Raw genomic sequence first — 108,169 nt, forward strand, 5'->3', positions numbered from 1 at the left:
GGTTGGTTAAAAAGCCGAATTCGAAAGCTCCTTCCCCATGACGATGGCTTGCGCGCTGCCATGGAGTCAATCCTTAAGCAAGCCGTGTCCTAACCTAACCGGCTTTAGCTATAGAAGTTTCGACTACCCCTTAACCCGTGTCAAAAAATGGCCGAGAGGCTTAAAGTCCCTCGGCCATTTTGCAATGACTTCCTCACGTAGCGCTAGGGCTAAATCTAGCTGACAGGCACCGCCACAGCTTCAGTTTCGGCAGCTGCCGCTGACTGATCGGTGAGTTGCTTGGCTTCTAGATAAGCCGCCAGCTGCTCCTCAATGTTCTGCCGCACAATCTGGCGAAAGTCGATGAAGTGCTCGGCCTGGGCGCACACCGACACGTAGTTAGCTACCACCGCTGGGTAGCGCCACAGCATAATGGCCAGGTTGATCCAAAACCGTAGCCGGGTCTTGCGCATCACGCCCTGCCGCCACACGACGATTAAAAAGGCGCGAATGGTAACCCAGTTGATATCAGGAGTACCAGCGGAGGCAGTGCGGTTTTTGTAGTTGCGCTTTTGGGCCTCGCCCAGCATTAAGAAGTGGCGGAACGTGCGGTTGAGCACCGTCAGTGGGTCGTAGAGATCCCAAAACACCTGAATGTATTCTTCGGTGATTTCTTCGATGGGCCGGGTGGGCACAAAGTTCATTAGGGTGGTCTGGTTGATGTCGGCGCTCTTGCTCAGCAAGCGGCCTTCTTTCTCTAAACGGTGGGACAGGGCTGTGTCGGGCAGGGCTTGCAGCATGCTCACCAGCGCGGTGGGGATAGCGGTCTGCTCAACAAATTCGTAGATGCGCCGACCGGCCCCAGACTTCTCGCCGTCGAAGCCGACGATCAGCCCAGCCATCACCCGCAGCCCCGCCTGAGCGATAGAGATCACTGACTCCGAGAGGGGGTCGCGCATGTTCTGAAATTTTTTGGTCATATTTAGGCTGTCGTCGTCGGGGGTTTCGATGCCCAAAAAGACGGTGCCGAAGTTGCAGTCAACCATCATCTGCATCAGTTCTGGATCTTGAGCCAGATCTACCGAGGCCTCAGTGGCAAAGGAGAAGGGATAGCTGTGCTCCTCCATCCAGGGTTTCATGGCCTTGAGCAGCAGTTTGACGTTGCGCTTGTTGCCGATAAAGTTATCGTCGACCATAAAGATGCTGCGCCGCCAGCCCAGGTCGTAGAGGCATTGCAGCTCGGCCAGCAGCTGTTCGGGGTCTTTGGTGCGGGGCTTGCGACCGTAGAGCACGATGATGTCGCAAAATTCGCACTGGAAGGGGCAGCCGCGAGAAAACTGCACCGACATCTCGGCGTAGGCGTCCATCTCGAGCAGGTCGTAGCGAGGTACAGGGGTACTGGTGACATCGGGCTTTTCGCCGCCGGAGCGGAAGGTGCCGCTGCGATCGCCACGTTCCACCGCTTCTACAAACATGGGCAGGGTAATTTCCCCTTCGTCGAGCACCAGAAAATCAGCTCCAGCGGCTTCAGACTCTTGGGGGATAGCGGTGGGGTAGGGGCCGCCCACCGCCACCAGCTTGCCGTAGCGCTTGGCGGTCTGTACGGCGTCTAAAAAGTCTATGCGGTGAACGATCATCGCCGACACAATCACAATGTCGGCCCAGCGCCACTCGTCATCGCGCACCTCCCGCACGTTGCGGTCTACCAGCTTGTAGTTCCAGGTTTGAGGCAAAATCGCTGCTACGGTCACTAGTCCTAAGGGAGGCAACTGCGCCTTCAGCCCAACTAGCTCTAGCGTTTTGTCAAACGACCAAAAGCTTTGAGGAAAGCGGGGATAAACCAAAAGAATGTTCATAGAGACCGTATGGGTATCCTCGCCATGCTACGGGAGTTATCTGAAATAATCAAACGCAAAACTTGAGAATGTGATACCTAACGGTAACAAATGCTATAGAAAAACCTGTGTCGTCAGCCCTCAAATAATCAATTTTGCTGACTGCGATCGCAAGCAAATCTTGGTGTACGCATGACCTAAAGACGAGGGAAACCCGCAATTAGTTCGCGGCAGTCCGACGAGCTTTGCCTGAAGAATAACAGTTGTCGCAATGCCCACACCCCTCTAAGCGCTGCGCCTCGCTGCGAAAACCAAAGGCTACAAGCAGGGATTGCCAGCGACAGGAACGGCTGTGGAGGAACTGATGCATCTGCTGGCTGGCTGACGCCTGCGATCGCAATGGTTGCTCTGCCCGAGCGATCAGCTGGTACTGAAACGGGCTCACCCACTCTAGCTGGCCGACGCTGTGCAGCCACGACAGGGAAATGGCTCCGTGCTCAAACTGCTGGCTGATGTCGCGTATGTCTCCCTCAGGTGGAATTTGGCTCACCAGGCGCTGGGCCTTTTGCTGTAGGGCCTGGATTTGGGCCTCAAAGAATTTAGCTCGCTGGCGATCGCCCGGTTCTAGCCAACCCGTTGGCTCACTCACCAGGGTCAAGGCCTCAGCGGTGTTGCCATCGCGCCCGGCTCTCCCTACCTCCTGCACGTATTCAGTAATGGTGCAGGGCGCCTGGTAGTGGACAACCCAGCGGGTGTTGGATTTGCTGATCCCCATGCCAATGTACACTACCAAGTACGTTGATTCAGCCCCCAATCAATCATGCGAATTCCAGGCTACACAAGGGTTAGCAGTAATTCACCCGAACAACTAAAGGCTCTTGAGCAGCACAAGGCAAGGCTTAAGGCGGCAGGCTGTACTGAGATTTACTGGGATGTCGCCTCTCGCTCCAGAGATGACAGAGAGGGGCTAAACACGGTTCTGAAGCTGATTGAGAGACAGGAATGTGACCAGGCGGTATTCATCCGGGTAGATCGAATGACCGATAGCCCCACCGTCTTGGAGAAGGCTATTACCACCTGCCTGAAGGCCAACATCCCAATTAAAGGACTAGACGACAGCATCGACTTTACGACTGTCGGCGGGCGACTTCATGCGCGACTGCTGTGCAACCTAGCACGGGCTGAGGTTGAGAGATTAGCTGAGCGGGTCAAGCATGGCCATGAGCACCACCGCAAAATGAATGCTGCTTACTTTGCCCCCTTCGGTTACAAGAAGGTAGGGCAGCGCCTGGAGCTGAACCCCGAGCCTTTTGTTTGTTTATTGAATACTAAGGAAGAGTTAAGCCAGGCGGCGATTGGGTATGAACTAGTCGAAATTTACCTGAACACCCGCTCTATTCGGGCCACACTAAGGTTTTTCAACGACAAGTATGGGATTCATACTTTCTCAGGCAAAAGCCGAAAGTATCGCCGTCATGCTAGTTGTTTAGGCTTTAGCCTATCAGGCCTGACTGCCTGGCTGAACAATCCAATCCTTCGGGGACACACCGCCTATGGTCGGGCCTATAAGCAGCGCAACAGCCACAAGCATCTCTGGGACATTCGTTACAATACCCATCCAGAACATCGGTTGATGAGTGAGGAGGAATACCAGGCTGTTGACTCGACTCTCGACTGGAACGCTAAACATAGGAGTTGGCAACCGCCAAGTTCCTACCGAATTCATCCTCTCTCTGGGCTAGTGCGCTGTGCGGAGTGCCGGGGCTTCTGTAAAACCGTTGGCTTCAAATTACGAACTGACCCCAACGTGAAGAAGCACAACTACCAGTGCAGCAACTATCACACCAAAAGCTGTGACCAAAAGAAGTCTTTACGAGATGAGATCATTGAGCAATCGGTGATTCAATCCCTGGCAAAACGCGCCGAAACTCTGACGGCGATCGCGGAGCTACCTCCAGACAATGTGGATCCACCAGAGCTACAGGAGTTGAAGGCAGAGCTTTCTTTTTATGAAAATGCCCCTGGTAGCCGAGCGGCAGGAATTGTGGCTGAACTACGCCATCAAATTGAGGACTACTACAGCAGGCAGCAGGAGGGACAGCAGCAGGTATCTACTCAACGTGATCTTCTGCTCCAAGTCTTCAGCGATCGCTCTTACTGGAAAACCCTGCTGCCCGAGGAACGACGCGACTTATATCGAGCCCTTGTAGACCAAGTGTCGATCCGAGCAGGTCAGGTCGAAGCGGTTTTATTAAAGGTGTAGCCCATGAGAATTATTGGCTATACCCGCGTCAGCAGCAACTCCCCAGAACAGCTCAAAGCCTTGGAGCAGCACAAAGCTCGGTTGAAGGCGGTTGGGTGTACAGAGATTTATTGGGATGTGGCCTCACGGTCTAAGGATGACCGGGAAGGGCTCAATTTGGTTCTGAAGTTAGTTGAGCAAAAGGCTTGTGACCGTGTGGTGTTCATTCGTCTGGACAGGATGACGGACAGCCCAGCGGTTCTAGAGAGAGCGATTCAAACATGCCTTGATTCTGGTATTCCGATCGTAGGGCTCGATGACCACATAGACTTTGAGACAGTGGGGGGGCGGCTGGAGGCTCGTATTCTCTGCAACCTGGCTAAGGCTGAGGTGGAACGCCTCTCAGATCGGGTGAAGCATGGTTACGAGCACATGCGGAACAAAAACCTGTCTGTGCATCCTCCCTTTGGCTATCGGCGGGTAGAGGGAAAGATGGAGCTGAATCATGCTCCTTATATTTGCTTGCTAGAGTCCCAGCAGGAACTGACCCAAGCTGAAATAGCTCGCGACCTGATAGAGCTTTTCCTTTTGAATCGGTCCTTGATTGGAACCTTACGCCAGTTCAATCAAAAGTATGGTCTACAGCACTTTGTTACTCCAGGCCGGGCTAACCGAAAAGCTAGGAAGAGCCTTGGCTTCACTGTCGTAGGGCTTGGGAACTGGCTGAGTAATCCAATTCTGCGAGGCCACACCGCTTATGGTCGTTCTCAAAAAGAGCGGTTGCGTCACAAAGACACGTGGGACATTCGTTACCATACCCATCCGACTCAAGTAGTGATGACGGAGGTTGAATATCAAACGATTGAGAAGCTGCTAAAACTCAATGCTCAACAAAAAGGTTGGAAGACAGTCTCACAACCTAAAATCAACCCGTTGTCAAAGTTAATCTATTGCGGTGAGTGTCGGAGCTACTGCCATTGCAGACCCTATCGAATGCACCCTGATGATATCCTGCACAACTATTACCAGTGCAGCACGTATAAGCTTGGGGCCTGTCCTCAAAAGACAACGGTAAAGGGCTACGCCATCGAGGACGCCATCATTAAGGCGTTAGTGCAACGGGCTGAGGCCATCAGTGCGATCGCCTATGTCCCAACAGTAGAGAAAGATCCACTAGAGCTACAGGCTCTTAAGGCTGAGCTGGCCTACTACCAAGGTGCTCCAAGTAGCCGTGCTCAGGCGATCGTTACTGACCTCCGCCAGCAGATTGAGTTTTACAAACAGAAGCAGCAATTAACAACGGTGATGACGTTAGAGCAGCGAGAACTACTGCTTCAGGTCTTTAGCGACTCGCTCTACTGGAAAACTCTCATGGATGAGGAGAAGCGAGAGATCTACCGGGCACTGGTGGAGCGGGTGGTGATTAAGGGTGGCCAAGTGGAGCAGGTGGAGTTGCGGATTTGAGCTTTCGCTCGTTTGAAGAACTACCAGGACGATGGTTACATCGAAGGAAAGATATTAGGCAAACCATGACATTTCATAAATGCCATCGTAGAGACATGCTACCTTGTGGCCACCTTGGGAAGGCGCGTTGCAGAAAGCGGAGGAGCACAGAAGTCTTATCGCGTCAAAACCTGTCAGGTCAAAGATGTCAGCAGCTTCAGACATGCCCGACGGAGCACCCCTAAAACGCCTGTGTCGTTTGCCTTAGCATTTTTATGGCTAGAACTTATTTTTATTTGACTTAATGAGACCTAGCAATTTAAAGTTTTCAATAACTAATGATATAGCTGGGTTTACAAACCAAACAACTTATCGGGCTTTGGGAGGCGATTCGAAAGGTGTGGTGATATAGTTGTGGCACATCTACCTGAAATTTCGCCATGCCCCCTGAACCGTCGGCATCACAAAACATTAACATCAGCGGCAGCAGTTTCTCAAATTCCTCCATTGCTCAAGCTAAAGGCAATATTCATCAAGTTCGACAAGTAGAGTCAGAGAATACTACAGAGCATCCTCAGGCAGCAGATATTATCGCCCTACTAGACCACCTCAAAGCTCTACTAAACGACTCCAGTCTTCCAGAAGACCAGAAAACAAAAGCTATTCGTGGAGTTGAGACGGCTAAAGACCAGGTGAATGAAGCCGAACCTGATAAGGAATATGCTGCTAAGGGTCTAGAGCATGCTGCCAAAGTCCTTAAGCAAGCAAATGAAACAATGTCTGAAGGAACGAGTTTGTGGGAGAAAGCAGAACCTATCCTGCAAAAACTTCTTCCCATATTTGGCGTTGCCCTCGGCATTTTAGCGTAACCATATTGCAATACCCTTCATACACTTCGACAAGGGACAGCCTTGCTTGTGATTCTACGCATTCCCACATTTGATTACTATGTCATATCCTCCATCGGAAGATCCAACCAGCCAAGCATCTATAAATCAGAGTCTTGAAATCACAAATAGCACTCTGGCCAACTCTCCTATCGGTCAAGCTGAGGGCAATGTAAATCAAGCTAATAGAGATATTAATTACTTCTTTAATACTTCTCAAGAAGATTGGTCAGCGGAAAAGATTGAAAAAATCCGAAGGTTTGAAGAAAGTCTCCGCGAAGAATTTCGCGAGAAACTAAAGCACGCTGCTCTCTTAGTCGACGACTTGAGAAGATGCATTGAACATCAACTAACCGAAGGAAAGACAAAAGACTTCGATACAGTTTTGAGCTTGCTAGATGAATTGCAAGCCATTACAGGAAATGAGAGCACCATCAAAGCCATCAAGGAAGACTTGGACTTCTGTTATGAAGGAGGAGTTTGGCTACAGGATAATAAGCGTCGTCTTTCCTTACTAGCCAAGGATTATATCTTCACTCAAGGGGACTTGCCAATGCTCTTGAAAGGAAAACATCAAAGAATACCCTTTAAAGAGCTAGAAAATCGCTTCGTTCAAGATTTAGAAACATATATTGGATGGATTGTTATTTATCTAAAAATAGGAAGAACCCCACAGAGTAAGGATTTTAACGATGGCATCTTCAAGCTTCATTTTGATTTCCCTGAGTCTGCTTACAAAGAAGCTTTTAGAATTCTCACTCTTAACTATTTTGAGCCAGAAGTAAGCGGATTATCGCCAGGAGCCGCAATTCATACAGCTAGCTATGTTAACAGATTTATTTTTGACAGGGATCTTAAGAAAGATGCCAATACATCTGTATTAAATAAAGTCTCTGAAGCAATATCTGCTTGCAACCCACTTTCCAAGAATCTATTTTTTATTTTATTGGCAGTCAGCTTGGTAGTGCTAGTTAATTTTTTGAGATAGAGTAAGTCTAATAAACTTACTGGCATCTTTTTAGCGCTGCCGATGCTCTCCCTCTTATAGCTCCACTTAGAGACATTGATGCCAATGCTTGTCTCAGATCTTCGCAAGCAGAAGCAGTTGCGCGGCACTCAATTTCGCTAATCAATCTATCTACTTTTTCCTCAGGAGTCTCCACGCGCCAGTTAGGATCATAACCATCTGTTTTTGCCATGAGTAAAAGCTTCCAATCAAACTTACACTCGTACTTACTGATGGAAGAACTTAGATCCGGATAGGCAACCGTGAACTTCTTCAATGCACAACAAAAATAAAGATTCAATAAATACAGACCTGTAAGATCTTAGCTATATACTTTACAGCTCTACGTTAGCCCATACTGGTTAGCGTAAAATCCAGAAACTATTGCCAGATTTTGGAACCACTTGTCTTTTTAGGGGAAGAACTTTGCTGCTTGTCCTCATCCTGGTTCTTGGCCATTGCCTCTAATTTCTCTTCTGGTGTTGGCTCACGGTTGTAAGGGTCATAGCTGTAGAGGTTGCCGCTAATTACCTGTTGTCTCGGCGAGGAGTACGCCCATAGTTTTACCCACAACCCATTTATTTGCTTACCTAGCGGTACACTCGCGGTAGTTGAAGAAGTCATTTCTTTAAAGTAAGAAGGTTGGATGTGTGATACAACAGCTCTCAATATAATACATGTGTACCATCCCAGGAGTCAGATTGTTGCCGTTATAGGTTTTTCTTAAAAAACCAATTCGGGTTAGCAGTAATGCTCCAGCTCTTCTCTCCTAGCCTGAACCCCTTTCACGTGAAGCTATTTAGACGATTCTCAACGAGTTAGCTGCAAATGTGGGCAGGACTAAGACAGTTTTGTCTTGAGCATTACCTCCTCTAGCGGTCGCCCTGAACCTCCAGCCATCTCCTCAAGAACGCCAGAATCTCGCTAGTGGGCTTCTGCTGGCCGAACACTCTGTGTACCCAGTAAGCCTTTCCCATGGGCACGTCACGCTTCCAGATATATGCCCACATCCAGTCAAATGTAGTGAGCATGCTGAACCTACGGCTTGAAATCTCCCCCTGCTTGGGGTCTCCCAGCGCTTCCGAAGCGAGCTCTAGACTGAGGGAAAGACATCAGGCAGACCATGAAGCTACAGCACGGACTACTGCTGGTAGGAGTTGCAGCTATTAGGGTGGCTGTGCTGCTCTTTGGAGCTTACAGCGCGGCCTTAGCGCCTCTACCAGAGGGCTTTCTACCGCCCAGCCCTGATGGAGAAATTGAGCTCAAACGGTACCCTAATACCGAGCAGCCACCGTTCAGATGACCGGGAATCTGGAGTACGCCCCCTCCCGTGGCTTTACCTCGTTGTTTCGCCACATCAGCAGTAACGACATTTCGATGACAGCCCCAGTAGAAACTCGATACCCAGTGGCTACCTTTGAGAGGCAGGCCACAGAGGGGGATGCGGCTGTCTCCTTCCTCTATCGCAGTCTGGACATTGTGCTCCAGGAGGTAGCCCAAAACATTCAAATCCAGGACATCCTACCCATGACCGTAGTGAGTATTGGCACCAGGGGTCGCTACAACCTTGAAACCTATGCGACCAGCATTGAGCAGCTTCAAGCATGGCTAGCAGAGCATCCAGAGTATGAGGTAATTGGTCAACCCCGGCGCTTCTTCTACGATAGGCCGTTCCTGCCCGATGCGCTGAAGCGTAGCGATGTACAGATCCCTATTCAGGATGTGGCTGGGAGAATTCCCTAGGAAGCGCTATTGTTCAGTGCTTTTGGCAAAGCGAGCAGTTCTTATGCTTCGGCGTTGACTACCGTGCCATAGCGTTCACAAAAAAAACTGACGCATTCGGGGGCAAGATCGATAGCTGAACTATCGTAGGACCCAGTTTGGGGGTTAGGCCAAATGAGGGCGTAGTTGGCGTTAACGGTTTGAAACCGAGCAGGATCACGCAAGGGTAAGAGAGCTGGGCCGGGGTCTTCCTCAACCAGCAGAGGTGCAAAGTCCAGGTCGTAGATCTTCACTCCTAGTGGGGCTTCAAACCATAGCCTCAGCAAATAGCCTCCCTGGTGCTCGGCTTTGATCAAGCCTAGTTCCTCAGCACTTTGCCAGTTAGTTTCATCTTTTGCTGTAGCCTGCCACTCAGCCCATTTGCCCGTCTTCAAGCGGTTTTGTTCCCTAGGGTATTGGTGTGCCACGTCTGGATAGAACACGCCATGATCTTAGCCATTCTTTGAGCCAGGGAAATTAGCTCCTGAGCCACCGCCTCGTCGGGAATGTTGATGAACAAACACTCCACACTCAGATCCAGCAAAGGTGGATGGTAAAGAGAGTAAACGCCATCACCGTCCCGCTGGTACAGCTCTAAGCAGGCATGGCCCAAAGAGATGCGATCGCTGATGAGATACCCCTGGTCGGCCAGCCAGTCCAGCCAGTTGCCTTCGCCCGCTTGGGCCAGGTCGAACTTGGCCTCAGTCTGTACGTCGATGGCTTTAATCATGGTCAGCGGGGGCCTGCTGCACCCCCAGGAACGCCAGGATCTCACTCATGGGCTTGCGCTGACTGATCATTTCGTGGACTCTGTAGACCTTACCTACCGGCACATAGCGCTTGCGGCAGCTGCCCTTTTCTAGCCAACCGTAGTAGTAGGACACACTAGGAGTTTTCCGCTTTTTGTTGCCCTGGCGTTCCTCTAGCCAGCCCGATGCTGTTCCTTTAGGACTGTGCCGCCGTTGCCGCCGTCTAAGGGTGGGTAGCTTCTCCAGGTATTCCACTGGCAAGGACACCTCAGACGCTCTGCCCCCACTGAATCCCTTGAGCTTTACCCAAACCCGAGTACGACTGAGCTTATTGACCATGGCTCGTTGTCCAATCCATCGCTTTGACTGGTGTTGCTGCACCCCCAGGATCCTGACCTCATCGCCGATGGCAAAAGCTTGTTCTGGGGATAATGGGCGTTGGCCATAGTCAGGCGATCGCTCGGTGACAAGCAGTAATGTTGGATCCTGAATTAAGGCGTAAAGTCCGCTGCCTGAATGTTCTGGGGATAACCCTAGTTCGGAGGCTGTCCTACGCCAATCACAGACCGGGCAGGAACCTGTTAGCCCCCTCGATGCCCGTTGCTGAGTACATATGGCACAGGCGGCGGGGTTGCTTACCAGGTAGGGGGAAACTCCTGGAAACAGGGGAAGTTGGTACCCAATTAGGGGGTTCATAGCGTTACCTCCAAAAGGCTGAGTTGTCCAAACCATTCGCGTAGTGAGGCCCGCTGCCGCGCGCGAAACTGGCGGTCATAGCGCAGGTGGCAGACCGTACACAGGGCCTTCAAGTTATCCTGGGTGCAGTTAGCAGGGGTTTGGTCGAGATGAGCGACCGTCAGTAGGTACTGCCGGGGCTTGGCCTTCCCAATCCGCGATCGCAGCTGTTCTAACGATTCATCGGGACACTGGCACTGGCGACCACATTCCTGACAGCACCAGTTCGCCTGCTCCTTCACCGACCGAGCAATCGCATCCCAGTTAGCTGGATATCGGGCTTTAATCATCGGCATGGTTCACCTCCTGTGGCCCATCGGGACCAATTTCAAGATTCCAGTCGGGGTTGTCGTCGATAGCTTTGCGGATCCCGTTTCGACAGATCGGGTTTTGCCAGAGCTGCTGGTAACGTCTGAGGCGTTCTGCTGGTGTCACGTCCTCGGTCGGGGGTGGAGGGGGTGGCCCGGTATACGCTGTAGGGCTTCTTTGAGGCGCAGCAAGCCACGTCTGATACTCGGCGTACAGTTGTACTCCATGTTTCTCAATCCAGCCTTTTGCAGCGCTTCTTGGCGAGGCTGGCTTAGTAGGGAGCCGAGGAACTTTATGAGCCAACACCCAATCAAAAAAATCGTCGTCGCCCTCAGCGGAACTTTCCGTCTCATCCGGTGGCTCTGGCTCAACAGGTGGATCTGTTGGAGCGCTAGGCTGAGTATCAGGGTCTAGGGTTGCGCTCTCTTCCTGGTCGGCTTCGGCATTGCCTGTGGAAAACTCACCGCTTTCTCTCTCTCTCTCTTTAAAAGAGTTGAGAAAGATCTGAGAAAGATCTGTAGGGTCTGGAAACCCTTGCCCAGAGCCAGTTTCGAGAGACAAGTGTGATCCGTGTGACACACCCTGTGATCCGTGTGTCACACCTTGTGTCACTGGTGACACAGGTGAGTCAATTTGACTCACCCCAGGAATTCGTATATCGATAGGGCCTGAAATGTGTTCTTCAAGCTTCCCGAGGATGACCAATTCAGCCTTGACTCGGTAGAAGGTGCGCCGGTTGAGTTCCCATCGCCGACAAAACGAAGAGACATTCTCAATGCGGTACCACCATCCCTCCCGGCGCAGGGCCAAGATCAAGTGATAGAGGTATCCAGCTGGCGTATAGAAGTGGTTGCGCCAGTTGTCTAGGACTTCATCGGGGGTTAAGCGCAAATGAGGCTGTCCCCGGCCTTCCGCAGGTCGCTGGGAGTCTGTCATGATAGGAACTACGAATTTGTAATAAGCCCCAGCGCTGGATGCACAGGCTGGGGCTTTTTTTGAGCCTTAGCTGTTTATGAAGTGGAATCCACAGCTTTTGCAGTTTGGAGCCGCGAACCTTATTGGGCTCAAGCATTGAGGGCAGGCGGTGGTTAGCTCGTCCTCGGCCCACCAGCGATCGCCTGTCGTATTGAGCTGGTAGAGCCACTGGTTTGCTGCTGGGTCCTGGCGGATGCCTTGAACCAATCCACCTTTGCCCTGGCTAGTGATGTAGACGCTGTCCAGAAAGTCATAGCTGTGGTTGAGAAACGACATGGGAACACGAGCTTGAAATAGATGCAGGAGAATCTGATGGCATTTGTGCGATCTGCTCCTTCACCAACCTTTCGAATACGGCCAAGCAGGGGCAGGCTTCGCATTTGTGACGAGTTCCAGGACGGGGGCAACCACACTCAGGCACCCATTTCTTCAGCACCTCAGCAGCAGCAGCCTCATAGCGCAAAGCTGTTTGCTGTAATAGCCTTGAGAGTGTCAAGCTGACTCCTTCTCTAGCTGGAGATAGGTCAGTAATCGAGCTGCTTTCTTCTGGGCAGCCTGGGCCAGAACGTAGTCTTCTCGCCTTAAATCAAACCCTCTCAAGACTTCCTCCCGGTCAATGCCTAGCGCTTCAGCGATCGCTGTTAGGCTGGCCTCAGACATACTCCGGGTTGCACTCCAGGCAGAAAAGTAGTCGGCCTGCATCTTAGTTAGGACGGAAAGCTGAATTGGCCGGAGATAGCGAATTTCTTCTGCCTTCAGCAACAGGTCATCGGGTAATTGCATAACTGCCAACAACTCCACACTGGGGATTGGCTTGCAGTTTACCGCAAAACTTTGCGTTATAACGCAAAGTTTTGCGGATTGACGCAAAAACTTTTAGTCAGCCCATAGATGGTTGACCGTTAGGGATTCCTATGGACAAAAAAGCCCTATGGCGTGCCATGATCAGCTATGTATTGAGCAACGCATACACAAGGAAAGTGAGATTTTTTGAGGCTTTTAGGGAAACGATGCACCGATTCGACTTGTCAGGGTCGGATCTGGCAGAAAGTAGCGGCGTTTCGATGTCGCAAATCAGCCGTTTCCGGGGTGGCCAGAACGTCAGGGTAGACACTATAGAGATGCTGCTTGTTGCCATGCCTAAGGAAGCCCGCGAGTACATGCTGTCCCTGGTGGCCAAAGACGATACGGAGGCAGAGCAACTGCCCCCAAAGTCCGAGGATGGGGAAGCGTAGGGACGCTTGCTACCTAGAAAGTTGTTACCTGCACCTCTGCACAGACCATTTGGAATTGGCAGCCCACTGCCTTAGCTAGCAGTAGAGCAGTATCTAGCCGACAACTGCCCGTTTCAAAAGCTCTGAGGATTTGAGTGCGGCGATTTACGTAGCTGGCTTTTTCAGCTTCTATACCCTGCCGCTGTTCTAGCTCCACGTAGGCTTTAATGATTTCCTTCGACCAACTTTCTTCTCCCCAAGTCTGAATAGCCCTGGCCTTGATGGCATTCAGTACCGCCGCAGAGGAATTGGATTCAGCCATAGGGTTGGTTACTTTAGCTTGGAACGAAGCTAATTTTAGCCAACTAATCATCCTCATCACCGTAGGCAAAGGTCAAGCGTTCTGTGGCGCGGGTCAAAGCCACGTACTTTAAGTTCATCTCTTGTTCCTTCTCCCAAGGCTTTTTTGCACTAGGGTGAGGCAGTAGGTGGGGATGCAGTAGCACGACTCGTCTTGCCTCTAGTCCCTTGGCCTTATGGATGCTCGAAAGCCATACCTTGGCCCGCTGGTCACTAAACAGATCAGCGATCGCCCGCATTAGCTCAGCCATGTTCCGAGGCACAGTCGCCGCCTGAATTGCCAGGATCGTATCTACCCGGTCTTTGAAGTTGGCCATCACCATTTCAATCTCGTCCCTGTCCTGCCCCTGGCGTAGTTGCCGCTGCTCATCGAGGTACTTGCGGAGGTAGGTTTCTAGGCGGCTGAACTGAAAGCCGGGGGCTTCTTCAAGCTGGTGCAAGATAGCAATCAGGTTCTTGCCAATATCTGTGCCGCGAATCCGGGCTGGGATACCTGCTCGAATCAACTCAAAGCACACCGCTACCAGGGGCGCATTGGTACGGCAGATGATCAAGTCGCCGTCGCCCACGTTCTTGATAATGTCCGTGTCGTCCATCTCTTCCACAATGCCCAGAGGCGCACCAGGACGAGGCTCAATGCCGGGGTAGACAGTATTAGCCAATTCGATGTGAGAGGTGGGGCAGCGGTAGCAGATTGACAGGGGCAACACTGTGGCCTGGGTGCGGTCGGTAATGTTGGCGATGCTCTGGGTATCCGCGCCTGTAAAGCCATAGATAGCCTGCCGTTTGTCTCCAACAAACAGCATTCGCCCACCCCTAGCACGGGCCTTCAGTACCAACTCCAACTGGGCCTGGTTCAGATCCTGGGCCTCGTCCACAAATACCCAATCGGCTTTCCTTGGCTCCAGCCCCAGGGCGTGAGGTAGCCAAACCATGTCGTTGTAGTCGATTACCTGGTAAACCAGGTCAGTGCCATCCTGCAAGATGGGGGCGATCGCTCTCCAAGTAAAGTCCCAATCTTTGCGGTCGAGGTCGAAGCGGTCAGCGAGGGCTTTTAGTGCGGCTTCATCCTCGGGGTCAGTCAGAGTCAACTGAGTGAGGCGCAGCAGTCCCCGTATGCGATCGCTGGCGGTTCTAATAGCCTCTATCTCGCTTACGTTCTGGTCGATGACGTACTGGCGGATCAGCTTGCTGTACTTTTTTTCGTCCAGCTCTGGGCGGCCCAGGCGGCTAAGGGCCGATAGGCCCAGGGAATGAATAGTCTGGGCTCTCATCCCCTGCAATCGGGTTTTTAGCTCTGTGGCGATGTGCTTATTGAAGGCGCAGAACAGAGCATTGCTAGAGTGCAGACGCTTCGACGCTTCTACACAGGTGGTAGTCTTGCCGCTGCCAGGGACAGCGTCCACAACAGCATCACCAGAGCCGCTGGCGACAAATTCAAAAACGTTGGTCTGGTACTGAGAGGGCTGAAACATGATGTTGACTGTAGCGCAGGGTAGGCAATGAATTAAGCGGCAATCTGGTTTGTCCAGCGGACTGTCACGCAAGACGGTAGGACAGTAATGCGGGCGGATGCGATCACGATTCTGGAATGGCCTAGCAGACTCAGGATGTTTTCAATGTCCTCTAGGGGCGGGGTCTGCCGGAGGTGGTCGTTTTCCTCGATCTGAAGGGTGATGTAGCTCATAAAGCGTTCTGGGGATAGGTTTTACCGTTACAGATAGGGCAGGGCTCTTCTTTGGGGCCAAATGTGGATTCAAAGCGTCGGGCGATCGCCTGGATCTGTTCAACGGGGCCGGTGGCAACGTCAACCTCGAATGCTTCTTTTGCCCACTGCTCAAATAAGTTCCAAGCTTCGTTATAGGTCTTGCCGGTGTTGCCACAGGCACTACAGAACTGCCCCCCTTCGCCGGGTGGTGTGGTCATAGTGTGTTCTGAGGTAAAGGTTGGGGGTGCCCTGGCGGGGCCAGGGCGTTATCTCCTACTTAACAGGGAAGATAGAGTCGATCTCTATGTCGGTGTGGGCCTCAAGTAGCCGGGAGGAGCGCATGGGGACACTAGCACTACGACCATAGGTGCTTTGCAGTAGAAGGGTAATCTCTAAACCTCTTAAGGCCGCTTCCATGACATAGGGCTGTAGCCGTTCGTGCATGAACTCCAGGTTTTCCTTTGCTTTCTCCTGCATGGCCGCTTTGCTGAAATTGGGTTGAAAGACAGCAATTAGCGGATCGTCGAGCTTGGGACTGGTCAATACTTCAACTGCGGCCTGGATTTTGCTAGCCAGTGAACGAATGGTGTTCAGCAGGTGGTCATCGGTCATGCAGCAGATTAGAAGAGTATCGCCGCCGGTTGTGGCGTGGAGGTCGTACATGATGAATGCTCAAGTAAGGGGTTAATAGGGGTGCCCCGGCTCCGCCGGGGATTTAACTGTGATTGGTCTAGGCAGAGGGCAACTGAGGGGCTTGTAGCAGCTGCAAGACTTCGTGAGGCGTTAGGTTAGGCTCCAGCTTGGCGGTGTCTACCATCTGCTGTACTAGCAGGGAGGGCAAGCCATCAACACACATCAGTTCGCGGGTGCCGTCGAGGTCGATTAGCTGGGGGCCAGATTCGACAAACGCCTTAATCTGCTCTAGTTGGTCGAGTTCAGGCTTGCCCTTGCGCTCTCGCCAATCAAATTTGACTGAGGCGTAGTTGCGATCGCCGTTGCTGTGACGTTGGAAACCCACTCCAAAAATCCCTTCGGCGGGGTTCACTCCCTCGCCCACTAGGCGAATCACGGTCTGCTGTAAAGCACTGAGGGAACGGGTTTTGATATAGCTGACACAGACGGTGTTAGCGGGTAGAGTTTTGCAACTAGGGGCCGGGACGTAGAACAGTTGCATCCAAGCCACATTACGAGTTCTGCCTAAGCTGCCAAAGTGCCGGGATACTTTGACTACTGAAATTTCAGCATTAGTTCCTAAAAACTCAGTCTCGCTGATGGCTAATTGCCCAGCCTGGCAGTTGAACCGGACAGCGTAGGGAGCATCGGGTAAGTAAATGGCATTTGTGGGCTTGGTGCCGAAAACATTTGACAGTGCATTGTCCATAGTTATTTCTTCCTCTTTTGTGTTCTGGGTTAAACCCGTGTGGTCGGCCACGGGGGGCAGTTTCATGCCATACCCAGGGCGGCTAGGTCAGCCTAATACTCGTCGCAACTACAAGGGTTGGGGTCGTCATAGCCACCAGTTAGGTAGGCGCTGCTAGGGACGCTCCACAGCACTTTGGAACCATCGGGGTTAACCCGTTTGTGGATAGCAGCCAATTCTGTAATGACTGCCTTAGTGCCCCAACGCTTGACCATTGCTTCCAGGTCAAGAACATCTAAACCCCAGGCTTCTGCTCGTTGGTCTTCGGCTATCTCTCTCTGGGCCTGGTCATGCTGATAAGCAACTTCAAACGGTTCACGTACAATCATGAGTAGATCCTCTTGTTCTGGGGATTACAACCCCCTGCTGAGTCTTGGTCGGCAATGCAGGGGGCCAAACTGAGCCTTTTAACGCCATGCCTAGGGCAGCGGGTTAGCTCAGGCGTAGCTTTGAGAGAGGGGTAGGAGTAAAGTGCAAATCACGCTCAATTCCTAAACCGCCAACCTTGATAGATTGCATTTCTGAAAGGCTGAAGTAGCCCAACTCTTCATCTAATCCCTGCACTAAACCGAAGAACTGATCCTCACCATCAAACTCAGTTGCGTACCAAGTCCAATTTGAGAGAGGGTGAAAGAACTTAACCTGAGCAATGGGATCTTCTACGTTTTCCTGAGAATAAAGTTGGGGTAGTCTTTGACGGATCTCTTCAGTCAGTAATTGCATGAACTTCACTTCCTTTGTTCTGGGTGAATAAACCCGTGTGGTCGGTCACGGGAGGCCGTTTAACGCCATGCCTAGGGCGGTTAATTAAGCGGCGTAGGCTGCGGGTGCTTCAGCAACTTTTCTAATTGGGATCACTTTTTGAGCGTTGAGATAATCGCTGAGGGAAGCAAAGCCCAGGTGAGCTAGAACCGCGTAGCCGTGTTTACAACAACCCCGGCCAAAAAACTCAAGCTGGTTGTTTAAGTCGTCGCAGGTGCAGAACACCCCATCAGGTCGCTTCTCGACCACATAGGCGGTGTCTTTATGCAGATTGCGAACGGTGTAGTGATTGGCAATATCTAAGCGCTCGGTAACTTTTAAGCCCTTGCTTTGAGCCTTGCGCCAGTCTGCAAAGTGCTGCTTGAAAGCAGCCTTGCTAATGAAGGTGGGGCGCTGCCCTTTGACCCAAACCCAGATGACACTCTTAAAGTCTTTGATCTCAACTGGGGCCGATGACTTAAGCCCTAGAAGCCGACGAGCAGCAGCAGCGGAATAGACGATATTAAAGGCATTGACCATAGAACCAACCCTGAAACACTTACTAGCTAATTTTAGCTTATACACTAGCTAAAATTAGCTAGTAAAGCAGAACTAATACATAAGGACTAGTCAAATAAGCTGGGCTGAATAATGTCGGGGGAGTGGTGGAACCAGCCACCCCCTAGAGGCTGCAACCCCCAACCAGAAGGGGCAGGAGTGTCAGCAGGCAAGAACACTAGGCAGGGCAAGCCGCAACCAATAGCGAAGGCCAGCGATGCCCAGGTGCCCGAACCTGTGCCGCAAAAGCAGCGGGAGGAGCGATCGGAGGGCTGTAAACCAACAGGACAGGTGCTAGCGGGGAACGTCACCCAAAGGCCACCAGCAACCACCACAGCTCGAACACAAGCCACTGAACGGGCCGCAAAAGCACCCCGACCAGTGCCAAAGGCAGCAGCCCGGAAAACCTGAGCTGCTGGGAAGCGCTGGCGGGCGGCGTAGTCGATACCACGGGCACAACCAACTACCACCTCAGCACTAGGCTGGACACGCTCACACAGCCAGTTGAGGGCCGCTAGAGAGGCTGTAGAAGGCGAGCGCGAACCAGAGAACCCGACACAGGAAAACTTGGCAACGATAGCAGCAACAGACATAGAACAGCCTCAAAACCTATCTATATTTTAGCTAAAAATAGCTAGCAAGCTAGCTAAAAATAGCTTATAATGCAAATAGGCAAGGGGGCGAAAGCTGACCCGTAACACGCGAGGGGGCTATACACAAGGGCGAAAGCCTGGAAACGTGCCCGCTAGAGGCGAAACTCTAGCAAAGACGGCGCAGGGAGAGCTAAGCCAGCCACCACCCAGGCGGAAACCGACCGGAGTAAATGCGAGAGCTGCCCAGGGGCGCAAGGGTAGCAGCAGCAGAGCAACGACAGCAGACGCAAGCTTGGGAGGAACAGCAACTCACCCACCCCAAAGGCCACGGGGTGGGGCCAAACCCCAGGGCAGAGACACAGACTCTATAAGGCACTCTGCCCACCGCCACCAGCTAAAACCGTTACGAGGGGCACACCCTATCAAACGGAGGCGACGGGGAGGAACCCCTACCTGGGCCGGGCAGGGCCAGCCACCCGGACACCTGGAATCACGGAAAGCTTGGCCCCGTTGTCAAGGGCGGAACGAAGTGGAGAGCGCAGCGGCCCTTGATCAATGGGGCTGCCGTGATAGCCTTTTTCGGCGGTGGCCTGGATTGCCCGGCTTAACTTACCTGTATGGAATGTCTTGCCTTTCGAGGGCGCGGCTGACGGCTTTGAGGAAGCGGCGCGGCTCCTCTGGGCTAGCGATGGCCTTTGAAGGATGTTAGCTTAGGGAACTTTAAAGAGGCCACGGCTGGGCCAGTGCAAGTATCTGTCTTGTAGGACTGTCTTACGAGACAAAGCTACTCGTACCACTATGATGGCGATCGCCCTTCATCACACGACCCCAAACAGCTTTGATGATTGTCACGGTCAGGACCAACGTCAACACAGAGCCACTCTTGCGGTACTCGTTGGCAGAATGCGATCGCACCATTCAACATCGGGACTTGCCACGTCCCTATTCACGCTTGTCCTGCCCCGCAATTTATCACCTACTCAGACAGCGATCCGGATTATAGGAGCCGGCTGGGGAAGGATTAGTGAGAGGCTACTCAAGGGATAGGAATGCGAATTTTATCAACAACACTAGTACTATTGGGGTTTTCAGCCTCATTGACAGCAAATGCAGTCATGGCGCAGCAGTACCCGGTAGTTCCCAGAGCATTGGCAGAGAATCAACTTATCTGCTTTATGCACATGCCTGTAGGAAATAGCCTCAACCTAGAATCTATTTGCACTAGAGCTGTGGCAGTTCAAGAGAGTTCTGGAAGTCAGGCAAGCTCTAGAACTGGAACAAGTACTGCCGCATCAACCTCTAGTACTTCCTCAAGCAGCGATCGCAAGATTTGCGCGGATTTCCAAACTCAAGCCCAAGCCCGAGCAGCTTTGCCTGACAACCCAGATCTTGATCGTGAGCGCGACGGTACTCCTTGTGAGGGTTTACCCCCAGGATAGTTTGACGCCTCTTGGCGCGGAGGGGGCGGGCTATCCCAGGTATTAGTGCTGATTGCATAGCGCGATCGCTTACCTGAAGTGGGCTCATTACGCCTGACCTCTCGGCGCGGCTGCGGGGTGGGGGTTATTGAGCAGGTTGGCTAGGAGTGAAGGCGGCATGTGGTCTTCGGAATGCGGCCTGTCTTACTTCAAACGATTCTCTGCTTTGTCACCTCATAAAATAAAAGGTTCCCTCTAAAACATGAATTTCAGAGGGAATAAGCTAGAAAATCGCAGTTGATTAGGCAGCCCCATTAAGCTGCATCTTCATTGCCATCTTCATCTAGCTTGACCAGGTGAATGTGCTTGTAGCCCAGCTTTATCTTGAACTCATCTCCAGTCTTAAGGCCCATTTCTTGGGTATAGGCCGCACCAATCACAATCTGGCCATTCTTATGGACGGTTAAGGCATAAGACGCTTCCCGACCTCTCCCATCTGCACTCTTCTGCGGTTCAAGCTGAATGCCTTTAGCTGACAACAGAGCATCATAAAACTCAGCCAGGTTCACACGGGTTTGCCCTTCTTTACCAACCGTGTAGTAACCACATTCCTTAGCAAGATCCCGCTTAATGAGGCCGTCGTTCTCCTTAACCTTGGCCAGAAGTGCCTTGCCTGTCAAGGGCTCCTTAGTTTTTACTGCCATAATTTAAACCATCCATAGGGTACACATCAAAATCCACAATGACTGCCAGAAAAAACTCTAGAATCATTTGTTTCTCTATTTCTCCCACTCTATCAAACGACTTGGAGAAAGAATTAGAGAGAATTTAATTTATCCTACACCGATTATAGTTACTCATAGATTTAGTGACTCGCATATCTAAGGTGATATTCAGTGAAAATCACCAATGAGGAAATTTACGCTATTCAATCTACCAACCAAACTACCAAACGAGTCCTTGTAGGGCAAGCGCGGTTGCTCTGAACCATGCGATATTCCGGGAGTGGTATTGCCAACGTAATAGTTGAAGGGGCCAATAATATGGAGGATGATTGGTTCTGGGACATGGTGATTTGCTTTGATTAGAGAGAGTTGACTGCTAGAAATGATGATGAACAGAAAGGGCGCGGAGTGACCAGTCCAATTTGAATTATTGAGAAAGTGTTCTGGGGATAATTTAGTAAAGTCAAGGATGTTGAATAGCCTGGCCACTCGGCGAGGGGTGGGGTGGGCAGTCGGAAGAAAGTCGGCAGGAAGTTAGGGCGGCGCGATAGAGCGGCCCGTGTTCCTCCAGCGAGGGTGTGTGTTGGTTGAGGAATGCGATCGCCTTCCTCAACCAACACAAAAAAAGGGGCTGAAGCCCCATGACACTAGTGCCTTAGACGAACCGGGCTAGACAGTAACACCTGGTACTCTGCCCTAAGCGGCTGCCCCAAAGCCAGATGGTCTGCTATCTCAAAAGCCATGAGACAAGCGTGTAACGGGCCAAACAGGGCAACATTGTCGTTGTAAGCCACGTGCTGAACGTAGTTGTAGTGAGACTGGTACATGATGGAGAAACCTCACGCAACAACGGGGCTAAGAGCGGGGGAGGGCAAGGCCAAAGCAGCCCCAAGAAAAAACGCAAAGCTCATTATTCCATCGGGCTGCTGTAGTGCATTTCAGCCTTGCGCCCCCCGTTACAATAGAGCCCCCTGCGTGCGGTATTCAATGAGAGATTAGTTTTATGAAGAGAGGCTAGCGTGAGGAAGGCCGAGGATTCCAGGTGCGATGGCCATCCCTCGGCAGGTCAGGGGACGTGGAGGGGGCAGGCTGTCTCAGGGTGTGAATGGGTTAGTAGAGTGCGATGGCAGACCTAAAGTAGGTTGAATAGCCTGCCTTCCTCAACGGGGTGCGGGGTGGGGCTTTTGTAGAGTAGGTTGGCCGAAGGTAAGGGCGGCGTGAGTGCGCGGCCCGTATTCCTCTAGCGAGGGTATGTTCTAGGGGAGGATGGGAGCGATGCTCTGTCAGAGCGGCTTCGCCAACGCTGGCTACGACCGGCTAAATACCTAGGTCCTGTAAGGCGAAGCGGATCTGCTCCAACCGCCGTCTATTTACGCCTAGATCGGATTCTCCTACTCGGGCTGCTGCTCGAACGTAAATAACTGGCTCATCCTCTGGCAAGAAGAATTCAGTATCGTCTACAAACCCCATGACGCGGCTGGTGGACTGAACTCGGATGTAGTTCTCTTGTTGGGTCACAATCTCAGTACGAGGCACAACTCCGGACAGGGAGACAACTTGCCATCCTGAATACCTAATTCAGGCGTCTTTCGCGCGAATACCTCTGATAGGCCAGGAATCGCGCCTAGAGACTGAGGGACAGGCGCTGGGATCGCAAAAGCTGAGCAAGTTGGGAAAGCCCGCAACGCGATCGCCAAAAGGCAAGCAAGGATTGAAGACATAGGAGTTCATCAAAGTACAACCTCACCATAGGCTGCTCAGGCGCGGGGGGCAGACATGTCATTAACATCGTAGAAAAGGGGAGCCGTAGCCTTAGGGCTTTAGGCCATGATAAGAAACCCATCACCCCATCCTTCCCCCTTCACCTGACCAAGACAAGGCAGCGGCAAGCTTAGGGCTAGGTGCGGCCCCTCCTTTAATTACTGCTGGAGTGACACCTTTGCCGAGGATGCTGGAGCGACAATAGAGCGGCCTGCGTTCACTCCCTGTGGAGAAGCTACGAGTTATGAGAGAGACTCATTCTCTTCGATTGATTCAGCATAACCGCCTATAAACTCTTCCTCATAGTTATCAATTAAAGTGGCCAAAACTATGTAGCGGAGATTCTAGATCTCCGCTACAGTGTGCTTATTTATTTTCTCAAGAAACGGAGGTTCCTATTTATATTCTTGCTCAATTTCCTTCAAATGATTTAGCTTCTCATCAAGCAATTCACTAATCATCGAATACATTTCAAGCCGAATAAGATTGTCCAAACGAGCCAAAAAGGCATCCAAGAAGCCAAGAAACTTCCGTGCTTCAATAACATAACGATCTCGCTCCAGATCCAAAGCCGATAAGATCGATACATCCTGGAGTTCTTTGTGAACTGTATCAAGGCCTTGATTAAGTTTCTCAATCTCTTTATTTTGCTGTTCAATTTGCCGATAGAGATGATCACGAGCATCAGCCATATCAGCATACTCAATTCCTTCACTCACGTTGCGAAGCATTTGTTGATATTGATGTAAGCCTTGCTTCATTGCTGCGATTTCAGGTTGAGCCAAGTCCAATCCATCAATATCATCTGCTGTAGGCAGGGAGTCACTGAACATATCAGCAAGGCTTCGCCGTCTGATGATATCTAAGCTATCAATCAGCGCATTCTTCTGATCGATAAGTGTCCGTTTACGAGCATTTGCCTCTTCTAGTTTTTTTTCTATATCCTCCTTTTGGAACTGCTTTCCTTCCATTGCCTCAGGAATATGCACCTTGATAAGCACATCCTCAATCCGGTTTACTTCAACAGAAATTTGGCTGGCGATCTCCTCAAAAAACACATTCATCTCAATAACTGACTGTTTTAAAGAGGCTCGCATTTTCTGTGCAGCATTTTCCAACAAGCTTTTTGTGTCTGCTGTTGAATCTTTCTGAGCTAGCAAAAGTTCCTCCAGTTGAGCGATTCTGCTGACTAGATTTTGATTTCGCAGCTTGGCTTTTAGCTCAATAATACCCTGCTTAATACTCTCGCTAGAATCCCGTGTATAGCTAACTAGCCGTTCACTTTTCTGTCTTAGGCTAATTACGTAATCAGAGTCTAAACTATTTAGAAGATGCAGCATATTCTTAGGCGCATACCTTAAGACTGATACATCGGGTTTTGCAGCATCGTCAACCACTTGAAAAGAAGTGCTGTAAGACATGGAAATGTTCTCCTTGGATAAGAAATGGCTCTATTATCTAGAAAATTCGAAAGATTGTCCTGAGACTAACTTCTGTGCTTATAGGTGAGTACTTTTTTAATTACCAACCAAGGATGGAAGACGGTAGTTATCGGCCGCACTACACCTATAAGAATTGCAATTTTCCTACTTAAGAAAGACGATTTAAGAGTGATAAAGGCGTTTATACTCTGCAATTGCCTCATCAAAGATTTTCATAAGCTGAGCAGTAGAGTTTTTGACTTCCTTCCAAGGATTGATGACTTCCCCAAAGGCAATTACAAATGTTAACAAATCCATCCCGTTTTCAATGGTCTTTAAACTGCTTAGGGAGTTGGAAATATTAGTGTATAAGCTCTGCCAAACAAATGCTAGATGGCCAGCTCCCTCTTCTGCATCGATTAAACGGATATGAAGATCCTCAAAATGATTATTGAGTGAGCTAATTGAAAGTGCTATCGCCTGACGATTGGCTAAGCGGCATTCTAGTTCGGCTTTTTCCTTGATTTTCTTGTTCTTTGATTTTCGAGCTTTCTCAGCTTTTTCTCCGAAGATACCTCCCGTGATAGCGAGGCCAACAATACCCCCTGCCGCACCTGTAAATGCTAAACCAACATACTTGTCATAATCTTTTTTAAGCTGATCAATCTCTCCCTGCAAGATTTCTATTTGACTGTTTATCTGACTGACTTCGGCGGAAATATTTGCCCTAGTAATAAGCTCCCACTTCCTCTTGACTGTAGGCTCTAGTTCATCGCTGATTTTAGTCTTGAAAAGAGCGATTTTCTCTTTTAGCTGCCTTGTTTTTTGCTCTTCAACTTCAATGCTTTTCAAGAGAACTTCTACAAGTTTACCTAATGAACTAATGACCTTGCGATCCTCTGCCTGAAAAGGAATCTCAATGCCTGAATCTTGAAGACTAGTATCGCCAACCGTATTCACTGCCTGCACATAGATATCCATTTTATTGATATACTCAAGAATCTTGCCCCCCATTGAGGTCATTTTAGAAGCAAAATTGTCTAGATCAATACTTTGCTGTTGGACATTAGATTCAATGTCGTTCCATGTTTGTGCATTCCCGCGAATGCCTGCGAAAAGAGGTCTAATATCTTCAGGTTCTAAACCAGGAACACCTGAACGAGAATAGCCAAGATATGTCACAACCTCTTGAGAATCGGTAGGTAGTGCCAATCCATATTTAACGTAAAGCTTGATATTGATAATGTCCTCACGGCTTAGGATTAAGCCTGGTTCACGCTTAACCTCATCGTTTTTTGCCGTGACAATCTTAATGAATTCTGTAGGTACTTGAGATACGGGGAAAGTAGTAGATGCAGGCATTGTAGTCTCCTAGTTTTTTGACTTATTCCGCAAGATGTTGTGCTCTTGCGTTAAATAAGTCTTCAGCATGCCTTTCGAGAATTCCTATTTTTTTCTAGTGCCCTTCGTCATCCACAAAAGTGATTTCAATCACAGGTAGAGCAGGAATTAATTCCACAAAACACTGTCAAGTATTTGGTAATTTTTGATACCTGCCATTGACTAGATCTGGATTCTTCCTGCTATTAAATATTGGGAAAGATTAGTTCAGTCTATATAAATGGTTGATCTTTAGGTAATCACTTAACTAAGTAACTAATCCCATTGGTGTGATATATGTGACGGAAGTTGCTTTACATGCAGCTGTATTCTGCCACTGAGCCTAGTGAACCAGCGACTGCATCAAGCCATCTGGAAGCTCTGAAGGAACTCATAATTAACTGAAAGCGTAATAAACACCGCGATTCGTATCCTGTAAGCTTGCATGAAGCCTTCATCTGTTGAGAATAGGTACAAGGGCAAGGCTGGCATAAGGGAAACAAGCAGTACTGCTAAAAACGCAAAAAAAGGGGCCGAAGCCCCCAGGAACTAACCTAACCGCACCCGTGACCCGCGAGAAGCTGGACCCAGAGACACCTGACCACTAGGAACAGTGCAGGGAATGGAAGCCGCAAACGACCCTGGCCCCGAGGACACAGAGCGCACCAGGATGGAGTAGCCCACAACCGCAGCCCACCGAGTGGAGAAGGCCGAGGGCAGCTCACTGAACCACACCTCAGCCACGAAGCCGGTGAACGACCTGTCGGACTCCCGCCAGTAGCACTCGACCGCACCAAACTCAGTAGCCAAAGCCTGAACGAACTCGTAAGAAACTGGAAGCATGTAAAAGCACCAACGCAACGCGCATTCCACACGCCTGCGTCTTCCTGCTCCGATGGCGGTCAAACTAGGCGCAAGGGCAAGGCAGGCCTAAGAAAAAAATGCGAAGCACCACTAGAACGGCCTGGCGCAGCTTGGGAACCCCTTGCGCCGGGTTTAGAGGCGTAAAATAGCGTCCCCTGCGTTGGTCGCCCATCAAGGGTTTTGCCTACATCGAGTGAGCCGGCCACATCCTACACACTTAGCCGAGCGATAAAGCCTAGGCCGCATTGCTTGAGTAGACCGCGGCAGTGACGCGATCGGAGTCACAATAGGCCTAATGGAATTTCACCTCAGCCCCTGGCCACCGCTGGGGGCTTTCTATTAGCTACCGTCGCCAGAGCACTACCACAGTGCAGGAGATCGCTGTCAACCAGAGCAGATCAAACCCCAGACCAGTGCTATTGCCGACGTACATCGCCCAATCAGCGGGCCATTCTCCAAAATCCATTGCAACCTGCCTATGGTGCCCAAACAAAGCTCCCAGGGCCAGCGGTGCCAGTAGGGGTTGAGTCAGGATGTGTATCTAACGTAGATAGCGATCGCTGCTGCTTGCCTACGATGCCTTTGCCGGTAGGGGCGACCGCGGGGGTCGTTTTTGGCGTAAATGGAATTTCACAGATGCCTCCGGCCAACGTCGAGCCTTTGTTTTGGTCTGCCCTCAGTCGCAGGCAAGGGGACGGGCAACCTCGCTAGCTGCGCGCGCAGGCAACTACTCAACCACGATCCTTCAACGGGTTAGGGCCGAAGTTCGAGCGCTCGGCTTGATCGATAGTCACCTCAACTACCTCTCAGCAGTGTCATTCTGCCTATTCAAAGTCGATATTCCAGGGAACCGATTGATTGCATGAGGTCTAATGGTGAAGTTGTGCGGCAGCAGATCACCTCGAACACCCACCAGTAATCATTGTTCCGTCTGCACCAACGCAGTGTTAAGCATCTTCATTGAAACTGTAGACCATAAGATAACAACGACCATATCCAGGAGGGCTGTATTCCCGCAGAACGCGAAAGCCAACTTTGGTGTAGGCGCGCTGTGCGAACAGATTCTGCACACTTGTAGTCAGACCAACCAACGGAACATCTCGCCGCTGGCGAAACTGTGACAACAATAACAGGAGTGCTTTTGGTCCGATCCCACGACCAACAAACTCCGGCTCACCAATGAGAATATCTACGTCAACCGATCCTGTGGGGATTTCGTGAAGACCTACTGAATCTAAAATTTCACGCGACACAGCCTGCCATCGAACATAGCCAACTATCTGCCCGCCGACTGTGATCAGCGCCCGATCGCCGCCTAGTGGCGGATTGGCTGCCCACTCAATATGGTCTTCAGGGTCAGGATACCAGGCAGCGACATGAGGAGTCACTAGCCAACGTCTTAGTAGCGTGACCTCAGTACTGGAGAACGGAATTAACGTGACATCAGCTTCCATAGTGACCTGCAAGCTTCTTCTGCTTAACTTGTTATTAGAGGGAAGATTAATGATTCTACCTACACCGAATCATCAGCCCAACTACAATGCCCACAGTCCCAATGGATCTGCCCCTCAGTCGCTTTAGGCACTGGCCTCTCACAGTTAGGGCATCGGGACGTAAACAGCGGGTGAACATCCAACATCTCCAACCGTTGCTCCAAAGTCAGCCGCTGCACTGGGTCTAAAATTAGCTCACTATCGTAGTAGCTAGCCCCCTCCGGCTGCCATCCCTCTCCGTACCAAGCCAATGGGTCATCAGGGAGGGCGATCGCCCTGGTGGCCAACCTGAAGTCTGAACAGTTATCTTCTTCCACTCCCTCGGGATGCTCTACACAAACTAGGTAGGGGCTATGGGCGCAATATTCACAGAGATCACAGCAGTCGAGTTTAGCCATTAAAATCCACAGTTCCTTGCACCAAAAGATTTAGTGAGCGTACCGTCTGACTCTAGTACCGCGCACCAGATACCATCATCACGCCAAAGCTGGTAACGATAGCTGCCCTCGTGGACAATGAAGATAGAGGCTAATAGTAGAACGGTACAAGCTGCGATCGTACCAAGCACCCGCAGGGGCCGTACTGCAGTTGGTGTGATTGGTTGAGTGCCTTTCATTCTGCACTCTAGGCATTTGAAGGATACCCAGAAACGATATAGCTCTTACAGAAATTAGCGTTGTAATGGGAATAATCAAGCAAGAGCTCTCAGCAACCGCTAGGAGCTTAAGCAACAATCGGCTTCTTTATCGTAATAGGCTATTTGTTAAGGTAATTTGGCAGCTATAGAAACAGCTACTTCCATTAATCTAACAAACTGATTCTACTCAAAAGTTTTTCGTGTAGCGCTTCAAGATGGGAATGGCATCTTCTTAAATGGTATTTTCCTGTTGACTCTCTGAGGGAACAATATAGCCAATTTGGAAGTAGCTACTCACCCTGAAACGTTCCTTCATCAGCAGGTGGCAGGGTATTTAAAAAGCTGACTAGAATACTTTGAATCTCCCTAAGAACTCTTTTGCCGAGATCTGTTAGCTCAATTTCCATAGCATCATCTAGCCCTTGTGGTGGCTGAATAGTATCATCAATCCTTAAAATTCCATATTGCTTTAGGCTGTCATATATATTCTTTGTTTCCTGATCTAGGTATTTGGGATCTACGATTGTCTTGCCATCTGAAATCTCTAATATTTTCAGCAATTCTTGACGATTCAGCTTCTCAATAAAACTGTAAGCCTCCAAGTCTGAGCCTCGAAGAGCATCAGCATACACTTCAATCTCAACCCCTGCGATATTTATTTTGCTTGTTCTAGATAGATTTGATGATACCTGCTTAATTAATCTGCTAACGTCTGAATAGAAGATGATAGCCAATATGAATATCAAAGCAGGCCAAAGCATTTTTGATATAAAGTTTAAGGTGACATCATATCTCTCTATTAGAGCATTATTCAACAATTTATTTAACCAAACTCTGTGCGAGTTGTTTAGACCTAACTCTGAATTCTCCTTATCTTGAGTCATTAGTGGTGGATTTTAAAGTAGATTAATAAAAACAGTAATTTGCCTTTCCTGATCACATTTCAATTCTATCCATTAGGACAATATTGGAATACGATTAGGAAAGGCAGTCGAAATATAGCGGTTTTCCACCTACGTAGTATGTGTAAACCTAAAAGCCTTTGCTAAGCAAAGCTTCCCCTGTGTTTTGTTCGCGTATGAACCTCTACAGAAGTTTAGGATCTAATTAGTTTAATTGGGAACACATATAGTTGTATTTCCCTTCAGAATACCAGTCGTTCCTTTGGGGCAATTACTTGGGGCTGACTCAGGGCCAGAGGCAATTGTAAACCCTGAGTTCTCTTCGAGAATGATAGTTAAGTTGTAATCGGCCAAAGCCGGCAAACTTTTAATCTCTTCAGCTAGCTTCTCAATGGCTGAGTTGAGTTGAGGATCAAGTACTTTATTTTCCGCTGTCATTGGAGCATACCCTGAATAAAGAAATAGACAAAGATGACGCAGCCTGGCTCTTCTGGGCTTTGGTTGAATCTGTTTGCCAGATACGCTTTATCCTCGCAAAAGTGATTTAGAACCCTTGCTGGAATAGGCATAAGCCTACTTGCTGCCAAATACTCATAAGAGCCGCAAAACAAAGATAGCATATGTGAAAGGATAAGGATTTGAAGTGGTTTTCCGTATTCAGGGAATTTGAGTGTGACCAATGAATCTACAGAATTTATTGCTCAAATAAAGTACCTAAATCACAGTTGCGCTTTTTATTGAAAAATAGAGCATTCCCAGTTATGACCAAAATATTGAGCATTAGTTTATTTGCTTATTTAATGTTTTTATTTATACCTCAACTAAAAAGCTCCTAGCGATCGCTAGGAGCTCCAAGACAATTTAATCCGGGTTATAGAATTTCACGCTGCGGTCTGGTGGGCTTCATTATCCAAGGCGACAGCTATCACCGACCAAACGACAACCACCTGGCTATAGTCCCCCGACGCTCGCTCCACCACCAGCTCAAAATGCTGCAACCGTTCAATGACCATCCCCTCAGCAGGCGAGATCCACTCCTCTCGCTCGACCAACTCCCAGTTGGGCTCTCCAACCTCATTAGCAATTAACTCCCCGCCAGAAGCGGCATGAACCACCATTATGGGGGCACTACCATCGTGCCAGGGCTCACGGGCAGGCGTAGAGCTATCGAGGGTACAGAGAGCGACGTGAAATGCTTCAAGGGCTGTCTCATACTGATTCAGAGGCTGATAGGTCTGCACTCGCGCGATCGCCCAGCGCTGGCCATAAGCTTCAAACTGCTGGCCCACCACCGGGGCATCTTCAGCAAAGGCCAAGTCATAGTCTTCGATGCTGCCCTCTGGCACATAGCCCTCTGGGGCATCCCAACCACTAGGAACGTGGCCAGGGGGATAGCTCATTACAGTCTTGATCAGATGCGTCATGGCTCACCTCAACCTCTGAACGTACAAGCCCAGCGAGAGCCTCGCTGGCTGGCTCTCCTGACTCGCACTACAGTCACTAGGCTACCGCCTTGGTTCGTGTACTGCTCAGCCAAAAGATTACATTTGCGGCGGGCCTGCTGCTCGTTATCGGCCCACACATAATCTTCCCAATCTTCTAACTGCTGGTCAGGGGTGGGAGTGTAGGACAAAACCGGAATCCGCAGCTCCTGCCCATTGTTGGATAAAACCCAATACGTCACTCCAGCGATCGCTACCACCGTCACCACACAGCCCACGCTGGCGACACAAACGGCCACTGCTGGCACCGCCGTTGGATTGGCTCGAACTTGTACCGCTGGCCCTGTCACCAAGGCACTCGAAATTGTGAGTGCTACTGCACCCCTCCAATGCTTCATGTTGTTGCTCCTAAGAGAAACCCCCGGTCTGGCCGAGGTAAAAATGCTGTGTTGTAGTTCTTAAGCTACTGAGGCCGCTTCTTGCTCAGTCTCGGGCTCTAACCGAAGGAACCCTTTCTCAGCCAAATGCTTGATACGAGAAATCAAAGGTCTGCGATCGCTCAGGCCCAGAGGCACCAGGAGTTCAGTTACAGAAACCTTCCGGCCCTCAGCCAGCTTCGCCCTCAGTAGGTCGTAGGTTTCAAGCTGAACTGTGGTGGCCGTTGCGCGGTTAGCACCGTCTAGAAATTCAATGATCATGCTAATCATCTTTGATTTCCGCTCCTGATGATACTAGCGTACTCCAGTAGTCTTCAATCTCACTCAGGGCAGAAGCCTTCAAGTCTGTCTGGGTTTCCTGACGGTAATCCTTCTCAAAGTCGCCCCAGTCCTCAAAGGTGCCTTCGGGCGTTACCCCCTCCTTCATGTTGCAGTTCTGCTGATGCCGCCCTTCGGCGTCCAAATCGTCGCCATTTAACTTCCTTGCCATGCCAATGCTCCCTACTCTGTCCTATAGCCCGTGGCTTGCGGGCCTGAATACTCGATCACAATCCAGCTGCTGCTGCCTTCTAGGCGGTAGTAGTCCCCGGCCTCTGTGCGATAGGTGGGAAAGCCAAAGTTGTTGACCATATCGGTGTAGGTCTGAGGCCAAGCCAGCGCTTGCAGGTAAACCAACTGCTGCTGAGTGATGCCGCCCTCGACTCCATAAGGCTGCTGGCCAGGCGCAAACTCATTAGTGCTGGTTAAGGTTGCTGTAGTGGGGGCTTCTGCGATCGCGCAACCGGTCATCAGTCCGCCTAAGGCCAGGGAGACTGCTACTCTCATGGCTGCCCCTCCCCGGTGTTGTCCTGCATCCGCTTTTTCTTGAGCAGGTTGTAGGTGCCCAGCTCGGCCTGGACCTCGACCTTAAAGCGCCTTACCCCGCGCATCGCTCCCTGAGCGCGAAACATATCGAGTTCAGCCTGGCTAAAGTCGTCCTCAACATCGCCCAACTGCTCCACAAAGGCTTCAATATCGGCCATTTCGGCAGCAAGCTGAGTCTGGAGACTACTGCCCTGGGTCTGGAGCAGGGCGAGAGCGTTGCCTACCTCATCGGGCATGAACTCCCCATCAATCACTCCGACAGAACCCCACTCATGGGAGAACCGAGCTTTAGCGTCTTCCACCCAGGCTTTGGAATCCATGCGATCGCGCTTCACTCTCTGAGCAAAGTCGTCAAACAGTTCTGCGGCTAGGTCGGTATACAGATGCCCTTTCTTCAACAGTAGCTCTGGGGCTACCCGCTCCAGCCACACGTACCAGCGGGTTCTGATGGTGACTTCCTTCACATGGATATCGGGATAACGCTCAGCAATCTGCCTGGAGCTGTAGAGGTTGTTACCTGTGCGCTGTAGTGTGCGCTCGCCCTGCGCGGGGGTGTGCGACTGCACAGTATCTGTTACATCTTCGATGTGCAGCGGTGCGTAGTCTGGTGCGTTTTCCATCCGTGCGTCCTCCTTTAGGAAAGCAGTAAAACCTTTGAAATAAAAGCGTTTTCACCTGTGCGGCCAACTGCACTAGCGCTGTGCTCGGGGTGTTCGTTCCCTGTGCGGCTAGCTGTGCAAAAAACGTGCGGCAGGTGTGTGCTTTCCTGTTCGATAGCACGGTTGTACTGATTGTCCAATAAGACAATTCGGTAAGCTTTGGAGCAATGCTGGTTTCAGGTTTTGGGGGACACTATCTGTCCCCAGAACAGTTCAGGGAAGGAATTCACTCAATAAAAAAGCCCTAGGAGCATCGCTCTAGGGCTGGTGTGTTTGTGTTTTCTGATAGTTCAATTGTACTTTAACAAGAGTGTTCTGGAGTTCACAAATCCTGCCATCGTGGCTATGGTGACAAGACAGTACATCAGACAGTACAGCGGGAACGCTTGGGATTAAAGGCTTTCTAGTGCCCTGTCTGAGCTAGACCAGACACCAGCCATGACAGAACCAGTAGAGTGCGCTTTGGTAGATGAACTGCCTCTAAAAAGCCTACCCGACCGCTACGGGGTTGCCCGTTCTCAGATCTACAACCGCATCAATGCCCTCGGAATTGTGACGGTCAAACGCGACAGAAATAAAGCCTACGTGACCGCTGACCAGTTAGCATTGCTCGACCGCATTCACGAACTGATTCAGCAGGACTACACATTAGAAGCCGCTGCTGTCGCAATTCTGGGCCAACCTACGAGACAGTCCCATGAGACACCAGGACAGTACCTCGTCCATACTCCTAGCCCAACTCTAGAACAGTCCCACGGGGCAACAGGACAGCTAGAGATGCTTCAGGCTTTGGTGGCTGCGTTGGCGGAGCCTCTCCATGGGAGAATCGCCAACCAACAGCCCCCATCTGCACCACCGGCACCGCCGAACCCACTCTCTCGCTTTGAACAACTTCAGGCGATCGCCAACAACAACTGGCGGCCTAGCACCAGTGAACTAGCCGATATCCTTGGCCTCTCATCTCTCTATGGGGCAACCTTCGAGCGCTATGGCTTTCGTTTCACTAGGGCCGGGAAGAACGGGGCACAGTCGGCTTGGAAAGTGGAGAAGATCCATGAGTAAGGCCGAACCCAAGGAATTATCCCTTGGCGACCTGGTGAAGCTCAAAGACCCCTACCAGGGCCGCTATGGCTATGGTGTAGTGGTCGAAATTCTCAGCCGTACCCGCCGCAAGCTGCCGCGTAACGTCAGGCTCCACCTCTACGACGATGAAGGGCAGCTCTTCATCGAACCTCTTTCTGTAGCTAAAGGGTTAATGGTACCCAGCTACGTTGACTTCCATGTGTCAGAGCTGGTGTGGTATCGGCGGGCCTCTGACCAGGGCCATCATACCATCCCTAACCCACCTGACTGGTCAGCAGAGCGGTATTTAGCGTAAGAAGTAATCAACTGTAATAGACGCTCCTGCCGATAACATAGGATAGGGCAGTCCATTTCTGCGCTTAGTAAGGTGGATATTGAATCAGAGCTAGAACGTTATCTAGATGACCAGGGACGGCTTAAGGAATGGCCATCTAGGCGTAACAGAGGACATTTTCAGCAGGTCGCTCTAGAGTATTTAGCGACTAAGTTTGAGCCTGGTGTTCTCTATAACGAACGCGAGGTTAATGCCCTTCTCAACCAGCACCACACCTTTGGCGATCCAGCCTTATTGCGTCGGGAACTCTTTGAGCGAGGTCTGGTGGATAGAGTCCCCAATGGGTCAGCCTACTGGCTTAGAGAGTAGGGATTTAGTGGTCATGCCATGCTACTAACCTGGGTCAAGCTTTTTCACACCATTGTCTTTGTAGTAATGTTCAGCGCCATTTCGTTTTTGCTGTATTGTGGCCTGACGAATTAACTTGCCCTGTGGACAGCGATCGCCCTTGGCTTTATCAGCATCAAGGTTTTAATCTACGCTAGGAACGGCTTTCGCTGCCTCCTTAGAACTTGAGCTGAAAACCTCACCCCTGAAGGACAAGACATCCAAGATATTTACTTGCCGCCCTGGCTCTCGACCCGTGTGATAGCCAACTCTACCCCGCTGTTAGGAGCCGCCTGCCTGCTCCTGCTGGAAGAGTTGCTATCGAGGTGACAGCACTTGATATCGGTTGAGGAAATTAAGAAATCTTTTCCATTTTCAAGGGGATTTCCTTAATCAACCCATTCTCTATAGTGACTTGATAGACTGTTGTATCAGCACGAGAAGAAATAGCCTTAAAAACTTGATCTCCCTTGAAATGTAAAGCACTCCATTCGGGAATGCCATAGCCCGGTTTCACTTCACCAGTTTTCAAAAAGCGATGATAAGTCGGCTGACGTTCGGGTTCTGCATCGTAATGGGGGCAGCAACTGCCTGGAAACCATCCAAGACAATCCATGACTTCTAATCTATTAGCCCATGCATCAGTGATTCCTTGCTGAAACCAACAAATAGCTCCAGCACTACTGCCTGACAAAATAATTCCGCTTGACCAGGCCTGACGGAGGATATCTGGCACCCCCCATTCTCTCCAAACGGCAAGCATACTTTTAGTATTTCCCCCACCTATATAGATAACATCCTGCGCTAAAAGAGTGGATTCTAGATTGGGTGTTTGCTTGAAAAGTGGCACATGAATAGGGCGGCAGTTCAAACTATTAAATGCCCTATAAAATTTCTCAATATAGGAATCTGAGTCTCCAGTTGCGGTTGCCAAAAGACAAATCTTTGGCGATTGGGAATTCTTGCTTTGACCCAGAATGTACCGTTCTAAAGCCAGATCGTTTGTAATTGCGGAAAATCCACCACCGCCTGCTGCAATGATTTGACCTACCATCTTTTGAGACATCCTCCAAAATACATCTAATTACACTCAAGAGAGTCTTTCATTTAAGGAGTATTGAGCAAAGCCTAGCTCTCAGCCAACACCTGATCTACAACCCCGCTACCCGGTACTAGTCGAAGCGATCTTCCTGCCTCAGTTCAACGTTCAACCGGACGTAGTTCAACCGGACGTGAACTGCCCCGCAGGATCCAAACAATCAAAATTGCAGTCACAACGCTGTAGACCAATATGCCAATTGGCGAGTTAAGATTCACCAGGTTGGGCTGATTCAAAACGAGCGGAATCTGCGCTACTCCGGCAATCAGCCAAGCAATCGACCTAGACGAAAACCGCCGCAGCAAAAACCACTGGGCGATCGCGGTTCCTGCCCAAATTGCGGCTGATGCGATGTCTAGGCTATTACCGCCTGATAATCCGACTCCGCTAGTAATAGCAGCCGCAATTGCCCCACCTGCCAGTGTCGCGCCAAACCAGTGGGCGATCGGTAAGTAGTGCTTTAGCAGCCAGCCCTGAGCAATCCCAATTGCTGGTGTAAGCAGCAGCGACATCAGGGCTAAGAAGACAATAGAACCCACCGGGCCCTCATTGGTGCCTTCGATCGCTAAGCCCAGTTGACCGGCAGTAAACCAGCTAATGTATAGCGCCACAACCCCACCGGCAAAAATGGCGGTTGTGCTCACTAGGCACCACAACAAACCAAATCTCCAACTAACCCTGTGACTTGACATAAATCCTGCCTACTCACAATTGCCTCATCCTATATCCAACCTACGTAAATCGTGAAAATCCGTATGGGCTGGAAGTCTCGCAGGTAGGGCAAGATGCGCGTTACAATTTCCTTTTTTCTACTAAGGAACGTGCATTAAATAAAGTAGTAAGCGTGTCGATCATCGTAGGGTGCATAACGCTAAGGGAAGGCTCCGCCAACGCGAAGAAATGCACCAATAGGAAAGATAGCAATTGGTACCTTGGGCAGTCTCAACCGCAAGCTCAGCCTTGATGCCGTCAAGTTTGGCGCGATGAGCTTGAAGCCCACCTGGGCGATGCAGTCAGAATCTCGCCCAGCGAGCCATGTAGCGCTGGGGCGAGATTCTGACTGTGAAGGTTTGGCAAGGAGTAAGCAGCGAATCAACAAGACTATCCTATGAGACAGTCCTATAGGACAAGACTTGACTCTAAAAGGCTCAACCTAAGGAGATGCGGGCATTCTAGGTGTATTACCTGTGTCCTGTCCTGTCTTATTTGGCTAGTCCTATGGCTTTTCGTTTAATCCTATTGACCCTTTCAGCTGTTGGTTTACTGGTTGCGCCATTGCCTCTAGGCGCCCAAAGCAGTTGCGATCCGGCTTATCCGGGTGTATGCATTACCCCGCCGCCACCCGACTTGGATTGCAAGGACATCACCCATCGAAATTTCACAGTTTTGTCTCCAGACCCCCACAAGTTTGATGGTGATAAAGATGGTATCGGTTGCGAGGGTAGGTGACCCTCATCACCTCAGGTAAAGTCATCAGCACCATCCTCAAGCACGATACAAAAGTAACGAGCTACAAGATTGCTTTACTGCGGGCTATCAACGATGTGGTGCTGACTTACCCTGACCTCAGAACCTATCAGAGCGATGTTGCCGTTCCTCTCAAGCTGCTTGCCGAGTTCTGGATCGCATACTACTGGCCCTTCGTAGACCCCGATAACCCCATCCAGCAGGGGCAGCGACGGCAGGATTTGAATCGTTGTGATGTCTTAGCGTTTAGACCAGCGCTAACCGAACTCAGGCGACAGTGGGAGCAGGTGTTTGGAGGGATCAAGAACCCCGCCGATGGCTTCTTCCTCATCAACGAGCTGCGCTCACCCCGCAAACACCAGCGCTACCCCCAGCCGCTAATTGACGCTTACCAAACTGCTATTACTGCGATCGCCAAAACCATCGAGATGCCGATCCGCTATGCTGGCCCCGGCCACTGGAGCATTTTTGAGAAACCCCAAGCCTACAACCAGGTGGCCAGCCGGACTGTAGCTGTGCCGGGAACAAGGGCAAAAGACCGCTGCCTAATCATTCCCCTCGAACTCTGGGCTACGTTCCGCCAAATGTCGCTCTGGGTTGAAGCTCTCTGTATCCATGAATGGTGCCTGTTCAGTGGCAGAGTGAGCAACCACGATAGGGGCTACATCTATGGCCTACTGACCTCTCACCCTGATAACCGCCGCCCGCTGACCTGGGAACGCAACCAGGTCGATATCCTGCTTATGGAGGGCACCGCCTTTACCTGCCCCTGGACGGAGAAGCGTATTGCCCAGGGCATCAACTATGACCTCGACCACATCTTGCCCATAGCAGTCTACCCCACCAATGAGCTGTGGAACTTAGTGCCAGCCGACCCCGACTTCAACTCTCATAAGAAGCGTGATCGGCTGCCAACGGCTGAGCGGTTGGCGATGGCTACCCCCCACCTAGAAAAAACTTACCTGAGCTATGGGGATTCAAAGCCGCTCATTGAAGTCTTACGCGAGGATGTAGCTTTGAGGTTTGCCACTGTTGCAGCGGAAGCTTTCTCAGAAAGTTTGGCTTTGGCTGTAACTGGTTTAGTAGAGGAAATAGCAGAGTCTCGTAATTTGGCTAGATTTTAACACCATATTAATTACGTTTCATGACCTGTTCTTTATTCCAACAGCTCACAATCAAAAGGTTGAGGTTTATTTTGGGCATTCTGATTTGGTAAGTTAAAAGCCTTAAATAATGCCACTTCCCGATCACACCCCTTTAATTGTCAAGGAAATATATGATTCAGTTTACCTTAGCAAGAATGGCAGAAGGAAACTTAAAATCAGAACCTTAATATCCAAATTTAATTTGCACAGAAGAACTGAAGAGAACACCTCTGAAATCACACAAATTTTACAGGAGGCGGGCATCATTCTAACTCCTTCTATCATGAAGCTAGGGAATGACTGGGAATTGTCCTTTGATGATTGGGTAATTCTTTCAAAAGCCAGTATTGAAGAAGTTAACGCTACTGATTCTATCGACAACTCTCTACCTGAGGACTGGAATGATGATCAATGGTTTAACGAAATTCAAAATAAAAACCTGAGAACGGAGCGGGAAGTTGAAACAAAATTTTTAATTCCACTTCTTTATAAATTCGGCTTCTCAGAGGACGAGCGATACGATAGTATGCCGATGCATACGTATCACGGATCAAAACCCTCTGTAATTCATGTTGACTGTGCGCTCTTTAATCACGATTATGAATCTTTGAGTAATCAGGTTTTATTAATTGTAGAAGCCAAGCATGAAACTCGCCTTCAGAAAGAAATGGAGCTTGATAATGCACGTAAACAGGCAAAATCCTATGCTGTTTGGACAGGTTGCTATCATTGCCTAGTAACAGATGGAAGAAAGATAGTGGTTTATAAACTGGCTCGAAATCATCTGGAGAACGATACTCAACTTTTTTCCTGCTATATTAGTGAACTTAAAGATAACTTTAACCGTCTTTATAGCATCATCAGCAAAAAGGCCCTTTCTAATTACTATTTGAAGCGGCACCAATTAGCTGATGAAATTCCAGCATAAAACAAAGCCTTTTAGAATAACATGCGGTCTAAAAGGCACATCTTCTACCACAGTATTTGGTCAAACTGCCTAGGGTTCGCTGCTGTGCCGTGTGCTAAATGTTGCAATGCCCCAGAAGCACAGGTAGAACGAGAAAGCCCATGCTAAAGCCTAGTGGCTTAGACCTGGCAATTAGGGCAGTAGTAGCCTGCGTCTAGCTCTTGACGAGGATACTCTGGCACCGCCACATAGTCAATGAATAGATAATGTCCGCCAACAAATTTACCGCACCTACGACAGGTGTTAGCTATATAGCTATCTCCAACAGTCTTACTATATTGCTCTTTCATAAAAACGCCATGCTGAGCTGCTAGCCTTGCATCATCAGAGTTTAAATTTGGTTCATAGCCCATATCACCGCGGATTGCTGCCACTTTCATTGGTGCCCGACAGTTCCAACAGTCGCCATCAATAATTAGAAGGCGCTTCTTCGGCATATGGCTTTCACACATAGGACACTTAGGATTTGGGCAAACACTTATAGAATCAGGCTTCAACACATCAGCTTCTAACTGTTGAATGTCCTGATCAGAATTCAGCTTAATGACTACTACGGCAATATTCCTCCTGTCATAGTATCTAATTGCTTCCTCATCTGGAGCATGCGTTACTACTACTTCAATGGCTGCGACAGGCTGCTGCTGCTCACTAAATAGTGCAATATCGGGCTGCCTTTCTCCCAAGCTATGCTCTAGTGCCACAGAGACCGACTTCTTAAGTAGATTTCCTTCATGGAAACCTGCACATTTGGGACAATCCCATTTTATTGGTAGTGCTTTTCCATCACTCAAGCAGCTCTGAATCTTCTCAAAAAGCAATGTCTTAAAGCCATAATGTAGTGCTGTTTCAGGCGTACAGTTGGGTGAGAGGATCTTATGAGCAAAGTGGGGACGTTTGCGAGATCCCCTCCGCTGTACAAACGCCTGATGACAAGCTGGACAAACATAGGAAATGTCCTGTTTTGCATCTGCAATATGAACTAACTCACCATTAGGTGCTTGCCCTAGAGAGTAAAGAATATCCTTCTTCATGCCTTACTCCACAATGACCTCAAAGCCTCATCTGCCTCCTGCTGCCCAATCTCCAAGTACCTGGCCAGGTTGCCGATGTCCTCATGCTGGGTAATTTTCTGAAGCGTTCGCAGCGAATAGCCTTTCTCAAAGTGCATCATCGTCAGCAGCGATCGCCGGAAGCTGTGGGTAGACACGCCCCGAATGCCCAAGTAATCGAGCGTTTCCCGCAGAGCCTTATCACAGGCTCTGGTGGTAATATGTCCCTGAACACGGCCAGGGAATAGATACCCTTGCTTAGCTAACTCTTCTGCCGCCAGTAATTTCTCTAGAGGAGGAGCGATCGCTACCGAGCGGGTTTTCTTGGTTTTGGTCGTCCTGGCTCGGTAAACCACATAGCCGCCCACAATGTCTCCGGCTTGAAGCTGCACTACCTCACCAATGCGGGCAGCGGTGTAGTAGCAGATCTGAAAAATCAGGTCATGGGGTTGGGGGAGGTAGTTAAACACCTCTTCCAACTGTTCAGCTTTCAAAACAGCTGCTTGACCGTTGCGATTTACCTTCGGCATGAAACGAGTTCCGAATCTGGTCTTTTAGGAACTGAGATTTGCCGATTCTACATTGTTTCAGCCTCAATAGGTCAAATGCACCATCCTTATTGAGAACTATTCCTATATCTCTCTTTGCCGTTTTTCGGATCTGATTTACCCGAATCTGGTCAAGCCCCCAGAAATCATTGTTCACAAAGCCAACCCGACTAGGTTGGCCCCTCTCACCCGGTTGGGTTGGTGGAGTTCACCCGGTTAGGGGGCAGCCAGCTTTCGCCTAATTCTGGGCAAATTAGGAGGCAACCCGATCCGGTGGAGAGAGATGTATTCCGGTACTTTGAGTGCGATCGCCAACGCCGCCGACTTCCTCAGCTACTTCCGCAAACTACCGCGCAACCAGCAGGACTTGATTGCGCCTCACCTGGATGAGCCCCAGCGCATGGCCCTCAGGGTATTGAACTGCTGTAGTGAGTTAGAAGGGCAGAGTGTTGGGGCAATCGCCAACTTGGCCGATTTGCATCAGGAATCAACCAGAGCTATTTTGAAGTCTTTAGAGGGCAAGATGGTGGCCGCTGAAGTGACAGCTGGAGGAAAGCTGTGGAAACTTAACCAATAAATATTGGTTAAGCACAAGTAGCTCAAACCCTAATTCTGACAAAGCCACTAACCTTAGAACATAGAGCTATCCTAAAGGTCTTACTAATGGCTGACTTGACTGCTGACGAATGGGCAAAGATCAATACTCTGTTAGAGAGTGACCCCCATAAATACGGCATTCCTCAGCGTACTTACGGCTCTGCTGTACTAGGGTCTTTTAATATTCGTAAGCTAGGTAGCGTAAACGGTCGAAGCCCGAATACTTGGAACTTTCTTGCAAACATTTGTAGACGCTTTGATCTGCTCTCCGTCCAAGAGATTATGGGCGATTTGGAAGGCTTTGATAAGCTAGTAAGCTTGATGGGGCCTGAGTATGACGCTATTGTTTCTGACAAAACTGGGCAATTTCCTGGCGAACAAGGACTAGGTGAACGTCTGGGATTTATCTATAATCGAAACCTTATTCGTCGGGGCAACATTATTTCCGATATCTCCTATGACCGCACAAAAGTATTAAAGACTATCGTTGACAATTACAAAGTGCTGGTAGACACTGCTACGCCTTACGTGAAGTATCTTCAATCCCGTGATGCATGGCAAGAAAGCCCTGTTGGCCCTGAGCCGAAAGCACCAAAGATTCAGATTCCAGTCTTTTTAAACTTTATTCGTCAACCTTTCTGTGCCAGCTTTGAAATAATCGGACATCCTGAGACAAAGCCCTATAAAATCATGGCAGTCAATGCCCACCTTTATTTTGGCGATTCTGTTGAAGATCGCCGCCAGGAATTTGATGCTCTGATGGAGTGGATCTTGGGTGGGGTACAAGAGAAAGACAATACAAGTTTTCCGAACTTCATTCTCATGGGCGACCTCAATTTAAGTTTCAGCAATCCAGAAAGAGATAGACCCCGAATTGAGAAACATATTAAAACCTTTAATCAAGACATGCAGGCATCTGGCCACAGTATCAATGTTAATTTCCCATTTTTGGATGTTCACAAAGGCTCAACGGAACCATTCCGTACTAATGCACGCTTGAGTGAGACTTTCGACCAGATTGGTTTGTTTAGTCATGATTCACGCCTTCCCTCCTATGATAAAAACCCAGAGATGGGACCTGAACCACCTCAAGGCCCAGACTATGGTGTTGTGAATTTTGTAGAACTGTTTCGTGAAGCCCTTCAGCTACCACCTGTTGAGAGATTAAGTAGCCAAGAGAAGAAGGAGTTTTATGGCAAATTTGAACATGAGGTGAGCGATCATCTGCCCATTTGGTTGCGGTTGCCATTACCCGAGGTTTAACTAAAGAGGCTTTTTGATGTGCTTGTGATGTGCCTGCTGAGCTTTGCTCTGTTCTGGGGATAACTAACCATAGTGGCTTAACTCAGTATCTATGGCCCTCACTATCCCCGAAACCATTCCTTCTGACGCCAGCCAGGGTGAACAGCGCCTTTTTAACATTCTCAAAACCAAGTTGCCAAAGGATTTCATCGTTTGGTATGAGCCACGTCTACAGCGCAACCTCTACCCCGACTTCACCATCCTCAGCCCCACCTTTGGTCTGCTGATCATTGAGGTCAAGGGGTGGTATGCCGGGAACATTGTTGAGGCAGGAGAGCGGTTCTTCAAAGTCAAAGATAAGCATGGGACGGCAGAGAGCCACCAATCCCCTCTTAGACAAGCTCACGGCTACTTCTGCACTGCCGCTGAGCGCTTTAAAGGCTACCCCATCCTTCGCCAGCCCAGCGGCAACTATAAAGGCAAGTTAGTCTTTCCTGTGGGCACCGGCGCTGTAATGAGCAACATTAACGGACCCCAAGCCCATGAGGAGAATATCTACACCTTCCTCCAGCAGCCCCAAGTAGCCTACAGAGATGAGCTATTAGAGTGGGAGAACTACACCCCAGAGATGCTGGTGCAGCGGCTGCGGGATATGTTCAAGGTCTACTTTGACTTCCCGGCACTGACTGTAGACCAGGTGAACACAATAAAGGGCTGTCTGCACCCCGAGACAGTGATTAGAGAGAAGCCCGTCACCTCCAGCAGCGTGCCCGAGGGCGTTGAACTCCCGGTCGGCAGCAATGTAGTTGTGCCCCTTGACCTCGACCAAGAGCGCCTTGCCCGCAACATGAAGGATGGTCACCGCCTGATCTCTGGCGTTGCTGGCTCTGGCAAAACCCTGATCCTCCTGGCCCGCGCCAAAGTGCTGGCCAACCGCCTCCTCAACCAGCGCATCCTCATCCTGTGCTTCAATATCACGCTGGCCGCCCACCTGCGATCGCTCCTGCATGGCGACACCATGAATCCCCAGTACAAAGATCGTATTGAGGTCATGCACTTCCACGACTGGGCCAAGAGCTTGATCAAGTGGTTGCCAAGCTACAACAGCTTTAAGACCGAGGAAGAGTGCAACGTCCACATCGGTCAAAAGGTTCTGGCTAAGCTCCAGCAGCTTCCCGAGGCCGATCGCTGGGATTCCATCCTGGTGGATGAGGCTCACACCTTCACCCGTGAGTGGTTTGATTGTTGTGTGGCTGGCCTAAAAGACCCAGAGAATGGTGACCTGGTAGTTGTCTCAGATGGCAACCAGAGCCTCTACAGCCGGTCTAAATTCACCTGGAAGTCAGTAGGCATTAAAGCCCAGGGCCGCACAATGAAGCTGGCACAGAACTACCGCAATACCAAGGAGATTCTAGAGGCAGCATGGACGGTGGTGAAGAACACTGATCAAGACCTCACAGACGATGCTACTTTCCCCACAGTTATGCCTGATGCTGCGCTCAGAAGTGGGCCTCGACCAACCCTCTATAGGGCAGGCACGAAGCATAGAGCTGTAGATGTTGTTGTCGAGCAGGTGCAGCGCCTGGTGATGCTGGGCTACAGCCCCTCAGATATCGCTATCCTCTACCGCTTCAAGAGCAAGCAGGATGATGCCCTATTTCGCTCTATGCTCCAACGCCTGCAAGACCTGGGCCTGCCGGTCTACTGGGTCACAGAGAGCCAGCAAACCAAAGTCAATTACAGTGCCCGCAGGCCAGGGGTAAGAGTTATTACCACACTGTCATCCTTGGGGCTGGAGTTTAAGGCAGTGCTGTTGCTGTGGATCGAGCAGTTTGAGGATTGCTTTGATGCTGATTTGGATAGGCGATCGCTGGCGCGACGACAGCTCTATGTGGCCATGACTAGGGCACAGGATGAGTTGCATCTGATAACTGGGGGGACGGGAGTAGTTACTCAGGCATTAGAGAAAACCGATGCGATTGAAATAGTCAAAGGAAAAAACTTCTCTCTGATCTCGAAAGGAATTAAATAGGTTGGCTCTCATCAAGATTGGGGATAAGTGGCAGTTTGGCAACGAATTTGAGCTTGAGGAAATAGTTTGGAAAAATCTACCAAGGTTGCTGAACTTAAAGCCTTTCAAACGGCAGTTTCAAATTCGAGGTCAAATCTGTGACATTCTTGCCCTTGACGACCAGCAGCGATTGGTTGTCATTGAGCTGAAGAATGTAGAGGATCGCTATGTAGCTCAGCAACTCACGCGCTACTACAATGCGCTAAAGGAATATGCTTCATTTGAAGAGGTTGATCTAGAACAACCAATTCGCTTGATTGCGATCACTCCCAGTTTTCACCAGGACACGCTGACCGACTGTAAATACAGTGTTCTAGATATAGAGTTGATGAGCTTTCAGCTTGAGGCCAAGGCTGACTGTTTGTATCTAGAGTTAATAGGGGCTAGGGAAGGGACAATCACTCCTTTATTGATCCAGCAAGAGTCAATTTCTCTGCAAACTGCAATTCCCATCCCTGAGCCACCCCGCAAGCTGCTGAACTGGCTAAGCCATGCCTCTGACGCTGAGTTCAATGCCACCATGATGCTGCGCGAGAAAGTTTTAGGATTTGACAAGCGTATAAAGGAGATTATCGAGCCACAGCGAATTGTTTATGGTAGAGGGATAACAAAACCTTGCTGTGAACTTAAGAAGACAGGAGCTTTTGGGTTTACCGATAGTGAGCTAGCACGATTTTTTTGGCTTCCCCATCCAGGTGGAAAGCCTCCTGTCTTAAGAATGATGATAGGCACAGATAAGTCTGAGCAATCAGTAACAGGGTTGCTTTATTGCCCAAAATCATCTCGCTCTAAAGACCTATGGAGATTTCCAGGATTAAATCATGGGATAGGGAATTACAGTAAGATTCCAGACGTGTATAAGCCATTTCTTGATAAAGAGATGAATTGCTCTCTTTCGAATCTCGTAGACCTTGCCTTACAAACTTGGCAACAGAGATTCCAATGAGTTCAGGTATCACATTAACTTCTCTTCCTAAGCTGCCCCTGTGCGATCGCAAGCAGTTGCCCGAGTACCCTGCCATTTATTTTGTCCTAGATGCCAACCAGCGAGTTCTTTATATTGGGCAGGCAAACAATCTACGTACTCGCTGGCAAGGACAGACCCACCATCGCCTTAATCAGCTTCAGGACTACCATCGCAAGTCTCCAGTGTTTCTGACCTGGATTGATTACACCAATCGCCCTGAACAGTTAGACGAGGATGAAGCCTTATTTATTGAGCAATTTCACCCGCTGCTAAACCAGACGAGAGTACCTGCCAAGAAATTGATGCCGGCTGAGGTAATGCTACAGAGAAACCTGCAACGGATAGCGGATCGGGTCGTGGTATTTGGTATTGAACCACCCCAAAAAGGTTCTCTGCTAACCATTCAGATCAAGTATCGGTTTATGTTCCAGTCAAGACCTGTCAACTTCTTAAGAAACACGTTCAAAGCAAATACGAAAACGCCAAATAATCTACGCTGGGTAGAATTTAGACGTAGTAAATTCGGGGCTTGCTGGCGAACTAAGTGCAATGGTGTCAGTCTCATGCTGATGCCTTGGAGCAGTACCCATGGGTTTGAGATAGACGAAAGGCGTTTACAAATTTGTCAAATTGCTGGAGTATCCATGCCTGGGCTCACTCAACCAGCCCTGAGTGAGTTGCTACAAATTGAGCCACTTTTGCCAACAATCCATCCCAATCTAGAACCTGCTGAAAAGGACCCAATACCCTTATTTTGGAGCCGATAGTCCTTCTTACGAGAAAGGGCATCCTCAGTTTATTAAAGGCAGAAGGCCCATGTCCCAACCTCTCAAACCCGTCATCATCTACACCGATGGAGCCTGCACCGGCAACCCTGGCCCTGGCGGCTATGGAACAGTGCTGCTTTATGGTGAACACCGCAAGGAGCTGTCTGGCGGCTACCGACTGACCACAAACAACCGTATGGAGATGATGGCGGCGATTGCTGGCCTTCAGGCCCTAAAGCACAAATGCGCTGTAACCATCTACTCAGATTCTAAGTACGTCGTCGAGGCCATGATGAAGGGCTGGGCGGTACGCTGGCGGTCCAAGGGGTGGATGCGTACCAAAACAGAGAGAGCCGTCAATGCCGACCTTTGGCAGCAGCTACTTAGTCTCTGTGAACAACACCAAGTCGAGTTTCAGTGGGTCAAGGGCCACAGCGGCAATGTGGAAAATGAACGGTGCGATCGCCTGGCGGTGGCTGCTGCTCGGCAACCCGATCTACCGATTGATGAAAGCTATGAGGTTCAACCAATGAGCCAGCAAAGCGCCTTATTCTGAATAGAGCTTTTGCCAGAGGACCGCAAACTATGTCCATCGCTACGGCAGAGAATGGCTGGGTCAATACTGCTGATGGTCAGACTCCAGAGGTCATTGCCAGGGCACGACAAATCCTTGACGGCACTATCTACGCATCTCTCTCTACTTGCTCCCCTGAAGGTTTGCCCTGGGTCTCCCCACTCTTCTTCACCTACGATTCTGATTGGAACCTGTACTGGTCTTCAGCAATGGTGGCCCAGCACTCCCAAAACCTCTATGCCAACCAGGGCCGGGCAGCGATCGCCATCTACAGTACAGACCGGGAAGAGGGCAAAGGACAGGGGCTCTATTTCTCTGGCACTGCGGCTGAAGTAGCAGCGGAGGATGTGGAACGCGTCATTCCCCTGCTGCTAAAACGAGCGACTAAGGGCCAACAGCGAGCGCCTGCTGATTACCTTGCCCCATCCCCTCGGCGGCTCTATCGGTTCCAGCCTCAAGATGTATGGATCACAGGAGAGAGAATAGCTTTGAGCGAGACAATCCTGATAGATACGAAAATCAAGCTTGACCTGATCAGCCTTACTCAGTCTGCTTAACCCCCTACACCGAATCGTTCCCCCACCCGCAACGCTCACAGTCCCAATGGACGCTTGCAGGCTCGGTCTGAGCTATTATCAGCTTGCCCAGTGGTAGGCGGCGGTGAGCGTGATGGTGTCCTGAGAGGTGACGGGCTGGTTAGGGTCGGGAAACTCCTGAGAAGCCCAGTCTTCCAAGTCAGCCAGCGCCTGGGGGTAGATGTTGTTGGGCACTCTCCACATATTGCTGTACACGCGGTCGCGGTAGGATCCCATAAGACTATCCACTGTACTCTCGCGGGACAGCTCAGCAACCTCCGCTGTCTCTAGCGTTGCCCCCTGCTCCTGCAATCGGCCTAAAACATCCTCTGTCACACCCCCCGTGAAGCCAGAGTCGTAGCCATAGCTCGCTAGAATTTGCCGCCACTGTCGCCCAAGGGCATCGCGGGTAGCGGTCTTGTTGGTGGGGTGGTGAAAATAGATGAACACTCCAGCGGGCTTCAGCACCCGGCGCAGCTCATCCATCGCCTTTTGCCAGTCAGCGATTAGATGCAGGATGTGGGGGGCGATCGCTACATCAAAAGCATTGGCTTCGAAGGGTAAATCGGTCGCGTCAGCATTGATCAACGTCAGCCGGTGGGCCTTGCTCTCAAGCTTTTGCCTGAGCTTGTCCATCATCGCCTCTGAAATATCAACCCCGGTATAGGCATAGCCCCGCTCGACTATGGGCAGAGCAATGCGCCCGGTGCCGATTCCTGGTTCGAAGAAGGTGGTGTCGGGGGTAGCCTGCCCCAGCCTTAAAATCTCAGCTGTAAGCCGTTCAGACACCTCTGGAGCTAGGGTGCGGGTATTGTCGTAGAAGTCAGCGGCTCGGTCAAAGGAAATGGCCATCAATTCTTCCTGGGGCAGTTCTAGCTCTTAAGCTACCAGCCGCAGGCCACCCCCAAGGCTCACCATCATCGATTTAATGCCGATGCTAATTCAACTCCTGCCCATGATCCTGGTGGCTTGCCTGGGGTTTGGGCTGAGGCGGGCTGGGGTGCTGCACTCTGGCGATGTCAAGACCATTGGTAAGCTCCTGACTACGCTGGTGCTTCCAGCCGTGATTCTGCGGGCGCTGGCCACCGCCACCTTTGCCCTAGAACTCATCTACCTGCCCCTGTCTGCCTTGGTAGTGGTGGTCGGCCTGACAGCGATCGCCTTTGTTGGCGTTTGGTGGTTCAAGTGGGACAAGCCCAAGGCTGGGGCTTTGATGACTACCTTTCCCACATTTGAGGGCGGTGCAGTGGGGTATCCCATCATGCTGCTCACCTTTGGCGATGTGGGCCTCAGTCGAATTGTGTTGTTCGACCTAGCCCAGGCCATCTATCTATTCACGGTGGTCTACTGCCTCTCCGCCTGGTTTGGCCAAGCTGGGGTCACAGCTCGGGCGGTGGTCCTGAAGCTGGCCCAAACACCTTTCTTCTGGGCCATTGTGCTGGGTTTAATACTCAACGCTCTAGGTTGGATGAATGAGATGCTGATGGGCCTGCTGGACATTGCCGAGGGGAGCTTTTTGCTGCTGGTGCTCCTGCTACTGGGAATGGAGTTTCAGGTTCAACTTGCCTCTGTGGGGCGCTATGCCCTCCTGGTGCTGGCCAAGATTGGCTGCGGGTTGGGTTTGGGCTGGGCAGTTACCCAAGCATTTGGGCTTCAGGGCGTGGAGCAAGCCGCTGTCCTCGCTGGAGCAGCCCTACCCCCTAGCCTGCTAACCCTGCTCTTTGCCCAAGAGAACGATCTCGATACCCGCTTTGTTATCAGCTTTATCTCCGCTGCGGTGCCCCTCTACCTGGCGATAGTCACTCCCCTCATAGCTCATCTAGCCCTCTCTCCCTAGTTTTGCCGGGTATCCTAAAAACGCTGGATATTGGAGTAGGGAATGAAGGTTTGGCAGTGCTTGGGTTTGGCCGTTGGCCTCGGGGCGATCGCTAGCGGATGTTCTGGGACTGTGGCCATACCCCAGGATCAGGAGCCTGTCACTGGCTCAAGGGCCAGCCAAAACCTGCCCACCGCCACCGTTGTTTCCGTAGGCGATGGTGACACGCTGCAGATGAACTACCAAGGCCAGAGCACTACAGTCCGGTTCGCCTGCATCGACGCACCAGAGACAACACAAACCCCTTGGGGGCCGGCAGCTACCGAACGTCTGCGCCAGCTCACCCCTAGAGGTTCCACCATTCAGTTCCGCGAAGCTGACACCGACCGCTATGGCCGCATGGTGGCTGAGGTCTATGCAAATGGCCAAAATATGAATCTACAGATGGTCAGTGAGGGTCATGCAGCGGTCTACACCCAATTCTTGAGCAGCTGCCCCGACACAGACGATGCCCTCCTGGCCGCCGAGGCTCAGGCTCAACAGCAGCAGTTGAACTTTTGGAATCAGTCCAATCCTGTAATGCCGTGGGACTATCGGCGGAACAATCGGTAAGGCTGAATAGGGAAAAACATGGCTCCATCAAGCATTATTTAACAACCCGGATGGGTTGCCGAACCAATTGAATAAGTTAGATGTTCCTAGCATCAGAGCGCTGGTTGAGAAATTTCCTATGTTGAGTCGAATATCTCTTGCCCTATGTGTATCGCTGATGGTCGTTCCAACCTGTGCTATGCAAGCGATTGCCCAACCAGTAAAGGGCGAGAGCATTACTTCCAGAACGAAGGAAACCGTCACCTCCCAACGTTTTTCTGTGGACTATCCAGACCATTGGAGCGTTACTCAAAATGACAATGACTATGTCATTATCTATAACCAGCGCCCTGCTGGTGTGACTACAACAGGTGCAACATCACCGTACTTGATTAAGACTGATGTATCCATTCAGCCCAACTCGCTTCGAGACGCTATTTTGGGCATTGGTGACGAGCCAGAAGATATCCAGCGGATTGAGCTAGTAGAGATCAATGGACAATCTGGATTAAGGGTTTGGGAGGAAAGTGAGGGGTGGGACTTCCCTAATAGTCTCATCACCTACATTCCTATCGGCGATCGAGAAATCGCCTATATTGTCAGCTTTTATAGCTCTGAGAATCAGGCAGCAGAAGATGCCATTATTCAGATGCACAACACGTTAAGAGTCTTCGATTGATTACAGGCGAGGGTTGAATTTTGGAAATCAGGATAATCTTGTGTGCTTTGGGACTATGGGTGGAGTGATCGCTAATTTTGCTCCTGAGAGTAAATCACCTCAAAAACCTCCACTGGTTCTGCCTTGCCTTTCAAATGGATGGCTCCAACCCCTTGACAGTCGATAGTTGATTGCACCGCTGCATAGGTAGCTAGTCCTAGTAGGATTTGATTTGGCTGGGCCTGGCTCTCCAGTCGAGCAGCGACGTTGATCACATCCCCTAGAACGGTATAATCCATCCGGCGAGCGCTGCCGATACAGCCTGCAATGACTTCCCCAGAGTTAATGCCAATGCCCAAATGGATAGGGGGAGTGGGCTGAGTTAGATTAATTTTGGCTACTTTTTGCTGAATCGCGATCGCACACTGTACTGCGTAAAGAGCGTGGTTTTCTTGGGCGAGGGGAGCGCCAAATACTACCATGACAGCATCGCCAATGAACTTATCAACAGTTCCTTGATACTGAAAAACGATATCGATGATCTCTTGAAAATAGCAATTGAGGGTCGCAAATAAATCCACCGCAGAACTTTTCTCTGCACGAGTAGTAAAGCCCCGCACATCACAGAAAAAGCAGGTTACGTCTCGCCGTTCCCCTTCAACGATGCTTTCAAAATCTGCTTGGAGCATCAACTTGTCTACTAACTGTTGGGTGACAAAACGACCAAACATTCCCTGCAGGCGTTCAGCCCGTAGGCTTTCTTGTTCCCAGAAGTGTTGAACTCGTAGTAGAGGGTTTTGAAGCACTTCTCGCTGATAAGTCTGAATGCCAACTATGCCCTCTTTGACTAATTCTCGCGACCCTTCGCGTAGAGTGAAGTGCTTGTGAGTTGGCGGACGGCCTAAGTTACCCCGCTCCAAATAATCTTCTACAATGAGTCTGACCTCATCATCAATTTGCAATACCTCGAATAGCGCGCAACGTCCGTAGCGCCAGCCTCCGCCTACGCCACGGTTCTCGCACACTGGACAACCAACCTCGCGCCAGATCTCACGAGGTTTATGGCTGTCGGGGTAAATCAATAAGGTTTCTGCCAAAGTTGCAGGGGCAGGCTGTCCACAATCACCACATAGTCTTGGTAAAAGCATTTGGGATAGAACGCCCACTAAATTCTCAACTAGGTCTGGGGTGCTGTAGCCTAAAGCTCGCAGAACGTAGAGAACGTCTAATCCAACAAAGGGAGTATCTAGGCAGGCAAGTACCCAATGATCTGCTTGAGCGGCCTTCATGGCTGCCTTAGCATTGTTGAAGCCAATGAGTTGATCCGTTATCATCCCCATGCCAGGATTGGCAATAATTTTCTGATTGACAGCGTCTTCCCAAGCTTGCTCTGTACCGTCAACGTACTGAACTATCCAATCTCGGGGTAGAGCGAAGTGCATCTGCTCCAACAAATTCTGGTCGCTGGTTAGCAGGGTGATTGGAATCCCTTGTAACCAAGCTTGCTGGGCTATGACAAAAAGAGTGGTAGTTTTTCCAGTGCTGGGTTGCCCTGTCACCACAAATAATCCTGGCTCTCCTGCCAAGATGTTGAGGGTAATTGTTCTAGCAGCAATGGGTGCGATGAACTGCTCAATGGTGAAGTCAGATAGGCTTCGCTTTTCTTCCATGAGACATTCTGCCGACGGGACCCCTCCGAGATGGCTCGGATTGGCTTAGATAGGCGAGACTAACCGCACAACAAAATGTTGTGTTAATCGCAGAACACTAGTTTATAAAGAGACAGTAGCCAAAGGCTTTAGAGGGAGAGAAAGAAACGATAGATAATGTACACATCGCCTATCGGTTCTTTCTCTGAAATTGCAAAATTACCATAGCCATCTCTTTGATGACCACTACACCAGAACCACTTAAAGCCTTACTCTACTCAAGTTATGGGCATTGAGGGGGCGCTATGACCATCACAGCAGAGGACAGAATAAAAGTCATTTGTAACTCCCTATCTCACTTCCAAGCAGTTGCTGAACCTGTTCTAGATGTGGAAATGGTCTACTTTGATCGGCCAGAGAACCAGACGCTACGCATGGCCATCGACCACTTCAAGGAAGGCTTGGGCGTTAACTGGCGCGACCACGACCAATCGGGCCTGAGTGATGAGCTAGTGACTAGCTTTGCAATGGTGGCTCATAACCTGGAACCCAAGCCGTTGAAAGAAGCGATTCAATGGCTGCACTTCACCACTCAAGACATGCTGCTGCTGAGAGAGCGGGGATAGACGATGGGACAGCTGCGATCGCCCTCTCTGCCCTGGGAAATCTAGGGCTAGGTAGATGCCATTTACTAAAAAGCCCCCGCTGCAAGCTTTTGAGTAGCCACAGCAGGGGTTTTCTTTAAGCAGAGAACTGGGGATAAACGCCTTTACTCGTCCTCATCCAGATAAGCGGCTTCCTCTTCAGACTCCACTTCAATCTCTACATCAGCGACTTCCACAGCAGCGCCGCCAATCTCTAGCTTCTCTCTCACCTGAGCTTCTACCTTTTGGGCAAACTCAGCATCCTCTTGTAGCCGTTGAATGGTGTTCTCGCGCCCTTGGCCAACGTTGTTGCCTTCGTAGCTGTACCAAGCTCCTTTGCGGATCAGCACCCCGTGCTGCTCGGCTAGGTCAATCAGACAGCCCATTGTGGAAATGCCTTGGCCAAAGAGAATGTCAAATTCCCCGATGCGAAAGGGCGGGGCCACCTTGTTCTTAGCTACTTTGACCTTAGCCCGAATGCCGTACTCTTCAGTGCCCTTCTTCAGCGTTTGGATGCGGCGAATGTCGAGGCGTACTGAGGCATAGAACTTCAGCGCGTTCCCCCCGGTCGTGACTTCGGGGTTGCCATACGAAATACCGATTTTCTGCCGCAGCTGGTTCAAAAAGATGACCGTACACTGCGACTTACCAATGCTGCCGGTGATCTTCCGCAGCGCCTGGCTCATCAGTCGGGCTTGAAGGCCCACGTGGGCATCGCCCATCTCCCCCTCAATCTCAGCCCGTGGCACCAGGGCTGCAACCGAGTCTATTACCACTAGATCAACAGCCGAAGACCGCACCAGCTGATCCACCACCTCCAGGCCCATCTCTCCAGTGTCGGGCTGGGACACCAGCAGTTCATCGACGTTGACCCCCAGGGCAGCGGCATATACAGGGTCAAGGGCATGTTCTGCATCAACGATCGCAGCCACACCGCCCAGCTTTTGTACCTCAGCCAGGGCATGGAGAGCCAGAGTTGTTTTACCTGAGCTTTCAGGGCCATAGATCTCAATCACCCGCCCTTTGGGTAAGCCACCGCCTAGAGCCAGGTCGAGGGTCAGCGCCCCGGTGGAAATGGTTTCAACCTTCATGCGGGAAGCATCGCCCAGGCGCATGATTGCCCCTTTGCCAAAGTTGCGCTCAATTTGGCCCAGCACCAGAGTCAGCGCCTTTTCCTTTTCGGTCTGCTCTTTGCTTCCGCCTTTCTTAGCCGCCATAGTCGCCTCAGTGCTGTAGGACAAGACCCCTGAACCCCAGAACAGTTGTCTTCAGAGATTTAGTTTAGTACACTTGTTCCAGATCGCAATAGGTAGTTATCTATCTCAATCGAAATCACTGGAATTTAAGCCTCCAGTCCAGAATCAAGGAAGGAGGGTCAAGACGTGGAAGACTCTTTAGTTCAACTCATCGCTGTTTCTGACTGGATTGTGGCTGTTACCCATTGCCGTGCCACAGGATATTTTTGCTGGGTGATCACTCCAGAATTGTCTGCCCTGACTGATGGCGAAACCCACTCCACTAGTGAATTTGCCTTGGCAGCGGGTCGTGGTTTAGTGCAGTGCTCTACTGGGCCAGAGATTGACTTCAGCCGCTGTCGTCTTTACTAGGTCTAGCCGCTTTACTAGGTCTAGCCGCTGGCCTCAAAATGGTAGGGTCGCTATCCCTTGACTGACCATGGTCAAAGACCTGCTGACGCTGTACGAACCCATCAACACACTCAAGCCCGTTGATGATGGCATCTGGATTGTGGATGGCCCTATCGTCAAGATGTCGATGTACGGCATGGCTATTCCCTTCACCACTCGAATGACGGTTGTGCGCCTGGACAACGACGGGCTGTGGTGCCATTCCCCCACGGAACTAACGCCTACTCTCAAAGCCGAGATCGACAACCTTGGCCCCGTCGAACATCTGATATCGCCTAACAAGATTCACTATGCCCACATTCAGAGCTGGGTAGATGCTTACCCCCATGCGATCGCCTGGGCATCTCCAGGGGTGCGAGAGCGGGCTGACAGCCAGCACATTCCAACAACTTTCCATGCTGACCTGGACGATACGCCACCGCCGCAGTGGGCTACAGAAATTGACCAAGCAATCGTTCGCGGCAGTCGGTTCTTAGATGAAGTGGTGTTCTTCCATCGCCAGAGCAAGACGCTGATCTTGACCGACCTGATTGAAAACGTTGAACCCCCCAAGATAGACAAAGCCTTTCGCTGGCTAATTCACCTGGCTGGTATAGCCGACCCCAACGGTAAGGCTCCCCTAGATTTAAGGATGACGTTTTGGGGCCGTAAAGCCCAGGCGAGGAAAGGTTACGAACAAATGTTAGCCTGGGCACCCGAGAAGATTATTTTGGCCCACGGTCGCTGGTTTCAAGAGAACGGGGTGGCGGAGCTAGAGCGGGCCTTTCAGTGGCTTAAGTAGTCCACGGTGGAACTGAAGGAGGCGATCGCATCTCTCAATTTGGGCACTATAGACCCACAGCGGACAACGGTGGATTACTACCCGTAGTCAATCCGCACCCAAAATTTACAACCTCTGAGACTGCCGCTGGTCTTGGAGGTTTCGTTTTTTGATCTCCTTGATGACGGCATTTTGCTGATAGTGGAGATGGAATAATCATGAAGCGCTAATGCTGTAACAGCATAGAAAATAAAGCGAAGATATTTTCTGTGCCAACTAGTTTAATAATATGGGTTTTGCTTGAGTAGAGAGGGAACGATGAATGTGCCTTAATTCATGAGTTTCCCTAGTGAAAAATCTATTCTTGCGAGCACTAAAGTTTTCTCCTCTATGTTTACTGTTACTAGGTGGAACCACGGTTAGTGCTCAAAGTCTACCTCCCTATGCAGGCACAACCTGCTCTGCCTTTGCGACTCACCCAGAGGCGCAGTGGCATTATGCAATGGGCACCGCGCCATCTTCTGTGGATGACGATAGAGATGGATTGGCCTGTGAGTATTTGACCAGCGCAATTAGGAGCGATGGCAGCCGAATCTTTAACAATCAGGCTAATCGTGGCAACGTGAGATACACGATGGAAGTTTGGCGGGTGAATGCCACTGATGTTTATCTACGCATTAAATCGAGCCAAGGAATGGATTTCACAACCCGTAGTTTCCCATCTGATCCAGCAGCGCGCGAGCACATGAATACGTACTACCGAAATCTGCTCCGCTAGTACCAACTTAATGAAAGGCAGATGTCAAAATACCGTCGTTCCAGCCGATCAATAAGTCGCCGCTATCCTGCGGCTCAGCACCATTGGGCAGTAGTACTCTCTGCTCTGGTGTTTGGCAGCTATGCTCTGGTTCAGCTTCACCAATTGTTCTTCCAAAGCAATGGTGCGGGTGGCCCTGGTTGGGCGATTGGACAACCTCAAACTCAGCGGAACTTTCGCCTAGGCAATCAGCCGCTACCGGAACTTAGAGCGCTGGCGTTGGAGGTGGCGAACCGCGATCGCCAGGTGAATGGTCTGCCGCCGCTAGTAGAAGACCCGTTGCTCTCCCAGGTGGCCCAGAGACACGCAGAAGACATGCTGGCCCGCCAGTTCTACGACCACGTTAACCCCGATGGTCAAGATCCCTCAGCCCGTTACATAGCAGCGGGTGGCCAAGTTGGGGCCGGGGAAAATATCATGCAGCAGAAAGGAACTATCCCAATGGCCTTGTCATTAGGATTGGTCGAGGAATACCAACAGGGGTGGATGGAGAGCCCTGGCCACCGCGAGAATCTGCTGACTCCGCGTTACACCACCTTTGGCTATGGCATTGTGGCATCAGCCACGGGAACAGAGATCTATGCGGTGCAGATGTTTAGCTTCTCAGCGCAGTAGTAGAACAGTATCAAGCTCATCAGCACACCTTACCTAAGCTACAAGCATGAGCCATATCGACCTCTCAAAGCTGAAATGGGCCAAAGTCATCCATGACCCTAGCGGTTGGGCTTATACTCGCGATCGCATTAAGGAAATGCCCAATGCAATTGACTTCAATCATGTAACCGTCTTCCCCCTGGGCTTTCGCACAGATAAAGCCAACCAGATCGAAGCTGCCGAACAGGTTGTCCTAATCCAAAATGGCAAGCTTACGCACTTAGTTGAGGTGTTGGACTGCAAGACTTATGAGGGTGGGGGATGGTACCACCGAATATGCCGTGTCCTATGGTGGCAGCCTGATGTAGAAGACTGGAATAGCCTGCGTCCTCAGAGTGAGCTATTGGGCTTTGCCCCAATGCTCATGGACGGGGATCCCCATCTCATTGAGAACCTTAAACGCTTTGGCGAGCGCTGGAACGTCAACGGCAATATGGCTGGGTTCAGGGGGTATTTGGCAGAACGTCTGCACGAATCATAATCCTAGCTAATAGTAAGGTTTATAAACTTCTTTAGACTCAACAAGGTGGTTTTCTATGCTTCAGTTATTACTTAAAGCATTTTTTCTGATTTGGGATGTTTGGAACCGCATTCCAAAGAAAACAAGGGAAAAAATAATTGATACTATAGTGAGTCTCTTCGATGACTTCTTCCGTGAGTATTACAAAGCTTCAAAACAATAGAGAGGTGGCCAGATGAATCAGAAAAATAACGACGTAAACACTGATATTGACAAGAAAGAGCCAAATGAGGACAAGGTGGACGAACCTTCTATGTCTCAAGATTCAGTCAGTCTTTCTCAATTCTGGAACGAAAAAGAAGGACAGGAAAATGCTAAGAGTCCACTAGCCTCCCCAGGTTTAGTATCGACACTTCAAGCAGATATCGCTCTTGCAACAAGCAGCATTCTTACCACGGATTTGTCGATCAATGCGCTAAGTGTAGCATTAGGAATAACCACTGTAGGGCCAAACAAGAGCAAGGCAGCAGCACTTGATGAGTTTAGTAAAAAGGTCTCTAATTATGCTGCCAGCAAAGAGGTTATTTCGACCTTAAGTGATGAGATTGGAACTCCAAAGGAAGATGAGAGTGAAGATGAGTTTGTTGATCGCGCGAAAACTGCCTTGAAAAACATTCTTCACAAAAAGTTTCGTCTTTAACTAACCGATTTAGCTCTTCAAACTCACTTCTATGACGCTCGATGAAGTTGTCTAATCATCTAGCAGGCTAAGCAGCTGCAGGAGCGGGGGTTTACCTAGAATGAGATGGCCATCCTCTACTACAGCCGGGGGGGAGTGGATCTGCCGGGATCTCCAGAAGGCTGGTTGCCGGTGGATTGGATCAACTAAGGCGGCAATAGCCGGAACTTTGACCCCTCGACCCGAAGCATCAAGCTGATGATCATGCAAATGAACACATCCCTCCAAAACCCCATCGAGCAACTTCAGCAGTGGACGCACTGGCAACCCTTACTCAACTGTTGGAAAGGAACACTCATACCAGCAGCACCAGGGTTATACCGCATTCGTCGTGTAGGTTTCACTGGCCTAGATTACATAGGGCAGACAGGAACCGCCCTTAAGAAACGATTAGGCATGCTGAAAGGTATCTTTGATCTTGAAATGCCATATCGTGCACCTCATACTGCCGCACCTGCGTTGTGGGCTCTAAGGCATAGGCTAAACTGCGATTTTGAGGTTTCTGTTCTCCCCTTTTATGGCTCAAAGCAAGAACGTAAGGGATTAGAGGCTTTAGCAATTGCGCTGCATCGACAAGAGTTTCAAGAATCTCCCACAGTAAATTTTGGCCGAATAGCAGTAGGCTACAAAATTTCATCCTCTAATGACAATCAGCTTATGATTGCTGGGAAACGCTTTAAAGGCGGTCTTTCTTTGGAAAATAGCCAAAACCACCTACTAGGTATCCCACCAGTCGGAAAATTAAACTCAGACCCTACAGCACCGCGCTGGTGCAACCATGCCTGGTCAAATTGGATGCTTATCACAACTAATTTTCCTATCTCAGAATACGCTCAAGGGCTATACCGAATCCGGCAATCAGGCGCTACTACATTGACTTATATCGGACAAGGCTATTTATACTCCCGTCTGCTCAACCACTTGTTGAAAGTAACCCGCCTTAGGAATGAGCAAGATAGGGTATTTGCCGAAGCTCAACCATTAGAGTGCTCTTGGGTACAAAGTGAAGACTGGCACCGCCACCAGCGAGAGGAACTCGAAAACGACCTTATCGCAGCCCATTTACTCTTTCAGGGCAGCGTCCCTCCAGCCCAATTCATCGGCTAAATAACGAAATTATGAAAGTGATCGCTTTGGTATCTTGCGTCAGTCGTAAACAAACAATAGCAAGCCCAGCCAAAGACCTATATCAATCTGATTGGTTTAAGAAGGCAAGGGCATACGTGGAGCAAAACCATTGGCCCTGGTATATCTTGTCTGCTCAACACGGACTACTTAGCCCTGATCAGGTCATTACCCCTTATGAGCGGACACTAAAACTTCTTCCAGTTCAGGATCGTCGAAAGTGGGCAGACGGCGTTTTTCATCAGATTACTGATATAGCTACTCTCCCCTGTTGTCTAAAGATCTTTTCTGGGCAAGCCTATCGAGAACACCTGTCTGAGCGATTACAGGAATGTGGGTATCAAATCGATGTTCCTCTACTAGGGCTTGGAATTGGCAAACAGCTGTCATGGCTCAAGTCTCAACTTAACTAACGCCTTTTCAGGCATACAATAACTTAGAGCCCTAGCGCTAGAGCTGGTGAACCGCGATTTACACTACCTTTGACATCGTAGCCTCTCCAACTGAAATGAGGATACAGATATTTAGCTTTCTGGCACAGTAGGAAGGGTGAAGATTTACTCTTCTACCACCTGCTTCCATTCCACTAAAGCCAAAGCAACCAGATCCTCAAAAGACTCAAACTGTGGCTGATAGTCCAGCAGTGGTTTACAGAATTTGGCATAGTCGCTATAAGAAAAATGGTAGCTAGAGCCAACCCGGCTTTTTCCTAGGTAAAAGTTGACATGCTTCACGTTAGACCACAGCGAGATACCTGCCCAGGCCAGCCCTTTAACCCGCTCTTTTTTGTATGTATGGCCTGGTGCCCCAAACTCCTTCTTAGGGTAGGGCAGCATCAGGTATAGCTCGGGCAAGCTACTACCCATCAATGGTAGGAACTCGGCACAGAGCTTGGTTTTATAGACCTCCTTCTCACCTTTGGCCAAGCCGTACTGTGTTCGACTAGAGCGGCCAACCTCTCTGATGCGTTCATCAAACTCAAGGAATTGGAGTCGCAGGGCCGACACCAATTCCGCCTGCTCTGGAGCCATCTGCTCCATCTGCGTCCGCAAGGACTTGGGTGGCCGCCCGATGACCCGCGTTGGTGTAGCCAGCGCTGGTTCTCCCTCCGTCGGCTGTAAATAGGGATGGAACTTGGGATGTACGTCGATCGCTGTCTCTGCGGCTGAGTCAGCATGGACAAGTTGAAATCTGAAGCGATCGCCATCGCCAATGATCTTGAATCGGTAGAACTCGAAGTCGAGACGGCTATGCTCTCGGTCAATGTGGTTGTGGGCGTGGAATGTGGGGGCGATCGCTATCAGACGAATGGGCAAGCTGTAGTCTACTTGGTCGGCAAAGGGTTGGACATGGCATAGGCTGGCGTAGTAGCGGGTGAGCTGCTGCACCACATAGCGATCCTCTACATTCTTAAGTTCTAGAACAACAAGCTGCCGTTCTGAAGTAGTGGCTAGGATGTCGCAGATTTGGCCCTCAATGATGTACTGACGAGCCAAGGGCTTGAGGTTGAGGAAAGCTTCTAAATTTGCCCAAATAAATTCTTCTAGGTCGAATTCAGTTTTGAAACGCCAACGCCAATCTGCCATGATTCTCCCTGAGGCTGTTTTGGTGAGGATAACGAATGGAACTGGCTAAGGTCACAGTAGCCATAACTAAGCTGTCCTAATCACAGACCTGGAGAACAAAGATGCTGGGCTTACAAAGAATCGATATGTCCCAACCCCTCATCGCGAGAAAAAGCTGGCTAAAACCCTGCCCCCTGATGGAAACCTGATGCTCAGAACACTCAACCTGCCAAAGCTGCTGCTCATTCGCCATGGGCAGACGGCCCTCAACGTTGAGGGCCGGGTTCACAGCCAGCAGGACAGTGCAGGACTTGATGAGATTGGCCGCTGGCAAGCCTCGCGTTTGGTGGAGGTGTGCCGAGGGTATGGAGTGCGATCGCTACTCAGTTCCCCAGAGGCAAGGGCACTAGAGACAGCCCAGATTGTTGGTGATGCCCTGGTGGTGCCCCTGCAATGCTCTGAGGCGCTGTGCGAACGCAACTGGGGCCAATGGTCTGGGGAGCCGTGGCAGCAAATTCATGAGCGGCTGAAGTCCATGTCGCTGGAAGAACGATTTACTTTTGTGCCGCCTGGTGGAGAGTCCTGGCAGCAGATGGAGCAGCGATTGATGGGCTGTGTTGAGGTTTGGCGGGGGGTGTCTGAATCCATAGCGGTGGTGGCCCATGGAGGGCTGCTGCGGGCTTTGATACCCCTGCTGCTGAATGAGCCCAGGGAGTCGAGCTTTCGCTACGACTTGGACAATGCTTCGGTGTCAGTGTTTGGGGTGGCGGCTGAGGGGTTCGAGGTGATGGGGTTGAATGATGTGGGGCATTTGGAGGGTGGGGGTTGAAGCTGGTTTCGCACTTCATTATCTAACCATAGGCAAAATGGAACAATCTATCAGCGATATCATGCCCCTGCTCTTGCTGATACATTAAATATGCTAATTCTATTCGATGCTTCTCCTCAAGCTCAGCATATTCCTGTATGTGGAATTCATTCATTTTCTCTTTCAATTGGCTATAGAGAATAGCCGGACTATCTGCTTCCTCATCAGGATGCCAAGTCTGAGCCAGAGCTAAGGAAATAACCAATTTAGGAGATGCTTTTTCGAGGATATTTTGACAAGCCCTTAGTGAATTACCAGTAGTCCTAACATCGTCCAGCAAAAGTACTGCTTTATCTTTAACCAAAACAGGGTAGTGAAGGCCAATAGATTGCAAATGAATCTTTTCAGGCCGAGAACCTTGAGAGCTATGTGATGGGATTGCAGTATGCCTTTTCAAACAGGATGTAGCATCAATTCTTTCAGATGCTTTTGCTAGTCCAGCTGCAATGTGATAAATTCCACTCTCAGCATTCGGCTTGCTAGAAGGTACAACTGCAACTGCATCAAAGCCACATAGGCTTTGTGACAGGAGTCTTATACATTCTTGTATAGCTTGAAAGTGCTGCTCATGGTATTTTCTTTTTAGATCTAAAACAAACTCAGTGTAGCCATCCTGAGAATCATCTTCATGAGGCCAATAAGCCTTGGGAATATAATGACCGATACAAAAGTTTTGCGGTAGATAGAAGATGTCTAGCATAAATATAGAACACTTTTCAAGCTTATGTTTAGGCTTGCGGAGCAGGTGTAATCAAAACTCTACCTGAACCATTTATTTCTAAATCTTCTAAGCCAAAGATAGCTAGACTATTTTTGTATTCTTCTGGATTAGCTTCACAATAGGCTTTGGCCTCAATCATGTCCCATGCTTTCTGAAAAGCTACAGATTGTTCCGGCTTGTTCTTGTAAGGGCTCCAGTAATTTAAAGCACCAGGACAAGGTATAAACTCATCAAAAATTTCTGGGTGCTCTACCTTGTGTGCCCACTGTTGATCCTGCTCATCCCAAATCATTTTAGTCACAGTAGCGAAGCCAATAATAGACTTACGCATCTGTTTGATTTCTTCTGTAGTAATTTCTTCGTGCTCAAGGTATTCATCAAAATACCCTTCACATTCTTTACTAGCAGAAACATGAATTAAGCATAGACCTCGAAACGAACTTTCCCAGGAGCGAAACTCGTAGGGCTTGAAGCCCATGCAGATTTCCCAGCCAAAAGGATTAATGATGGAAATAGCTCTAAGATCAGCAGGATAGTCCGTCATAGTTTGTAACTCGATTTTGCATCTCGAAACTCTTAATAGTGGCAGTCTGATGCCATGCAAATAATTAGCTTGCACTGAAAGGTTGCATAAATTCAAATAGGCTCGATATATCACCAAGTCTCTGAAGAGTTTCGCTACGACCTGCTAGATCAAAATAGAGAGTGTAATCTCTATCAATAAGCACATAGCTTCGAGGCGCATTTTCTTTGCCTTGTTTCAGCTCCGCCAGTTTTGAGGGAGTTCCACAGTAAGGAAGCTCTTGAATGCGCTCAATATGGTACCTAAACACAAGGAGACTTTCCTCGTTGTAGTCAGTATCGGTAAACCAACAGGCGATCTTATTGGAGTGCTAGATTGTAATTCTACAGAACATAATTAAACTTCGGATTTGCGATCGCCCTTTAAGCAGTCCTCAGCCAAAGCAATCCTCAAGCCCGTTGGGGAGTGAGCACTTCCCTTAGCTTCCGCTTTAAATCACCAGAGATTGGAATTCCCTGAATCTCTCTAAGCAGCCTCTCTAGAGGCTCACCATTCTTCTGCCGTTCTTTGTAGATGGCTACCAGCAGGGCTTCTAGCCCAAACTTAGAGAGCATGTCAGCAGCTAGGCCAATAAGCCCTAAGAAAACTATTCCTCCAATCATCCCCCCTGGACCAAGCAGAGCTAATGAAGCCGTAATGGCTGCAGCTCCAGTCAGTCCAGTGGTTGCCATTGTGATCAGCAGGATGATCATGGGAAAACCCAACCCTGCTGCTTTACGAACAAACTCGTCCATGGTTGCCTCCTGAGTGTGCAAGTCTTTGCTTATCCCCAAGCATCGATGACCTTGAGTAGAGTTAACTCCGTGAGCAGTCGATTCCTACCCTTGATATCTTTACCCACTGCCTCAATTACCTCGGCAAAACTGCTGAGGGGGTGCTGCCCAGGCCGATTTTGGAGATTCGCAACAATCTGCTTTGCTTTGCTGCCATTCAAAGCAGCGCTTAATTTTTCTAAAGTCTGTTGAGCAATTATCGGCTCATTAATCCGGTTGAATGCCTCTAGTACTGGTAATGGTTTGGGCATTCGTTCATCAATAGCGCCTAGAATAGCCTTTTGACTCTCAGCCGCTGTGTTTTTGACCTCCTGCTGAATTCCTTCAATCGCTGAGACTAAGTTACTTAGCTTGATAGCTAGATCTGAGGGAATTACAGCATCCTCGCTTGAGGATTGTTCTTTCGCCCCTGATAGAGTCTCAAATACCTGTAGCTGCTGTTTAATAGCCTTTTCATTCTTCTTTGTGATGACAAAGACCCGTATTCGGTCAGGTAGCTTTGGATCCAGCTCTCTTGCTTTCAAATAAGCCTGATACTCAAAATAACCATGTACAAGCTCGTAGGTTTCCAGGTCAAGTTGCTTCACTACTGGCACCTGAACGAGCCCGCCTACTGATGAGATGGCATGAGCTAGGTACTTCACCTGCTCAGCATCAGGTTCTAGGAAGTCTCCCTTAATCTCGATGCTGTCTAAGTCCACTTGAGATGTTTGTAAGTCCATAGCCCCTCCTAAATCCCTGCTAACTGCATCACTTCTTGAGTCAGGGCCTCAAATTCCTCAGCAGCCTGTGAGCCAGGTTTATGGTCAAAGATGGACTGAGGATCTGGAATGTCGAGTTCTCCCACTTCTAAAGTGCGCTCTATAGCCGCTGAAACATCCCTACGGTCGAAAATACGGCTCTTGAGTACTGGAAAGCCGTAACGTCCCCTAACTGTTTCTTCCATCCGAGGTAAGACAAACTCTACAAACCTATGAGCTGTAGCAATTTTGGATGGTACAATCCCCAGAACCTGAAGGGAACCTTGTCCGATTTGCTCCCGAAACTCATTAGTTTCAGCAATAAAATTCTGCACGTTCCTCAACCCTTCATTGGCAAAGGGTTTTAGGTCAGAGGGAATGAGTAGATAGTCGGCAGCAATAAGTGCTATCTGGGAGTAGATATTTAGAGAAGGAGGTGTGTCGATAATTACGATATCGTAGGAATCTGCATCTCTTTGGAGCTTGCTAAATAACCGAGTACGAGCAGGGGCGATCTCAATGAGCTCCTTTTCGTGCTGCATCAAATCGATATGGCTAGGCACTACATCAAAGGGAGGATTCGTAAACTTGGATCGCTTTACTACATCGGCAATGAAGTAAGCATTCCGCTCCCGAATAACGTGATAAACGTAGTTATCTTTGATGTCATCCTGAAGCTCATCGTGAAATTTGATCAGTCCTGTGGCGTAGGTTGAATTTGCCTGACTGTCGAGATCGATCAGTAGAACTCGATAGCCTTTTCTACTAAAGGACGCAGCCAGGTTAACGGTTAGTGTTGTTTTCCCAACCCCGCCTTTGTTGTGATAGACTGCAATTGTTTTCATAACTTGAGGTAGTCCTGTAATTGGCTGCAAAATGAATTTAGGCTTAGGCTTCTAAATCAGCTTCTAGGTTGGCACTCAGCCATTCTTCCTGGTCGGTCGAATCAAATTCTCTGAAGTAGCGATTAAAGCTGGCATCGCTGCCCCGGTTGGATTGGGTATAGGCTCGATAGGACGAACAGGAAAAACGGCCATCACAGTTGCTACAGATTTGGGTAGCAAATCGTCTTTCTCTGCCTTTGGTCTTGTACTGTCGCCCTAAGTGAGTCGCAGACGGCGGCGTAAACTGTCGATCTTCAATAGCGTCTACTACGTCCCCAAAGTCAGAGATCACGTCGTCAACGTGCTGTTGGTCAAAGGGAATGTTCACCAAGGGTTCCCACTGGTCTAAAGCCGCTTCTAGAGCTACATCGTCCTCAGCATTGAGAGCTTGCTTTACCTCTTTGGGGTAAGCCGTAGCAATGATGGCTGTTTGGTCTAGGGGATGTCCTCGGAGGTTTTGCCAAATGTGGGCGTAGATGTTGAGTTGCTTTTCGTAGTCGCTGATATTAGATTCAACGTACTCGGCATCGTGGGTTTTGATGTCGTACATTACCGTGCGCTCGTCTTCCTGCACGATGTCCACAACCCCATGAATAGAATATTTGCGGCCCTTTGGGGTTTGCTGTTCCGGTAGCGTCAGCTTTACTTCAGTCTCTGTAACCCGTTCAGCTACATCCCGCATTTTGCGCCAGTAAAGCAGCACCTGCTGGAGTGCAGCCCGTTTAGTATCCTGGGTAAGAGAGTGACCCCCTTCAGCTTGAAGCAACTCATAGTTTTGCTCGAACATCTCTGCGATCGCAGATTCAATTTCTTGCTCGGTCATGCCTGGGCTCTCCTTATCATCAGCAAATGGTGGAGATCTTCGATGGTCTGATGAACGATATTGCCGAACATCTGAGTTTGAGAACGCGAAGCAACGAAGCCATACTTGCGGAACAGCATGTACTGGCGAGGGCACTTTTGATAAAGCAGATAGTCGCTGGTATAGGAGTATGCTCGGGCGATATCTTGCTCTTTTTCTTCAGCGGCGGGTAGTTGGCTTAGGTCAAATTGTGGGATCCGAGGAAAGTCCTTGGCACTAAGCATGGTCTTGAAGGGCTCGCTGATGAAGTTCCCCTGGCTCCTGTAATGGGCCAGCACCAGTAAGTTTTCAGCTCTAGAGAGAGCGACATAGAACATTCTCATCACATCAAATTCAGCCATCCTATCTAGGGGTTCACCCTCTCGGTCAATCAGGGGGCGAATAATTTGCTCAATAGGCTGCACTTTAGGATCTTTACGAGGGTTTCCTAGTACCACTACCGGGAACTCAAGGCCCTTCGACTGGTGAATTGTTAGGAAGGGGATACGGCCTTTGGGAAACGGATCTTCAGCATTCTCAAACTCGGACTCGCCTAGTCGATATAGGCTGTAGATGAACCGCATAAAGAAGGTATTGAGAAACTTGTTGTCACTCAAAAAGCCAGCGGTGAGAACGGGAGAGTTGCCATCAATGAAGCGAGACAGATATTGCGTGACTAGCCCGAGATTACAGATAGGGCCTTCATCTTCTCCCCGTTCAGCCAGGTCGAACCAGGGCTTAAAGGGGCTGAAAGCGCAGAGACGGTAAAACAAGTCAAGAATGCTCCAGTCGAGGGAGGTAGCCCGATTGATGATGTACCTCAACGTGAAGGGATTATTTTCATTAATCCGCTGCTGGGCCAGCTGGTTCATGTAGCTGTTGGCAATACTCTTGCGTGCCTTCTCTGAAAGCCCAAATGAAGCTGCAAGGGCTTGCTGCATAATTTTAGGGGTGTAAGACTCATCTAGTACCCAACCATGTTTATTGGCAGTCCTAGTGAGCACCTGGTAGTCACTCAAAACTGTTTCAATTTCGTCCTGGCAGTCACCAATGTAGGTAGCCAGGTTCACATCCTTTTCTAAACGACCTTTTGCGTCTTGCAGGCAGTCATCTAACCAAGTTTGGAAATCGGCATAGTCGCCCTTATACACACCCTGCTCAGGTCGCCCAAAGATAGTTAGGAATAGACCAAACACAGCTATAGACTCTTCCACTTCGAGAAACCGCCCAGCTCGTGGTGCATAGACCTGTAGCCCTTCAGCCTCAAGTGCTTCCCTCATCCGGCTCACCTGAGCACTTTTGAGGGAAGGAAATAGGAAGGCAATTTGATTGGGGTCAGAAACTTTGCCCTCGGCTAGCAGTTGCCTAACCAGGGTGGCAATTTCGGTGGTAACGACAGTAGGAGGAGCCGGTGTACTCGCGACTACAGCGGGGTGATGATCCGTGCTATGGGCCTGAATATCCTTATCTACAACCCGGTAATGCCCCTCTCCGTTGGGCCTCTGCCAGTTTTTTCGCCCAATAAAGTCGGTGTAGAAATCTACAATGTGCTTTCGGGAACGGTAGTTCGTGTTTAAGGGGATTTGCCGCGCTTCTACACCAAGCTCTACTCGTACTCGTTCTGGGAACTGAACAAAGTTCTCAACAGTTGCGCCTCGAAAGCGATACAGTGCTTGATCATCATCTCCAACCACACAGATGTTTTTGTATCCTGCGGCCAATTTGAAGAACAGCTTTTCCTGAATAGAGTTGGTGTCCTGGTACTCGTCAATTATGACGTGCTTAAAAACATGCCCAGCCTCCGACGAATGGTTAAGCGTCTCTAAAGCCTGCTGCTGAAGTAGAGAAAAGTCTACTTTGGGTGTCCGGCCATCTAATCCCAGAGACTGCTTATAGTAGGCATAGAGGTCAATCAGACCCTTTAGAACAGCATCGTCCGTACGTTCACGAATCTCAGCGGGCTTTAAACATTCCTCTGAAAAGCGATTGAACAGGCTGATACATTCAACAACTGCTGCATGGCGCGATTGACTAGCTCTACCTTTGAAATAATTGGTGATGACTTCGTTAGCGTTATCACCCAGGTCAACGGCGGCGATCGCAGAATCCCAAAAGTGGCGGTCTGAAGCGTAGAAATACTGCCCCAAGGAATCCATCAAAGCTGGCGTCACAGGCCGCAGAATGCTTTGACAGATTCGTCGATCCGTTATGAGTTGCTGGCAAAGGGAGTGAACCGTTCCCACGTACATACGGGCAATATCATAGGGTTGGCCGGTTTTATTGGTGGCTAAACCTAACAAGGATTGCAGTCCGTCTCGAAGCTGCTTTGCGGCTTTTTCAGTGAACGTGCTAAGAAAAATTTCTTCAGGCTTAACACCGTGGCAAACTAGAAGATTAAGCGTACGCCAAAGCAATACCCTAGTCTTTCCAGAACCAGGCCCAGCGGTCAGATAGAGAGGCCCAGAAACATGGTTTATAGCTTGCTCTTGATTAGGATTAGGTTTAAATGGGCTAGGCTGTAGCTCATTCCAGATGTCTTGAATAGAAAATGTGGCAGTAAGCATAAAAACTCATCACGAAGTACCTTTGACCTCAAAAGAAGCCAAAATTGAATCGACTTGGAGCTATATTTTGTTTATTAACTAATGCGGTATATGTTCTAGGGACACCTCTCCTTAAGGAGGTGTAACGTAATTACTGCGTGCTAAAACAGCAGTGTTTCAATGTTTACAGATGATTTAAATAAGGCTTTATAAATGTGCCGTTTTTATCTGCTTGTTTCAGGATGCCCATCAGAATGACGGAATAACCCTTAACTTTTCTTAACGTCAGAGATTGACTACATTCGCTCCTATCAAGACTTTGGAGCTTACCTTTAGGCTTGAGTCTGTCCAGAAGCCCTAACCGATTACTGCATCATCATCCAGGTCTTTCAACGCCTGCACGATCGCCAGTCTTACCAGCATGGCCTTCTTCTTTCCAAACCTGTCTGCGACCTGAGATAGCTGCTCATGCAAAGATTCGGGCATGTCAACGGTAAACCGGACAATGCGCTCTGGAGTTGAATCGTCTGGAGTTCTCATTCGCTAGCCTCAGCCTCCCACAATCCCACTGCTGCGTCCTTTGCCTGGTCTTCGGCCCCTGTAATCACCACACTATTGGGGCAGTCATTCACCGCCTGATCAACATAAGCCAATCCATCCAAAACCAGCTGGCTGTTGACATGGATCTCTTCTCCCTTATCAGTCGGAACAAAGACCTCTGCCAATAGATAACCCGCTGGGTCGCGCCCTACTGGCACGACTCCCACTGTGCCGTCAGAACTTTGGCCTAGGAGCTGCTCAAGCTTTGTCCTGCTCGATTCCCGAAGAGGGTGGTCTAAACCTGGAACCGCGATGCCGCATAGTCTGATCGGCTCTTGGCTGCCCTCACTACGGCCCACAAAATTACTGCCATCCTCAACAGTCTCAACGGCCCAGTATTCGGTCTGCTGCTCGGTAAAGCGCTGGGTTTCTCCCCGCTGAACCATGTTGCTCACCGCGCAACCCGTAAGACTACTTAGAGCAACGGCTAAAACAGGCAGCAATTTTACAGTTTTCATAGATGTAATCCCATAGTGTGCCGGACGTTGACAACGGCTTTGAAAAAGTACGGTTAGTCCAGTGTTCCCAGTAGTCCACTCGATGGAGGTTCGCAGTTAGCTGATATGAAAAAACGTAGATTTCTAGCTATGGCAGGGATTGGATTGGTAGCTGCTGCTGCTATTGCGCCTATTGCTTCAGCACAAATGTATAGCAGCAACACCGTTTATAAAGTGATGCGTTCTAATGGCTCGGCTCAGGTAATTGTGGCCAACAGAACTCCGGGAGAACGTTTGACAATTTCCTATCCTGGGGCCACCTCGACTCGCCGGGTCACAGCTAACGCCTGTGGTCTCGTAGTGCTGCGAGATGGTGCATCTAGTTCCTTAGCAGACCTGGTTTCTGTAGATGGCGCACCAATCAACCAGGCGGCACTACCCACTCAGCTGCTCCCTCGTTGTGTCAACGGCAACCTCGAAGAACCCCGTGCGGCCAACTTCAAGACTGGGGCCGGGGAAGTCGTGATTGTCAAAACTCCAAATACTGTCTATGAAGCGGCCTACGGCGGTGGGCGCGATCGCAATGTGACAGCCAATGCCTGTGGATTTGCAGCGATCAGCGAGAGCAGCGCCTATCCCTGGGCTAGTAACCCAACCATCGTGATTGGGGGCACCACTTATACAGTGGCCACGTTGCCAACAGCGAACCCAGAACCTCTTTGCCGCAGTGGGCAACTCTATACCCCCGCTAGCTGGTAGTAACGTTTGTCTCCTCGCATTCACCCTGAACCAGCCTCTCTGCGGAGAGGCTTTTTTATTATGAAACTACCTTTCTCCCTTCCTTTATTGCTGCTGCTAGCTACCCCTTTACTGGCCGCCCAGGGCCACGTGTATCGAGATAGCGATGGAGCAATTTCCGTTTATAAGCTAGAGCCCAATGCTCAAGTTCAAATCGGCATCGACACTTCACCAAGCCGTAACCTCATCTCGAACCGCTGTGGCCTGCTGGTGGTGACGAGTTCCGCCAACTATCTCACCGCGACAGTTCAAGTCGATGGGGCAGTAATCAACCCAGCCAATCTACAAACCCGCATCCGGCCCAACTGCCGGCCTAAGTCAGACGGTTCCTATGCCCTTGATGAAGAACGGCCCAACCACTTCAAGACATCGAATGGCGACCTAGTGATCGTAGGCAAGCAACCCGAAACTCGCTACACCGTTAGCTATCCTGGCCAGCTCCGCATCTTGACGCGCAGAGTCAATGCCTGTGGCATTCTACGAGTGCGCGAGACGAACACCATCAACTTCAACCAAAGCATCCTGCTGCCCACCACGTCGGCCTCAACCTATGCAGAGTTTCAGATTGACCAGATACCGCTAACTACACCCCTAGAGTGCTACCGCAATGATCTATACCTGCCTCAACCCTGGACAGACATTTTTGCTGAGGCGATCGCAGGCAGTGAGATAGCGGCGGCAGTAGTTCAAGCTGCCCGGTCGATTCCGAGTGCGATCGCTTCAGGTGTTAGTGGTTCTGGTGGTGAAGGTGGTTCTAGCGGGGGCTCTGGCAGTGGTGGTGTCTCTAGTGGCGGCTCTAGTGGCGGCGGTACCTCGGGTGGTGATTTGGGTGGATCTAGCGGGTCTGGAGGTGGATCTAGCGGACCTGGAAATGGCTCAGGCAGTTCAGGCGATGGCACAGAAGGAACTTCGGGCGGTGACCCCGGCGAGAACTCCGGGGGTGGCTCAGGCGGGAATTCTGGCGGCTCAGGGGGAAGTACGGGATCCCCTAGCATGACTGATTTCACGTTGGCTACCTATAACCCTACGATCCATGACTTTAACAGCGATGGTTTAGTAGATGATGCCACAGGTAACGGTGTGCCTGACGACCGAGACAACGATGGGTTTCCTGATGGACCTTGGGAGCCAAATGACTTTCCGAAATCTGCTGGGCCAGGGTTTACTATTCCAATTAACGCTAGCCTATGCTATGGCTACAACGGCAACCTAGTTGCATCCTCCTGGAGCTTCACAAGAGGGCTAACGTATTACCTAACTGCTGACGATGGCTTAGGTAGAGCAGCATCCCAAAATCCTTTGCCAGGGACAGCAGGTGGATCTACATCGGGACCTCCAACGGTTCGTTTTGAGGGCGACTTCCGGGCCAGCAACTTTAGCCATACATTTGAGGACAGCAATCGCGGAGGCCATATCGCCAGCGATGATGAGTTCAACGACATAATGTTCCACTTCTACTGGGCAGAGGAGCCGTCCTGCTTGATGCCGCCCTGGATGCTCAACCCGCCCAATGGAATTGCATTTTAAGCGTAGCTACTCACTCCCCAAAACCATCATTTGAATCCGTGCTAGGGTTCTCAGCCTCGCCCAAGCCCATTAGGTCGAGGCTTTTTGGGGTCGAGCGAGGAAGGCTACCCCAGGCTGATCAAACTATCAAAATGATCACTAAATCGGTAGCCAGTTGAGCAAGTTTTTATGTTTTCTATAGCTGCCATACTCCTTACTATCGACCTAAAGGCTAATTCCTTAGGGAAGAGTCTATTTTAAAAATAAGTCCATTTAGCACCGATAAATATTTCAAGTTTCAGGGATTGCGAACATTATCTCCTCCCTCCAGAAAGCCATTATTGTTAGGGCTGTAGCAAGGAGCAGATGCTTCAATGCTTACTTTGCCCCAGAGAGTATAGTTTCCTTCACCAGGTTTGACAGGTTTATAGTCAAGGATTTTTACCTTGGAACCTTGGCACAAGACCCCCACTATTGAGGTGCCTGAACTGTCCGCTAATGCGGACAAATCATACAAATTACTAGGAGGTGCTTGGCGAACATAAATTGGAGATGAAACATTAACAATCTTGTTTTCAAAATTCCGTATCACATTTTCATCAATTGTTGTGCCCTCCGAGTTTAAGGCTTTGTCCTTAGAGATTTCTTTTTGAATTTCCAAGTCAAATCCCCCTTGATAGTCTATATCTAGACTATCAGAGTTTGAAAATCTCCCAAGCAGCATCCAGCCTTCCAAATCGTTGCTAGAAAATAAACTAAACAACTGAGTGCTTCCATTCGTCACCTGTGGGCGAATATCTGCATTGGCCTTTACGCTTTCGAGGGCTGCATAATTTGTTTTCACCCATTCAGCCTCTATCCTTCTAACAGCCTCTCTGAGCGAAGGATTGTTGTCTAGTATCTTTTCTCTCTCGTTTTTATTTTCAGATAAGATAAGGTAGGAGATTGCCTCATCTAAAACATCACTGTCGCGCGAGAGAGCAATTGAAATCAAGATTCTTTTCTTGTCGTAATCATTTGCTAGCGAGTATAGGGACGCAAAAGCAACTCTTGATTGCTCAGGATCTTCTCCTGCTAGTTGTGAAAGAGAATCCTTAATCTCTTTCTGAAAATATCTTACTAAATCAACTTCTCTATTGAGAATCTCAACTCTAATAGTATTAAAAAGCGTCACTGCTGGGGTAATTACGACGGCAATGATGATCCCCAGTGTTTGTCCCCATTTAGCAATAAATCCGGAAAAAGAATTTCTTGAATCTTTCTCATCTACGGACTCATCTGAGTTGTTATCTGTTGATGCACTCATTATTTTCCGGATTATAGATTATTGGCAAAGTAGTTTAACTTGCTCAATTCACTCTAAAGGAGCGTCTTAAAAATATTTGTGAAGGCGCAAAAAATCTTCTTTTTATTTGATGCGTGTTGATTTAGTGAAACTAAACTTAAATTATCAAATCCTATAGCAACTTTCTATTCACTTCCCAATACGAGCATCTGAATCCTAGCTAACCGAGTTCTTAACTTCGCCCAGGCTCGGTAAGTATCCGCCTTCTGCCTATCCAATTGTGATAAATGACCCAAGTATGTAACACTGTCGATGCGATCGCTGAAACGATAGTCAATCTCCAGCAGCCGGTGCTGCACAGTGGCGCGGCGAGCCACCTCCTGAGAAATTTGGAACTCGCGCCGGGTGGCATCAAACTCTAAAACCTCAAGGGCAACCTGCTCTCTTAGGGTTTCAGCGATCTTGCGTTTCTCCTGCTCAATTTGGGCCACCTTTACTTGGAGGTCACTGATGGCGATCGCCGTCTGCTGAGCCCTAGCATTAGTCTGAGTCATACCGCGAATTAGGGGTATCCCAATCAGGCTAAGAGCTTCATTAATGGCGTTAAGAGGGTTGCTGAAAGCTGAGAGTAGTCGGTCAAAGAAACCCCGCTGCTGCTGCTGGCCATCCACTAGGACAGTCTCATAGGTCAGGTAGCGAGACATCAGCGGTTCAAAGGAGTCCATCCAAACGGCGGTTTGGTTGCGGGAGCGAGCCTCTTCAATGCGCTGGTCAATGCCGTCAATGCGTTCTTGAATGATGGCTAGAGTTAGGTTGTTCTCTACGGCCATCGTCTGTAGTTCGCTGATGCACTCGGTGGTGGGCTCCAGGCAGGGCAAGTCACCCATCATTGCAGCCCACAGGTCTTCGTTGATCTGGGTTTGGATTAGCAGATCGAGGTTATCGCCCAGGGGGTTAAGAGGGTTGTCATCGAGCTGGTAGAACTCATCGGGATGGGAGAGCAGAGGAAGGGTTGGGTCTTCCACATCAACAGGTTCTCCTCCCTCCTCCCCAAAGGCCTCTTCTTCCTCGAAGTCCGCTTCCTCAGAAACCTCTTCTTCCTCGAAGACTTCTTCCTCTATGTACTCTTCCTCATCAAGGCTGTCCTGGGCCAGGGACGGGGAGGGGCTGGACAGTAAAGGCATCAGGGCTAGGCCCACCGCCAATAGATAGCGTAATTTCAACGGAGAGGCGGTTGTCTGACTGCCCCAGCCACTTAACCCGGCGAATCGTTCCTGCATAGGGACTCCTGACCGTTGATAGGTCGATTAGTTTGGCGTTGATGTCTTCCACCTGGGCTTGCAGCTGGGCCTCTTGAAACGCCTTTTCCCGACGCTGCTGCTCGGCCTGCTGGAGCTGTTGAGAGTGCATCAATCTTTGTTGGTTGGCCTCTTCAGCCCGTCGCGCCATGGCCAGGGAATGTTCGTACTCCTGAAAGGCCCGCTGCTCCTGGGCCTGACTAAATTCTGCTTTGGCTAGCTCCAGATCCCGGTACAGCTTTTCCAGGATGCGGTCTTCGTGCTCGCGCATAGCTGGAGGTACTTCAGCGGGCTTCATAGTGCCCAGCAGGTCAATCTTGCGCTTCTGGAGGTCGATGTTGTCTTCGATCGCGGCAATCGCGGCCTCTTGGGTGCCGTAGTAGACCGGGGGTAAGCCCGATATCGGGGGCACCGGCAGTGGTTGAGGCGGGTTGAGCACCTGCTGGTTCTGAATGCGCTGGAGCGAGATTTGGGTCTTTTGCAGCTGCGCCTGTAAAGCGCTTCTCTCACGGGTGCGGTCAGCTAAAACATCCCCAGAGGCAACATAATCCCCTTGCCTTACTTTCAAGTCGTCGGGTTCACTCAGGCTCAGCGTGAACGTGAGGACTCGTGGTTGAGTGCTAACCGGGGGTGCAGTTATTAATTGTGGTTGGGATGGCTGTACTGTTGGAGCCTGCCCCTGGGACGGCTCTACCCGCGTAATCCAAATGAGTCCTATCATCCCCAGAACACTCCCTAGCCCGATGAAAGCTTGTAGTGGTGGGCCTTCACGGTGGGGAGTGGGATTGGTCATGCCTTTACTTTCACAAGGACACTGCCCTGTAGAATCCAGAATTCCCGCAGCAGAGCCAAAATCTCCTGGGGATGAGCATTTTGTAGCTCAATCCGTCCAGTGGACAGTCTTATTGTGGGGTAAGTTTCGAGGCTGCTGGGGGGTGGCGCTTCGTCGAGATCATCAATCACTAGGCTGCCGCTGATGTAGGCGTTCTGGGGTACAGTCACCAACCATTCCATCACCCCCACCTCTTGCAGGTTGAACATCTGGGCTGACACCTTGACTGGATCCCCTAGGTTGACTTTGACTCGGTTGGGCCTAATCTGAGCATCGGCTCCTTTCCCGATTTTGTAGATTTGGCTAGTGGTCACATTTTCAGCAATCACATCGCTGGTGCTGGCCTCCAAAATCTCATAGGTGCCGCTGACCGATTGGCGGGTGTACGTGTGGATCCCTTCTACCGTGACAAAGACCCTCTGGGAAGCTCCATGCTTGTGGAACAAGTCAGCGGCGGTACCGGTGTCGTTGAAAAATGTGCGGGCCACCGTTTCAGAGAGCCCTCCGGCGCTGGTCAAGTTGATGCTGACGACCGTGAGAAAGACAGCGGTGGCTAGTACCCAATATTCAGCGGGCGATCGCGTGTCGAGCCGCGCCCTGGGGTTGCCAGGTATCACTAGGCGGGCCGGGTTGGGGTAGAACGCTTCCACCCCTGACTTGGTAAAGGCATCGGCAAACCAGCCAATGAAATAGCCCACCACTACAGCCACGAAGAATTGCCATCGCCACCACAGCAGGGGTGCCGCCAGCACAGCCACAAGCCCTGTAGCCATAAACGAGTGGGTCAAAGACCGATGGGGAAACCGCTGCTCTAGAAAGTTAGTAAGGGGCCAAATCAAGCGGCCTGAGAAGCTTTCTGTAGTGTCGATATCGGGCAGCTGGGATGCGATCGCGGCAGTAGCCAGAACGTAGGGGTCGGCGGTGCCAATCCCAATCGCTGTAGAGGCGATCGCCAGGGCGGCATGAGTAACGCTCATCATGAGGGGCTATCGTCCTAGGCGAGTTGACTTGCGGTTGAGGGTATAAAACAAGGTCCGTAGCGTCAGGGCTAAGAGGGTGGCCACCCCGCCTACGATATAGAGCGCTTTGTCGCCTAGGCCAATACCGATGAACCTCACAATGCCGATGGCGCTAAGGCCAGCAATCAGGAAAGGGGTACCGTCGATGTACTGCCGATGGTCAGTGCTCATCTCTTCCCCAATGCCCAGCAGTTCCTCATGCACCACTCGCTTAGCCAGAGCTGGGTTGCCGCCGACCCGCTGCTGAAGGTCAGCAAACTTGGTGGGGTTGATGGCCATGCCCTGAGCCGTAGCTTCGGCATACATGATTGTGCGGATCTGGTCTGGGGTCATTGGATCCAGCTCCATCCGGGGCAGCTTCAGAAACACATCCCGCGCCGGGGGCCGATCCGCCAGCAGAAGCAGTAACCCTTTTCCCCTCAGCAGTTCTTCCATCCAGTAGCGGAGGCTAGCGGGCCAGCGGTGGGCGTCATCAGCAATCAGCAGCCGTCTACCGCAGTTCATATCCTTGGCAATCTCGACCCGTAGCTGATCAGCGGTGAGGGGCTTGGGCCTCTCATCACAGGTTTCTGTGGGCACTCCAAGATCTTCAGCGATGGCCATCAGGGTTTGCTTGGCACTGCCTGCATAGGATGCGATCGCTACCTGGTAGTTACTGCCCAATCGTTTGGCAATCTCTATCCCCAGAACACTTTTGCCACTGCCTGCTTCCCCAAGCACTAGCAAGGACTGCCCCTTCATTAGGGAGCTGATTATCTGGGCGATGTCATCTTCCCTGAACTCCACCACCAAAGCGCTGCCGTCGCGGGCGGCGAGGGGTTTGGCTGAAGTCCTTATGCTGCTGTGGCTCCCCGCTGGCTGCGCCACTGGCCTAGAATCTGGCTGGCGATCGCGGCGGGGTTCGCTTTTGGGCGGGTGGCCTCTCGCACCTCCGTCACTTTCCCCTGAAGGTCGGGGGCTAGGTCGTCAAAGGTCATCTGCTGGGCTAGCTGGGCCACTACCAAATCGCCCATAGCCATGTTGTGAGCAGCTAACTCCTGAGCCTGACGGATGAGGCGCTCTAAATCGGGAGTGTCTTGGGGAATGTCGTTGTTCCACGGAGGAGTATCGCCTAGCCCCGATTCCGCTGATGTGGCGAGGGCCGTTTCCTCGAACCCGTCGATTTTCCCGGTAGCTACCACATGCAATCGCAGTGCTCGGATCCGGTCGGCTTGCTGTGGCTCCAAGTAAGCTTTGCCGCTGCCGTCCTTCTGGGCCTTGATGTCGAGGTGCTTTAGGTAGGTGTAGTAAGCATCTTTCTTGATCCCCAGCTCTGCCATCAGGTCATCGGGCCGCACCTGGTGCTCGACTATGAGGTTGGCCGAATTCTGGTCTGGGAAGTCACTCTGGGCCGAATTCCGCTCAGTCATGGGATAAAAATTTTTTAAGGAGTGCCCATATTATGGGAATCTCAGCGGATTCATTGGCTCAGGCACACCACCCGAATTCTGGTGAAGGGTTTGTGAACTGTACTTTTTTATGAGCATTGGTGCCCATGGCAAAGGCCGAGGTGCAGACTACAAACTGGAGTTTGTCGGCCATCCAATCGGCTTCGATCTGGCGGCGATCGCGGCTGCTCAACCCGGCGTGGTAGGGCGCTACTCGATAGCGATCGCCCAACTGCTGAGCTAGCGCCTCGCTATCTTTACGGGTGCGCACATAGACTAACCCTGCGTTGGGGTGCTGCTCAAGGTAGCGTTTCAACACGCCCTTGCGCTGGCCCTCGCTGATCACAGCCTTCACCCGCAGATCTAAGTTAGGACGGTGGGGGTTGATCCGCACTACCTGGGGCGACTGAAGCTGTAGCACTTCGCGCAGAACGGTTTGGGCCGCAGGATCGGCGGTGGCGGTAAAGGCCGCAATGGGCAAGGTGCTGCCGGCGGGGCGACAGTCTAACAGCGCTTTTCGCACTGTCCCCAATCGGCGATAGGCAGGACGAAAGGTCTCACCCCACTGCACCAGGCAGTGGGCTTCATCTAAGATGAGGCCGTTGAGCCGGAGTTTCGGTTGGCAGAGCCGTTCCCAAACAGGCGGGCTGAGCAAGGTCTCAGGCGAAACGTAGAGCAGCCGCAATTCTTGACGTTCTAGCGCCCTAAGAGTGCGGTGGCGCACGGGTGGCGGTAGCTGACTGTGGAGAGTGGCGGCCGGTAGAGCTTTATCGTGCAGTTCTTGCACCTGGTTTTCCATCAGCGCCACCAGGGGCGAAACCACCAGCGTCAGACCTGACTGCAGCAGCGCCGGTAGCTGAAAGCACACCGATTTTCCGCCGCCGGTGGGCAGCACGACCAAAATATCTTGACGATTGAGCAAAGCCCTGACGATCGCATCCTGGGGTGAGCGAAAGTCGCTATAGCCCCAAATCTGCTGAAACGCCTGGAGCACGTCAGCCCAGGCCACGGATTGTTCTACCATTGCCACACCCTGCCTTGTGCCTTCAGGGTGCCCAGGTCAGCCTCGCGATTCAGCCCGTGGTTAGCAGCGTGCTACAAGGAAGGGGATCGCGCCTGAGCACGATCCCCTTCCTTGTCTATGGCTACCGTTGCCTTAGAGGGGCATTAGCAGAGGGGTGATTATCCCCAGGTCTTATTCAAAGATGAAGGGGAAGTTGTAGCCCACGCCCAGGGAGATACCCAGGGCAAAGCCGCTGGTAACCCGGAAGTTGCCCACGGCGTTGAAGGTAAAGTCGCGGGAGATGGGGACGTCGGCCCCAGCGTTGATCAGCAGACCGATATCGCCACTGGTAGGAATGTCGACCCCGGCGCCAACATAGGGCTGGGCACGGAACCCGTTGTAGCTCAAGGTGCTGAAGTTGTAGGTCACCGGAATAGTAAAGCTCGACCGGTTGTTGGTGATGGTAGCCCCAGGCCGCACCGAGAAGCGAGGGCCAAGGGAGATTTTGCTGATGACGTTAAAACCAAAGCTAGACAACCCGCTGTCGCTGCGGTTGCCGATGCCAATGTTGCCGCCCACGCCCAGGTAAGCGGGGGAGATTTCGTAGGCCGGGCGGGTGCCCTGAGCTAGGTCAATAGAATCGCTGGCGGCGGGCGCGGTTTCAATGGTGGCTGCCGTCAGAGCCGACTCAATATCGGCGGTATCGAATAGGCTTTGGTCAGCGGTTAGCGACTCAGCCTCGGGTAGCGCCAGCAGGCTAGCGTCAGACTCTACAGGGGCGATCGCCTCAACGGCAGGCACTTCAGATGCAGCAGGCACTTCAGCGGTGGTGGCTTCGTCAGCTACAACAGGCTCAGCGGTTGCTTCAGTAGAGCTTTCGACTGCTTCAGCTAAAGTGTTTTGGGCCAACTCTAGCTCGGTCAAGTGATTGTGGGCCAGGGCCGGGGTAGCCATACCGGCTACAGCCGCCAGACCGAGAGCCAGGGAAACTTGCTTGAGATACGCCATGATTCGTTCACTCCTCAGATTTTTAATAGTCAAGGGTCATTAGCATTTAGCCAATGATTAATCGCTCTTAAAATCGCATTGCCGTAGTGAGATTCAGGAAAGATAAAACCATTCCCGTCGCTACAGATTCACACACCACATGTGCCTCTGAAATTGGCTGAATTGTACCATCTCCAGCCTAGGAGCGAGGCCATGTTGACAACATTCTGCACCTACTTTGGATAGACGCGACTCTACATTAAGGCAGATCAATACCGAAGGGCACTCGGCATTCTGGAACATTGGTCCTAACTCTACGGACTGACCACCATATGCTGAACTATAAGACTGGCCAACCGAGGTAAAATTTGTCGATTTTTGCTGTGCCCAGAGCCTTCGACAAAAGCTACTAATAAACCGGGTTCGCCACTGGGTAGCTCAAAGTAGGCGGCGTCGTGGCGCACCTTGCTGGTATACCCCGCTTTTGAATAGAGCCGAGTGCCCTGGGGTAGGCCTTCCCCTAAAAAGCCGGTGAACTGGTCTTCTTCGCCGGGGTCTGGCGGGGCGGTAGGTTGGTGGCGCGCCAGCAGGGAGAGCATGGTCTGCGATCGCGCTGCCGACACCGCTACTCCACCAGCAATGCTGTGAATCAACCGGGCCACAGCGTCGGTGGTGAGTCGGTTGCGATTCTCATAGTGCTTGCCCACAAAAGCCCGCTCGCGGCCGTAGGGTCCATCGCCCCAGGGCTTTTGATTTAGGTTTACCCCCACCAGCTCAGGCCACGGCAACGACTGAAAGAAGCGGTTGATGATGTTGCGCTGGTAACACCAGGTTTCAAAGGGGCCAGGGGGCAGCTCCGGGCCGCTGGTGGTGCCGCTGAGTAGATCGACAACTAGAGAAGTAGCGTCATTGCTGGAGTCCACAATCATGTCCTTGAGCGCCCGATCTAGCTCCGCCGATGGCGGGATCATCCCCTGCTCTACCCACTCATGGGCAGCCACCAGGTAAAACAGTTTCACCACGCTGGCCGGGTAAATCAGCTCAACCCCTCGATAACTCGCCCCCCGAGGGCGGCGTTGCCAAAAATCATCGGCACTCAAAGCTCCGCCAGTATTGACTATGTAGGGTGGGTCATAGACCACCCAGGTGACGGCAATTTGAGTCGGCGTCAACGCAAATTCGGCCCGCACCTGCTCTAATACCTGTTCAAGGGCCGTTTGCAGGTCAGGATCGGGGGCAAAAAATGTCGTCATGCCAGTGCTTGTGTTCTGCGTAACCGCTTGTTGATTAAATCATCCTTCACCATAGCGGGGTGTGGGGTAGATGGGTGGATGGGTGCAGGGGTGGATGGGTGGATGGGTTTAAGATCGGTTGTAGTGGGCTCTTTGAAACGACTATGCCCTACCCCTACTCCCTACCCATCTGAAATTCTCAAATCTATCGCGGCTCATTTTATAGATTGTTCTGTTAGAGGTTAGGTTGTGCAAATTCAACGCCGCGAGGTGGGTTTGACCGTGGATGACAGCCTAATGCGGCTCTATGTGGTGGAACCTGTCGTTTCTGGCCAATATCCCGGCATTCTGTTTTACTCAGATATTTACCAACTGGGAGGGCCAATTTTGCGCCTGGCCGATCGCCTGGCAGGATACGGCTACGTCGTAGCGGCCCCCGAGATCTTTCATCGGCTAGAGCCTATTGGCACCGTGATTGAGCCGAATGACCTGGGTCGTCTGCGGGGCAACGACGACGCTAGCCGCACGGAGGTGGCTCAATACGATGCCGATGCAACGGCAGCGCTGTACTGGCTTCAGACGTCAGATGCCGTGGCCTCCGGACAGCTGGGGGCAGTGGGCTTTTGCATCGGTGGCCATTTGGCCTGTCGCGCGGCGCTGAATCCTGCTGTCAAGGCGGCGGTGTGCTGTTATCCAACGGGTATCCACAGCGGCAAGCTCGGGAAAGACAGGGCCAATACCCTGGAGCGCCTGGGCGAAATCACCGCCCGTCTGCTGCTGATCTTTGGGGATCAAGACCCCCATGTGCCCGCTGAGGGTCGCGATACGATTCTCGGTGCCTTAACAACAGCGGGCGTTGACCACAAAACTCTGATTTACCCTGCCAACCACACCTTTATGCGCGACGATGGCTACCGCTATGACTCCGCTGCTACTGACGCGGCTTGGGCGGAGGTGGTAACCTTCCTTGCCCGTAGTTTTGGCACCGCTGCGCCACATTCTTGAGGGCCTGGGTATGCTAGGGCATGGCCAGGGGGCAGGCATTCTGTGCAAATCGCAACTTTCTGTCCTACGACCTAAGGTATACGGTTAGAGTAAGAGGTGTTTAGCAGGTTTACTAATACCTCGGCGAGAGGGTTTTGTGGAGAGGGGTTTCCCTTTCAATTTGTCGCTTCTGGAAGATTGAGCCTGCCTAATTCCTCAACTTAACCCAGGCGGCTGACTGCGCCCATTGCTTTCCCATCTGCCACGCTTGAATAGGGTTCCCATGGCACCTCAGATCGATGGCCTTTCCGGGCCGGTCTTCAACCAACGCAGCATGATTACCGCGCTGTCTCTGGCCAACCAGACTAGTTCTCTCACCAACCGGGTGCGCGATCTGCCCACTCCGCAGTTCATCAGTCTGCTCGACCAAATTACGGCGGAGTTTGAGCATTTTCTGCGCGCCATCGACATGATCAACAACGAGTCGTTGGAGGTCATGCTGGAGCAGATCCTGGAGGCGTTTACCCTCAAAATTGGCCAAATTCTCCAAGCTGAGCGCACCACTATCTTTATGGTGGATCAGGAGAAACAGGAGCTGTGGTCGAAGATTGCCCAAGGGGATGGGGAGCGATCGCTCGAAATTCGTGTGCCTATGGGCAAGGGCATCTCGGGCCATGTGGCCACCCACGTGCTGCCGCTGAATATTCCCGACGCCTACGCCGACGATCGCTTTGACCCCACCCACGACAAAAAGACTGGCTACCGCACCCGCAGCATTCTCTGCATGCCGGTGCTGAGCAAAAAGACCGACAACATTGTGGCGGTGGTGCAGCTGCTCAACAAGCTCAACCACGCCCCCTTCGACGAGCAGGACGAGCGCCACTTTAAAGAGTTTGCCGAGTCCCTAGGAGTCATCCTCGAAAGCTGTAACTCGTTCTATATCGCGGCGCGCAATCAGAAAGGCGTGGCCGCTCTGCTGAAGGCGATCTCGTCGCTGGAGCAGAGCTTAGATCTGGAGAAGACCCTGCAATCGGTGATGGGAGAAGCCCGTCAGCTGATGCAGGCCGATCGCAGCACCCTGTGGCTGATCGACGACGAGAGCGGCGATCTGTGGTCAAAGGTAAAATCTGCCGATGGCAAATCGATGATGGAGCTGCGCAATTCTAAAAACAGCGGCATTGTCGGTCATGTCGCCACTACCGGCGAACTCCTCAATATCCCCGATGCCTACCAGGATCCCCGCTTCAACCCCGAACCCGACAAACGCACCGGCTACCGCACCCGTAATATCCTCTGCATGCCGGTATTTGACTCGGGCGGCAAGCTGATTGCCGTCACCCAGCTGATCAACAAAGCCCAGGGCACCTTCACCACCTCAGACGAAGCCTTCATGCGGGCCTTCAACATTCAAGCCGGTGTCGCCCTAGAGAATGCCAAGCTGTTTGAGAGCGTTTTAGTCGAAAAGCAGTACCAGAAAGACATTTTACAAAGCCTTTCCGATGCGGTGATTTCCACCGATATGGAAGGGCGAATTATCACCATCAACGATGCTGCCCTCCAGCTGATCGGCTGCCCCGAAGACACCGATCACAGCCGCACCATTCGCGATCGCTGGTGTGCGGCTCTACTCCACCGCCCGGTGTGGCAGGCGATCCCCGTTGAGAGCCTGCGATTTCGCATTCAAGACAGCCTCAGTACCGGAGCCCGCCACTACGTGCCGGAGCAGAGTTTGCGGGTGGCGATCGCCCCCGGCCCTGGCACTGAACTAGACCCGATCTCTGAGCTGGCCCTGCCCGACAGCGACAATCCTGCCCTCTACCGACCCTGGGGCGATCCGACCGGGACTCCGGTACCCAAAGAGGTGGTGCAGATCATTGAGCGCAGCATCAATCTCACCGTTAACCCCTTGACCAACCCCGAGGGCGGCGTGCTGGGCGGCCTGCTCGTGCTCGAAGACATCAGCCAAGAAAAGCGGATGAAGAGCACCCTCTACCGCTACATGACCCCCGGTGTTGCCGAGCGGGTCATGGCCCTAGGCGACGATCTGCTGATGAAAGGCGAGCGCAAAGATGTCACGGTGCTCTTTTCAGATATTCGCGGTTACACCACCTTGACCGAAGACCTGGAAGCCGACAAAGTCGTCGAAATGCTCAACGCCTACTTCGAAACGATGGTGGAGTCGGTGTTTCATTTCGAGGGCACCCTCGATAAGTTCATTGGCGACGCGCTGATGGCCGTGTTTGGTGCGCCGTTGCCCCTGACCAACCACGCCTGGGCCGCTGTGCAAAGCGCCCTCGATATGCGGCGACGGCTAGCCAAGTTTAATAACGAGCGCGGGGCTCTAGGGCAGCCCAAAATTCGCATTGGCATCGGCGTCAGCTCCGGCGAAGTCGTTTCGGGCAACATCGGCTCCCAGCGCAAAATGGAATACACCGTCATTGGCGACGGAGTTAATCTCAGCTCTCGCCTGGAGGGGGTGACCAAAGAGTATGGCTGCGACATCGTGATCAGCGAGTACACCTATGCCCTCTGTGCCGACAGAATTTGGGCCCGCGAGCTAGACCGCACCCAGGTCAAAGGCAAACAGCGCGCCGTTGGCATTTACGAACTTATCGATCAGCGCGACGCCCCGCTCACCGCCGATACCGAAGCCTTTCTCGGCCTTTACGCCCAGGCCCGCAGCGCCTACACCGCTATGCAGTTTGAGCAAGCTCTGCGCCTATTTGAGCAGGCCCAGCAGATGCGCCCCCACGACAAAGCCGTGACCGTGCACCTGAGCCGCGCCCGGCAATACCTAGTGCAGCCACCCCCCGAAGACTGGGACGGGGTCTATGTCATGACGACAAAGTAACGAACAGGCTGCAAACTGGTTTGACATTGGTTCTGCCATAGCTCAGGTCGGTACATCGGCGACCATAATCAAGTGTCCAACTCAGCCGATCTATCGGAGAAGGAGCAAACCCGGTAGGATGGGGGTTGTGTTCAAACGAACACTTTTAGGTCGTTCTGTCGCCGATGAGCCCACGCATGTCTCTGTTTGACTGGTTTGCCAATCGCCGTAAGTCAGGTCCCATTAGCGAAGACCGCCAGGAGCGAGAAATTGCTGACGGTCTCTGGACGAAGTGTGAGCACTGCGACGTGCTCACCTACACCAAAGATTTGCGCACCAATCAGTGGGTCTGTAGCGACTGTGGTCACCACCACCGCATCTTCAGCGACGAGCGCATTCGCCAGCTAATTGATGCCAACACCTGGCAACCCCTCGATGTCCACATTCAGCCTCAAGATCCACTCAAGTTTAAGGATCGCAAGGGTTATGGCGATCGCCTGCGCGATACCCAGGCCAAAACCAAACTCACCGACGCTGTGCAAACCGGCCTCGGCACGCTAGACGGCTTGCCCGTCGCCCTCGGCGTCATGGACTTTCGCTTCATGGGCGGCAGCATGGGCTCGGTAGTCGGCGAAAAACTCACCCGCATGATCGAGCGCGGCACTGCCACGAGCCGTCCGGTGATCATAGTCTGTGCCTCCGGTGGAGCTCGCATGCAGGAAGGCATGCTCAGCCTGATGCAGATGGCCAAAATTTCGGGCGCGCTCCAGCAGCACCAGGCCGCCAAACTGCTCTACATGCCGGTGCTCACCCACCCCACCACCGGAGGCGTCACCGCCAGCTTTGCCATGCTGGGCGACATCATTTTGGCTGAGCCCAAGGCCACCATCGGCTTTGCCGGTCGCCGCGTCGTTGAGCAAACCCTGCGCGAAAAACTGCCCGACAATTTTCAAACCGCCGAGTACCTGCGCGACCACGGCTTTGTCGATGCGATCGTGCCGCGCACCCAGCTCAAGCAGACCCTAGCTCAGCTCATTCGTCTGCACCAGCCGGTCGCCGCCCCCGCTGTTGTCGATAACCACACCCCCTGGGCCAATGGCCTCAATGCCGCAGAGCCAACCCATATTGGCGTCGATTTATAACGGCGAGCATTGGGAATGGCCCCCTTCGGTGGCATGATAGACATTACGTGAATAATTTAATGGGGAAAACTCCGTTGAATTACATCTAAATCCAAGCTCAGACGTGGAGTTTTGCCTCATGGGAAACTCCAGGCTCTAAGTTGGACTTAACATAGCTGTGTTGATTTCATACCCAAGCCCTATACATTCGAGGAGAACCATGTTGAAGAGATGCATTTGGCTAGTTGCGGTCGCACTCTTCTTTGTCAGCCACCTGGTCATGGGAGACGCTGTCGCGGCTGAGCTAGATGAAGCCACCCGTACCGTACAGCTCAATCCCGCTGGGGACACCTATGTGCTGTCTCTAGAGCAGGTAACCCGTGGCCGTCGCCAGTTTAACTACGCCTGTGGCACCTGCCACGTCGGGGGGATCACCAAAACCAACCCCACCGTTGGCCTTGATCCGGACTCCCTAGCCGGTTCCCTGCCTCCCCGCGACAACCTTGAAGCCCTGGTGGCTTACCTGAAAGAGCCGACGACCTACGATGGTCTGACCGATATTTCCCAGGTACACCCCAGCAAAAAGAGCGCTGATATCTTCCCCAAAATGCGTAGTTTGACCGAGGAAGATCTCGTGGCGATTTCAGGCCATATTCTGCTTCAGCCCAAGGTGATTGGCGACATGTGGGGAGCTGGTAAGACCCGCTTCTCTGCTCCTCAAGTCTAGGGACGGTTAGGTTACTTGGACGCTTCCCCATCGTTTGATGGATTAAGCCCTGGAGTTTACACCTGCGATTTCTGCTCACAGAGGTTCGCAGGTTGCCGAGAACGGCAATTACTCCAGGGCTGAGGCCCCAAGTTACTGCGCAAAGCAGGTAATATGCCATAGGAAGGCTGTTCAACAGCCCCCTGACTGATTGAACTAGAGATACGAGCTTTAGAGGTAGTTATGCAACGTGTATTTCGCGCCGCCCAGCGTTTGGGCTTGGTTATTCTGTCTGCTCTTTTAGTGGTGGGTACTCTCACCCTGGCCTCTGCCCCTGCTGCGGCCACCAACTACGATGTGAAAATGGGTTCTGATGCGGGTCTGCTGGTGTTTGAACCGAGCACCGTCACCGTCAAGCCTGGCGACACCGTGACCTGGGTTAACAACAAAATGGCCCCCCACAACGTCGTATTTGATGCTGCTGGTGTGCCCGGCGACAAGGCTCTGGCCGACAGCATTTCCCACACCCAGCTGACCTTTGCCCCCGGCGAAAACTACGCCACCACCTTTACCAGCGACATGCCTGCTGGTACCTACACCTACTACTGTGCTCCCCACCGTGGCGCTGGCATGGTAGCCAAGGTTGTTCTAGAGAACTAGTCTTCTGACTTTGAGGTGTTAGGCCCTGAGGCTTAACAGTAGTTGTGAAAAAGGGCGTCCTACGGGATGCCCTTTTTTGCTGAGGGCTATCCTCATGGGTTTTCGTTCTGCACGTTTGCTCGGTACACTAGGCCCACACATGCTTGGTCAGGCTATGCAGGTAAAAGATCTGACCCCAGCAGAATGGCCCTGGCCGCTACTGCTGGATGCCGATCCGTCGCGAGAGCTGATTGACGCCTATATTCATCAATCTACGGTGATGGGGCTGATGGCGGGGGATGCTGTGATTGCGGTAGTGGTGCTGCTGAATTGCGCTCCGCAGACGGTCGAAGTCATGAATATTGCCGTTGCCCCCAGCCACCAGGGCAAGAAGTTGGGGAAGTTGCTGTTGGCGGCAGCCGTGGAGCGATCGCGTCAACAAGGCGCCAAGCGCATGATCGTGGGCACCGGCACCGCTGGCATTGGGCAGCTGGCGTTTTACCAAAAAATGGGCTTTCGCATGGAGTCAATCGATCGCGACTATTTTGTGCGCTACTATCCAGAGCCAATTTATGAAAACGGCATTTGGTGCCGCGATCGCGTTTTGCTCTCCCTAGATCTGTAGGCTGCGGCGATTCCTGCAGGGATACTCATTCCGAGTCAGTTTCCGTTTCTGAGTGTATAAGCTTCACGCTTCGCGAATCACTATGGGGCAGATTCAGATTTACCCTCCAATGTATTGATCGCTCACCTGACCGCGTCGAGCAGTACAGTGAACCCAAGCGCACTTTGGCAGCGCAGTACCCCAACGACATTGACGAGTACATGAATGGCAAAGGCGAATTTGTGAAACGATGGCACAACGAGCCCTGCACTGGCGAGGACTAGTATGACCAAATCAAAGCCCCATCTCTACCGGGTGGAAGTGACCTGGACGGGCAACACCGGGTCGGGCACCCAGAGCTACAGCACCTACGATCGCGCCCACACCATTACCGCTGCCGACAAGCCGGCGATCGTAGCCTCCGCCGACCCAGTCTTTCGAGGTGACAAAACCAAATACAATCCTGAAGAATTGCTGGTGGCCTCGCTATCGAGCTGCCACATGCTGTGGTACCTGCATTTGTGTGCCGAGGCTCAGGTGATTGTCACCCGCTATGTCGACTACCCAATCGGCACGATGATGGAATCAGGGGACGGCGGCGGGCAGTTTTCTAAGGTTTTGCTCCGTCCCATTGTGACCATTACGCCCGAGAGTGACTCAGAGCTGGCGGTACAGCTCCACGAGCAGGCCCATCAAAAGTGCTTTATTGCCAACTCGGTGAACTTTCCGGTGCAGTGCGAACCGTCGGTGCAGCTGGAACCCTAGCCGAAGGGGTCATTGACCCAAAAGCGCTGCGATCGCCTCTTGAATAAACGCCTCGTCCTCAGGGTTTTGGTAGGGGTTACCGGCCCGATGCCCCCAGATCGAGGGGATGGGCCGATACTCGGCGTCGGGAATCAGCGCTGCCTCGGCGGCGCAATCCTCAGGAGTAAAGTACAGATCGGTGGTAGCGGGCATAACCAGAGTTTTGGCGGTGATTGACCCCATCGCTTTAGCGTAGTCGCCCTGGTAAACCGGATTATCGCTCACATCGCAGCGCAGCCAGGTATCGATCATGGCCAGCAAGTTGTGGGGGTCACGCTGGCGGTAGCCCGCCTCCCAGCCGCGCAAAATGTAGTCTTCGAGGGAGTCGTAGCCCCAGGCCAAGTAGGGCTTAGCCCGATAGAAAGCTTGACTGGCCGCCCAGCTGGCGTAGATCTGGGCAAAAGTGTGAAAGCCGCGATCGGGGGTGCCCTCAAACCGTTCACCGTTCCAGGTTGGATCGCTAATCAGGGCAGCCCGCAGGCTGTAGAGAAAGAGCTTGTTGTGATCGGTGGTTTTGGCGGTGCCGCAGAGGGTGACTAGGCGCTGCACGCGATCGGGGTAGAGGGCCGCCCAGTGGTAGCCCTGCTGCGCCCCCATCGACCAGCCATAGACCAGGGCTAGCTGGTCTATGCCAAGTTCTTGTGTAATTAGTGCATGTTGGGCACGCACGTTGTCGTAATGGGTGAAATAGACGCCGGGCTGAGCGGCTGCCGGGTCATTGCTGGGCGAGGTTGAAAGACCATTGCCAAACATGTTGACCATCACCACGCACCAGCGATCGGGGTCAAGAATGCCGCCAGAACGCACCAGCCAGTCAACATCGGTGTGCTGAGCTCCGTAGGATGTGGGGTAGAGGATGGCGTTGCTACGGTGACTATTCAACTCTCCATAGACCTGATACACCACCTCCACCTGGGGTAGGACAATACCGCACTGGAGAGGAAATTTCTGAAGCGTAAATTGTCTCGGCGTGACCATACCCATCAGCTAAAATCTGCCGTAATGCTGCGATGGGCTCGCACATAGCCAGCGTCTATGCAGGCAAAGTAGGGCTTGAGCTGCTCGTGGGCCGCCGACAGCGCCTGAAACGGAATTGATGGGTAGAGGTGGTGCTCCGCGTGGTAGGGCATGTTCCACATCAACCAGCGTAGGGGCCAGAGGGTGAGCGTGGTGCGGGTGTTGATTAGCGGGTTGGCGTCGTTGGGACAGCCGGTGTGCTCGGCTAGCAGCACAACCCGCAGCAGGGGTTGACCCACTGCCAGCGGCAGCACCCAGTAGGTGAACAAAAACCACGGCTGGCCCAGCAGGGTGGAGACAACTACCACCGCCGCATAGGTCAGCAGCTGCAGCTGCACTGAACGAACTACCTCAGCGTGGGAGCTTTCGGGTAAGTAATATAGACCGTCGAGTTGCCCCAGGGCGACTTTGCTGTGGTAGCGCACCTTGCCGATCCACCAGGAAACACCGCTCATCTGCCAAAAGTAGTTGCTTAAGCTGGTGGGCTTGTCGTCTTCTAGCTCAGGGTCTTTGCCGGGGATTTGGGTATAGCGGTGATGCCACTTGTGGTAGCGCCGGTAAAACGTGCTGTTATAAAACGACAGCAGCCCCGCCAGCCAGGCGGCTCCGTCACTGAGACGGGGGTTGGCGAAGGCGGTGCGGTGGCAGCACTCGTGCATGGCGCAAAACATCAGAGCCAGACTGGCCCCGTAGACTACCAGGGCGGGCAGCGCTAGCCCCAGAGGAGCGGTGGCCCAGAGGTAGCCGCTGACGGCCATCACTGCCAAGTGGCCAAAAAACTGCCTGGCCCCGGCCCAGTTCGATCGCTGGTTGAGGGTAGCCAAGGCTGTCGCCGATAAAATCTGGCGTGGTTGACGGGGCAATGGTCTGGACTCGACAGCAGGGGTAGTATTCGTAGGCATGGTTAACGTTCTGGTAGAAAATGTTTGGGCAACGTCAGATAATCAAAAAATGGGAAGCAGCCTGGTTGCGAAACGTCTAGGCGCTCAAACCACTATTCCCACAACGACCCACTAACTAAATCGGGCGGCACAACGACCCTCTGCCAACTTGTTATAACAAGTGAGCTTAGCACAATTATTTGGGGCGCCAAAGCCGTTTTGAAGAATGTCCGCCGTCTGTTGATGGTTTCCTGACCATGTCTACTCCGCTACACATCAGCATTTCTGAAAAGCTGCGCCACCAGATTGAGGTGGGGGAGTACAAGTCTGGCGATCGCCTGCCCAGCGAGCATCAGCTGATGGAAACCTTTAGCGTCAGCCGCATTACGGCCCGCCAGGCGGTGGCAAATTTGGTCAGCCAGGGGTTGGCGATCGCCTATCGGGGTAAGGGCGTTTTTGTCACACCGCAGAAAAAGGTTACCTACTCTCTCTCTAGCCCGCTGGTGTTCTTAGAGCAAGATATGGCCCGTCAAGGGGTCGCCTTCTCTTTTGAAAATCTGGCCTTTGAGTCGGTGCCTGCCGCCACTGACGTCGCCGCTGAGCTGGGTATTGCCGAAAAATCTGAAGTTTACCGGCAGAAAAAGCTCCTGCGTATGGATGGCGCCGCCGGGGCGGTGGATATTTCTTACTTGAGCACCGCGTTGGGTGAAGCCCTGGCTCCCCTCTTCAAGCGGCAGATGACCTTTCCTACCCTGGCCCAAAACGGCATTCCGGTCGAACGTCTAGACGGCGTAATTGAGTGCACCCATGCTGACTACGACCTGAGCGGCTACCTGGAAGTGCCCTTGGGCCACGCTCTCATGGTTTACCGCTACACGGCCTACAGCCGCGACCAGCAGCCGGTGCTGCATGGGTCGACCATCTCCCGCGCCGATCGCTTTTGCTATTCTCTCAGCACGCGATCGGGCAGCTAGAGCTAGTGAACCAGCGCGGTGTACTCAGGCTCTAATCTAGCCCAGAGCAACTAGGCGACTCAGTCAGCCTCGTTATACTGATCACACGCGTCAGGGCCGCAACCTTTAGGAAAGCCGTGACGTCAGCAGATAAATCGGTAGGAGGTCGCGATGCAACATCGAACCCATCAAGTCTTAATGGCAGTGGCGTTAACCAGCTTGGGTTTGGGAGCCTTGGTCGCTCCAGCGGGAGCGGCTGAGTCGGTGCGCCTCAACTACCGAGGGTTCAGCCGCACGGTGCCTGTAGCGTTGTTAACTGCCCTGGCTGAAACCGGTGACTCCTCCGGGCCACTCAATGGGCTGCTGAACCAGGCGGGGCAGAACCCAGCTGAGCTGCGATCGCTGCTGACTCGCCCTCTGCCCGTCAACTCAGTCGTGCTCGATCGCTCCCTCAACAGCGGCCCTGGAGAGTGGGCCCTCGATCAGCTCGGCGACTCTATCCACACGGGTAAAGGCGAAGCCGACCGCCAGGCGCTGCGATCGGCCCTGGTGCTATCTGCCAGCGACGATAGCCACATTACTCTGCTGGAGGTGCTGCAAAAGTACCCCACCCAAGAAGTGGTGCTAGAGGGCGATCGCATTCAGGATGCCTACAATAGTCTGGCCAGTTTTCTGCGGCCCCTGTCAATTTTTCTATAATCCCTAACGATTGAGGGACTCTGGCCCGCTCAGCGGTTCAAAAGCGAAACCGCTATCATTCCCACTACAATCGCTACCACCAGTAGCGTCAGTGGCTCTAGCTTAAACTCCGAGCCTTTGCTAGAGCCTGTGGCATAAAAAAACGCGGCAAACACCAGCAATATCACAACCAGATCTAGGCCAGTAAACACAACGCATTCTCCTACGGCCAACTGGAACCCTATGCTCGGCGATAACTGCACTTGACCAAAATTTTTATCTGGCCAGAGCCGTTTCGCCACTAGCTTAACTCAGTATTTTAGTCGTCCCGGCCAAAACTGAACGCTGAAATAAAAGCGTAGCTCTCGCCGGGTAAAGATTTTACCCGTAGCATTTCTTCTATGGGAAGTGGCGGGCTAAAACGCAGCGCGGCTGACCATGTCGCGGGGACGTTTTCTAATCAGCGTCGGGTCAAGGTAGGTGATTGCTTCGGCGCACGATCGCACCCGTTCAATCGGCTCAAACACATTTACTTGATAGACGATCTGGTTATCCCAGTCGAGGGCGGTGAGCCAACCGCTGCGGGGGTGGTAGACACCCGTGTCGATATCGAGCCAGCCGCGCCCGGCGACAATTTGGCCAGGGTCTACGCCAGGGAAGGTAAAGGTAATAGTGTGGCCCGTGATGATCAGCTTGTCGGAGAAAAAGGGTGTCAGACTGCTGTGGAAGGTTTCGCGAATCCAGCACATCTCGTAGCTGCTCTGTTCGGCGATGGGCAGCATGGGATTGACCCCGGCATGCACCAGCCACAGATCGCCTAGGTCAATGTAGAGGGGCAACTGGCGCAGCCAGTCGAGGTGGTCTTCGAGGGTGGCGGCGGACCCGTGGTAGCTGGTGAGGGTAGCCTGGCCACCGCTAAAGATCCAGCCCTGGAGGGTGGGAGGATTGATTTTGCCGTCGACAAAGGTATCTAGAATCAGCTGCTCGTGGTTGCCCCGCACACAGCCAGCGGCGTGACGACGCACAAAATCGACTACATCAGCGCTCTTAGGGCCGCGATCGATGAGGTCGCCGACACAATAGACTTTATCGTCGGGTTCTGGGGCGATCGCATCCCACAGCCGCTGAAGACCGTCGAAGTGACCGTGAATATCGCCAATAAAAATGCGTCGGGGCATGGGGCAGGAAATCCATTACCTTTATTATGCCTTAACCCCTAACTCAACTCCCGGTTTTTCGTAACGCTTAGGTGTTTAAAGGCAGTTCGAAGCAGAGTTTCTGACTGAGGTTAGAGATTTGTGATCGCCCGAAGGTAAAACGCCTACTTCTAGGGGCAGATGAGGTTTATTCTCATTGTTCTCAGGCATAATAAAAGCCAGCTTCAAGCACCTACCCCATGCGCCATTCCCGATCTCGTAGCCCGCTGCCTACGTCTTCCGCAAATCGAATGCCTGTTCAGCGGCGACGAGGACGGCGGCAGACAGAACCCTGGCGACGCCTAGCTCGTCATACCCCAGTATTTGAGCTGAGTGCTCGGCTAGGGGTGAACTGTTTTTTGGGGTTGGTAGCAACTGTATCGCTGGTGCGATTGGTGCCTTATCTCCAAGCTCAGGTGCAGCAGCTCGAGATAGTGCGCCATGAGCTTGACCAAGCAGAGGTAACCCACGCCCGCTTGAGAGCCGATTTTGATCGCTACTTTGACCCGACCCAGGCTGGTCGGGTAATTCAAGAGCAAACGGGCTATCGCACTAAGTCAGAACGGCAAGTGGTTTGGACGGATTAGGCGAGCCGAGCCTAGACGGCAAACGCAAGCTTCCGCTGGATGCAATGCTGACCACTGGGACGAGTGGGAAGTTTAGGGACTCTACGTGGTTTTCTTGCCCGCCTGTTTTTCAGAGATGAGCCCCGTTGAAGGGAAATGGCCGCATCTCAAGCGCGATGACTGCTGGGACGAATGTTTTTGAATGTGAAGCAGAATTGGCGCATAACGTCGTTATTGGCTTGAAGGACAAGGGCAGAAAAACAGCCACTCTACTCAGCCCATAGATACCAAAACTGCTTAATCTTTTGTCATAATGATCGGTTTTTTATACCTGTTCTACTGAGGGAGTGTTTGCAGTATCCTCTGGTCGGGAAAACTAAAACGGTGGTTCAGCTCCAATAGGTATTCAGAACACTTTGGTATTTGAGCAACCTCATAGCGATCGGGTTTTTAATTCGTCTACTTTGTAAGTAAAACGTTGGATAAAGACCTGCTTATATACCGAGTCTAGAAGTGAAGTTCTACCTACAAAAAACTTCACTTTTGGATTTGGATAAGACTTATCAAGCAAGGAGGCTGTCTGAGTAGGGGCGATAGCATCCTAAACAGATGAATATGAATCGGTCCATTTGCTCCGAAACATCTTGCGTTGATTACTCACTCACAACCTTTGATGAGCAAAGAAAGCTTGAGCTGATGTAGGGAAGAATCATGTTTGCTGCGATCGCAAGTCTGCCATCAATACATTAATTCGCTCGGCAACATCGGCTTTTGCCTCTGGATCAGCATCATGCAAAAACACATCTAGCACAAACCAGCGACACAGCAACGAATCGATAAAAATCAATCTTAGAATCAGCTGATTCAACACCTCTGTTACTAGCTCGTCCGGTAAGCGCCGGATTTCATCTCGAATGGCTAAAGCCGTCTCTAAGTCTCGGCTTTCACCGACTTTTGTTACAGCTTGAACTACAGCCTCAACCAGTTGAGGTAGATTGATTCCCGACTGACTCGATTCATTAAGTAAGGATTGATCGTCCAAGGGAATTGCGGGTTAGAAGGTGAGATACTAGAAGGGCTGGTACAGGCAATAGCAACTGACAGTCAGAAATGTAATCACATCCATTGCCAACTGCTCGTTATACAGCCTGCAAGCAACTATTGTGCAAATCATATAGCTAGCTTATCCAAATTGGGCCAGAAATGCTGTATTGACATCTCTCTTGGGACTGATTAATAAAAATCCATCCCTCTGTCCAAGGTATGAAGCCGATTCTATCCTTTGCGGTAGATGATCCGTAAGGGGAGGTGTGTCTGCTCTTCGAAAAGCCTTTCGCTGCAGAAACTTACTACCTCACTGGCTCAAGCGTCATCCTTTATCGCCATCCCTACCAAAAGCAGCCGTAGAAGCTTATGACAACCGCTCAAACCCTCGCTGAGACCAATAGCTTCGACCTGAAGCAACTGCTCAAAGTTTTGACTGAAGTGAAGAAAGGAAATTTTTCAGTGCGAATGCCGGTTGATCAGACGGGCATTGCAGGAAAAGTGGCCGATACGCTCAATGACATTATTGACAAAAACGAGCAGATCACGACGGAGCTAGAGCGGATCAGTGGGGTGGTGGGGAAAGAGGGCAAGACGAACGAACGGGCTTCGTTGGGTGGAGCAAAAGGATCGTGGAAAGCTTGTGAAGGGTCAATCAACACGCTGATTGTGGATCTAGTGCAGCCAATGGCGGCGATTACACGGGTGATCCGATCGGTGGCCAATGGTGACCTGTCACAGGCGATCGCAACCGAGATTGAAGGGCGATCGCTGCAGGGGGAGTTTCTGCAAACGGCACAAATCGTTAACACGATGGTGGCTCAGCTGCAGTCCTTTGCTTCTGAGGTGACGCGGGTAGCGCGAGAGGTGGGAACCGAAGGCAAATTGGGCGTGCAGGCGGAAGTCAAAGGGGTTGCTGGTACTTGGAAAGATTTGACCGACAACGTGAACTCGATGGCGGGGAACCTGACGGCGCAGGTGCGGAACATTGCCGAAGTGACGACGGCAGTGGCCAACGGTGATCTCTCCAAGAAAATTACGGTCGATGTCAAAGGCGAAATTCTGGACCTGAAAAGCACCATCAACATCATGGTGGATCAGCTCAACTCCTTCGCCTCTGAGGTAACGCGGGTAGCGCGGGAAGTGGGAACTGAAGGCAAGCTGGGTGTACAGGCGCAAGTGCCCGGGGTGGCCGGCACCTGGAAGGATTTGACGGACTCCGTGAACTCGATGGCCGGCAACTTGACGGCGCAGGTGCGGAACATTGCCGAAGTGACGACGGCAGTGGCCAACGGCGATCTCTCCAAAAAAATTACCGTAGATGTTAAAGGTGAAATTCTCGACCTGAAAAGCACCATCAACACAATGGTGGATCAACTCAACTCCTTTGCCTCTGAGGTAACCCGGGTAGCGCGAGAAGTGGGCGCTGAGGGTAAGTTGGGCGGGCAGGCAGAGGTGCGCGGCGTGGCTGGCACCTGGAAAGACCTGACCGATTCGGTAAACTTCATGGCGGGCAACTTAACCGGCCAGGTGCGAAACATTGCCGAGGTGGCAACGGCGATCGCCAACGGTGACCTGTCCCGCAAAATCACGGTCGATGTCAAAGGTGAAATTCTGGAGCTGAAGAACACCGTCAACACAATGGTGGATCAGCTGAATTCCTTTGCCTCTGAGGTGACGCGGGTGGCGCGGGAAGTGGGCACCGAAGGCAAGTTGGGCGTACAGGCGGAAGTGAAAGGGGTTGCCGGCACCTGGAAAGACTTGACCGATAACGTGAACCTGATGGCGGGCAATTTGACCGGGCAGGTGCGAAACATTGCTGAGGTGGCAACGGCGATCGCCAACGGTGACCTGTCCCGCAAAATCACGGTCGATGTCAAAGGCGAAATTCTGGAGCTGAAAAACACCGTCAACACGATGGTGGATCAGCTCAACTCCTTTGCCTCAGAGGTGACGCGGGTGGCGCGGGAAGTGGGAGCCGACGGCAAACTGGGCGGGCAGGCGCAAGTGCGTGGTGTGGCCGGCACCTGGAAGGATTTGACTGACTCGGTAAACTTCATGGCGGGTAGTTTGACGGCGCAGGTGCGGAATATTGCCGAAGTCACAACGGCCGTGGCAAACGGCGACCTGTCTAAGAAGATCACGGTGGATGTTAAAGGTGAAATTCTCGACCTGAAAAGCACCATCAACATCATGGTGGATCAACTCAACTCCTTTGCCTCTGAGGTAACGCGGGTGGCGCGGGAAGTGGGAACCGAAGGAAAACTGGGCGTACAGGCCGAGGTGCGCGGTGTTGCCGGCACCTGGAAGGATTTGACGGACTCCGTGAACTCGATGGCGGGCAACCTGACGGCGCAGGTGCGGAATATTGCCGATGTGACAACCGCTGTGGCAAACGGCGACTTGTCTAAGAAGATCACAGTGGATGTTAAAGGTGAAATTCTGGAACTGAAGAACACGATCAATACGATGGTGGATCAACTCAGTTCCTTTGCCTCCGAGGTAACCCGGGTAGCACGGGAGGTGGGAACGGAAGGGAAACTCGGCGTGCAGGCAGAAGTTCCTGGCGTTGCCGGCACCTGGAAAGACCTGACCGACAATGTGAATTCGATGGCAGGCAACCTGACCGGGCAGGTGCGAAACATTGCTGACGTGGCAACGGCGATCGCCAACGGTGACCTGTCCAAGAAGATTACCGTGCAGGTGAAAGGTGAAATCTTGGAGCTGAAAAACACCATCAACATCATGGTGGACCAGCTCAGCTCCTTTGCCTCTGAGGTGACGCGGGTGGCCCGAGAAGTGGGCGCCGAAGGCAAGCTGGGTGTGCAGGCCGATGTGCGCGGCGTGGCCGGCACCTGGAAAGATCTGACCGACTCGGTAAACTTCATGGCCGGCAGTCTAACGGCCCAGGTGCGGAACATTGCGGCAGTGACAACGGCCGTGGCCAATGGCGATTTGTCCAAGAAGATCACGGTGGATGTCAAGGGCGAAATTTTGGAGCTAAAAAACACCGTCAATACGATGGTGGATCAGCTCAACTCCTTCGCCTCTGAGGTGACGCGGGTAGCGCGGGAAGTGGGTGCCGAAGGCAAGTTGGGCGTACAGGCGCAGGTACCTGGTGTGGCCGGCACCTGGAAAGATCTGACCGACTCGGTAAACTTCATGGCGGGTAGTTTGACGGCGCAGGTGCGGAACATTGCCGAAGTCACAACGGCGGTGGCAAACGGCGATCTCTCCAAGAAAATCACGGTAGACGTAAAAGGTGAAATTCTTGACCTAAAAAGCACCATCAACATCATGGTGGATCAGCTCAACTCCTTCGCCTCAGAGGTAACGCGGGTGGCGCGAGAGGTGGGCACCGAAGGAAAATTGGGTGTACAGGCGCAGGTGTCGGGTGTTGCCGGCACCTGGAAAGATTTGACCGATTCAGTGAACTCGATGGCGGGCAATCTGACGGCGCAGGTGCGGAACATTGCCGAGGTCTCGACTGCGATCGCCAACGGCGACCTGTCTAAGAAAATCACCGTAGATGTGCGCGGTGAGATTTTTGAACTGAAAAACACCGTCAACACGATGGTGGATCAGCTGAGTTCCTTTGCCTCTGAGGTAACGCGGGTGGCGCGGGAAGTGGGAACCGAAGGCAAACTGGGCGGTCAAGCCCAGGTAGTTGGCGTAGCGGGCATCTGGAAAGACCTGACCGATAACGTCAACTCAATGGCTGGCAACCTGACGGCGCAGGTGCGAGGCATCGCTAAAGTTGTGACGGCCGTCGCCAACGGCAACCTGAAACAGAAGTTGATGCTGGATGCCAAAGGGGAAATCGAAACCCTGGCAGACACGATCAACGAGATGATCGACACGCTGGCAACCTTCGCCGACCAGGTGACAACCGTAGCGCGGGAAGTAGGGATTGAAGGAAAACTGGGTGGTCAGGCGAAAGTGCCGGGGGCATCAGGCACCTGGCGTGATCTGACCGACAACGTGAATGAACTGGCGGCAAACTTGACGACCCAGGTACGAGCGATCGCCGAAGTGGCAACCGCCGTGACCAAGGGCGATTTGACGCGGGTGATTGCGGTTGAGGCCCAGGGCGAAGTCGCCATTCTGAAAGATAACGTCAACCAGATGATCGCCAACCTGCGCGAAACCACCCAGAAAAACATTGAGCAAGACTGGCTCAAAACCAACCTGGCCAAATTTACGCGGATGCTGCAGGGCCAGCGCGACCTGGAAACGGTTTCCAAGCTGATCTTGTCCGAACTGGCTCCTCTGGTATCCGCCCAACACGGCGTATTCTACTTACTAGAAACCAGCGAGACCCATCCTCCCTGCCTGAAATTGCTCAGTACCTACGCCTATCGAGAGCGCAAGAGTTTAGCAAATCGCTTCTATCTCGGCGAAGGCTTGGTCGGCCAATGTGCTCTGGAGAAAGAGCGCATTCTGGTCACTGAGGTGCCCCATGACTACATCAGGATCAACTCTGGGCTGGGTGAAGCTTCGCCGATGAATGTGGTCGTGTTGCCGGTTTTGTTTGAGGGGCAGGTGACAGCTGTAGTCGAGTTGGCATCGTTCAACCGATTCAACGAAATTCACCTGACATTTTTTGATCAACTGACCGAAAGTATCGCGATCGTGCTCAACACGATCGCCGCCAGTATGCGAACTGAGGAACTGCTGAAACAGTCCCAATCTCTGGCGGAAGAAATGCAGGGTCAGCAAACTGAACTCACCGACACCAACCGGCGTTTGGAGCAACAGGCGCAATCCTTGAAAGCGTCAGAAGACCTACTCAAGAGTCAGCAAGAGCAGCTACAGCGGACCAACGAAGAACTGCAGGAAAAAGCCGAACTATTGGCGACGCAGAACAGCGAAGTAGAGCGCAAAAACCGCGAAATTGAGCAGGCGCGATTGTCTTTGGAAGAAAAAGCTGAACAGCTAGCGCTGACGTCTAAATACAAATCTGAGTTTCTGGCAAACATGTCCCACGAACTCCGAACTCCGCTGAACAGCTTGCTGATTTTGGCGCGACTGCTGTCCGACAACACTGAGAACAACTTGACCCACAAACAGGTGGAATATTCTCAGACCATTTACTCCGCCGGCAATGACTTGCTAGGGCTGATTAACGACATCCTCGATCTGGCGAAGATCGAATCTGGCACAATTTCAGTGAATGCTGAGCCCATCCTGTTTGCCGATCTGCAAGTGCATCTAGAGCGCACCTTCCGTCAGGTTGCCCTCGATCGCAAACTCGATTTTCACATGCACTTCAGCGAGCAACTGCCCCGCACCCTTTATACCGATGCCAAGCGACTGCAACAGGTGTTGAAAAACTTGCTGGCAAACGCCTTCAAGTTTACCGAGCGGGGACAAGTAGCGCTAGAAATCAGCGTTGTCACCCAGGGCTGGAGTCCAGAGAAAATCAGATTAAATCAGGCGGATCAGGTGATTGCCTTTGCGGTGAGCGATACGGGCATCGGCATTGCTCCAGAGAAACAGCAGATCATCTTTGAGGCCTTCCAGCAAGAGGATGGGACAACGAGCCGCCGCTATGGTGGCACCGGTTTAGGCCTGTCGATTAGCCGGGAGATTGCCCAACTTTTGGGCGGTGAAATTCGCCTGACCAGTGAGCTGGGTCAGGGCAGTACGTTTACTCTATATTTGCCACTGACCTATGTGGAGCGCCAAGAGAACGGGGAGACCGGCAGACGGGACGGTCGGGAGCAGAGAACCATTTCGGTAGAAACTCGCAGAGCGCCACTGCCGAATGGCTCCTCGGCTAGCTCGACGATCGCCCTGCACCCCACAGACGTCGCGTTGCCTTTGTCAGGGGGAATCCAAGCCGCTATCCCGGTCACCGCAACTCAAGTGGGTACCTTCTCAGTTGATCCAGCGCTAGAAGACGATCGCGTTTCGATTCAACCCGACGATCGCTCTTTGCTGATCATCGAAGATGACGTTAACTTCGCCCGCATCTTGCTCGATCTGTCGCGAGAACACGGCTTCAAAGGCTTAGTTGCCACCCGGGGCGATGTGGGCCTACAGATGGCGCAAGAGTTTCAACCCTCTGCCATCATGCTTGACATCCGGTTACCCGTTTTGGACGGTTGGACCGTGCTGGACTACCTTAAGCACGACCCGGCCACCCGCCACATTCCGGTTCACATTATGACCGTGGAAGATGGGCAAGGTCGCAGCTTACGGCAGGGGGCGATTGCCTACCTGCAAAAACCCGTCAGCAGTGAATCTCTGCTCAATGCCCTGGCCAGTATGAAAGAGTTTGTGGAACGGTTGGTCAAGAGCTTGCTAGTGGTAGAAGACGACGAACAGCAGCGCCAAAGCATCGTCGATTTAATCGGAAATAGCGATGTCAGCATCACGGCCGTTGCCACCGCTGCCGAAACCCTAGCCGCGATTCGCGCCCAACAGTTTGATTGTGTAGTCCTCGATCTGATGCTGCCCGATGCCAAAGATTTTGAGCTACTCGAACAAATCAAACGCGAACCAAACTTAGGTCGCCTGCCGATCATCGTCTACACGGGCAAAGATCTAACCGTTCAGGAAGAAACGGAACTGCACCGCCTGTCCGACATCTTGATCATCAAGGATGCGCGATCGCCCGAACGCCTGCTCGACGAAACCAGTTTGTTCCTCCATCGGATTCAGGCAAACTTACCCGATCGCCAACGGTTGATGCTAGAACAACTACGGCGGAACGATCCGATTCTGGCAGACAAAAAAGTGCTGATTGTAGATGATGACGTTCGCAATATCTTTGCCCTTACCGGCCTGTTAGAGCGTGAGCAAATGCAGGTTCTCTATGCCGAAAGCGGTAGAGAGGGCATCGATATTTTGCAGGCAAATCCTGATATTGATGTGGTACTGATGGATATTATGATGCCTGGAATGGACGGCTACGAAACCATGGGGGCAATCCGACAGATTAGTCAGTTCGCCGATCTGCCGATGATTGCCCTCACGGCCAAAGCTATGAAAGGCGATCGCGAAAAATGTCTGGAAGCAGGTGCAACCGATTACATTACGAAACCAGTCAAAATGGAGCAACTGCTATCACTACTACGAGTCTGGCTCTCCCAATCTAGAGACTAGGTGCTAAAGGGTGAGAACTGGGCTGCTCTCACCCTCAATTCAGACTTTGCTTGGCAGTTCATTCTCTCCGTCCTCCCATTCTCCACACCATGCCCCCTGAACTCGAAGCCAACATTCTTCTGGTTGACGATCGCGTAGAAAACTTGATCGCCCTAGAAGAGATTTTGGGCAGATTGGGGCAGAAACTCGTGACCGCTCAATCCGGAAAAGAAGCGCTTCGATGTCTGCTGAATCAGGATTTTGCCGCAATTCTGCTAGATGTAGAAATGCCAGGCATGGATGGGTTTGAAACCGCATCCCTGATTCGGCAGCGAGAGCGATCGGAGCACACCCCAATTATCTTCGTCACCGCGTTTAGCACCGACGATCAGTTGCAGATGAAGGGCTACGCGCTGGGAGCAGTGGATTATTTACTCAAACCGATTAACCCCGAAATTCTCATTTCCAAAGTCTCTGTATTTGTTGAATTGTTCAAAAAAAACCAGGAGATCCAGCGGCAATCGGCAGAATTAGCCATGCAGAAGGTCGAGATTATTCAAGAACAGCTTGCTCGTCAGCAAGCAGAAGCTGCTAACCGCATGAAAGATGAATTCATGGCGATCGTTTCTCATGAACTACGAACCCCGCTCAACGCGATCTTAGGCTGGTCACAACTATTGGTAGCAGGCAAACTCGACGAGGGCACGGCGAGCCGCGCGATCGAAACTATTAATCGCAACGCCCTATCTCAGGCGCAACTCATCGATGACATCCTCGATGTTGCCCGCCTGACCAGTGGCAAAGTGAAAATTCATCGACATCCGGTCGATTTGCTCAGTTTGATCTCCGACGAGCTGGAGTCCATTCGTCCTGCCGCCAACGAAAAAGGTATTCAACTGACCGGTGAGTTGACGACCGATCCCTGTATTGTCAGCGGCGACATGCAGCGCCTACAGCAAATCCTTCGCAACTTACTCTCAAACGCCATTAAATTCACGCCGGGAGGCGGACAGGTTGAGGTGGGGTTAAAGCGAATCATGGGCAATGAGTCGTGGATAACTAGCAAAAACCAAGAGCCACAACGAACGACCCCACACCCCTTACCCAACACGGTATTGGCCCAAATCACTGTAACTGACACCGGCATCGGCATTGACTCTGATTTTCTGCCTCAGATTTTTGAATACTTTCGCCAAGCAGATTCGTCTTCCACCCGTTCCCACGATGGGTTAGGGCTAGGATTGGCGATCGTGCGCCAACTCGTTGAGCTTCACGGCGGCAAAATTGACGCTGCCAGCGAGGGCAAGGACAAAGGCACGACCTTTACTATCTCGCTGCCGTTGCCCACTCCAACCCAGCTTGACCCATCTGCCGAGACGCCAAACTCAGAGTCATTGCCTAGCGATTTAGCCCTAGAGAATATCTCTGTTTTGGTAGTAGATGACAATGTCGATAACCGAAACTATCTAGTGACCGCGCTGGAGCTAGCGGGTGCTCAAGTCACTGCAGTGGCCAGTGGACAAGAGGTGATAGATTACCTACAACACTCGCACCCCGATGTGTTGTTAAGTGACATTGCCATGCCCAACGAAAATGGCTACGAACTACTGCAACGAGTTCGGATGGTTGAACAAGAACTGGGCAGAACAATTCCGGCGATCGCCCTGACGGCCTATGCCAAGCCAGAAGATCGAAATCAAGCACTCTCAGGTGGCTTCCAACAATTTCTCTCCAAACCCGTTGATCCAATTCAGTTGATTGAAGTTGTAGCAACGGCAGCTAGAGCAGAAGTCAGCAAGCTAACAGCCCTTTAAACACGCATTAAACCTCGTTAATAGTCCCTGACAACTAATCCTAAATCCTGCTTGGCTACCCCCAATTCAGAAGGGCGAATGCGATAGAGCCTTTGGCTCGGCTACGCCTATGCCCCTACGGTTTGGCCTCTTGATAATCGGGGTGATGTGATTCGGATTTGGTATTAGGGATAAAAAGTAGTGGTCGGTAGACCAAGAGACTCTTCGAGGCCCATCATTAGGTTGAAGCATTGTACAGCTTGAGATGCCTGGCCTTTCATCAGGTTGTCGATCGCCGACATGACAATCACCCGTCCGGTGCGCGGGTCAGTTTCAAGGCCGATGTAGCAGCGGTTGGTGCCCCAGGCCCACTTAGTTTGGGGGTAGGTGCCGCTGGGCAGCACCGTCACCCAGGGGGAAGAGCGATAGAAGGCGCTATAGATGGTGAGCAGATCGTCGCGCACGAGGCCGGGGTCGCGCAGGGTGGCGTAGATGGTGGCTAAAATGCCCCGCACCATAGGAATCAGGTGAGGTGTAAACTGCACCATCACCTCTTGACTGGCCAACCCTGTGCAGATGGCTTCAATTTCGGGCGTATGGCGGTGGCGAGCAACACCGTAGGCTCCCAAGGAGTTGCTGGCTTCAGCGAGCAGCATGCTGGTTTTGGCTACCCGGCCACCGCCAGAGGTGCCAGACTTGGCATCAACGATCAGAGTTTCGGGCTGGGCGAGACCCTGCTTGAGCAGCGGGGCAATGCCCAGCAGGCTAGCGGTGGGGTAGCAGCCGGGGCAGCCCACCAGGCGGGCGTCACGAATGCGATCGCGAAATAGCTCAGGCAGCCCGTACACAGCTTCACCCGCAATGCTCTGGTCGGTGCGATCGCCCCCGTACCAAGACTGGTAGGTGTTTAAATTCTCAAAGCGGTAGTCGGCGGAGAGGTCAAGCACCCGACAGCCCCGCTCCAGTAGCGTCGGGGCCATGCCGTAAGCCAGCCCGTTGGGTAACGACAGAAACACGACCTGACAACGCTGGGCAATTTCGCCCAAATCTACGGCTTCGACCGTTAAATTGACGGAGCCTGCCAGATGGGGATAAATATCGGTGTAGGGCTGCCCAGCACTGCTGTCGCCCCCCAAGTAGACTAGCTCTACCCCCGGGTGCTGAGTGAGCAGCCGCACCAGCTGCACCCCTCCGTAGCCTGACGCGCCCACAATGCCGACTTTGATTTTTCCGACGGGTGACTCGCTCATGGTTCTGGGGCTGGCTAGGTTGAGGGATATAAGGGAGTAGGGGCGGCTCTGGAGGGGCGATCGCTAAACCCGGTTAGCCCCTTCCCCTTAGATCAGCACTGTAATAGTAAACCAGTAATCTCCAATTCAACATGGTGGCTTCGGATGCTGTTAGTGGTCCATTATCTGAGGCCGATGGCGCCAGGTTTACCGCTGATTCTAGGGATACGGCCATTCTCTCTATGAAGCGCAGGTCATAAAGCTAGAATTTTAGAAGCTAACGTACTTTCTACAGGTTTGCCCCACCGTGCTCAACCCAGAATCGGAGATGCCGCCCGCCCCTCGTCAGTCACCCTCCGACCTCGAACTGCCATCCGATTTTCAGTTCGATTCGATTGAGTCGGCGCTCCACGACCTGGCGGCAGGCAAGTCGATTGTGGTAGTGGATGACGAAAACCGTGAGAACGAAGGCGACGTAATCTGCGCCGCCCAGTTTGCCACTCCCGACATCATCAACTTTATGGCGGTGGAAGCGCGGGGGCTGATCTGCCTGGCGATGACTGGAGAACGGCTCGATCAGCTGGACTTGCCGCTGATGGTTAGCCCTAGCGCCTTTGAAGACGAAAACGAGCAAACCGCCTTTACCGTCAGCATTGACGCCGCCCTGAGCTGGGGAGTCACTACGGGCATTTCTGCTGACGATCGCGCCCGCACCATTCAAGTCGCCATCAACCCCAATGCTCGCCCCCAAGACCTGCGCCGCCCCGGCCACATCTTTCCCCTGCGAGCCAAGGAGGGCGGCGTGCTGAAGCGGGCTGGTCATACCGAAGCCGGAGTCGATCTGGCCCGGCTGGCGGGCCTCTACCCCGCCGGGGTGATCTGCGAAATTCAGAACCCTGACGGATCGATGGCGCGGTTGCCCGAGTTGGTTAACTATGCCAAAGCCTTTGGCCTCAAGCTGATCAGCATTGCCGACTTGATTCACTACCGCCTGCAGCACGAGCGTTTTGTGCAGCGGGAGGCGGTGGCCAGCATGCCCACCCAGTTTGGTGACTTTGCCATCTACGCCTACCGCAACCTGCTCGATGGCTCAGAGCATGTGGCTATGGTCAAAGGCGACCCCGCCACCTTTGCTGACCAGTCGGTGATGGTGCGCGTCCACTCCGAATGCCTCACGGGCGACGCCTTTGGCTCCCTGCGCTGCGACTGCCGTATGCAGCTTCAGGCGGCGCTCAAAATGATCGATGCGGCCGGGCGCGGCGTGGTGGTTTACCTGCGCCAGGAGGGGCGCGGCATTGGTCTAGTCAACAAGCTCAAAGCCTACTCTCTGCAAGATATGGGCCTCGATACGGTAGAAGCCAACGAAAAACTGGGCCTGCCGGTAGACCAGCGCAACTACGGCATCGGCGCGCAGATTCTCAACGACATCGGCGTGCAGAAATTTTGCCTGATTACCAACAACCCCCGCAAAATTGCGGGCATCAAGGGCTACGGTCTCGATATGGTGAGCCGCGTGCCGCTGATTATTGAGGCTACTGCTTACAACTCGGGCTACCTAGCCACCAAGGCCCAAAAGCTGGGGCATCTGCTGGTGCAGACTTACCTAGCAACGGTGGCCATCCACTGGCGCAGCGGCGACTTGCCAGTACAGGAGCGCTACCAAAAGTTAGAGCACCTGCGTGAGCTAGCCCACAGCCAGGGGCTGCTGCTGCAAGAAGAAGCTCGCCCGGTGGCGGCAGCGCTGTTTAGTCAGCCGGATCTGATTGTGAATCTGGGGCTAGATACCCTGCCGGTAGCGGGATCTGAGGTGTGGTACCACGATTGTGCGCAGCCGCAGATGAATGCGATCGCCACCCTACTCGACAAACTCGCCGCCTGGCCTGAAATCGACCAGCTCGCTTTCTTAATCTCCGGTGGCAGCGACCCCTTCAGCGGCTTGCAAGTCGGCCTCGATCGCCAAGTCTTTCACCACGACGCAGTGCCAACGCCTGAAACCGTCAAACCCTCCGACCTCTGCGGGAGCCTGGAGAGCCAGCGCATCTACGTCTTCTCCAGCCACCTTCTCGCAGATTAGTTCAGTACAACCTCGTGTGGAGCCGGGACAAAACGTTTCCTTCAAGTAATCACCGTTGGTAAGTGTGACCCGTGTAATGGCTTTCCCAGTAAGAATTACACGGAGACTGTCAGCATAATAATTTGTCGGTTGACTTCGTTTCAGCCTATAGGGGCATGGTTTGTGAACTGTTGGTGGACAACCAAAAATGACTGGACTTAAATTGTTCTGAGATTTGATTGCCTATGCAGTGTCCTCAATGCTTGCAACAAGTCATGGAGTCAATGAAGCAGTGCCAATGTGGTTTTGTATTTGATGATGTAGCGTTGGCGGACTTACAGGATTGGTTCGCAGAAGTTAAACGGACTTTGGAAACAGCCTATGTAGGCTTACCTGCCGCTTGGCAGCAATCCGGTAAGAGCGGGTCTTTTGAGGATTGGACACGACTGCGGATTGCAAACATTGCACCAGTGCAGCAACCTGGTACATATCTCGATATTGGTTGTGCAAATGGGTATTTGCTGGAGTGTTTAGTTGCTTGGGCAAAGCTAAAGGGTATTGAGATTATCCCCTACGGTCTAGACTACTCAATCCAACTTGTTGCTTTGGCGCAACAACGCCTTCATACTTCGCACAAGATTTATGTAGGTAATGCTTGGGATTGGACTCCGCCGCAGGATTTTGATTATGTGCGGACTGAACTCGATTACGTGCCGCGCAATTATCGAAAGCCTTTCGTTGAAAGATTATTGGCTGAGTTTGTTGCTCAAGACGGTCGGTTGATCATTTCTCAATACCGCAGTCGTCGTGATGATTTAACTCATGGGTGGGTCGATCAAGAGTTAGAAGGATATGGATTTCGAGTCATTGAAACTCATTCGGGATATAGCGGAGGTGGTTTGGAATTATGTCGGGTTGCAGTTTTAGAATCGTAGTAGCAATGCTGGCTAACGATCGCGCTGCATCAGAACGTTTTGATAGGGTTGATGGAGCTGCAAAGGTTGTGTGCGTCCAGTAAGCGCGAACATTTTCTAGAAATATAGCTATGGTCAAGGTGGTTAGGACATAGACTAAGTAGGGGAGTCTCACGGTGAGGAGTGCAATGGCCAAACCCTACAGCCTTGATTTGCGTCAGAAGGTCATCGACGCCA

General features: G+C 51.6%; 111 protein-coding genes and 1 pseudogene. 46 read left to right on the plus strand and 66 right to left on the minus strand.

The genetic code is table 11. From position 1 onward, the window contains the following. Nucleotides 1-215 precede the first annotated feature (215 nt). On the minus strand, nucleotides 216-1,835 hold the full coding sequence (locus tag H6F75_RS25955; RefSeq protein WP_190755976.1) for a B12-binding domain-containing radical SAM protein: 1,620 nt from the start codon (nucleotides 1,833-1,835) through the stop codon (nucleotides 216-218). A 199-nt stretch (nucleotides 1,836-2,034) separates the two neighbouring features. Beyond that, on the minus strand, nucleotides 2,035-2,589 hold the full coding sequence (locus H6F75_RS25960; protein ID WP_242020367.1) for a RecQ family zinc-binding domain-containing protein: 555 nt from the start codon (nucleotides 2,587-2,589) through the stop codon (nucleotides 2,035-2,037). A 45-nt stretch (nucleotides 2,590-2,634) separates the two neighbouring features. Between H6F75_RS25960 and xisF (H6F75_RS25965) the strand changes: the two genes are divergently transcribed. The 4 genes from xisF (H6F75_RS25965) to H6F75_RS25980 all read left to right on the plus strand — a co-directional run bounded on the left by xisF (H6F75_RS25965) (nucleotide 2,635) and on the right by H6F75_RS25980 (nucleotide 7,374). After that, the gene (xisF, locus tag H6F75_RS25965) at nucleotides 2,635-4,077 is read left to right on the plus strand and encodes a fdxN element excision recombinase XisF (RefSeq protein WP_190755977.1); all 1,443 of its coding nucleotides are present in this window, start codon (nucleotides 2,635-2,637) and stop codon (nucleotides 4,075-4,077) included. Nucleotides 4,078-4,080: 3 nt separating this feature from the next. Continuing rightward, nucleotides 4,081-5,520 carry a fdxN element excision recombinase XisF gene (xisF, locus tag H6F75_RS28645; protein WP_190755978.1) on the plus strand — a complete coding sequence of 480 codons (1,440 nt, stop codon included), beginning with the start codon at nucleotides 4,081-4,083 and terminating at the stop codon, nucleotides 5,518-5,520. Nucleotides 5,521-5,939: 419 nt separating this feature from the next. Next, the gene (locus H6F75_RS25975; protein ID WP_190755980.1) at nucleotides 5,940-6,368 is read left to right on the plus strand and encodes a hypothetical protein; all 429 of its coding nucleotides are present in this window, start codon (nucleotides 5,940-5,942) and stop codon (nucleotides 6,366-6,368) included. A gap of 79 nt (nucleotides 6,369-6,447) precedes the next feature. Next, nucleotides 6,448-7,374, plus strand: a complete 927-nt coding sequence (locus H6F75_RS25980; RefSeq protein ID WP_190755982.1) for a hypothetical protein — start codon at nucleotides 6,448-6,450, stop codon at nucleotides 7,372-7,374. Nucleotides 7,375-7,773: 399 nt separating this feature from the next. On the opposite strand, the gene H6F75_RS25985 is transcribed toward H6F75_RS25980, so the two are convergent. After that, nucleotides 7,774-8,016: a hypothetical protein gene (locus H6F75_RS25985; protein ID WP_190755984.1), complete on the minus strand. Its 243-nt coding sequence runs from the start codon at nucleotides 8,014-8,016 to the stop codon at nucleotides 7,774-7,776. Nucleotides 8,017-8,691: 675 nt separating this feature from the next. On the opposite strand from H6F75_RS25985, the gene H6F75_RS25990 reads away from it, so the two are divergent. Further along, nucleotides 8,692-9,135, plus strand: a complete 444-nt coding sequence (locus H6F75_RS25990) for a heme-binding protein (RefSeq protein ID WP_242020368.1) — start codon at nucleotides 8,692-8,694, stop codon at nucleotides 9,133-9,135. Between the two features lie 41 nt (nucleotides 9,136-9,176). Here H6F75_RS25990 and H6F75_RS25995 read toward each other — a convergent pair whose 3' ends face one another. The 7 genes from H6F75_RS25995 to H6F75_RS26025 form a co-directional block, all read right to left on the minus strand. After that, nucleotides 9,177-9,548 (minus strand): hypothetical protein, encoded by a 372-nt coding sequence (locus tag H6F75_RS25995; protein ID WP_190755986.1) that lies wholly within the window; start codon nucleotides 9,546-9,548, stop codon nucleotides 9,177-9,179. Then, nucleotides 9,545-9,883 (minus strand): hypothetical protein, encoded by a 339-nt coding sequence (locus H6F75_RS26000; RefSeq protein ID WP_190755988.1) that lies wholly within the window; start codon nucleotides 9,881-9,883, stop codon nucleotides 9,545-9,547. The genes H6F75_RS25995 and H6F75_RS26000 overlap by 4 nt, the downstream gene beginning before the upstream one ends. Beyond that, nucleotides 9,876-10,241 carry a hypothetical protein gene (locus H6F75_RS26005; protein WP_190755990.1) on the minus strand — a complete coding sequence of 122 codons (366 nt, stop codon included), beginning with the start codon at nucleotides 10,239-10,241 and terminating at the stop codon, nucleotides 9,876-9,878. Before H6F75_RS26005 ends, H6F75_RS26000 begins: the two co-directional genes overlap by 8 nt. Nucleotides 10,242-10,594: 353 nt before the next feature. Beyond that, a complete protein-coding gene (locus H6F75_RS26010; protein WP_190755992.1) occupies nucleotides 10,595-10,933 on the minus strand; it encodes an HNH endonuclease in 339 nt (112 codons plus the stop codon). Continuing rightward, the gene (locus tag H6F75_RS26015; RefSeq protein ID WP_190755994.1) at nucleotides 10,920-11,882 is read right to left on the minus strand and encodes a hypothetical protein; all 963 of its coding nucleotides are present in this window, start codon (nucleotides 11,880-11,882) and stop codon (nucleotides 10,920-10,922) included. Before H6F75_RS26015 ends, H6F75_RS26010 begins: the two co-directional genes overlap by 14 nt. Nucleotides 11,883-11,948: 66 nt before the next feature. Beyond that, a complete protein-coding gene (locus tag H6F75_RS26020) occupies nucleotides 11,949-12,197 on the minus strand; it encodes a hypothetical protein (protein ID WP_190755996.1) in 249 nt (82 codons plus the stop codon). A 216-nt stretch (nucleotides 12,198-12,413) separates the two neighbouring features. Beyond that, nucleotides 12,414-12,704 carry a hypothetical protein gene (locus tag H6F75_RS26025; RefSeq protein WP_190755998.1) on the minus strand — a complete coding sequence of 97 codons (291 nt, stop codon included), beginning with the start codon at nucleotides 12,702-12,704 and terminating at the stop codon, nucleotides 12,414-12,416. A 227-nt stretch (nucleotides 12,705-12,931) separates the two neighbouring features. On the opposite strand from H6F75_RS26025, the gene H6F75_RS26030 reads away from it, so the two are divergent. Continuing rightward, the gene (locus tag H6F75_RS26030) at nucleotides 12,932-13,156 is read left to right on the plus strand and encodes a helix-turn-helix domain-containing protein (RefSeq protein WP_206754700.1); all 225 of its coding nucleotides are present in this window, start codon (nucleotides 12,932-12,934) and stop codon (nucleotides 13,154-13,156) included. 13 nt (nucleotides 13,157-13,169) lie between these two features. Here H6F75_RS26030 and H6F75_RS26035 read toward each other — a convergent pair whose 3' ends face one another. The 25 genes from H6F75_RS26035 to H6F75_RS26150 form a co-directional block, all read right to left on the minus strand. Further along, the gene (locus H6F75_RS26035; RefSeq protein ID WP_190756002.1) at nucleotides 13,170-13,457 is read right to left on the minus strand and encodes a hypothetical protein; all 288 of its coding nucleotides are present in this window, start codon (nucleotides 13,455-13,457) and stop codon (nucleotides 13,170-13,172) included. A gap of 43 nt (nucleotides 13,458-13,500) precedes the next feature. After that, on the minus strand, nucleotides 13,501-14,970 hold the full coding sequence (locus tag H6F75_RS26040; protein WP_190756004.1) for an ATP-dependent helicase: 1,470 nt from the start codon (nucleotides 14,968-14,970) through the stop codon (nucleotides 13,501-13,503). Nucleotides 14,971-15,002: 32 nt separating this feature from the next. Next, nucleotides 15,003-15,182 (minus strand): hypothetical protein, encoded by a 180-nt coding sequence (locus tag H6F75_RS26045; RefSeq protein WP_190756007.1) that lies wholly within the window; start codon nucleotides 15,180-15,182, stop codon nucleotides 15,003-15,005. After that, nucleotides 15,179-15,421: a hypothetical protein gene (locus H6F75_RS26050; protein WP_190756009.1), complete on the minus strand. Its 243-nt coding sequence runs from the start codon at nucleotides 15,419-15,421 to the stop codon at nucleotides 15,179-15,181. The genes H6F75_RS26045 and H6F75_RS26050 overlap by 4 nt, the downstream gene beginning before the upstream one ends. 55 nt (nucleotides 15,422-15,476) lie before the next feature. After that, entirely contained in the window at nucleotides 15,477-15,866 is a 390-nt protein-coding gene (locus tag H6F75_RS26055; RefSeq protein ID WP_190756011.1) for a hypothetical protein, read from the minus strand. A 67-nt stretch (nucleotides 15,867-15,933) separates the two neighbouring features. Continuing rightward, a complete protein-coding gene (locus tag H6F75_RS26060) occupies nucleotides 15,934-16,584 on the minus strand; it encodes a hypothetical protein (RefSeq protein ID WP_190756013.1) in 651 nt (216 codons plus the stop codon). A 92-nt stretch (nucleotides 16,585-16,676) separates the two neighbouring features. Beyond that, nucleotides 16,677-16,952, minus strand: a complete 276-nt coding sequence (locus H6F75_RS26065) for a hypothetical protein (RefSeq protein ID WP_190756015.1) — start codon at nucleotides 16,950-16,952, stop codon at nucleotides 16,677-16,679. Nucleotides 16,953-17,055: 103 nt separating this feature from the next. Further along, the gene (locus H6F75_RS26070; protein WP_190756017.1) at nucleotides 17,056-17,346 is read right to left on the minus strand and encodes a DUF2958 domain-containing protein; all 291 of its coding nucleotides are present in this window, start codon (nucleotides 17,344-17,346) and stop codon (nucleotides 17,056-17,058) included. Between the two features lie 84 nt (nucleotides 17,347-17,430). After that, nucleotides 17,431-17,904 (minus strand): hypothetical protein, encoded by a 474-nt coding sequence (locus tag H6F75_RS26075; protein ID WP_190756019.1) that lies wholly within the window; start codon nucleotides 17,902-17,904, stop codon nucleotides 17,431-17,433. Nucleotides 17,905-17,990: 86 nt separating this feature from the next. Next, entirely contained in the window at nucleotides 17,991-18,515 is a 525-nt protein-coding gene (locus H6F75_RS26080) for a hypothetical protein (protein ID WP_190756021.1), read from the minus strand. A 1,732-nt stretch (nucleotides 18,516-20,247) separates the two neighbouring features. Beyond that, the gene (locus tag H6F75_RS26085; protein ID WP_190756023.1) at nucleotides 20,248-20,637 is read right to left on the minus strand and encodes an AbrB family transcriptional regulator; all 390 of its coding nucleotides are present in this window, start codon (nucleotides 20,635-20,637) and stop codon (nucleotides 20,248-20,250) included. A gap of 1,338 nt (nucleotides 20,638-21,975) precedes the next feature. Further along, nucleotides 21,976-22,194, minus strand: a complete 219-nt coding sequence (locus H6F75_RS28330) for a DUF1499 domain-containing protein (protein WP_347710712.1) — start codon at nucleotides 22,192-22,194, stop codon at nucleotides 21,976-21,978. 620 nt (nucleotides 22,195-22,814) lie between these two features. Then, the gene (locus tag H6F75_RS26095; protein ID WP_190756027.1) at nucleotides 22,815-23,840 is read right to left on the minus strand and encodes an alpha-xenorhabdolysin family binary toxin subunit B; all 1,026 of its coding nucleotides are present in this window, start codon (nucleotides 23,838-23,840) and stop codon (nucleotides 22,815-22,817) included. Between the two features lie 183 nt (nucleotides 23,841-24,023). After that, a complete protein-coding gene (locus H6F75_RS26100) occupies nucleotides 24,024-25,202 on the minus strand; it encodes an alpha-xenorhabdolysin family binary toxin subunit A (protein ID WP_190756032.1) in 1,179 nt (392 codons plus the stop codon). 567 nt (nucleotides 25,203-25,769) lie between these two features. Continuing rightward, on the minus strand, nucleotides 25,770-26,063 hold the full coding sequence (locus tag H6F75_RS26105; RefSeq protein ID WP_190756034.1) for a hypothetical protein: 294 nt from the start codon (nucleotides 26,061-26,063) through the stop codon (nucleotides 25,770-25,772). A 364-nt stretch (nucleotides 26,064-26,427) separates the two neighbouring features. Then, entirely contained in the window at nucleotides 26,428-26,550 is a 123-nt protein-coding gene (locus H6F75_RS28650) for a hypothetical protein (protein ID WP_277874292.1), read from the minus strand. 481 nt (nucleotides 26,551-27,031) lie between these two features. Beyond that, nucleotides 27,032-27,538: a GNAT family N-acetyltransferase gene (locus H6F75_RS26110; RefSeq protein ID WP_190756036.1), complete on the minus strand. Its 507-nt coding sequence runs from the start codon at nucleotides 27,536-27,538 to the stop codon at nucleotides 27,032-27,034. 966 nt (nucleotides 27,539-28,504) lie between these two features. After that, complete coding sequence (locus tag H6F75_RS26115) at nucleotides 28,505-29,098, minus strand: hypothetical protein (RefSeq protein WP_190756038.1); 594 nt, start codon at nucleotides 29,096-29,098, stop codon at nucleotides 28,505-28,507. A 228-nt stretch (nucleotides 29,099-29,326) separates the two neighbouring features. Continuing rightward, nucleotides 29,327-29,554, minus strand: coding sequence for a hypothetical protein (locus H6F75_RS26120; RefSeq protein WP_190756040.1), 228 nt, complete (start codon nucleotides 29,552-29,554; stop codon nucleotides 29,327-29,329). A 443-nt stretch (nucleotides 29,555-29,997) separates the two neighbouring features. Further along, a complete protein-coding gene (locus H6F75_RS26125; protein WP_190756042.1) occupies nucleotides 29,998-30,540 on the minus strand; it encodes a hypothetical protein in 543 nt (180 codons plus the stop codon). 8 nt (nucleotides 30,541-30,548) lie between these two features. Then, nucleotides 30,549-30,956 (minus strand): hypothetical protein, encoded by a 408-nt coding sequence (locus H6F75_RS26130; RefSeq protein WP_190756044.1) that lies wholly within the window; start codon nucleotides 30,954-30,956, stop codon nucleotides 30,549-30,551. A 60-nt stretch (nucleotides 30,957-31,016) separates the two neighbouring features. Continuing rightward, nucleotides 31,017-31,265: a hypothetical protein gene (locus tag H6F75_RS26135; protein ID WP_206754701.1), complete on the minus strand. Its 249-nt coding sequence runs from the start codon at nucleotides 31,263-31,265 to the stop codon at nucleotides 31,017-31,019. Further along, nucleotides 31,258-31,485, minus strand: coding sequence for a hypothetical protein (locus H6F75_RS26140; RefSeq protein WP_190756049.1), 228 nt, complete (start codon nucleotides 31,483-31,485; stop codon nucleotides 31,258-31,260). The genes H6F75_RS26135 and H6F75_RS26140 overlap by 8 nt, the downstream gene beginning before the upstream one ends. An 11-nt stretch (nucleotides 31,486-31,496) precedes the next feature. After that, on the minus strand, nucleotides 31,497-31,820 hold the full coding sequence (locus H6F75_RS26145) for a hypothetical protein (RefSeq protein ID WP_190756051.1): 324 nt from the start codon (nucleotides 31,818-31,820) through the stop codon (nucleotides 31,497-31,499). Then, nucleotides 31,817-32,479: a hypothetical protein gene (locus H6F75_RS26150; protein WP_190756053.1), complete on the minus strand. Its 663-nt coding sequence runs from the start codon at nucleotides 32,477-32,479 to the stop codon at nucleotides 31,817-31,819. Before H6F75_RS26150 ends, H6F75_RS26145 begins: the two co-directional genes overlap by 4 nt. 477 nt (nucleotides 32,480-32,956) lie before the next feature. On the opposite strand from H6F75_RS26150, the gene H6F75_RS26155 reads away from it, so the two are divergent. The 3 genes from H6F75_RS26155 to H6F75_RS28335 all read left to right on the plus strand — a co-directional run bounded on the left by H6F75_RS26155 (nucleotide 32,957) and on the right by H6F75_RS28335 (nucleotide 34,244). Next, nucleotides 32,957-33,580 carry a hypothetical protein gene (locus H6F75_RS26155; protein ID WP_190756055.1) on the plus strand — a complete coding sequence of 208 codons (624 nt, stop codon included), beginning with the start codon at nucleotides 32,957-32,959 and terminating at the stop codon, nucleotides 33,578-33,580. After that, nucleotides 33,573-33,896, plus strand: a complete 324-nt coding sequence (locus tag H6F75_RS26160) for a hypothetical protein (protein WP_190756057.1) — start codon at nucleotides 33,573-33,575, stop codon at nucleotides 33,894-33,896. Before H6F75_RS26155 ends, H6F75_RS26160 begins: the two co-directional genes overlap by 8 nt. Before the next feature lie 72 nt (nucleotides 33,897-33,968). Beyond that, nucleotides 33,969-34,244: a DUF2087 domain-containing protein gene (locus H6F75_RS28335; protein WP_190756059.1), complete on the plus strand. Its 276-nt coding sequence runs from the start codon at nucleotides 33,969-33,971 to the stop codon at nucleotides 34,242-34,244. Nucleotides 34,245-34,617: 373 nt separating this feature from the next. On the opposite strand, the gene H6F75_RS26170 is transcribed toward H6F75_RS28335, so the two are convergent. Together H6F75_RS26170 and H6F75_RS26175 are read right to left on the minus strand one after the other, a co-directional pair. Continuing rightward, nucleotides 34,618-35,328 (minus strand): peptidase E, encoded by a 711-nt coding sequence (locus tag H6F75_RS26170; RefSeq protein WP_199304146.1) that lies wholly within the window; start codon nucleotides 35,326-35,328, stop codon nucleotides 34,618-34,620. A gap of 134 nt (nucleotides 35,329-35,462) precedes the next feature. Beyond that, nucleotides 35,463-36,005, minus strand: a complete 543-nt coding sequence (locus H6F75_RS26175; protein WP_190756061.1) for a hypothetical protein — start codon at nucleotides 36,003-36,005, stop codon at nucleotides 35,463-35,465. A gap of 801 nt (nucleotides 36,006-36,806) precedes the next feature. Here H6F75_RS26175 and H6F75_RS29085 point away from each other — a divergent pair. Continuing rightward, nucleotides 36,807-37,952 (plus strand): HNH endonuclease domain-containing protein, encoded by a 1,146-nt coding sequence (locus H6F75_RS29085; RefSeq protein ID WP_347710713.1) that lies wholly within the window; start codon nucleotides 36,807-36,809, stop codon nucleotides 37,950-37,952. 109 nt (nucleotides 37,953-38,061) lie between these two features. Next, nucleotides 38,062-38,901 (plus strand): type I restriction enzyme HsdR N-terminal domain-containing protein, encoded by an 840-nt coding sequence (locus H6F75_RS26185; protein WP_190756064.1) that lies wholly within the window; start codon nucleotides 38,062-38,064, stop codon nucleotides 38,899-38,901. A 158-nt stretch (nucleotides 38,902-39,059) separates the two neighbouring features. On the opposite strand, the gene H6F75_RS26190 is transcribed toward H6F75_RS26185, so the two are convergent. Together H6F75_RS26190 and H6F75_RS26195 are read right to left on the minus strand one after the other, a co-directional pair. Then, nucleotides 39,060-39,971 carry a competence protein CoiA family protein gene (locus H6F75_RS26190; RefSeq protein ID WP_190756066.1) on the minus strand — a complete coding sequence of 304 codons (912 nt, stop codon included), beginning with the start codon at nucleotides 39,969-39,971 and terminating at the stop codon, nucleotides 39,060-39,062. After that, complete coding sequence (locus H6F75_RS26195) at nucleotides 39,968-40,519, minus strand: tyrosine-type recombinase/integrase (protein WP_190756069.1); 552 nt, start codon at nucleotides 40,517-40,519, stop codon at nucleotides 39,968-39,970. Before H6F75_RS26195 ends, H6F75_RS26190 begins: the two co-directional genes overlap by 4 nt. A 301-nt stretch (nucleotides 40,520-40,820) precedes the next feature. On the opposite strand from H6F75_RS26195, the gene H6F75_RS26200 reads away from it, so the two are divergent. The 7 genes from H6F75_RS26200 to H6F75_RS26230 all read left to right on the plus strand — a co-directional run bounded on the left by H6F75_RS26200 (nucleotide 40,821) and on the right by H6F75_RS26230 (nucleotide 47,312). After that, nucleotides 40,821-41,114 (plus strand): hypothetical protein, encoded by a 294-nt coding sequence (locus tag H6F75_RS26200; RefSeq protein ID WP_190756071.1) that lies wholly within the window; start codon nucleotides 40,821-40,823, stop codon nucleotides 41,112-41,114. 86 nt (nucleotides 41,115-41,200) lie between these two features. Continuing rightward, the gene (locus H6F75_RS26205) at nucleotides 41,201-42,397 is read left to right on the plus strand and encodes an endonuclease/exonuclease/phosphatase (RefSeq protein ID WP_190756073.1); all 1,197 of its coding nucleotides are present in this window, start codon (nucleotides 41,201-41,203) and stop codon (nucleotides 42,395-42,397) included. Nucleotides 42,398-42,488: 91 nt separating this feature from the next. Beyond that, a complete protein-coding gene (locus H6F75_RS26210) occupies nucleotides 42,489-44,408 on the plus strand; it encodes a 3'-5' exonuclease (protein WP_190756075.1) in 1,920 nt (639 codons plus the stop codon). A gap of 1 nt (nucleotide 44,409) precedes the next feature. Beyond that, entirely contained in the window at nucleotides 44,410-45,393 is a 984-nt protein-coding gene (locus tag H6F75_RS26215) for an endonuclease NucS domain-containing protein (RefSeq protein WP_190756077.1), read from the plus strand. Then, a complete protein-coding gene (locus H6F75_RS26220) occupies nucleotides 45,390-46,181 on the plus strand; it encodes a GIY-YIG nuclease family protein (protein ID WP_190756079.1) in 792 nt (263 codons plus the stop codon). The genes H6F75_RS26215 and H6F75_RS26220 overlap by 4 nt, the downstream gene beginning before the upstream one ends. Before the next feature lie 49 nt (nucleotides 46,182-46,230). Further along, nucleotides 46,231-46,737: a ribonuclease HI gene (gene rnhA / locus H6F75_RS26225; protein WP_190756081.1), complete on the plus strand. Its 507-nt coding sequence runs from the start codon at nucleotides 46,231-46,233 to the stop codon at nucleotides 46,735-46,737. A gap of 29 nt (nucleotides 46,738-46,766) precedes the next feature. Further along, entirely contained in the window at nucleotides 46,767-47,312 is a 546-nt protein-coding gene (locus tag H6F75_RS26230; RefSeq protein ID WP_190756083.1) for a pyridoxamine 5'-phosphate oxidase family protein, read from the plus strand. A 78-nt stretch (nucleotides 47,313-47,390) separates the two neighbouring features. Here the strand turns inward: H6F75_RS26230 and H6F75_RS26235 are convergent, their stop codons facing one another. After that, on the minus strand, nucleotides 47,391-48,182 hold the full coding sequence (locus tag H6F75_RS26235) for a class I SAM-dependent methyltransferase (RefSeq protein WP_190756085.1): 792 nt from the start codon (nucleotides 48,180-48,182) through the stop codon (nucleotides 47,391-47,393). Between the two features lie 82 nt (nucleotides 48,183-48,264). On the opposite strand from H6F75_RS26235, the gene H6F75_RS26240 reads away from it, so the two are divergent. From H6F75_RS26240 to H6F75_RS26250, 3 genes are all read left to right on the plus strand, one after another. Further along, nucleotides 48,265-49,167 (plus strand): AEC family transporter, encoded by a 903-nt coding sequence (locus H6F75_RS26240; RefSeq protein ID WP_190756087.1) that lies wholly within the window; start codon nucleotides 48,265-48,267, stop codon nucleotides 49,165-49,167. 42 nt (nucleotides 49,168-49,209) lie between these two features. Beyond that, nucleotides 49,210-49,758 carry a thermonuclease family protein gene (locus tag H6F75_RS26245; RefSeq protein ID WP_190756089.1) on the plus strand — a complete coding sequence of 183 codons (549 nt, stop codon included), beginning with the start codon at nucleotides 49,210-49,212 and terminating at the stop codon, nucleotides 49,756-49,758. Between the two features lie 178 nt (nucleotides 49,759-49,936). Further along, nucleotides 49,937-50,416, plus strand: coding sequence for a PsbP-related protein (locus H6F75_RS26250; RefSeq protein WP_190756091.1), 480 nt, complete (start codon nucleotides 49,937-49,939; stop codon nucleotides 50,414-50,416). Nucleotides 50,417-50,487: 71 nt separating this feature from the next. Here H6F75_RS26250 and H6F75_RS26255 read toward each other — a convergent pair whose 3' ends face one another. After that, a complete protein-coding gene (locus H6F75_RS26255) occupies nucleotides 50,488-52,065 on the minus strand; it encodes an adenylate/guanylate cyclase domain-containing protein (protein WP_190756093.1) in 1,578 nt (525 codons plus the stop codon). A 284-nt stretch (nucleotides 52,066-52,349) separates the two neighbouring features. On the opposite strand from H6F75_RS26255, the gene H6F75_RS26260 reads away from it, so the two are divergent. Further along, a complete protein-coding gene (locus tag H6F75_RS26260) occupies nucleotides 52,350-52,670 on the plus strand; it encodes a hypothetical protein (protein ID WP_190756095.1) in 321 nt (106 codons plus the stop codon). A gap of 143 nt (nucleotides 52,671-52,813) precedes the next feature. On the opposite strand, the gene recA is transcribed toward H6F75_RS26260, so the two are convergent. Then, nucleotides 52,814-53,905 (minus strand): recombinase RecA, encoded by a 1,092-nt coding sequence (gene recA / locus H6F75_RS26265; protein WP_190756097.1) that lies wholly within the window; start codon nucleotides 53,903-53,905, stop codon nucleotides 52,814-52,816. 165 nt (nucleotides 53,906-54,070) lie between these two features. Between recA and H6F75_RS26270 the strand changes: the two genes are divergently transcribed. From H6F75_RS26270 to H6F75_RS29090, 7 genes are all read left to right on the plus strand, one after another. Further along, complete coding sequence (locus H6F75_RS26270) at nucleotides 54,071-54,295, plus strand: hypothetical protein (RefSeq protein WP_199304147.1); 225 nt, start codon at nucleotides 54,071-54,073, stop codon at nucleotides 54,293-54,295. Between the two features lie 67 nt (nucleotides 54,296-54,362). Beyond that, nucleotides 54,363-55,115, plus strand: a complete 753-nt coding sequence (locus H6F75_RS26275; protein ID WP_190756099.1) for a DUF4336 domain-containing protein — start codon at nucleotides 54,363-54,365, stop codon at nucleotides 55,113-55,115. Between the two features lie 778 nt (nucleotides 55,116-55,893). Beyond that, on the plus strand, nucleotides 55,894-56,526 hold the full coding sequence (locus tag H6F75_RS26280) for a CAP domain-containing protein (RefSeq protein ID WP_190756101.1): 633 nt from the start codon (nucleotides 55,894-55,896) through the stop codon (nucleotides 56,524-56,526). Nucleotides 56,527-56,572: 46 nt separating this feature from the next. Then, the gene (locus H6F75_RS26285) at nucleotides 56,573-57,046 is read left to right on the plus strand and encodes a hypothetical protein (RefSeq protein WP_190756103.1); all 474 of its coding nucleotides are present in this window, start codon (nucleotides 56,573-56,575) and stop codon (nucleotides 57,044-57,046) included. 214 nt (nucleotides 57,047-57,260) lie between these two features. After that, complete coding sequence (locus H6F75_RS26290) at nucleotides 57,261-57,725, plus strand: hypothetical protein (protein WP_190756105.1); 465 nt, start codon at nucleotides 57,261-57,263, stop codon at nucleotides 57,723-57,725. A 249-nt stretch (nucleotides 57,726-57,974) separates the two neighbouring features. After that, nucleotides 57,975-58,871 carry a hypothetical protein gene (locus tag H6F75_RS26295; RefSeq protein ID WP_190756107.1) on the plus strand — a complete coding sequence of 299 codons (897 nt, stop codon included), beginning with the start codon at nucleotides 57,975-57,977 and terminating at the stop codon, nucleotides 58,869-58,871. Between the two features lie 11 nt (nucleotides 58,872-58,882). After that, complete coding sequence (locus tag H6F75_RS29090) at nucleotides 58,883-59,302, plus strand: DUF6884 domain-containing protein (protein ID WP_347710714.1); 420 nt, start codon at nucleotides 58,883-58,885, stop codon at nucleotides 59,300-59,302. Nucleotides 59,303-59,446: 144 nt separating this feature from the next. On the opposite strand, the gene H6F75_RS26300 is transcribed toward H6F75_RS29090, so the two are convergent. Then, nucleotides 59,447-60,475: an endonuclease NucS domain-containing protein gene (locus tag H6F75_RS26300; protein WP_190756110.1), complete on the minus strand. Its 1,029-nt coding sequence runs from the start codon at nucleotides 60,473-60,475 to the stop codon at nucleotides 59,447-59,449. A gap of 187 nt (nucleotides 60,476-60,662) precedes the next feature. Here H6F75_RS26300 and H6F75_RS26305 point away from each other — a divergent pair, with 187 nt between their 5' ends. Next, a complete protein-coding gene (locus H6F75_RS26305; protein ID WP_190756112.1) occupies nucleotides 60,663-61,283 on the plus strand; it encodes a histidine phosphatase family protein in 621 nt (206 codons plus the stop codon). A 22-nt stretch (nucleotides 61,284-61,305) separates the two neighbouring features. Here the strand turns inward: H6F75_RS26305 and H6F75_RS26310 are convergent, their stop codons facing one another. From H6F75_RS26310 to H6F75_RS26350, 9 genes are all read right to left on the minus strand, one after another. Beyond that, nucleotides 61,306-62,022 carry a phosphoribosyltransferase gene (locus tag H6F75_RS26310; RefSeq protein ID WP_190756114.1) on the minus strand — a complete coding sequence of 239 codons (717 nt, stop codon included), beginning with the start codon at nucleotides 62,020-62,022 and terminating at the stop codon, nucleotides 61,306-61,308. Between the two features lie 28 nt (nucleotides 62,023-62,050). Further along, entirely contained in the window at nucleotides 62,051-62,587 is a 537-nt protein-coding gene (locus tag H6F75_RS26315) for a hypothetical protein (RefSeq protein WP_190756116.1), read from the minus strand. A 428-nt stretch (nucleotides 62,588-63,015) separates the two neighbouring features. Beyond that, on the minus strand, nucleotides 63,016-63,360 hold the full coding sequence (locus H6F75_RS26320) for a hypothetical protein (protein WP_190756118.1): 345 nt from the start codon (nucleotides 63,358-63,360) through the stop codon (nucleotides 63,016-63,018). Between the two features lie 29 nt (nucleotides 63,361-63,389). After that, nucleotides 63,390-64,121: a hypothetical protein gene (locus H6F75_RS26325; protein ID WP_190756120.1), complete on the minus strand. Its 732-nt coding sequence runs from the start codon at nucleotides 64,119-64,121 to the stop codon at nucleotides 63,390-63,392. Nucleotides 64,122-64,129: 8 nt separating this feature from the next. Continuing rightward, a complete protein-coding gene (locus H6F75_RS26330) occupies nucleotides 64,130-64,984 on the minus strand; it encodes an AAA family ATPase (RefSeq protein WP_190756122.1) in 855 nt (284 codons plus the stop codon). A 43-nt stretch (nucleotides 64,985-65,027) separates the two neighbouring features. Next, complete coding sequence (locus H6F75_RS26335) at nucleotides 65,028-65,846, minus strand: PD-(D/E)XK nuclease family protein (RefSeq protein ID WP_190756124.1); 819 nt, start codon at nucleotides 65,844-65,846, stop codon at nucleotides 65,028-65,030. Further along, nucleotides 65,843-68,428 (minus strand): ATP-dependent helicase, encoded by a 2,586-nt coding sequence (locus tag H6F75_RS26340; RefSeq protein ID WP_190756126.1) that lies wholly within the window; start codon nucleotides 68,426-68,428, stop codon nucleotides 65,843-65,845. Before H6F75_RS26340 ends, H6F75_RS26335 begins: the two co-directional genes overlap by 4 nt. A gap of 336 nt (nucleotides 68,429-68,764) precedes the next feature. After that, nucleotides 68,765-68,947 carry a hypothetical protein gene (locus tag H6F75_RS26345; protein WP_190756128.1) on the minus strand — a complete coding sequence of 61 codons (183 nt, stop codon included), beginning with the start codon at nucleotides 68,945-68,947 and terminating at the stop codon, nucleotides 68,765-68,767. Next, entirely contained in the window at nucleotides 68,944-69,393 is a 450-nt protein-coding gene (locus H6F75_RS26350) for a thermonuclease family protein (RefSeq protein WP_242020374.1), read from the minus strand. Before H6F75_RS26350 ends, H6F75_RS26345 begins: the two co-directional genes overlap by 4 nt. Before the next feature lie 288 nt (nucleotides 69,394-69,681). Here H6F75_RS26350 and H6F75_RS26355 point away from each other — a divergent pair, with 288 nt between their 5' ends. Together H6F75_RS26355 and H6F75_RS26360 are read left to right on the plus strand one after the other, a co-directional pair. Next, entirely contained in the window at nucleotides 69,682-70,203 is a 522-nt protein-coding gene (locus H6F75_RS26355) for a hypothetical protein (RefSeq protein WP_190756132.1), read from the plus strand. Between the two features lie 60 nt (nucleotides 70,204-70,263). Further along, nucleotides 70,264-71,769, plus strand: a complete 1,506-nt coding sequence (locus H6F75_RS26360; protein ID WP_190756134.1) for a hypothetical protein — start codon at nucleotides 70,264-70,266, stop codon at nucleotides 71,767-71,769. Between the two features lie 277 nt (nucleotides 71,770-72,046). On the opposite strand, the gene H6F75_RS26365 is transcribed toward H6F75_RS26360, so the two are convergent. From H6F75_RS26365 to H6F75_RS26405, 9 genes and pseudogenes are all read right to left on the minus strand, one after another. Beyond that, nucleotides 72,047-73,054, minus strand: a complete 1,008-nt coding sequence (locus H6F75_RS26365; RefSeq protein ID WP_190756136.1) for a hypothetical protein — start codon at nucleotides 73,052-73,054, stop codon at nucleotides 72,047-72,049. 164 nt (nucleotides 73,055-73,218) lie between these two features. Continuing rightward, nucleotides 73,219-74,217, minus strand: a complete 999-nt coding sequence (locus H6F75_RS26370; protein WP_190756138.1) for a hypothetical protein — start codon at nucleotides 74,215-74,217, stop codon at nucleotides 73,219-73,221. Next, the gene (locus tag H6F75_RS26375) at nucleotides 74,168-75,052 is read right to left on the minus strand and encodes a hypothetical protein (RefSeq protein ID WP_206754703.1); all 885 of its coding nucleotides are present in this window, start codon (nucleotides 75,050-75,052) and stop codon (nucleotides 74,168-74,170) included. The genes H6F75_RS26370 and H6F75_RS26375 overlap by 50 nt, the downstream gene beginning before the upstream one ends. A 68-nt stretch (nucleotides 75,053-75,120) precedes the next feature. Then, a complete protein-coding gene (locus H6F75_RS26380) occupies nucleotides 75,121-76,143 on the minus strand; it encodes a metal-dependent hydrolase (RefSeq protein WP_190756142.1) in 1,023 nt (340 codons plus the stop codon). 6 nt (nucleotides 76,144-76,149) lie between these two features. Then, nucleotides 76,150-77,049, minus strand: coding sequence for an AAA family ATPase (locus tag H6F75_RS26385; RefSeq protein ID WP_190756144.1), 900 nt, complete (start codon nucleotides 77,047-77,049; stop codon nucleotides 76,150-76,152). Then, on the minus strand, nucleotides 77,016-77,591 hold the full coding sequence (locus H6F75_RS26390; RefSeq protein WP_190756146.1) for a hypothetical protein: 576 nt from the start codon (nucleotides 77,589-77,591) through the stop codon (nucleotides 77,016-77,018). The genes H6F75_RS26385 and H6F75_RS26390 overlap by 34 nt, the downstream gene beginning before the upstream one ends. A 115-nt stretch (nucleotides 77,592-77,706) precedes the next feature. Beyond that, nucleotides 77,707-78,633 (minus strand): annotated as a pseudogene (locus tag H6F75_RS26395) (RecQ family ATP-dependent DNA helicase); the annotation flags it as partial. A 171-nt stretch (nucleotides 78,634-78,804) separates the two neighbouring features. Continuing rightward, nucleotides 78,805-79,620 carry a hypothetical protein gene (locus H6F75_RS26400; RefSeq protein WP_190756148.1) on the minus strand — a complete coding sequence of 272 codons (816 nt, stop codon included), beginning with the start codon at nucleotides 79,618-79,620 and terminating at the stop codon, nucleotides 78,805-78,807. Nucleotides 79,621-79,913: 293 nt separating this feature from the next. Further along, nucleotides 79,914-80,852 carry a serine hydrolase gene (locus tag H6F75_RS26405; RefSeq protein WP_190756150.1) on the minus strand — a complete coding sequence of 313 codons (939 nt, stop codon included), beginning with the start codon at nucleotides 80,850-80,852 and terminating at the stop codon, nucleotides 79,914-79,916. A 228-nt stretch (nucleotides 80,853-81,080) separates the two neighbouring features. On the opposite strand from H6F75_RS26405, the gene H6F75_RS26410 reads away from it, so the two are divergent. The 7 genes from H6F75_RS26410 (at nucleotide 81,081) to H6F75_RS26445 (ending at nucleotide 88,480) form a co-directional block, all read left to right on the plus strand. Further along, nucleotides 81,081-81,836 (plus strand): dienelactone hydrolase family protein, encoded by a 756-nt coding sequence (locus tag H6F75_RS26410; RefSeq protein ID WP_190756152.1) that lies wholly within the window; start codon nucleotides 81,081-81,083, stop codon nucleotides 81,834-81,836. A gap of 262 nt (nucleotides 81,837-82,098) precedes the next feature. Next, nucleotides 82,099-84,666, plus strand: a complete 2,568-nt coding sequence (locus H6F75_RS26415) for an adenylate/guanylate cyclase domain-containing protein (protein WP_242020369.1) — start codon at nucleotides 82,099-82,101, stop codon at nucleotides 84,664-84,666. Nucleotides 84,667-84,842: 176 nt separating this feature from the next. Then, the gene (gene accD / locus H6F75_RS26420) at nucleotides 84,843-85,787 is read left to right on the plus strand and encodes an acetyl-CoA carboxylase, carboxyltransferase subunit beta (protein ID WP_190756192.1); all 945 of its coding nucleotides are present in this window, start codon (nucleotides 84,843-84,845) and stop codon (nucleotides 85,785-85,787) included. Nucleotides 85,788-85,986: 199 nt separating this feature from the next. Beyond that, on the plus strand, nucleotides 85,987-86,493 hold the full coding sequence (gene psbV, locus H6F75_RS26425; protein WP_190756154.1) for a photosystem II cytochrome c-550: 507 nt from the start codon (nucleotides 85,987-85,989) through the stop codon (nucleotides 86,491-86,493). A 222-nt stretch (nucleotides 86,494-86,715) separates the two neighbouring features. Beyond that, the gene (gene petE / locus H6F75_RS26430; protein WP_190756156.1) at nucleotides 86,716-87,132 is read left to right on the plus strand and encodes a plastocyanin; all 417 of its coding nucleotides are present in this window, start codon (nucleotides 86,716-86,718) and stop codon (nucleotides 87,130-87,132) included. Between the two features lie 154 nt (nucleotides 87,133-87,286). Further along, on the plus strand, nucleotides 87,287-87,736 hold the full coding sequence (locus H6F75_RS26435; RefSeq protein ID WP_190756158.1) for a GNAT family N-acetyltransferase: 450 nt from the start codon (nucleotides 87,287-87,289) through the stop codon (nucleotides 87,734-87,736). 264 nt (nucleotides 87,737-88,000) lie between these two features. Continuing rightward, nucleotides 88,001-88,480, plus strand: coding sequence for an OsmC family protein (locus tag H6F75_RS26445; protein ID WP_190756162.1), 480 nt, complete (start codon nucleotides 88,001-88,003; stop codon nucleotides 88,478-88,480). Nucleotides 88,481-88,489: 9 nt separating this feature from the next. On the opposite strand, the gene H6F75_RS26450 is transcribed toward H6F75_RS26445, so the two are convergent. Next, nucleotides 88,490-89,497: an alpha/beta fold hydrolase gene (locus tag H6F75_RS26450; RefSeq protein ID WP_190756164.1), complete on the minus strand. Its 1,008-nt coding sequence runs from the start codon at nucleotides 89,495-89,497 to the stop codon at nucleotides 88,490-88,492. 5 nt (nucleotides 89,498-89,502) lie between these two features. Then, nucleotides 89,503-90,438, minus strand: coding sequence for a fatty acid desaturase (locus H6F75_RS26455; RefSeq protein ID WP_190756166.1), 936 nt, complete (start codon nucleotides 90,436-90,438; stop codon nucleotides 89,503-89,505). A gap of 236 nt (nucleotides 90,439-90,674) precedes the next feature. Between H6F75_RS26455 and H6F75_RS26460 the strand changes: the two genes are divergently transcribed. Beyond that, a complete protein-coding gene (locus tag H6F75_RS26460) occupies nucleotides 90,675-91,391 on the plus strand; it encodes a GntR family transcriptional regulator (RefSeq protein ID WP_190756168.1) in 717 nt (238 codons plus the stop codon). Between the two features lie 150 nt (nucleotides 91,392-91,541). Beyond that, entirely contained in the window at nucleotides 91,542-92,069 is a 528-nt protein-coding gene (locus tag H6F75_RS26465; RefSeq protein WP_242020370.1) for an alpha/beta hydrolase, read from the plus strand. 395 nt (nucleotides 92,070-92,464) lie between these two features. On the opposite strand, the gene H6F75_RS26470 is transcribed toward H6F75_RS26465, so the two are convergent. Then, nucleotides 92,465-93,226: a metallophosphoesterase family protein gene (locus H6F75_RS26470; RefSeq protein ID WP_190756170.1), complete on the minus strand. Its 762-nt coding sequence runs from the start codon at nucleotides 93,224-93,226 to the stop codon at nucleotides 92,465-92,467. Between the two features lie 269 nt (nucleotides 93,227-93,495). On the opposite strand from H6F75_RS26470, the gene H6F75_RS26475 reads away from it, so the two are divergent. Continuing rightward, a complete protein-coding gene (locus H6F75_RS26475; RefSeq protein ID WP_190756172.1) occupies nucleotides 93,496-93,831 on the plus strand; it encodes a hypothetical protein in 336 nt (111 codons plus the stop codon). 688 nt (nucleotides 93,832-94,519) lie between these two features. Here the strand turns inward: H6F75_RS26475 and H6F75_RS26480 are convergent. Beyond that, on the minus strand, nucleotides 94,520-94,852 hold the full coding sequence (locus H6F75_RS26480) for a hypothetical protein (RefSeq protein ID WP_190756175.1): 333 nt from the start codon (nucleotides 94,850-94,852) through the stop codon (nucleotides 94,520-94,522). 371 nt (nucleotides 94,853-95,223) lie between these two features. On the opposite strand from H6F75_RS26480, the gene H6F75_RS26485 reads away from it, so the two are divergent. Both H6F75_RS26485 and H6F75_RS26490 read left to right on the plus strand, forming a co-directional pair. Continuing rightward, a complete protein-coding gene (locus H6F75_RS26485) occupies nucleotides 95,224-101,964 on the plus strand; it encodes a HAMP domain-containing protein (RefSeq protein WP_190756177.1) in 6,741 nt (2,246 codons plus the stop codon). A gap of 89 nt (nucleotides 101,965-102,053) precedes the next feature. After that, nucleotides 102,054-103,757 carry a response regulator gene (locus tag H6F75_RS26490; protein ID WP_190756178.1) on the plus strand — a complete coding sequence of 568 codons (1,704 nt, stop codon included), beginning with the start codon at nucleotides 102,054-102,056 and terminating at the stop codon, nucleotides 103,755-103,757. 164 nt (nucleotides 103,758-103,921) lie between these two features. On the opposite strand, the gene argC is transcribed toward H6F75_RS26490, so the two are convergent. Continuing rightward, on the minus strand, nucleotides 103,922-104,986 hold the full coding sequence (gene argC / locus H6F75_RS26495) for an N-acetyl-gamma-glutamyl-phosphate reductase (RefSeq protein WP_190756180.1): 1,065 nt from the start codon (nucleotides 104,984-104,986) through the stop codon (nucleotides 103,922-103,924). 307 nt (nucleotides 104,987-105,293) lie between these two features. Between argC and ribBA the strand changes: the two genes are divergently transcribed. Both ribBA and H6F75_RS26505 read left to right on the plus strand, forming a co-directional pair. Beyond that, nucleotides 105,294-107,039, plus strand: a complete 1,746-nt coding sequence (ribBA, locus tag H6F75_RS26500; RefSeq protein WP_190756196.1) for a bifunctional 3,4-dihydroxy-2-butanone-4-phosphate synthase/GTP cyclohydrolase II — start codon at nucleotides 105,294-105,296, stop codon at nucleotides 107,037-107,039. Nucleotides 107,040-107,293: 254 nt separating this feature from the next. Further along, a complete protein-coding gene (locus H6F75_RS26505; protein ID WP_199304149.1) occupies nucleotides 107,294-107,953 on the plus strand; it encodes a class I SAM-dependent methyltransferase in 660 nt (219 codons plus the stop codon). The last annotated feature ends 216 nt before the right edge of the window (nucleotides 107,954-108,169 follow it).

Source organism: Nodosilinea sp. FACHB-131, assembly GCF_014695395.1.
Taxonomy (GTDB): Bacteria; Cyanobacteriota; Cyanobacteriia; order Phormidesmidales; family Phormidesmidaceae; genus Nodosilinea.

Bases quoted from the DNA above. Each gene is read 5' to 3' on its own strand.
- H6F75_RS25955 (WP_190755976.1), bottom strand. From the start codon at position 1,835: ATGAACATTCTTTTGGTTTATCCCCGCTTTCCTCAAAGCTTTTGGTCG.
- H6F75_RS25960 (WP_242020367.1), bottom strand. From the start codon at position 2,589: ATGGGGATCAGCAAATCCAACACCCGCTGGGTTGTCCACTACCAGGCG.
- xisF (WP_190755977.1), top strand. From the start codon at position 2,635: ATGCGAATTCCAGGCTACACAAGGGTTAGCAGTAATTCACCCGAACAA.
- xisF (WP_190755978.1), top strand. From the start codon at position 4,081: ATGAGAATTATTGGCTATACCCGCGTCAGCAGCAACTCCCCAGAACAG.
- H6F75_RS25975 (WP_190755980.1), top strand. From the start codon at position 5,940: ATGCCCCCTGAACCGTCGGCATCACAAAACATTAACATCAGCGGCAGC.
- H6F75_RS25980 (WP_190755982.1), top strand. From the start codon at position 6,448: ATGTCATATCCTCCATCGGAAGATCCAACCAGCCAAGCATCTATAAAT.
- H6F75_RS25985 (WP_190755984.1), bottom strand. From the start codon at position 8,016: ATGACTTCTTCAACTACCGCGAGTGTACCGCTAGGTAAGCAAATAAAT.
- H6F75_RS25990 (WP_242020368.1), top strand. From the start codon at position 8,692: ATGACCGGGAATCTGGAGTACGCCCCCTCCCGTGGCTTTACCTCGTTG.
- H6F75_RS26000 (WP_190755988.1), bottom strand. From the start codon at position 9,883: ATGATTAAAGCCATCGACGTACAGACTGAGGCCAAGTTCGACCTGGCC.
- H6F75_RS26005 (WP_190755990.1), bottom strand. From the start codon at position 10,241: ATGGTCAATAAGCTCAGTCGTACTCGGGTTTGGGTAAAGCTCAAGGGA.
- H6F75_RS26010 (WP_190755992.1), bottom strand. From the start codon at position 10,933: ATGCCGATGATTAAAGCCCGATATCCAGCTAACTGGGATGCGATTGCT.
- H6F75_RS26015 (WP_190755994.1), bottom strand. From the start codon at position 11,882: ATGACAGACTCCCAGCGACCTGCGGAAGGCCGGGGACAGCCTCATTTG.
- H6F75_RS26020 (WP_190755996.1), bottom strand. From the start codon at position 12,197: ATGTCGTTTCTCAACCACAGCTATGACTTTCTGGACAGCGTCTACATC.
- H6F75_RS26025 (WP_190755998.1), bottom strand. From the start codon at position 12,704: ATGCAATTACCCGATGACCTGTTGCTGAAGGCAGAAGAAATTCGCTAT.
- H6F75_RS26030 (WP_206754700.1), top strand. From the start codon at position 12,932: ATGCACCGATTCGACTTGTCAGGGTCGGATCTGGCAGAAAGTAGCGGC.
- H6F75_RS26035 (WP_190756002.1), bottom strand. From the start codon at position 13,457: ATGGCTGAATCCAATTCCTCTGCGGCGGTACTGAATGCCATCAAGGCC.
- H6F75_RS26040 (WP_190756004.1), bottom strand. From the start codon at position 14,970: ATGTTTCAGCCCTCTCAGTACCAGACCAACGTTTTTGAATTTGTCGCC.
- H6F75_RS26045 (WP_190756007.1), bottom strand. From the start codon at position 15,182: ATGAGCTACATCACCCTTCAGATCGAGGAAAACGACCACCTCCGGCAG.
- H6F75_RS26050 (WP_190756009.1), bottom strand. From the start codon at position 15,421: ATGACCACACCACCCGGCGAAGGGGGGCAGTTCTGTAGTGCCTGTGGC.
- H6F75_RS26055 (WP_190756011.1), bottom strand. From the start codon at position 15,866: ATGTACGACCTCCACGCCACAACCGGCGGCGATACTCTTCTAATCTGC.
- H6F75_RS26060 (WP_190756013.1), bottom strand. From the start codon at position 16,584: ATGGACAATGCACTGTCAAATGTTTTCGGCACCAAGCCCACAAATGCC.
- H6F75_RS26065 (WP_190756015.1), bottom strand. From the start codon at position 16,952: ATGATTGTACGTGAACCGTTTGAAGTTGCTTATCAGCATGACCAGGCC.
- H6F75_RS26070 (WP_190756017.1), bottom strand. From the start codon at position 17,346: ATGCAATTACTGACTGAAGAGATCCGTCAAAGACTACCCCAACTTTAT.
- H6F75_RS26075 (WP_190756019.1), bottom strand. From the start codon at position 17,904: ATGGTCAATGCCTTTAATATCGTCTATTCCGCTGCTGCTGCTCGTCGG.
- H6F75_RS26080 (WP_190756021.1), bottom strand. From the start codon at position 18,515: ATGTCTGTTGCTGCTATCGTTGCCAAGTTTTCCTGTGTCGGGTTCTCT.
- H6F75_RS26085 (WP_190756023.1), bottom strand. From the start codon at position 20,637: ATGGCAGTAAAAACTAAGGAGCCCTTGACAGGCAAGGCACTTCTGGCC.
- H6F75_RS26095 (WP_190756027.1), bottom strand. From the start codon at position 23,840: ATGTCTTACAGCACTTCTTTTCAAGTGGTTGACGATGCTGCAAAACCC.
- H6F75_RS26100 (WP_190756032.1), bottom strand. From the start codon at position 25,202: ATGCCTGCATCTACTACTTTCCCCGTATCTCAAGTACCTACAGAATTC.
- H6F75_RS26105 (WP_190756034.1), bottom strand. From the start codon at position 26,063: ATGCTTCCAGTTTCTTACGAGTTCGTTCAGGCTTTGGCTACTGAGTTT.
- H6F75_RS28650 (WP_277874292.1), bottom strand. From the start codon at position 26,550: ATGGATTTTGGAGAATGGCCCGCTGATTGGGCGATGTACGTCGGCAAT.
- H6F75_RS26110 (WP_190756036.1), bottom strand. From the start codon at position 27,538: ATGGAAGCTGATGTCACGTTAATTCCGTTCTCCAGTACTGAGGTCACG.
- H6F75_RS26115 (WP_190756038.1), bottom strand. From the start codon at position 29,098: ATGACTCAAGATAAGGAGAATTCAGAGTTAGGTCTAAACAACTCGCAC.
- H6F75_RS26120 (WP_190756040.1), bottom strand. From the start codon at position 29,554: ATGACAGCGGAAAATAAAGTACTTGATCCTCAACTCAACTCAGCCATT.
- H6F75_RS26125 (WP_190756042.1), bottom strand. From the start codon at position 30,540: ATGACGCATCTGATCAAGACTGTAATGAGCTATCCCCCTGGCCACGTT.
- H6F75_RS26130 (WP_190756044.1), bottom strand. From the start codon at position 30,956: ATGAAGCATTGGAGGGGTGCAGTAGCACTCACAATTTCGAGTGCCTTG.
- H6F75_RS26135 (WP_206754701.1), bottom strand. From the start codon at position 31,265: ATGATTAGCATGATCATTGAATTTCTAGACGGTGCTAACCGCGCAACG.
- H6F75_RS26140 (WP_190756049.1), bottom strand. From the start codon at position 31,485: ATGGCAAGGAAGTTAAATGGCGACGATTTGGACGCCGAAGGGCGGCAT.
- H6F75_RS26145 (WP_190756051.1), bottom strand. From the start codon at position 31,820: ATGAGAGTAGCAGTCTCCCTGGCCTTAGGCGGACTGATGACCGGTTGC.
- H6F75_RS26150 (WP_190756053.1), bottom strand. From the start codon at position 32,479: ATGGAAAACGCACCAGACTACGCACCGCTGCACATCGAAGATGTAACA.
- H6F75_RS26155 (WP_190756055.1), top strand. From the start codon at position 32,957: ATGACAGAACCAGTAGAGTGCGCTTTGGTAGATGAACTGCCTCTAAAA.
- H6F75_RS26160 (WP_190756057.1), top strand. From the start codon at position 33,573: ATGAGTAAGGCCGAACCCAAGGAATTATCCCTTGGCGACCTGGTGAAG.
- H6F75_RS26170 (WP_199304146.1), bottom strand. From the start codon at position 35,328: ATGTCTCAAAAGATGGTAGGTCAAATCATTGCAGCAGGCGGTGGTGGA.
- H6F75_RS26185 (WP_190756064.1), top strand. From the start codon at position 38,062: ATGCCACTTCCCGATCACACCCCTTTAATTGTCAAGGAAATATATGAT.
- H6F75_RS26190 (WP_190756066.1), bottom strand. From the start codon at position 39,971: ATGAAGAAGGATATTCTTTACTCTCTAGGGCAAGCACCTAATGGTGAG.
- H6F75_RS26195 (WP_190756069.1), bottom strand. From the start codon at position 40,519: ATGCCGAAGGTAAATCGCAACGGTCAAGCAGCTGTTTTGAAAGCTGAA.
- H6F75_RS26200 (WP_190756071.1), top strand. From the start codon at position 40,821: ATGTATTCCGGTACTTTGAGTGCGATCGCCAACGCCGCCGACTTCCTC.
- H6F75_RS26205 (WP_190756073.1), top strand. From the start codon at position 41,201: ATGGCTGACTTGACTGCTGACGAATGGGCAAAGATCAATACTCTGTTA.
- H6F75_RS26210 (WP_190756075.1), top strand. From the start codon at position 42,489: ATGGCCCTCACTATCCCCGAAACCATTCCTTCTGACGCCAGCCAGGGT.
- H6F75_RS26220 (WP_190756079.1), top strand. From the start codon at position 45,390: ATGAGTTCAGGTATCACATTAACTTCTCTTCCTAAGCTGCCCCTGTGC.
- rnhA (WP_190756081.1), top strand. From the start codon at position 46,231: ATGTCCCAACCTCTCAAACCCGTCATCATCTACACCGATGGAGCCTGC.
- H6F75_RS26230 (WP_190756083.1), top strand. From the start codon at position 46,767: ATGTCCATCGCTACGGCAGAGAATGGCTGGGTCAATACTGCTGATGGT.
- H6F75_RS26235 (WP_190756085.1), bottom strand. From the start codon at position 48,182: ATGGCCATTTCCTTTGACCGAGCCGCTGACTTCTACGACAATACCCGC.
- H6F75_RS26240 (WP_190756087.1), top strand. From the start codon at position 48,265: ATGCTAATTCAACTCCTGCCCATGATCCTGGTGGCTTGCCTGGGGTTT.
- H6F75_RS26245 (WP_190756089.1), top strand. From the start codon at position 49,210: ATGAAGGTTTGGCAGTGCTTGGGTTTGGCCGTTGGCCTCGGGGCGATC.
- H6F75_RS26250 (WP_190756091.1), top strand. From the start codon at position 49,937: ATGCAAGCGATTGCCCAACCAGTAAAGGGCGAGAGCATTACTTCCAGA.
- H6F75_RS26255 (WP_190756093.1), bottom strand. From the start codon at position 52,065: ATGGAAGAAAAGCGAAGCCTATCTGACTTCACCATTGAGCAGTTCATC.
- H6F75_RS26260 (WP_190756095.1), top strand. From the start codon at position 52,350: ATGACCATCACAGCAGAGGACAGAATAAAAGTCATTTGTAACTCCCTA.
- recA (WP_190756097.1), bottom strand. From the start codon at position 53,905: ATGGCGGCTAAGAAAGGCGGAAGCAAAGAGCAGACCGAAAAGGAAAAG.
- H6F75_RS26275 (WP_190756099.1), top strand. From the start codon at position 54,363: ATGGTCAAAGACCTGCTGACGCTGTACGAACCCATCAACACACTCAAG.
- H6F75_RS26280 (WP_190756101.1), top strand. From the start codon at position 55,894: ATGTCAAAATACCGTCGTTCCAGCCGATCAATAAGTCGCCGCTATCCT.
- H6F75_RS26285 (WP_190756103.1), top strand. From the start codon at position 56,573: ATGAGCCATATCGACCTCTCAAAGCTGAAATGGGCCAAAGTCATCCAT.
- H6F75_RS26290 (WP_190756105.1), top strand. From the start codon at position 57,261: ATGAATCAGAAAAATAACGACGTAAACACTGATATTGACAAGAAAGAG.
- H6F75_RS26295 (WP_190756107.1), top strand. From the start codon at position 57,975: ATGAACACATCCCTCCAAAACCCCATCGAGCAACTTCAGCAGTGGACG.
- H6F75_RS29090 (WP_347710714.1), top strand. From the start codon at position 58,883: ATGAAAGTGATCGCTTTGGTATCTTGCGTCAGTCGTAAACAAACAATA.
- H6F75_RS26300 (WP_190756110.1), bottom strand. From the start codon at position 60,475: ATGGCAGATTGGCGTTGGCGTTTCAAAACTGAATTCGACCTAGAAGAA.
- H6F75_RS26305 (WP_190756112.1), top strand. From the start codon at position 60,663: ATGCTCAGAACACTCAACCTGCCAAAGCTGCTGCTCATTCGCCATGGG.
- H6F75_RS26310 (WP_190756114.1), bottom strand. From the start codon at position 62,022: ATGCTAGACATCTTCTATCTACCGCAAAACTTTTGTATCGGTCATTAT.
- H6F75_RS26315 (WP_190756116.1), bottom strand. From the start codon at position 62,587: ATGACGGACTATCCTGCTGATCTTAGAGCTATTTCCATCATTAATCCT.
- H6F75_RS26320 (WP_190756118.1), bottom strand. From the start codon at position 63,360: ATGGACGAGTTTGTTCGTAAAGCAGCAGGGTTGGGTTTTCCCATGATC.
- H6F75_RS26325 (WP_190756120.1), bottom strand. From the start codon at position 64,121: ATGGACTTACAAACATCTCAAGTGGACTTAGACAGCATCGAGATTAAG.
- H6F75_RS26330 (WP_190756122.1), bottom strand. From the start codon at position 64,984: ATGAAAACAATTGCAGTCTATCACAACAAAGGCGGGGTTGGGAAAACA.
- H6F75_RS26335 (WP_190756124.1), bottom strand. From the start codon at position 65,846: ATGACCGAGCAAGAAATTGAATCTGCGATCGCAGAGATGTTCGAGCAA.
- H6F75_RS26340 (WP_190756126.1), bottom strand. From the start codon at position 68,428: ATGCTTACTGCCACATTTTCTATTCAAGACATCTGGAATGAGCTACAG.
- H6F75_RS26345 (WP_190756128.1), bottom strand. From the start codon at position 68,947: ATGAGAACTCCAGACGATTCAACTCCAGAGCGCATTGTCCGGTTTACC.
- H6F75_RS26350 (WP_242020374.1), bottom strand. From the start codon at position 69,393: ATGGTTCAGCGGGGAGAAACCCAGCGCTTTACCGAGCAGCAGACCGAA.
- H6F75_RS26355 (WP_190756132.1), top strand. From the start codon at position 69,682: ATGCGTTCTAATGGCTCGGCTCAGGTAATTGTGGCCAACAGAACTCCG.
- H6F75_RS26360 (WP_190756134.1), top strand. From the start codon at position 70,264: ATGAAACTACCTTTCTCCCTTCCTTTATTGCTGCTGCTAGCTACCCCT.
- H6F75_RS26365 (WP_190756136.1), bottom strand. From the start codon at position 73,054: ATGAGTGCATCAACAGATAACAACTCAGATGAGTCCGTAGATGAGAAA.
- H6F75_RS26370 (WP_190756138.1), bottom strand. From the start codon at position 74,217: ATGCCTTTACTGTCCAGCCCCTCCCCGTCCCTGGCCCAGGACAGCCTT.
- H6F75_RS26375 (WP_206754703.1), bottom strand. From the start codon at position 75,052: ATGATAGGACTCATTTGGATTACGCGGGTAGAGCCGTCCCAGGGGCAG.
- H6F75_RS26380 (WP_190756142.1), bottom strand. From the start codon at position 76,143: ATGATGAGCGTTACTCATGCCGCCCTGGCGATCGCCTCTACAGCGATT.
- H6F75_RS26390 (WP_190756146.1), bottom strand. From the start codon at position 77,591: ATGACTGAGCGGAATTCGGCCCAGAGTGACTTCCCAGACCAGAATTCG.
- H6F75_RS26400 (WP_190756148.1), bottom strand. From the start codon at position 79,620: ATGGCGTATCTCAAGCAAGTTTCCCTGGCTCTCGGTCTGGCGGCTGTA.
- H6F75_RS26405 (WP_190756150.1), bottom strand. From the start codon at position 80,852: ATGACGACATTTTTTGCCCCCGATCCTGACCTGCAAACGGCCCTTGAA.
- H6F75_RS26415 (WP_242020369.1), top strand. From the start codon at position 82,099: ATGGCACCTCAGATCGATGGCCTTTCCGGGCCGGTCTTCAACCAACGC.
- accD (WP_190756192.1), top strand. From the start codon at position 84,843: ATGTCTCTGTTTGACTGGTTTGCCAATCGCCGTAAGTCAGGTCCCATT.
- psbV (WP_190756154.1), top strand. From the start codon at position 85,987: ATGTTGAAGAGATGCATTTGGCTAGTTGCGGTCGCACTCTTCTTTGTC.
- petE (WP_190756156.1), top strand. From the start codon at position 86,716: ATGCAACGTGTATTTCGCGCCGCCCAGCGTTTGGGCTTGGTTATTCTG.
- H6F75_RS26435 (WP_190756158.1), top strand. From the start codon at position 87,287: ATGCAGGTAAAAGATCTGACCCCAGCAGAATGGCCCTGGCCGCTACTG.
- H6F75_RS26445 (WP_190756162.1), top strand. From the start codon at position 88,001: ATGACCAAATCAAAGCCCCATCTCTACCGGGTGGAAGTGACCTGGACG.
- H6F75_RS26450 (WP_190756164.1), bottom strand. From the start codon at position 89,497: ATGGTCACGCCGAGACAATTTACGCTTCAGAAATTTCCTCTCCAGTGC.
- H6F75_RS26455 (WP_190756166.1), bottom strand. From the start codon at position 90,438: ATGCCTACGAATACTACCCCTGCTGTCGAGTCCAGACCATTGCCCCGT.
- H6F75_RS26460 (WP_190756168.1), top strand. From the start codon at position 90,675: ATGTCTACTCCGCTACACATCAGCATTTCTGAAAAGCTGCGCCACCAG.
- H6F75_RS26465 (WP_242020370.1), top strand. From the start codon at position 91,542: ATGCAACATCGAACCCATCAAGTCTTAATGGCAGTGGCGTTAACCAGC.
- H6F75_RS26470 (WP_190756170.1), bottom strand. From the start codon at position 93,226: ATGCCCCGACGCATTTTTATTGGCGATATTCACGGTCACTTCGACGGT.
- H6F75_RS26475 (WP_190756172.1), top strand. From the start codon at position 93,496: ATGCCTGTTCAGCGGCGACGAGGACGGCGGCAGACAGAACCCTGGCGA.
- H6F75_RS26485 (WP_190756177.1), top strand. From the start codon at position 95,224: ATGACAACCGCTCAAACCCTCGCTGAGACCAATAGCTTCGACCTGAAG.
- H6F75_RS26490 (WP_190756178.1), top strand. From the start codon at position 102,054: ATGCCCCCTGAACTCGAAGCCAACATTCTTCTGGTTGACGATCGCGTA.
- argC (WP_190756180.1), bottom strand. From the start codon at position 104,986: ATGAGCGAGTCACCCGTCGGAAAAATCAAAGTCGGCATTGTGGGCGCG.
- ribBA (WP_190756196.1), top strand. From the start codon at position 105,294: ATGCCGCCCGCCCCTCGTCAGTCACCCTCCGACCTCGAACTGCCATCC.
- H6F75_RS26505 (WP_199304149.1), top strand. From the start codon at position 107,294: ATGGAGTCAATGAAGCAGTGCCAATGTGGTTTTGTATTTGATGATGTA.